Source organism: Enterococcus sp. DIV2419, from assembly GCF_051711865.1.
GTDB classification, from domain to species: Bacteria; Bacillota; Bacilli; order Lactobacillales; family Enterococcaceae; genus Enterococcus; species Enterococcus faecalis.
Genome location: NZ_JBIONS010000001.1, coordinates 767,446 through 882,788, shown reverse-complemented (window position 1 = coordinate 882,788; position 115,343 = coordinate 767,446). Strand labels below are relative to the sequence as shown.

109 protein-coding genes (2 of these 109 only partly in view) are annotated in these 115,343 nt (G+C 36.6%); 23 read left to right on the top strand and 86 right to left on the bottom strand.

The genetic code is table 11. From position 1 onward, the window contains the following. The 9 genes from IGI97_RS04195 to licT all read right to left on the bottom strand — a co-directional run. Window positions 1–942 carry the 5' portion of a serine hydrolase domain-containing protein gene (locus tag IGI97_RS04195; protein WP_002391690.1) on the bottom strand. It extends 102 nt beyond the left edge of the window, so only the first 942 of its 1,044 coding nucleotides appear in the window; its start codon is at window positions 940–942; its stop codon lies off the left edge, out of view. 129 nt (window positions 943–1,071) lie between these two features. Continuing rightward, the gene (locus IGI97_RS04190) at window positions 1,072–1,941 is read right to left on the bottom strand and encodes a VOC family protein (RefSeq protein WP_002359617.1); all 870 of its coding nucleotides are present in this window, start codon (window positions 1,939–1,941) and stop codon (window positions 1,072–1,074) included. Window positions 1,942–2,103: 162 nt separating this feature from the next. Further along, the gene (locus IGI97_RS04185; RefSeq protein ID WP_002356577.1) at window positions 2,104–3,972 is read right to left on the bottom strand and encodes an ABC transporter ATP-binding protein; all 1,869 of its coding nucleotides are present in this window, start codon (window positions 3,970–3,972) and stop codon (window positions 2,104–2,106) included. After that, window positions 3,969–5,696, bottom strand: a complete 1,728-nt coding sequence (locus IGI97_RS04180; RefSeq protein WP_002367144.1) for an ABC transporter ATP-binding protein — start codon at window positions 5,694–5,696, stop codon at window positions 3,969–3,971. The genes IGI97_RS04185 and IGI97_RS04180 overlap by 4 nt, the downstream gene beginning before the upstream one ends. A gap of 20 nt (window positions 5,697–5,716) precedes the next feature. Further along, window positions 5,717–6,394: a TetR/AcrR family transcriptional regulator gene (locus IGI97_RS04175; RefSeq protein ID WP_002367146.1), complete on the bottom strand. Its 678-nt coding sequence runs from the start codon at window positions 6,392–6,394 to the stop codon at window positions 5,717–5,719. Between the two features lie 147 nt (window positions 6,395–6,541). Continuing rightward, a complete protein-coding gene (locus IGI97_RS04170) occupies window positions 6,542–7,111 on the bottom strand; it encodes a guanylate kinase (protein ID WP_002367148.1) in 570 nt (189 codons plus the stop codon). A 181-nt stretch (window positions 7,112–7,292) separates the two neighbouring features. Continuing rightward, entirely contained in the window at window positions 7,293–8,738 is a 1,446-nt protein-coding gene (locus tag IGI97_RS04165) for a glycoside hydrolase family 1 protein (RefSeq protein WP_002362575.1), read from the bottom strand. 24 nt (window positions 8,739–8,762) lie between these two features. Continuing rightward, window positions 8,763–10,643 (bottom strand): beta-glucoside-specific PTS transporter subunit IIABC, encoded by a 1,881-nt coding sequence (locus tag IGI97_RS04160; protein WP_438738039.1) that lies wholly within the window; start codon window positions 10,641–10,643, stop codon window positions 8,763–8,765. 162 nt (window positions 10,644–10,805) lie between these two features. Next, complete coding sequence (gene licT, locus IGI97_RS04155; RefSeq protein ID WP_002359608.1) at window positions 10,806–11,648, bottom strand: BglG family transcription antiterminator LicT; 843 nt, start codon at window positions 11,646–11,648, stop codon at window positions 10,806–10,808. A 301-nt stretch (window positions 11,649–11,949) separates the two neighbouring features. On the opposite strand from licT, the gene IGI97_RS04150 reads away from it, so the two are divergent. Beyond that, window positions 11,950–12,576, top strand: coding sequence for an FMN-dependent NADH-azoreductase (locus tag IGI97_RS04150; RefSeq protein WP_002356569.1), 627 nt, complete (start codon window positions 11,950–11,952; stop codon window positions 12,574–12,576). Window positions 12,577–12,637: 61 nt separating this feature from the next. Here the strand turns inward: IGI97_RS04150 and IGI97_RS04145 are convergent, their stop codons facing one another. The 28 genes from IGI97_RS04145 to groES all read right to left on the bottom strand — a co-directional run bounded on the left by IGI97_RS04145 (window position 12,638) and on the right by groES (window position 38,358). Continuing rightward, window positions 12,638–13,807 carry an AI-2E family transporter gene (locus IGI97_RS04145; protein WP_379896894.1) on the bottom strand — a complete coding sequence of 390 codons (1,170 nt, stop codon included), beginning with the start codon at window positions 13,805–13,807 and terminating at the stop codon, window positions 12,638–12,640. Between the two features lie 4 nt (window positions 13,808–13,811). Further along, complete coding sequence (locus IGI97_RS04140) at window positions 13,812–14,180, bottom strand: PTS glucitol/sorbitol transporter subunit IIA (protein WP_002356567.1); 369 nt, start codon at window positions 14,178–14,180, stop codon at window positions 13,812–13,814. 127 nt (window positions 14,181–14,307) lie between these two features. Then, a complete protein-coding gene (locus IGI97_RS04135) occupies window positions 14,308–14,484 on the bottom strand; it encodes a DNA-directed RNA polymerase subunit beta (protein ID WP_002356564.1) in 177 nt (58 codons plus the stop codon). Window positions 14,485–14,497: 13 nt separating this feature from the next. Continuing rightward, entirely contained in the window at window positions 14,498–15,799 is a 1,302-nt protein-coding gene (gene murA / locus IGI97_RS04130) for a UDP-N-acetylglucosamine 1-carboxyvinyltransferase (RefSeq protein WP_002356562.1), read from the bottom strand. 102 nt (window positions 15,800–15,901) lie between these two features. Continuing rightward, entirely contained in the window at window positions 15,902–16,138 is a 237-nt protein-coding gene (locus tag IGI97_RS04125; RefSeq protein WP_002356560.1) for a DUF1146 family protein, read from the bottom strand. A 188-nt stretch (window positions 16,139–16,326) separates the two neighbouring features. After that, a complete protein-coding gene (locus tag IGI97_RS04120; protein WP_002356559.1) occupies window positions 16,327–16,746 on the bottom strand; it encodes a F0F1 ATP synthase subunit epsilon in 420 nt (139 codons plus the stop codon). A gap of 16 nt (window positions 16,747–16,762) precedes the next feature. Beyond that, on the bottom strand, window positions 16,763–18,169 hold the full coding sequence (gene atpD / locus IGI97_RS04115) for a F0F1 ATP synthase subunit beta (protein WP_002356558.1): 1,407 nt from the start codon (window positions 18,167–18,169) through the stop codon (window positions 16,763–16,765). Between the two features lie 73 nt (window positions 18,170–18,242). Further along, on the bottom strand, window positions 18,243–19,151 hold the full coding sequence (locus IGI97_RS04110; RefSeq protein WP_002359606.1) for a F0F1 ATP synthase subunit gamma: 909 nt from the start codon (window positions 19,149–19,151) through the stop codon (window positions 18,243–18,245). Window positions 19,152–19,166: 15 nt separating this feature from the next. Continuing rightward, on the bottom strand, window positions 19,167–20,723 hold the full coding sequence (atpA, locus tag IGI97_RS04105) for a F0F1 ATP synthase subunit alpha (RefSeq protein WP_002356555.1): 1,557 nt from the start codon (window positions 20,721–20,723) through the stop codon (window positions 19,167–19,169). A gap of 28 nt (window positions 20,724–20,751) precedes the next feature. Then, window positions 20,752–21,294, bottom strand: coding sequence for an ATP synthase F1 subunit delta (atpH, locus tag IGI97_RS04100; protein ID WP_002356554.1), 543 nt, complete (start codon window positions 21,292–21,294; stop codon window positions 20,752–20,754). Further along, window positions 21,281–21,811: a F0F1 ATP synthase subunit B gene (gene atpF, locus IGI97_RS04095; RefSeq protein WP_002365031.1), complete on the bottom strand. Its 531-nt coding sequence runs from the start codon at window positions 21,809–21,811 to the stop codon at window positions 21,281–21,283. The genes atpH and atpF overlap by 14 nt, the downstream gene beginning before the upstream one ends. A 137-nt stretch (window positions 21,812–21,948) precedes the next feature. After that, entirely contained in the window at window positions 21,949–22,170 is a 222-nt protein-coding gene (gene atpE, locus IGI97_RS04090) for an ATP synthase F0 subunit C (RefSeq protein WP_002356552.1), read from the bottom strand. A gap of 48 nt (window positions 22,171–22,218) precedes the next feature. Further along, window positions 22,219–22,938, bottom strand: a complete 720-nt coding sequence (atpB, locus tag IGI97_RS04085; protein WP_002356551.1) for a F0F1 ATP synthase subunit A — start codon at window positions 22,936–22,938, stop codon at window positions 22,219–22,221. A 302-nt stretch (window positions 22,939–23,240) separates the two neighbouring features. Beyond that, window positions 23,241–23,705: an SsrA-binding protein SmpB gene (gene smpB / locus IGI97_RS04080; protein WP_002356550.1), complete on the bottom strand. Its 465-nt coding sequence runs from the start codon at window positions 23,703–23,705 to the stop codon at window positions 23,241–23,243. Window positions 23,706–23,717: 12 nt separating this feature from the next. Continuing rightward, the gene (gene rnr, locus IGI97_RS04075) at window positions 23,718–26,087 is read right to left on the bottom strand and encodes a ribonuclease R (RefSeq protein WP_438738037.1); all 2,370 of its coding nucleotides are present in this window, start codon (window positions 26,085–26,087) and stop codon (window positions 23,718–23,720) included. Next, complete coding sequence (locus IGI97_RS04070) at window positions 26,087–26,860, bottom strand: alpha/beta hydrolase (RefSeq protein ID WP_002384145.1); 774 nt, start codon at window positions 26,858–26,860, stop codon at window positions 26,087–26,089. The genes rnr and IGI97_RS04070 overlap by 1 nt, the downstream gene beginning before the upstream one ends. 145 nt (window positions 26,861–27,005) lie before the next feature. Further along, window positions 27,006–27,242: a preprotein translocase subunit SecG gene (secG, locus tag IGI97_RS04065; protein WP_002356546.1), complete on the bottom strand. Its 237-nt coding sequence runs from the start codon at window positions 27,240–27,242 to the stop codon at window positions 27,006–27,008. A 167-nt stretch (window positions 27,243–27,409) separates the two neighbouring features. Next, window positions 27,410–27,685, bottom strand: a complete 276-nt coding sequence (locus IGI97_RS04060) for a GNAT family N-acetyltransferase (RefSeq protein ID WP_002356545.1) — start codon at window positions 27,683–27,685, stop codon at window positions 27,410–27,412. Continuing rightward, on the bottom strand, window positions 27,675–27,959 hold the full coding sequence (locus tag IGI97_RS04055) for a (4Fe-4S)-binding protein (RefSeq protein ID WP_033594446.1): 285 nt from the start codon (window positions 27,957–27,959) through the stop codon (window positions 27,675–27,677). The genes IGI97_RS04060 and IGI97_RS04055 overlap by 11 nt, the downstream gene beginning before the upstream one ends. 91 nt (window positions 27,960–28,050) lie before the next feature. Continuing rightward, on the bottom strand, window positions 28,051–29,880 hold the full coding sequence (locus IGI97_RS04050) for a heavy metal translocating P-type ATPase (protein ID WP_025190103.1): 1,830 nt from the start codon (window positions 29,878–29,880) through the stop codon (window positions 28,051–28,053). A 168-nt stretch (window positions 29,881–30,048) separates the two neighbouring features. Next, on the bottom strand, window positions 30,049–30,876 hold the full coding sequence (gene nadE, locus IGI97_RS04045) for an ammonia-dependent NAD(+) synthetase (protein ID WP_002356540.1): 828 nt from the start codon (window positions 30,874–30,876) through the stop codon (window positions 30,049–30,051). A gap of 2 nt (window positions 30,877–30,878) precedes the next feature. Then, window positions 30,879–32,363 carry a nicotinate phosphoribosyltransferase gene (locus IGI97_RS04040; RefSeq protein ID WP_379896893.1) on the bottom strand — a complete coding sequence of 495 codons (1,485 nt, stop codon included), beginning with the start codon at window positions 32,361–32,363 and terminating at the stop codon, window positions 30,879–30,881. 77 nt (window positions 32,364–32,440) lie between these two features. Next, a complete protein-coding gene (locus tag IGI97_RS04035) occupies window positions 32,441–32,851 on the bottom strand; it encodes a GtrA family protein (protein ID WP_002356537.1) in 411 nt (136 codons plus the stop codon). 218 nt (window positions 32,852–33,069) lie between these two features. Further along, window positions 33,070–34,617 carry a glucosaminidase domain-containing protein gene (locus IGI97_RS04030; protein WP_379896892.1) on the bottom strand — a complete coding sequence of 516 codons (1,548 nt, stop codon included), beginning with the start codon at window positions 34,615–34,617 and terminating at the stop codon, window positions 33,070–33,072. 16 nt (window positions 34,618–34,633) lie between these two features. Beyond that, window positions 34,634–35,344 (bottom strand): hypothetical protein, encoded by a 711-nt coding sequence (locus IGI97_RS04025; protein ID WP_379896891.1) that lies wholly within the window; start codon window positions 35,342–35,344, stop codon window positions 34,634–34,636. Between the two features lie 23 nt (window positions 35,345–35,367). Then, window positions 35,368–36,087 carry a response regulator transcription factor gene (locus IGI97_RS04020; RefSeq protein ID WP_185946592.1) on the bottom strand — a complete coding sequence of 240 codons (720 nt, stop codon included), beginning with the start codon at window positions 36,085–36,087 and terminating at the stop codon, window positions 35,368–35,370. 303 nt (window positions 36,088–36,390) lie between these two features. Beyond that, entirely contained in the window at window positions 36,391–38,016 is a 1,626-nt protein-coding gene (gene groL, locus IGI97_RS04015; protein WP_002362559.1) for a chaperonin GroEL, read from the bottom strand. A gap of 57 nt (window positions 38,017–38,073) precedes the next feature. Continuing rightward, a complete protein-coding gene (groES, locus tag IGI97_RS04010) occupies window positions 38,074–38,358 on the bottom strand; it encodes a co-chaperone GroES (RefSeq protein ID WP_002356531.1) in 285 nt (94 codons plus the stop codon). Between the two features lie 232 nt (window positions 38,359–38,590). Here groES and IGI97_RS04005 point away from each other — a divergent pair, with 232 nt between their 5' ends. Then, a complete protein-coding gene (locus IGI97_RS04005) occupies window positions 38,591–38,767 on the top strand; it encodes a hypothetical protein (RefSeq protein WP_002356530.1) in 177 nt (58 codons plus the stop codon). An 18-nt stretch (window positions 38,768–38,785) separates the two neighbouring features. Then, a complete protein-coding gene (locus IGI97_RS04000) occupies window positions 38,786–39,439 on the top strand; it encodes a CPBP family intramembrane glutamic endopeptidase (protein WP_002356529.1) in 654 nt (217 codons plus the stop codon). 42 nt (window positions 39,440–39,481) lie between these two features. Here the strand turns inward: IGI97_RS04000 and IGI97_RS03995 are convergent, their stop codons facing one another. Further along, the gene (locus tag IGI97_RS03995) at window positions 39,482–40,132 is read right to left on the bottom strand and encodes a redox-sensing transcriptional repressor Rex (RefSeq protein WP_002356528.1); all 651 of its coding nucleotides are present in this window, start codon (window positions 40,130–40,132) and stop codon (window positions 39,482–39,484) included. 213 nt (window positions 40,133–40,345) lie between these two features. Here IGI97_RS03995 and IGI97_RS03990 point away from each other — a divergent pair, with 213 nt between their 5' ends. The 4 genes from IGI97_RS03990 (at window position 40,346) to IGI97_RS03975 (ending at window position 46,031) form a co-directional block, all read left to right on the top strand. Next, window positions 40,346–42,292, top strand: a complete 1,947-nt coding sequence (locus IGI97_RS03990; RefSeq protein WP_002365037.1) for an ABC-F family ATP-binding cassette domain-containing protein — start codon at window positions 40,346–40,348, stop codon at window positions 42,290–42,292. A 14-nt stretch (window positions 42,293–42,306) separates the two neighbouring features. Continuing rightward, complete coding sequence (locus tag IGI97_RS03985; protein ID WP_002356525.1) at window positions 42,307–42,939, top strand: GntR family transcriptional regulator; 633 nt, start codon at window positions 42,307–42,309, stop codon at window positions 42,937–42,939. A gap of 199 nt (window positions 42,940–43,138) precedes the next feature. Then, complete coding sequence (locus IGI97_RS03980; protein WP_438738032.1) at window positions 43,139–44,329, top strand: quaternary amine ABC transporter ATP-binding protein; 1,191 nt, start codon at window positions 43,139–43,141, stop codon at window positions 44,327–44,329. Further along, entirely contained in the window at window positions 44,322–46,031 is a 1,710-nt protein-coding gene (locus IGI97_RS03975; protein WP_002356521.1) for an ABC transporter permease/substrate binding protein, read from the top strand. Before IGI97_RS03980 ends, IGI97_RS03975 begins: the two co-directional genes overlap by 8 nt. 283 nt (window positions 46,032–46,314) lie before the next feature. Here IGI97_RS03975 and IGI97_RS03970 read toward each other — a convergent pair whose 3' ends face one another. The 11 genes from IGI97_RS03970 to IGI97_RS03920 all read right to left on the bottom strand — a co-directional run bounded on the left by IGI97_RS03970 (window position 46,315) and on the right by IGI97_RS03920 (window position 57,138). Then, window positions 46,315–47,049: a YcjF family protein gene (locus IGI97_RS03970; RefSeq protein WP_172451652.1), complete on the bottom strand. Its 735-nt coding sequence runs from the start codon at window positions 47,047–47,049 to the stop codon at window positions 46,315–46,317. A 119-nt stretch (window positions 47,050–47,168) separates the two neighbouring features. Beyond that, window positions 47,169–48,071, bottom strand: a complete 903-nt coding sequence (locus IGI97_RS03965) for a diacylglycerol/lipid kinase family protein (RefSeq protein ID WP_438738030.1) — start codon at window positions 48,069–48,071, stop codon at window positions 47,169–47,171. Between the two features lie 122 nt (window positions 48,072–48,193). Then, a complete protein-coding gene (locus tag IGI97_RS03960; protein ID WP_002394109.1) occupies window positions 48,194–49,207 on the bottom strand; it encodes a CdaR family transcriptional regulator in 1,014 nt (337 codons plus the stop codon). 141 nt (window positions 49,208–49,348) lie between these two features. After that, entirely contained in the window at window positions 49,349–50,497 is a 1,149-nt protein-coding gene (locus tag IGI97_RS03955; RefSeq protein WP_002367172.1) for a glycerate kinase, read from the bottom strand. Window positions 50,498–50,518: 21 nt separating this feature from the next. Further along, window positions 50,519–51,811 (bottom strand): GntP family permease, encoded by a 1,293-nt coding sequence (locus IGI97_RS03950; RefSeq protein WP_002359581.1) that lies wholly within the window; start codon window positions 51,809–51,811, stop codon window positions 50,519–50,521. A 109-nt stretch (window positions 51,812–51,920) separates the two neighbouring features. Next, window positions 51,921–52,604: a TVP38/TMEM64 family protein gene (locus IGI97_RS03945; RefSeq protein WP_438738028.1), complete on the bottom strand. Its 684-nt coding sequence runs from the start codon at window positions 52,602–52,604 to the stop codon at window positions 51,921–51,923. 149 nt (window positions 52,605–52,753) lie between these two features. Continuing rightward, window positions 52,754–53,827 (bottom strand): ABC transporter substrate-binding protein, encoded by a 1,074-nt coding sequence (locus IGI97_RS03940; protein WP_438738026.1) that lies wholly within the window; start codon window positions 53,825–53,827, stop codon window positions 52,754–52,756. Next, window positions 53,824–54,660: an ABC transporter permease gene (locus IGI97_RS03935; protein WP_002356512.1), complete on the bottom strand. Its 837-nt coding sequence runs from the start codon at window positions 54,658–54,660 to the stop codon at window positions 53,824–53,826. The genes IGI97_RS03940 and IGI97_RS03935 overlap by 4 nt, the downstream gene beginning before the upstream one ends. Continuing rightward, window positions 54,660–55,466: an ABC transporter permease gene (locus IGI97_RS03930; RefSeq protein WP_002356510.1), complete on the bottom strand. Its 807-nt coding sequence runs from the start codon at window positions 55,464–55,466 to the stop codon at window positions 54,660–54,662. The genes IGI97_RS03935 and IGI97_RS03930 overlap by 1 nt, the downstream gene beginning before the upstream one ends. Window positions 55,467–55,484: 18 nt before the next feature. Then, window positions 55,485–56,570: an ABC transporter ATP-binding protein gene (locus IGI97_RS03925; protein ID WP_002356508.1), complete on the bottom strand. Its 1,086-nt coding sequence runs from the start codon at window positions 56,568–56,570 to the stop codon at window positions 55,485–55,487. 25 nt (window positions 56,571–56,595) lie between these two features. Further along, the gene (locus IGI97_RS03920; RefSeq protein ID WP_002356507.1) at window positions 56,596–57,138 is read right to left on the bottom strand and encodes a helix-turn-helix domain-containing protein; all 543 of its coding nucleotides are present in this window, start codon (window positions 57,136–57,138) and stop codon (window positions 56,596–56,598) included. A 263-nt stretch (window positions 57,139–57,401) separates the two neighbouring features. Between IGI97_RS03920 and IGI97_RS03915 the strand changes: the two genes are divergently transcribed. Genes IGI97_RS03915 through IGI97_RS03900 form a run of 4 tightly spaced genes read left to right on the top strand, consistent with a single transcriptional unit; the run spans window position 57,402 to window position 60,373 of the window. Further along, entirely contained in the window at window positions 57,402–58,394 is a 993-nt protein-coding gene (locus IGI97_RS03915; protein ID WP_002356506.1) for a YhdH/YhfP family quinone oxidoreductase, read from the top strand. A 15-nt stretch (window positions 58,395–58,409) separates the two neighbouring features. Beyond that, entirely contained in the window at window positions 58,410–59,183 is a 774-nt protein-coding gene (gene coaB / locus IGI97_RS03910) for a phosphopantothenate--cysteine ligase (protein ID WP_002395493.1), read from the top strand. Then, on the top strand, window positions 59,180–59,734 hold the full coding sequence (coaC, locus tag IGI97_RS03905) for a phosphopantothenoylcysteine decarboxylase (RefSeq protein WP_002395492.1): 555 nt from the start codon (window positions 59,180–59,182) through the stop codon (window positions 59,732–59,734). Before coaB ends, coaC begins: the two co-directional genes overlap by 4 nt. Window positions 59,735–59,737: 3 nt before the next feature. Continuing rightward, a complete protein-coding gene (locus IGI97_RS03900) occupies window positions 59,738–60,373 on the top strand; it encodes an ECF transporter S component (protein ID WP_002356501.1) in 636 nt (211 codons plus the stop codon). 55 nt (window positions 60,374–60,428) lie between these two features. Here the strand turns inward: IGI97_RS03900 and IGI97_RS03895 are convergent, their stop codons facing one another. Both IGI97_RS03895 and IGI97_RS03890 read right to left on the bottom strand, forming a co-directional pair. Then, window positions 60,429–61,634 (bottom strand): aminoacyltransferase, encoded by a 1,206-nt coding sequence (locus tag IGI97_RS03895; protein ID WP_002384107.1) that lies wholly within the window; start codon window positions 61,632–61,634, stop codon window positions 60,429–60,431. 237 nt (window positions 61,635–61,871) lie between these two features. Then, the gene (locus IGI97_RS03890; protein ID WP_010821779.1) at window positions 61,872–62,378 is read right to left on the bottom strand and encodes a QueT transporter family protein; all 507 of its coding nucleotides are present in this window, start codon (window positions 62,376–62,378) and stop codon (window positions 61,872–61,874) included. A gap of 262 nt (window positions 62,379–62,640) precedes the next feature. Here IGI97_RS03890 and IGI97_RS03885 point away from each other — a divergent pair, with 262 nt between their 5' ends. Continuing rightward, complete coding sequence (locus IGI97_RS03885; RefSeq protein WP_002356498.1) at window positions 62,641–63,600, top strand: diacylglycerol/lipid kinase family protein; 960 nt, start codon at window positions 62,641–62,643, stop codon at window positions 63,598–63,600. Between the two features lie 203 nt (window positions 63,601–63,803). Here IGI97_RS03885 and recD2 read toward each other — a convergent pair whose 3' ends face one another. From recD2 to IGI97_RS03865, 4 genes are all read right to left on the bottom strand, one after another. Further along, window positions 63,804–66,413: an SF1B family DNA helicase RecD2 gene (gene recD2, locus IGI97_RS03880; protein ID WP_438738023.1), complete on the bottom strand. Its 2,610-nt coding sequence runs from the start codon at window positions 66,411–66,413 to the stop codon at window positions 63,804–63,806. Between the two features lie 26 nt (window positions 66,414–66,439). Beyond that, window positions 66,440–67,084, bottom strand: a complete 645-nt coding sequence (locus IGI97_RS03875; protein ID WP_002365042.1) for a histidine phosphatase family protein — start codon at window positions 67,082–67,084, stop codon at window positions 66,440–66,442. A 216-nt stretch (window positions 67,085–67,300) separates the two neighbouring features. Next, complete coding sequence (trmL, locus tag IGI97_RS03870; RefSeq protein ID WP_002356493.1) at window positions 67,301–67,807, bottom strand: tRNA (uridine(34)/cytosine(34)/5-carboxymethylaminomethyluridine(34)-2'-O)-methyltransferase TrmL; 507 nt, start codon at window positions 67,805–67,807, stop codon at window positions 67,301–67,303. A 311-nt stretch (window positions 67,808–68,118) separates the two neighbouring features. After that, window positions 68,119–68,964 carry a methyltransferase domain-containing protein gene (locus tag IGI97_RS03865; protein ID WP_438738021.1) on the bottom strand — a complete coding sequence of 282 codons (846 nt, stop codon included), beginning with the start codon at window positions 68,962–68,964 and terminating at the stop codon, window positions 68,119–68,121. A 129-nt stretch (window positions 68,965–69,093) separates the two neighbouring features. Between IGI97_RS03865 and cutC the strand changes: the two genes are divergently transcribed. Continuing rightward, complete coding sequence (gene cutC / locus IGI97_RS03860; RefSeq protein ID WP_002359565.1) at window positions 69,094–69,723, top strand: copper homeostasis protein CutC; 630 nt, start codon at window positions 69,094–69,096, stop codon at window positions 69,721–69,723. 117 nt (window positions 69,724–69,840) lie between these two features. Here the strand turns inward: cutC and mgtE are convergent, their stop codons facing one another. Genes mgtE through IGI97_RS03840 form a run of 4 tightly spaced genes read right to left on the bottom strand, consistent with a single transcriptional unit; the run spans window position 69,841 to window position 73,618 of the window. Further along, window positions 69,841–71,202 carry a magnesium transporter gene (gene mgtE / locus IGI97_RS03855; RefSeq protein ID WP_002362548.1) on the bottom strand — a complete coding sequence of 454 codons (1,362 nt, stop codon included), beginning with the start codon at window positions 71,200–71,202 and terminating at the stop codon, window positions 69,841–69,843. Window positions 71,203–71,232: 30 nt separating this feature from the next. Next, a complete protein-coding gene (locus IGI97_RS03850) occupies window positions 71,233–72,126 on the bottom strand; it encodes an RluA family pseudouridine synthase (RefSeq protein WP_002356487.1) in 894 nt (297 codons plus the stop codon). A gap of 7 nt (window positions 72,127–72,133) precedes the next feature. Continuing rightward, the gene (locus IGI97_RS03845; RefSeq protein WP_002356486.1) at window positions 72,134–72,931 is read right to left on the bottom strand and encodes an NAD kinase; all 798 of its coding nucleotides are present in this window, start codon (window positions 72,929–72,931) and stop codon (window positions 72,134–72,136) included. A 12-nt stretch (window positions 72,932–72,943) separates the two neighbouring features. Beyond that, entirely contained in the window at window positions 72,944–73,618 is a 675-nt protein-coding gene (locus IGI97_RS03840) for a GTP pyrophosphokinase (protein ID WP_002356484.1), read from the bottom strand. A gap of 196 nt (window positions 73,619–73,814) precedes the next feature. On the opposite strand from IGI97_RS03840, the gene IGI97_RS03835 reads away from it, so the two are divergent. Further along, window positions 73,815–74,393: a CYTH domain-containing protein gene (locus IGI97_RS03835; RefSeq protein ID WP_002356483.1), complete on the top strand. Its 579-nt coding sequence runs from the start codon at window positions 73,815–73,817 to the stop codon at window positions 74,391–74,393. A gap of 63 nt (window positions 74,394–74,456) precedes the next feature. Continuing rightward, on the top strand, window positions 74,457–75,116 hold the full coding sequence (locus IGI97_RS03830; RefSeq protein ID WP_002368840.1) for a ClpXP adapter SpxH family protein: 660 nt from the start codon (window positions 74,457–74,459) through the stop codon (window positions 75,114–75,116). A gap of 577 nt (window positions 75,117–75,693) precedes the next feature. Here the strand turns inward: IGI97_RS03830 and IGI97_RS03825 are convergent. From IGI97_RS03825 to spxA, 6 genes are all read right to left on the bottom strand, one after another. Beyond that, window positions 75,694–76,632 carry a glycosyltransferase family 2 protein gene (locus tag IGI97_RS03825; protein ID WP_438738018.1) on the bottom strand — a complete coding sequence of 313 codons (939 nt, stop codon included), beginning with the start codon at window positions 76,630–76,632 and terminating at the stop codon, window positions 75,694–75,696. Next, window positions 76,598–78,172 (bottom strand): hypothetical protein, encoded by a 1,575-nt coding sequence (locus tag IGI97_RS03820; RefSeq protein ID WP_438738016.1) that lies wholly within the window; start codon window positions 78,170–78,172, stop codon window positions 76,598–76,600. Before IGI97_RS03820 ends, IGI97_RS03825 begins: the two co-directional genes overlap by 35 nt. Window positions 78,173–78,499: 327 nt before the next feature. Beyond that, a complete protein-coding gene (pepF, locus tag IGI97_RS03815) occupies window positions 78,500–80,311 on the bottom strand; it encodes an oligoendopeptidase F (RefSeq protein ID WP_379896889.1) in 1,812 nt (603 codons plus the stop codon). Window positions 80,312–80,358: 47 nt separating this feature from the next. Further along, window positions 80,359–81,537: a competence protein CoiA gene (locus tag IGI97_RS03810; protein WP_438738014.1), complete on the bottom strand. Its 1,179-nt coding sequence runs from the start codon at window positions 81,535–81,537 to the stop codon at window positions 80,359–80,361. A gap of 88 nt (window positions 81,538–81,625) precedes the next feature. Then, window positions 81,626–82,288, bottom strand: coding sequence for an adaptor protein MecA (locus IGI97_RS03805; protein ID WP_002356478.1), 663 nt, complete (start codon window positions 82,286–82,288; stop codon window positions 81,626–81,628). A 342-nt stretch (window positions 82,289–82,630) separates the two neighbouring features. Beyond that, the gene (spxA, locus tag IGI97_RS03800; protein WP_002356477.1) at window positions 82,631–83,029 is read right to left on the bottom strand and encodes a transcriptional regulator SpxA; all 399 of its coding nucleotides are present in this window, start codon (window positions 83,027–83,029) and stop codon (window positions 82,631–82,633) included. A gap of 359 nt (window positions 83,030–83,388) precedes the next feature. Between spxA and trpS the strand changes: the two genes are divergently transcribed. Further along, window positions 83,389–84,399, top strand: a complete 1,011-nt coding sequence (gene trpS / locus IGI97_RS03795; RefSeq protein WP_002359559.1) for a tryptophan--tRNA ligase — start codon at window positions 83,389–83,391, stop codon at window positions 84,397–84,399. 43 nt (window positions 84,400–84,442) lie between these two features. Here the strand turns inward: trpS and IGI97_RS03790 are convergent, their stop codons facing one another. Beyond that, window positions 84,443–86,158 (bottom strand): ABC transporter ATP-binding protein, encoded by a 1,716-nt coding sequence (locus tag IGI97_RS03790; protein WP_289865620.1) that lies wholly within the window; start codon window positions 86,156–86,158, stop codon window positions 84,443–84,445. A gap of 327 nt (window positions 86,159–86,485) precedes the next feature. Between IGI97_RS03790 and IGI97_RS03785 the strand changes: the two genes are divergently transcribed. Further along, window positions 86,486–87,199, top strand: a complete 714-nt coding sequence (locus IGI97_RS03785) for an HAD family hydrolase (RefSeq protein ID WP_002356474.1) — start codon at window positions 86,486–86,488, stop codon at window positions 87,197–87,199. A 36-nt stretch (window positions 87,200–87,235) separates the two neighbouring features. On the opposite strand, the gene elrE is transcribed toward IGI97_RS03785, so the two are convergent. The 10 genes from elrE to IGI97_RS03735 form a co-directional block, all read right to left on the bottom strand. Next, the gene (elrE, locus tag IGI97_RS03780; protein WP_002376547.1) at window positions 87,236–88,261 is read right to left on the bottom strand and encodes a transmembrane protein ElrE; all 1,026 of its coding nucleotides are present in this window, start codon (window positions 88,259–88,261) and stop codon (window positions 87,236–87,238) included. Window positions 88,262–88,335: 74 nt separating this feature from the next. Further along, the gene (elrD, locus tag IGI97_RS03775) at window positions 88,336–89,112 is read right to left on the bottom strand and encodes a WxL domain-containing protein ElrD (RefSeq protein WP_002414060.1); all 777 of its coding nucleotides are present in this window, start codon (window positions 89,110–89,112) and stop codon (window positions 88,336–88,338) included. A gap of 39 nt (window positions 89,113–89,151) precedes the next feature. After that, the gene (gene elrC, locus IGI97_RS03770; protein ID WP_002384097.1) at window positions 89,152–89,934 is read right to left on the bottom strand and encodes a WxL domain-containing protein ElrC; all 783 of its coding nucleotides are present in this window, start codon (window positions 89,932–89,934) and stop codon (window positions 89,152–89,154) included. 1 nt (window position 89,935) lies between these two features. Continuing rightward, window positions 89,936–90,304 (bottom strand): LPXTG anchor domain-containing protein ElrB, encoded by a 369-nt coding sequence (gene elrB / locus IGI97_RS03765; protein WP_002356469.1) that lies wholly within the window; start codon window positions 90,302–90,304, stop codon window positions 89,936–89,938. A gap of 3 nt (window positions 90,305–90,307) precedes the next feature. After that, complete coding sequence (gene elrA, locus IGI97_RS03760) at window positions 90,308–92,479, bottom strand: enterococcal leucine-rich protein ElrA (protein ID WP_252654344.1); 2,172 nt, start codon at window positions 92,477–92,479, stop codon at window positions 90,308–90,310. A 189-nt stretch (window positions 92,480–92,668) separates the two neighbouring features. Continuing rightward, window positions 92,669–93,574, bottom strand: a complete 906-nt coding sequence (elrR, locus tag IGI97_RS03755) for an Rgg family transcriptional regulator ElrR (protein ID WP_289865647.1) — start codon at window positions 93,572–93,574, stop codon at window positions 92,669–92,671. A 67-nt stretch (window positions 93,575–93,641) separates the two neighbouring features. Further along, entirely contained in the window at window positions 93,642–96,839 is a 3,198-nt protein-coding gene (locus tag IGI97_RS03750) for a DEAD/DEAH box helicase (protein ID WP_002415310.1), read from the bottom strand. Between the two features lie 19 nt (window positions 96,840–96,858). After that, window positions 96,859–99,996: an SbcC/MukB-like Walker B domain-containing protein gene (locus IGI97_RS03745; RefSeq protein WP_379896885.1), complete on the bottom strand. Its 3,138-nt coding sequence runs from the start codon at window positions 99,994–99,996 to the stop codon at window positions 96,859–96,861. A 4-nt stretch (window positions 99,997–100,000) separates the two neighbouring features. Next, entirely contained in the window at window positions 100,001–101,269 is a 1,269-nt protein-coding gene (locus tag IGI97_RS03740; RefSeq protein ID WP_016615057.1) for an exonuclease SbcCD subunit D, read from the bottom strand. A 51-nt stretch (window positions 101,270–101,320) separates the two neighbouring features. After that, window positions 101,321–101,947 carry a lysophospholipid acyltransferase family protein gene (locus IGI97_RS03735; RefSeq protein ID WP_002356461.1) on the bottom strand — a complete coding sequence of 209 codons (627 nt, stop codon included), beginning with the start codon at window positions 101,945–101,947 and terminating at the stop codon, window positions 101,321–101,323. Between the two features lie 188 nt (window positions 101,948–102,135). On the opposite strand from IGI97_RS03735, the gene IGI97_RS03730 reads away from it, so the two are divergent. Beyond that, a complete protein-coding gene (locus IGI97_RS03730) occupies window positions 102,136–102,870 on the top strand; it encodes a tRNA1(Val) (adenine(37)-N6)-methyltransferase (protein ID WP_141435683.1) in 735 nt (244 codons plus the stop codon). After that, complete coding sequence (locus tag IGI97_RS03725; RefSeq protein WP_002356455.1) at window positions 102,860–103,126, top strand: GIY-YIG nuclease family protein; 267 nt, start codon at window positions 102,860–102,862, stop codon at window positions 103,124–103,126. Before IGI97_RS03730 ends, IGI97_RS03725 begins: the two co-directional genes overlap by 11 nt. 66 nt (window positions 103,127–103,192) lie before the next feature. Here the strand turns inward: IGI97_RS03725 and IGI97_RS03720 are convergent, their stop codons facing one another. Genes IGI97_RS03720 through IGI97_RS03710 form a run of 3 tightly spaced genes read right to left on the bottom strand, consistent with a single transcriptional unit; the run spans window position 103,193 to window position 104,781 of the window. Then, window positions 103,193–103,888 (bottom strand): 5'-methylthioadenosine/adenosylhomocysteine nucleosidase, encoded by a 696-nt coding sequence (locus IGI97_RS03720; RefSeq protein ID WP_002356454.1) that lies wholly within the window; start codon window positions 103,886–103,888, stop codon window positions 103,193–103,195. Between the two features lie 15 nt (window positions 103,889–103,903). Further along, the gene (gene macP / locus IGI97_RS03715) at window positions 103,904–104,200 is read right to left on the bottom strand and encodes a cell wall synthase accessory phosphoprotein MacP (protein ID WP_002356451.1); all 297 of its coding nucleotides are present in this window, start codon (window positions 104,198–104,200) and stop codon (window positions 103,904–103,906) included. Further along, window positions 104,197–104,781 carry an NUDIX hydrolase gene (locus IGI97_RS03710; protein WP_002356449.1) on the bottom strand — a complete coding sequence of 195 codons (585 nt, stop codon included), beginning with the start codon at window positions 104,779–104,781 and terminating at the stop codon, window positions 104,197–104,199. Before IGI97_RS03710 ends, macP begins: the two co-directional genes overlap by 4 nt. 402 nt (window positions 104,782–105,183) lie before the next feature. Between IGI97_RS03710 and IGI97_RS03705 the strand changes: the two genes are divergently transcribed. The 4 genes from IGI97_RS03705 to IGI97_RS03690 all read left to right on the top strand — a co-directional run bounded on the left by IGI97_RS03705 (window position 105,184) and on the right by IGI97_RS03690 (window position 108,596). After that, entirely contained in the window at window positions 105,184–105,864 is a 681-nt protein-coding gene (locus IGI97_RS03705; RefSeq protein WP_002356448.1) for a 5-bromo-4-chloroindolyl phosphate hydrolysis family protein, read from the top strand. Between the two features lie 19 nt (window positions 105,865–105,883). Next, the gene (locus IGI97_RS03700; protein ID WP_002356447.1) at window positions 105,884–107,071 is read left to right on the top strand and encodes a toxic anion resistance protein; all 1,188 of its coding nucleotides are present in this window, start codon (window positions 105,884–105,886) and stop codon (window positions 107,069–107,071) included. A gap of 144 nt (window positions 107,072–107,215) precedes the next feature. Next, window positions 107,216–108,055 carry an NUDIX domain-containing protein gene (locus IGI97_RS03695; RefSeq protein WP_002384084.1) on the top strand — a complete coding sequence of 280 codons (840 nt, stop codon included), beginning with the start codon at window positions 107,216–107,218 and terminating at the stop codon, window positions 108,053–108,055. 16 nt (window positions 108,056–108,071) lie between these two features. Then, the gene (locus tag IGI97_RS03690) at window positions 108,072–108,596 is read left to right on the top strand and encodes a GNAT family N-acetyltransferase (protein ID WP_142956530.1); all 525 of its coding nucleotides are present in this window, start codon (window positions 108,072–108,074) and stop codon (window positions 108,594–108,596) included. Window positions 108,597–108,758: 162 nt separating this feature from the next. Here IGI97_RS03690 and IGI97_RS03685 read toward each other — a convergent pair whose 3' ends face one another. The 7 genes from IGI97_RS03685 to IGI97_RS03655 all read right to left on the bottom strand — a co-directional run. Beyond that, window positions 108,759–110,045 carry a radical SAM protein gene (locus IGI97_RS03685; protein WP_438738009.1) on the bottom strand — a complete coding sequence of 429 codons (1,287 nt, stop codon included), beginning with the start codon at window positions 110,043–110,045 and terminating at the stop codon, window positions 108,759–108,761. Window positions 110,046–110,229: 184 nt separating this feature from the next. Next, window positions 110,230–110,922 carry an ABC transporter permease subunit gene (locus IGI97_RS03680; protein WP_104845775.1) on the bottom strand — a complete coding sequence of 231 codons (693 nt, stop codon included), beginning with the start codon at window positions 110,920–110,922 and terminating at the stop codon, window positions 110,230–110,232. Next, on the bottom strand, window positions 110,912–111,583 hold the full coding sequence (locus tag IGI97_RS03675; RefSeq protein ID WP_104845776.1) for an ATP-binding cassette domain-containing protein: 672 nt from the start codon (window positions 111,581–111,583) through the stop codon (window positions 110,912–110,914). The genes IGI97_RS03680 and IGI97_RS03675 overlap by 11 nt, the downstream gene beginning before the upstream one ends. Then, window positions 111,580–112,611, bottom strand: a complete 1,032-nt coding sequence (locus tag IGI97_RS03670) for a hypothetical protein (protein WP_438738006.1) — start codon at window positions 112,609–112,611, stop codon at window positions 111,580–111,582. The genes IGI97_RS03675 and IGI97_RS03670 overlap by 4 nt, the downstream gene beginning before the upstream one ends. Further along, the gene (locus tag IGI97_RS03665) at window positions 112,598–113,710 is read right to left on the bottom strand and encodes a metallopeptidase TldD-related protein (RefSeq protein WP_438738004.1); all 1,113 of its coding nucleotides are present in this window, start codon (window positions 113,708–113,710) and stop codon (window positions 112,598–112,600) included. Before IGI97_RS03665 ends, IGI97_RS03670 begins: the two co-directional genes overlap by 14 nt. A gap of 163 nt (window positions 113,711–113,873) precedes the next feature. Beyond that, on the bottom strand, window positions 113,874–114,359 hold the full coding sequence (locus IGI97_RS03660; protein ID WP_002356444.1) for a hypothetical protein: 486 nt from the start codon (window positions 114,357–114,359) through the stop codon (window positions 113,874–113,876). Between the two features lie 137 nt (window positions 114,360–114,496). Then, window positions 114,497–115,343, bottom strand: partial view of an LCP family protein gene (locus tag IGI97_RS03655; protein WP_002376535.1) — the 3' portion only. Its footprint extends 278 nt past the window's final position; 847 of the gene's 1,125 nt are visible here — the last part of the coding sequence; the start codon falls outside the window, past its right edge — the gene reads right to left on this strand; it ends in the stop codon at window positions 114,497–114,499.

Genomic DNA, 115,343 nt, shown 5'->3' with positions numbered 1-115,343 from the left:
ATGGACTCGATTAGATAAAAAGATAAACGCTGATTGTTGTCGCACATCAATTAGCAAAAAAGTGCCTGTATAGCCTGTATGGAATAATAATGGCCGTTGCGTAGCTACATCATATTTAAAATCCCAGCCTAGAGAACGTGGTTTATCTGCAGCTGGCACTTGGTTAACTAGTAACAAATCAATTGTCTCTTTTTTCAAGAATTGGTGATTGTGATAACTGCCTCGATTTAAATACATTCGAACAAATTTTGTTAAATCATAGACATTGCTAAACAAGCCAGCATTCCCTGCATGTTCCCGTAAAACAAATGCCTTAGGATCATGGGTTGTACCTCGAATCAACCCTCTTTGTTCATGTAATTCTGTTGGCACACAGTTTAAAGGATTCTTTGGTAGAAACGTACTTTCGTTCATCCCTAAAGGAAGCAATACTCGCTCAGATAAAATTTCTATCATTGATTGCTGGAACATTTCTTCTAACATAAAGCCTAATAAAATAGTCCCTGCATCTGTATAAACAACTTTTTTACCTATCGCTTTGCCTGCGTGAAATGAATGATTGTAGGCGTCTTTTAATTCTTGGGCATTCAGCTGATCACGATTAGGAATATAGCCTTGTAAATCTGCCGTATGTGTCAACAAATGCCGGATTGTAATATTAGAATCTTGAAAAGAGGGATAATAAGTTTGTAATGATTGATCTAGAATAATTTTTCCTTCTTCCACTAATTGCAAAATAACGGTGGTGGTGCCGACTACTTTGGTTAAAGAAGCCACATCAAACAGCATGGCCGAGGTTAATTGTTCTTTGGTGGGTTTTATTTGTGCGAGTCCCCAACAATTGCTCTCCTCTTTTTCACCTTCAATGAAACAAAAACTAGCGCCCGAAAAAACACCTTTTTTCATCATTTTTTGAATTTTCCACTTTGTTTTTTCGTACATTTTTTCACCTTCTATTTTTAATATTAAAGGAAAAGTCTAGAATAAGTTCCGAACAAAAGTAGCGTTAAACTTTTATTCCGACTTTATTCCAGACTTGCTAAAACAAGCTTATTTTGTCTGTCTAAGCGTTTATTTTAAGACAAACCACCATTCCAAGCCAATTGGATCAAACACAGTGACAATCGCTTTTTTCTGGTCAATAAAGAACTCTTGATTTTTTGCCGTTAATTGTTGCTCCATTGCTAAAATATGTTCTTGATCAGAGAGCTTAATGGTAAAGAAATCTAAACCTAAGTGTGGATCAGGTAATTGATCCACTTCACTTGTTTCAGGTTTTTGGAATCCAATAGTTGCTTTGCCATCTTCTAAAACAAATTGATCTTTTTCATTGCGTTTTAAACCCAGAACTTCCTCATAGTATGCTTTTATTTCTTTTTGATTGTTTGTTTTTAATTGCACATGCGCTAAATATGACCCAGCGGCTAACCCTTGATGTGGCTCTAAGTCCTCACTGATAAGATCTTTAAGCACAATTGGTTGCTTTTCAGAAGTCGAATTTGCTGTTGCTTCATCGTGAAAAATCTCAAATTGATTGCCTTCAAGATCAGTAATGAACATGCTTTGACGTGTGCCAATTTGGAAACTTTCATCAATTGGGTAGTCTTGTTCAAGCACTCGTTGAGCAATTTGTAAAAATTCTTTTTCCGTAGGAACTTTAATTGAAAAATAAGCCATTTGTTTTTCTTCATTATGAAAATCTTCGGCTTTTCTAGTTTCTTCTAAAATTAATAATTGCGTTCCTGCTTCACGTGTACCCCAGATAGACAGGTTATTTTCTTCTGACTTTAAAACAAAACCCATTACTTTTTTATAAAAGTCGACCATTTCGCCAACTTTTTTCGCACGAATGGCAATTGTTTTTAATGTCGCAGCTTTTTCTAATTGAAATTCAGTCATTTTTTCTGTTACCTCCATTTTCTTCTCTCCCATTTTATACATCTCTTGCTATTTCATCAAGTAATATCCTGTTTTTCTCAAAAGAAAATAGAAATTTTTCAATTTCGCTAACTTTTTGTCAAAAAAATAAGGCTTTAGGAACCAGTCTTTACGACTATGGTTCTTGAAGCCTCATCATGAATTACTATTTTTTTGCTTCGCCTTTTAGGCTACTTCTTCTGAAAACTGACTGTTATATAAGTCAGCATAAAAACCGTTTTTCGCCATTAATTCATCGTGGGTTCCTGTTTCTACAATTGAACCTTCTGCCATAACGATAATCGTATCGGCGTCACGGATAGTCGACAAGCGATGAGCGACCACAAAGCTGGTCCGATTTTCCAATAAACGATTCATTGCTGCTTGAATCAGTATTTCTGTTCGAGTGTCCACACTTGAGGTGGCTTCATCCAAAATTAAAACGTCTGGATTTGCTAAGAATGCTCGAGCAATTGTAATTAATTGTCGTTGACCTTGAGAAATATTGCTGGCTTCTTCATTTAGAATCGTTTGATAGCCTTCTGGTAATTTTCTGACAAAATCATCCACATGGGCTGCTTTCGCCGCACGGATCACTTCTTCTTCGCTCGCTTGGTCATTACCATAATGAATATTGTCATAGATACTTCCAGTGAACAACCAAGTATCTTGAAGAACCATTGAAAAGTGTGCTCGCAACTCTTCTCGAGATAAATCGCGCGTATCTACACCATCATATTTGATGCTGCCGCTACTAATATCATAGAAGCGTTCCAATAAGTTAATTAGGGTTGTTTTCCCAGCACCTGTTGGGCCCACGATCGCGACCATTTCCCCAGGTTTAACATTTAAATTGAAATCTTTCATTAATAATTTCTCTGGTGAATAGCCAAAAGCAACATGTTCAAAAGAAACACGATAAGGACTATCTGTTTCCACTGGTACGCCAGAAGGTTCATCCACCATTTCTTCTTCATCTAATACTTCAAAGACACGTTCTGCCGAAGCCACCGTAGCTTGGATTGTATTCATTAAATTAGCGATTTGAGTAATCGGTTGTGAAAATTGATTGGTATATTGAAGAAATGCTTGGACATCCCCTAAATCCATCATACCATTCGCTACTTTTACGCCACCAAGGACTGCAACAAACACATAGCCTAGATTTTTGATAAAGTTCATTAAAGGCATAATGATCGCTGAAATAAATTGTGCTTTGCGACCAGCATGGTATAATTTTTCATTTTCTTTTTCAAATACTTCTTGATCACTTTCTTCGTGGTTGAAACTTTTTACTACTACGTGACCACCGTAGGTTTCTTCGACTTGGTTATTCAATAATCCTAAGCTTTTTTGTTGAGCCGCAAAATGTTTTTGCGAGCGAGGCGCCACAACCATCACAACAATTAAACTTAATGGCACTGTTGCTAAGGCAATTAGTGTTAACTGCCAGCTAATGGTCAGCATCATCCAAAGTACACCCACAAATGTCACGATACTGGTAATTAATTGGGTTAAGTTTTGTTGTAAAGTACTCGCAATATTATCCATGTCGTTAATTGCCCGTGACATAATGTCCCCATTACTATGAGTATCATAATAGGAAATTGGAACTTTGTTCATTTTCGCTTCTAATTCTTGACGTAATTCATAAACTGTTCGCTGTGAAACACGTGTCATAATTACTTGCTGCAAGAAATTAAAGACAGCAGAAATAAGGTACATGGCAATAACAATTAATAAAATTTGACCGATTTTGTCAAAATCAATTGGAAAAGATGTTATTTTTAAGCCTTGTTTCATTTCAGCAGCGCCTTTCATGACGCCTTTAAAAATTTCAGTTGTTGCCTGTCCTAATACTTTTGGTGTTTGAATTTGGAAAACGACGGCTGCGATTGCTAATACTAAGACAGCAATAATTGACAGCATTCGTTTAGACATGTATCGAAATAAACGTTTCACTGTTTTCCAGAAATTTTTTGGTTTTGGCCCTTTTGCGCCAATGTTGCGTCCTGGTCCCCCGCCCATTGGTCCGCCTTTTGGTCGACTACTCATGCAAGGTCCTCCTCTCTCAATTGAGAATGTACAATTTCTTGATACGTTTGGTTATTCGCTAATAACTCTTCATGCGTTCCTTTACCAACTAATTTTCCTTCGTCTAATACTAAAATTGTCGATGCTTCCATAACCGTACTTACACGTTGGGCTACTAAAACGACAATTGCATCCGTCATCTGCTCTTTTAAGGCTTTTCTTAAATTAGCATCTGTTTTGAAATCCAATGCAGAAAAGGAATCATCAAAAACATAGACATCTGCTGGTTTTACTAAAGCACGAGCAATAGCCAACCGCTGGCGTTGTCCGCCAGAGAAATTACCGCCGCCTTGTTCGACATGACTATCCAAACCTTCTGCCAATTCTGAAACAAACGCCTTTGCCTGCGCAATTTCTAAAGCTTGCCAAATTTCTTCATCGGTCGCATTTGGGGCGCCGTATTGCATATTTTCACGAATCGTTCCTGTAAATAAAACAGCCTTTTGCGGTACAAAGCCAATCATTTCTCGTAAATTATGCTGTGACGTATCTTTAATGTTTTTACCATTTAGCAAAATTTTGCCAGATTCAACATCATAAAAACGTGGTAAAAGATTAACCAGCGTTGTTTTCCCAGAACCTGTCCCACCAATAATTGCGACCGTCTCCCCAGATTTTGCTGAAAAATCTATATCTTCCAGTGCTAAGTTTTCAGCATGCTGGTAACGATAATTAACATGTTCAAACGCCAATGTTGCTTCGTCGCCTTTTAGAGAGAGCAGTTCTGGATTGGGTACATCTTTGATTTCTGAATCAGTATTTAGCACCTCATTAATCCGATCAGCAGAGGCTTGCGCCCGCGGTACCATGACAAAAATCATGGATAACATCATGAAACTCATCAGAATTTGCATGGCATAAGTCATAAAGGCAATTAAGTTCCCTACTTCTAGTTGCATTTCCGCAATATAATGACCGCCAAACCAAGTGATTGCAATATTGGTACCACTCATAATGAGTGTCATTAAAGGAATCATCAAAGCGACAATCGTATTCACTTTAATCGCCGTTTGTGTATAATCCTTATTGGCTTCATCAAAACGTTGTTCTTCATAGTTTGCTTTGCCAAAGGCCCGAATCACACGAACCCCTGTCAGGCCTTCACGAAAAACTAAATTTAAACGGTCGGTTTTCTTTTGCATGCTTTTAAATAACGGAACCGCTAAAAACATGATACCTCCCACTAAAACAGCCATAATTGGTAAAACATATAGAAAAATTTTCGTTAATTGTGGGTCCTTGTTATACGCCATAAAACTTGCACCAATTAACGTTAAAGGTGCGTTAATCATTAAACGTAAAAACATTTGCATAACCATTTGAATCTGATTGACATCATTGGTTGTTCGTGTAATTAGCGAAGCTGTCCCAAATTTGTCAAATTCATTATTAGAAAAATTTTCAACTTTTCGATAAATATCAGTCCGTAATTTTTTACCTAAACTTTGTGATTCTTTGGTGGCAAAAAAGGTATTTCCAATAGAAGCGACAATGCTAATCAAAGAAAAGCCTAACATGACAACTCCTGTACTCCAAATATAGTTAATATCTCCTTTAGCGACACCGTCATTAATGATATTAGATGTTAATGTGGGCAGATATAAATCTGCGATAATTTGCACGATCATAAATAAAACCGCTGCAAAGACTGACCATAATGACATCCGTTTGACTAGTTTAATCAACTAACTTCTCCTCCTTTTTGCTACTTATAAGCGCCATTTTTCAACCAATTTAATTTCATTTTTAATTGTTTGACTGCTTCAGTTGAATCATAGGCGGTATTTTCTCTTTGTTGACGATACCCGTCAACAATTGTTGAGAAAACGGCATGCATCGCCGTCTGCATGAACCATGTGAATTCTTTTGGCGTTTCAATGGTTAATTTCGAACGATCAATTATTTGATAAAGATGTTCTGCATAGGCAGCATGGCCTTTTCTTCCTCTATGCTTATGACAGTGCTGTTTCCTATTTTTTTCCTCTTCTCCAGTCGCTAAATTATCCGTCACCCGACGTGAAGCACGATAGTCCATGTTGACAAATAAATTCCGATAGAAAGAAGCATTCTCTCCAGTTAGTACTTCGACAATCATTTTGGAGAAATAGACATCCATGGCTTCGATTAAATCACCATTTTCCGCAATAATTTGTTTCTCTAAATCTCGTTCACTATTTTTTCTTAATGTCGCAAAGTAATAAAAATACAAATCTTCTTTGTTCTCAAAATATTGATAAAAGCTACCGCGAGGAATTTCCGCTAATTTAACAATATTTGCAATTGACGCTTCTTGTAAAGAATGTCGTGAAAATTCAATTTGCGCAGCATCTAATAAGCGTTGTTGCTTTTCTTCTGGCAAATGAAAAAACGTATTCGTAGGCATATTTGTGTTCCTCCCTTTTATGACACATTGTCATATGACACCATGTCATTATAGCACTCTCTATTCAGAATGCAAGTTTTTTACAAAAAAAATCAAGCACCCAGCAAGACAAAATTAATGTTAGATTCTGTCTCACCAGTTGCTTGATTAATAATAGTGTTTGATGCATTCTTGTAACAAGCCAGCGACCTCTTTTATAGGTCCATTGGCATCTATTCGTTGATAATTAGGATATTGTTCCAATTGGTTTTTGATAAGAATTTCTTGATCATAAAGGTTTAAACGTTCTTCAATAATTTTAGGATCAGATTCTCGTTGCTTTAAACGTTGATAAATATTTTCTTTTGAAACGTCAAAAAAAACTGGAATGACGGACTCGCCGAAACGCTCAAAGACCGCTTGAAAGCCTGGAAAAGTTAACGCATTATAGGCTGGATGCTCTTTCGTTGTTTCAACGATGGCAGCTACACCGACACCGTAATAGTTTCCATGGTAAAAATCATACTCCACTAACTGATTGGTTTCAATCAAGGTTTGAAAACTTGCTTTTGTTTCAAAATAGTAATCCACACCATCCACTTCATCCAATCGTTTTTTCCTCGTAGTATGCGAGATAACTTTATAGTTTTTCGGAAAAACCTTACTTGTAATTGCGGTCTTGCCAGAACCACTCGGACCCATAATAACAAAAAATGGATGTTGTAATTGCTTAATCATTAGAAACGCTCCTCTCAGTTGTTTCTATTATAACGTATTGTGCACTATTTTGAAAAATTGACAAAAAAGAGCTTGGGCCAAAAATCACTTTGGATTTTTGGCCCAAGCTTAAAAATTAATAAACGGCGGGAACAGAAGCAACAACCTACTACGCTTATCTTGTTTTGTTTAATTACAATAACTAGTCTAAGTTTTGTCCATTAGTTTCAATAACTTGTTTGTACCAATTAAACGATTTTTTTTCATAACGGTTTTTAGTACCATTTCCTTCATCGTCTAAATCAACGTAAATAAACCCATACCGTTTACTCATTTCACCTGTGGAAGCACTGACTAAATCGATACAGCCCCACGGCGTATAGCCCATTAAATCGACGCCGTCTGCAACTGCTTCTGCCATTGCTTCAATATGACGACGTAAATAATCAATCCGATAGTCGTCTGCCACATAGAAATTTTCGTCTACTTTATCAATTGCACCTAAGCCGTTTTCCACAATAAATAAAGGTTTTTGATAACGATTATATAATTCATTTAGGGCAATTCGTAATCCTTCGGGATCAATTTGCCAACCCCATTCACTTGCTTCTAAGAAGGGATTTTTAACGCCGCCTAAAAGATTCCCATTTGCTGTATCGTTGGTAGTACCAGTAACATCGACAGCAGTCGACATATAATAACTAAAGCCAATGTAATCCACTGGGTATTCTTTTAATAATTCTAAATCTCCTTCTTCAATAACTAAGTCTTTCACAGCATATTTTTGATACATGCGTTCTGCGTATGCTGGATATTCACCACGAACTTGAACATCTGTACAATAATAATTAAACTCTTGGTTTTCAATCATTGTAGCAACTTGATTGACTGGATTCGAATCAATGCCATACGTTGTGGCATAAATAATCATACATCCAATTTGTAATTCTGGATTTAATTCATGGCCAATTTTTACAGCTTTACTACTTGCAACAAATTGATTATGCCAGGCTTGGAAAATGTTTTGATAATCATTGGCTCCATTGCTTTTTACCAATCCTTGACTAAGCGCTGGGAAATGAAAAGCTGAATTAATTTCATTGAATGTCATCCAATAGTTAACTTTTTGGTGGTAACGTGTTAAAACAGTTTCCGCAAAACGTTCATAAAAGTCAACTAATTGACGATTTTTCCACCCGCCGTATTCTTTCGCTAAATGCAGTGGCATTTCATAATGAGAAATCGTAATTACTGGTTCAATGTTATAGCTTAAACATTCATCGATAACCGCATCATAAAATTTCAAGCCGGCTTCATTCGGTTGTGTTTCATCTCCTTGTGGAAAAATACGCGACCACGCAATTGAAAATCGATAACATTTGAAGCCCATTTTAGCAAACAACGCAATGTCCTCTTTAAAGCGATCATAGTGATCAATTCCTGTATGATTAGGGTAGCGATATTTCGTTTCGTCAATCGTCCAATCAAACGCTTCATCTCCTAAAATAGCGAAACGTTGTTTTCCTCCCGGCATCGCATCTGCCACAGATAACCCTTTACCATCGGCTAAGTAAGCCCCTTCTAATTGATTGGCTGCGGTCGCACCGCCCCATAAAAATCCTTTTGGAAATTTTGTCGTTGTTGTCATACTTGTTCCTCCTCCAAATGTCTTTTATTTAATAATGGCTAAAAAGTCTTCACCATGTAACACGTCTGTTTGGTTCATATCCAAAACATCTAAATAATCATTCGTATTCGTTACCACAATCGGTGTAACTACTGGATAACCAGCTTCTTTAATGGCAGCAATATCAAAAGTAACCAGCAAATCTCCTTTTTTAACAGAATCACCTTGTTTCACTGATAATTCAAAGCCTTTACCATCTAATTCGACCGTATCCATGCCAATATGCATTAATAATTCAACGCCCTCTGTTGTCGTCAAGCCAACAGCATGTCCTGTCGGAAATAATGTGGTGATTTCACCATCTGCGGGTGCATACAGTTTGCCTTCAGTCGGCTCAATTGCAACACCTTTTCCTAAAGCACCTGAAGCAAAAACAGGGTCTTGTACTTTTTCTAGCGGTAAAATTTCACCTTGAAGTGGACTTACTAAAATAATTTTGTCTTCTTGATTCGTTTTTACAGGTGCCACCATCTCATCAGTTGCTGTTTTTTCAGTTGCTGTTTCTGGATTAGGTTGATCTTCAAAACGTAAGACAAACGTTAAGACAAACGCAATGATAAAGGCAATTCCGGCACCAATTGCACCAGTAATCATCGGTGCAGTATCTTTTGTCTCTGCAGGAATAAAGCCAGGCAAGCTCAACATACTAACCAAGCCAAACGTAAAGTTTTTCACGTGATTCATAGCCACAAATGCACCACCGATACCGCCACCAATACAAGCTGCAATAAATGGTTTTTTCAATGGTAAAGTCACACCATATACAGTTGGTTCAGTAATTCCAAAAATAGTTGTAATGCTTGAAGACAAAGCCAAACCTTTTAGTTTCACATTTTTTGTTAGGAAAAAGACAGCTAAAGCAGCCCCGCCTTGTGCAATAACGGCTGGTAATAACATCGGTACCATCGTATCGCCACCTTGTGTTAAGTTTAACATCATAATTGGTACAAAGCCCCAATGCATACCAAACATTACCAAGACTTGCCACAACGAACCCATTAATAACCCTGCGATAATTGGACTAAAAGCGTAAATTGCGTTGTATCCTTGTCCCAACCAATCGCCGATGACCGTCCCGATAGGACCAATAGCTAAGAAGGTAACAGGTGCCATAATAAGGAAAACAGCTAACGGAACGCAGATAATTTGTAGAAAACTCGGAATTACTTTTTTGAAGAAACGTTCCACATAACTTTGTGCAAAAACAGCCAAAATAATTGGTAAAACCGAAGAAGTATAGCCACTTGGCCCAATAATCACTGGAAGACCAGCAAAGCTAATTGTTTTGCCTGCTAAAGCAGTAATGCTGGGATGAACTAAGGCCATCGCCAAAGCAACCGCTAAAAAGGGATTAGTATTGAATTTTTTAGCAGCCGTAAACGCTAACATAATTGGTAAGAAAGTAAATAAGCCATCTGCAATCGAAAAGAGAACAAGATATACGCCTGAAGTGTCAGCTAACCAGCCCATAGTTACAGCTAATGTTAAGAAGCCTTTTAGAACCCCAGCGCCGGCCATTGCACCTAAAAACGGTGTAAAAATAGAAGAAATAATATCAATTAAACGGTTAAAGATATTTCCGCCACTTTCTTTTTCTCTATTATCAGAATCATTACCTAGTCCACTGTTGGCCATCAAATCCTTATACACATCACTAACGTGACTGCCAATAACCACTTGATATTGTCCTGCACTTTGAACTACCTGAATAACATCTGGGTCAGCATTCAATGCAGCTGTATCTGCTTTATTTTCATCTTTTAATTTAAAACGTAAGCGTGTAGCACAGTGAACAACACTATTAACGTTGCCTTCGCCCCCAACAGCTTTTAACACACGTGCTGCAATTTCTTGATTTTTACTCATCTCTAGATCCTCATTTCCATTAATTTTTAATATCAAAAAAACCTACATTGAAAAAGAGCCAGATCCTTCTCTTCACAGCTGCGCAGTCTGCGAAAATCGTTATCGGTTTTTTCAATCTAGGTTTTGCCTGCATTATCAGTAACAATCCGCGATTATTGGTTGTTATGCTTTTTTATCATTGACCACTCTTTGGATATGAATGGTTAAATAAATCATTTCCGCTTGATCAATTGGTCGATCATAGCTTTTTAATAAATACTCATTAATACGTTGGACCGCTTGAAACGCCTTAGGATACTTTCCTTGGACCAATGCAAAAAGAAATTCGTCCTCCTCATCATGCGCTTCTTGTTTTAAATAACGTTGCGCAAAATATTGAAGATGTGTAACAATTCGTTGATAGTTTAATGAATCTTCATCAAACACCTGTCCAAAGTAGCGACTAATAATCGTTAAAATATCACGAACCATCTTGGTTGCTTCCATGGTAACTTCCATATTGCCATTTCCTTGTTCAGCATTCACAATATGAAAAGCAATGAAGCCCGCTTCATTTTCTGAAAATTGAACCCCTAGCTTTTCAGCAATAATCGCTAATGCTTGCTTTGCGATTTCAAATTCTTTAGGATAAAATTTGCGTGTTTCGAATACAAGAGGATTCGGAATATCAATTCCTTCTTTGGCTCGAAGTAACGCATAGTGAATATGATCCGTTAAAGTTAAATAAATATTTGATGAAAGCTCAATCGCTAGCGTTGTTTCTGCTAAATCAACGATTTGTTTGACGACTTCTACTTCTTTGGTGGGGACGTCTTCAAACAGCTGCTGGAATTGCCCTGCCATAGCGGAGTCCTTTAACACGAATTCCTTTTCAACATAATCTGGATTGATCGTGTCTCCAATCTTCTTTTGAAAGGCTAAGCCGCGTCCCATATAAACAATTTCTTCGCCTTGCTCATTTCTTGAAAGCACGACATTATTATTTAAAACTTTTTCAATCCTCATGATGAATGCAACCTCACTTTTTTATAAAAAAAGCCCAGAATCCCTCCACTGATTGTGTTAATGGAAGACTCTGGTTTTGCCTGCAAAGCAGTAACAATCCTTATTTACAAAGTAATAATAGCATGCTTTTTTTTAATATGCAAGCCTTTTCAAAAAAATATTTTTATTTATTTTTTACTCTTTTGATCCATTTTAAAAAAAAGTTTACTAAAAGTAAAAAAAAGACTTGCTTTCTCTTACTTTTTATTAGTAAAATAGAGATGTTGAATTTTTAAACTATTTATTTTAAGGAGATTACACAATGTCAAAATTATTAGTTGTTAAAGCACATCCATTAACAAAAGAAGAATCACGCTCAGTTCGTGCGTTAGAAACATTTTTAGCTTCATACCGTGAAACAAATCCATCAGACGAAATCGAAATTTTAGATGTTTATGCACCAGAAACAAACATGCCGGAAATCGATGAAGAATTATTATCTGCTTGGGGTGCACTTCGCGCTGGCGCAGCATTTGAAACATTAAGCGAAAACCAACAACAAAAAGTGGCTCGTTTTAATGAATTAACTGATCAATTTTTATCTGCAGACAAAGTAGTAATTGCTAATCCAATGTGGAACTTAAACGTACCGACACGCTTAAAAGCTTGGGTAGATACAATCAACGTTGCTGGAAAAACATTCCAATATACTGCAGAAGGACCAAAACCTCTAACAAGTGGTAAAAAAGCCTTACACATCCAATCAAATGGCGGCTTCTACGAAGGAAAAGATTTTGCTTCTCAATACATTAAAGCGATTCTAAACTTTATTGGTGTTGAGCAAGTTGACGGATTATTCATCGAAGGAATCGATCATTTCCCTGATCGCGCGGAAGAACTTTTAAATACTGCCATGACCAAAGCAACTGAATACGGTAAAACATTCTAAATTTTCCGAGTGATTTACATCAAAAAGAGACAAGCAGTTCGTTCACTGCTTGTCTCTTTTGTTACGTAGATTCTTGTTGATCTGGCTTATCTTCATCATACAAACCGGAAACGATTTGGTACCATTCAAAAATGTGTGTAATTATCACCTTAGCTGCGGCATAAACAGGAATTCCTAAAATCACCCCGACAATCCCAAATAGTTTACCAGACGTTAATAAAACAACCAAAATGGTGACTGGATGAATGGATAACTGACTGCCTAGGACAAGTGGTGAAATAAACCGACCTTCGATCGTTTGCTCAATGGCAAAAACAATCAAGACTTTAATTAACAAAGCTGGCCCACTGACAATTCCTAAAAAGACTGCTGGAATCATGGCTAAAAATGACCCTAAATAAGGGATTAAATTTAAAAAGCCTGCTGCAATACCTAAAGTGACTGCATAATCTAAGCCAATGACAGAAAAACCAATCATAAACATAATTGCCACTGCGAAAGCGACAGTTAACTGTCCTCTAATATAAGAAGAGACTTGATCATTGACTTCTGCAAGAACTTTTAAGGTTGGTTTACGCATCTTCACTGGTAAAAACTTCATTAAATATGGCGCTAAGTTTTTGCCATCTTTCAGTAAATAAAATAGAATAAACGGCATCGTAATGATGGCGACAAAGATCGTAGCCACCGCCCCAAAGAAATTACCAATTCCTTGTACTGTGAACGTTGAGACGTTTTTAATGATGGTACCTAACGAACTGACAACTTTATCGCCTGCCGCTTCAAGTTGTTCTCTAAATTGCGCGAAAAGTGGATCACTTAATATTTCCTGCGATTTTTGATCAATTGTATCAATATATTGAGGAAAATGATTCACAAAGCTGACAGATTGCTCACGAATTTTAGGAACGATTACAATACCACCCCAAATGAGTAGTGCCACAATTAAAATAAATAGGCCGATAATACTCCAGACACGTGAGATTTGTTTTTTCTCTAAATAATCGACAATCGGATTTAATAAATAATATAAAATCCCCGCCATAATTACTGGTAAGCCGACAACGCCGAAAAACTGCCAGACGGGCTTAAATAAATAAGAAACTTTCGTAAAAGTTAGAATAATTAACAGCACCAATAAGACAATCAGTAAGGCTGTTACTACTTGATTATTTAAAAACCAACGCCAAAACCAAGACAGGCGTTTATCAGTCGTTTGTTTTTTATCCATTGATTCACGCTCCATTTACTAAATAATCAATTGTTGTTCCAATAGTTATCTTTGGTAACTGATGGGGCGTTAAATAAACACCATTTCGGATAACATCATCCTCATCGGTTGGTGCATCAGCAAAGATTAAAGTGCTGTGAGCGATACTTTGCAAGTTACTATTGGCAAAAGAACCCACTTTTGTAATTGTATAGTTTGTATCGCCAATTTTCAGATGATCTCCTTCTGCAAGGGTAACTTGGTCTTTTTCTGGAAATGATTGAATAACTGCATGTTGCTTCAAGGTATCGGTAGCAGTTTCACCAAAAAGAATAATCATTTTTTCTGAATCATCGATTGCATGTTTGCCTATTTCTGTTACGGTTGCTTGCATCTTCCATCCCACTCCTTCATTATCTTACTTCTATTATTATAGCATAGAATAAAATAGATATTCAGGAAAAAGAAAAGGCGATGAACAATCGTCAATTGACTTTTGTTCACCGCCTTAAAATAAGTTTTTATTTAAAGAAGTTCATAATATGAGTCCAAATTTTTTCATCAAAGACATCCATTGGATTCCCATTTCCAATCAAACCATAACCAATCATTGTTCCCACAACAAATAAGATAATGACTAACGAAATGACCACTAGAATTTTCAATAATGTTACTAAAATATAACGAAATGAACTCATACGTTTGACTCCTTTAGATTACTGTCGTTGCTTGTTTTTCTTCAATTTTTTCATCATTGACACGTTCAACGTTCGCGCCTAATTTTTGAAGTTTTTTATGGAACTCATAATAGCCACGATCTAAATATTTCAAATTAGAGACACGTGTAATGCCATTTGCACGTAACCCTACTAAAATCAATGCGGCAGCTGCCCGTAAATCAGTGGCTTCCACTGCTGCTCCTTGTAACTCGTTGCCACCATTAATAACGGCAATGTTGCCGTCAATTTTTAAGTCAGCGTTCATTCGACGCATTTCCTCTAAGTGTTGGTAACGATTTTCAAAGACTGTTTCTGTCACGATGCTTGTTCCTTCAGCAAACATTTGGATTGCTGTCATTTGCGCTTGCATGTCTGTTGGGAAACCAGGATGCGGCATTGTCTTAACATCTGTTGGTTTTAGATGTTTTGGTCCAATTACACGGATGCCATTTTCTTCTTCTTCAATGATTGCACCCATTTCAGTTAATTTAGAAATCAGCGGACGATTATGTTCAGAAATTGCTTCTTCAATTAAAACATTGCCCTCAGTCATTGCTGCAGCTACCATGAACGTACCTGCTTCAATTCGATCTTGAACGATTGAATGCTCTACGGCATGTAATTTATCGACGCCTTCGATACGCATCGTTTCTGTCCCAGCACCGATAACATTGGCACCCATTTTGTTTAAAATGTTTGCTAAGTCAACGATTTCAGGTTCACGAGCAACGTTTTCAATGATGGTTGTTCCTTTCGCACGAACAGCAGCCATCATAATGTTTTGCGTAGCGCCGACACTTGGGAAGTCTAAGTAAATAGTGTTACCGATTAGTTCATCCGCAATTGCTTCAATATAACCATTTTTTTGGATGATTTTTGCACCTAATGCTTGGAAGCCTTTTAAGTGTAAATCAATTGGTCGTTTTCCAATGGCACAGCCACCTGGCATTGCCACTTTGGCATGGCCATTACGAGCCAATAAAGGTCCCATTACAACGATAGAAGCACGCATTTTACTAACGTACTCATAGTTTGCTTCGATCCCTAAAGGTTGTGTTGCGTCTATTGTTACTTCATTCGCGTCTTCATCAAAATCAATGGCTACATTCAAATGCTTAATTACTTGATTCATTGTAAATACATCAGATAAAATTGGTACATTTTTTAAAGTAGTAACGCCTTCTTCAGCTAAAAGAGTAGCTGCTAAAATTGGTAAAACAGCGTTTTTGGCGCCTTCAATTTTTACAGTTCCTTCTAATTTTGTATTACCACCATGAACAATAATTTGTTCCATTTTGTTCCCCCCAAAAAAATGAGAATAGGTATTCCTATTCAAAATCTTTACTATTATACCATTATTCAACTAAAAATTGTACCTTTTTTTATTTTTCAATTTTTAAGGAAAATACACAATGAAAAGATTTCGACAAAGTGCAATCAATTCTAAAGCAAACGAGCTAACTGTGTATCCGATAGCGATGGCGAAAAATACCATCAACATTCTGATTTGCGGTGTAAATTGGGTTTTGAAAAATTGCTCAATACGCAATGATTGCAACGCCCAAAAACTTATGTAAATGAACATAAGATGACTAACGATTCGAACAATAGCATCTACTCCATAGTATTGCATAAGGAGCCTCCTTTTTTCTAACGTAGGAACATTTTATCACAAAATAATAAAAACCGATAATTAATCCACTTGAAATGCCAAAATTTGACACTATTTATTAAAAAATACGAAGAAATAGAGTTTAAAGCACCTGACTCAATAGCAAGCGCCTTAAACTCTACAAAAGTGACTGAATCCTTCAGCCTTTTTTACCCATGTTTCGATACGTTGATCCGGTTGATTGCACGATGCAAAGCAACAGTCGCACGACGTAGTTGATCGCGGTCATCTTTTGCTTTGGCTTCTTCAATTAAACGCTCTGCTCGTTGTTTTGCTCGTTCAGCACGAGGTACATCGATATCTCGTTCACGTTCGGCACTATCGGCAATAATAGAAACGACATTATCACGGACTTCCATGATACCACCATTTACAGCTACCCAGTCAACATGTGTATCTGAATCGGTCCGTTTGATGCGGACTTCATCAATCGCTAGCGGAACGATGATTGGCGCATGTTTTGGTAAAATACCAATTTCACCATCTGTTGTTTTCGCCACAACGATTTTTGCATGGTGGTCATAAACTAGACCATTAGGCGTTACTACATTCACAGTAAGACTATCCATTGTGTTTGCCGCCTTTCTAGTAGTTTAATTGTTTCGCTTTTTCGATGGCATCTTCAATTTTACCGACACTACGGAAGGCTTCTTCTGGCAGATTGTCATGTTTACCTTCAAGAATTTCTTTAAAGCCACGAACTGTTTCCGCAACTGGTACATAAGAACCAGGTTGACCTGTAAATTGTTCAGCAACGTTAAAGTTTTGAGATAAGAAGAATTGAACACGGCGTGCGCGACCAACAAGTACTTTTTCGTCATCTGATAATTCGTCCATCCCTAAAATAGCGATGATATCTTGTAATTCACGGTAACGTTGTAAAATATGTTGCACTTCGGTAGCCACTTCGTAGTGTTCTTCTCCAACAATTTCAGGAGCCAAGGCACTAGAAGATGAAGCTAACGGATCTACCGCTGGATAAATCCCTTGTTCGGTTAATTTACGTTCCAAGTTAGTTGTTGCATCCAAATGGGCAAACGCTGTTGCTGGCGCTGGATCGGTATAGTCATCGGCTGGAACATAGATTGCTTGAATAGAGGTAATTGATCCTTTTTTCGTTGAAGTAATCCGTTCTTGTAATTGTCCCATTTCAGTCGCTAAGGTTGGTTGGTAACCAACGGCTGACGGCATCCGACCTAAAAGGGCAGAAACTTCTGAACCGGCTTGGGTGAAACGGAAAATGTTATCAATAAATAATAGCACGTCTTGTCCTTCCACATCACGGAAATATTCAGCAATCGTTAACCCAGTTAAGGCCACACGCATCCGTGCACCTGGTGGTTCGTTCATTTGACCAAAAACCATGGCTGTTTTTTCAATAACGCCTGAATCTTTCATTTCATAGTACAGGTCGTTCCCTTCACGTGTCCGTTCACCAACACCAGTAAAGACGGAAATCCCTCCATGTTCTTGGGCAATATTATGAATTAATTCTTGAATTAAGACGGTTTTACCAACACCGGCACCACCGAAAAGTCCGACTTTACCACCTTTTAGATAAGGTGCTAATAAGTCAATAACTTTAATCCCTGTTTCTAAAATTTCATTACTGGTACTTAATTCATCAAATGCTGGCGCTTTTTTATGAATCCCACTACGTTCAGCATCTGCAGGGAATGGCGCTTCTAAGTCAATTGTGTCTCCTAAAACGTTAAACACACGACCCAATGTATCTTTACCAACAGGAACTGAAATTGATTTTCCTGTATCGATAACTTCCATTCCACGTTGTAAACCATCTGTCGATTCCATGGCGATAGAACGAATCACTCCATCACCTAGTTCTAAAGCGACTTCAAGTACTACTTTTTGTTTTGCTTCGCCATTTTTATAAACGACTAAAGCGTTGTTAATATCGGGTAAGGATTGATCTAATGAAAATTCCACGTCAACAACGGGACCGATTACTTGAACAATCTTTCCTGAACTCATAATTTCTTTCCTCCAGTCTTCATAAAGTCACACGCTTTGAACGTTTTTATAAACGTTCAAACGTAAGACTAGATTATTCTAGTGCAGCTGCACCAGCAACAATTTCTGTAATTTCTTGGGTAATCGCCCCTTGACGAGCACGGTTATAAGAAATTGTTAAATCGCTAATAATATTTTGCGCATTGTCAGTGGCTGTTTTCATGGCGGTCATCCCAGCAGCATGTTCTGCTGTTTTCGCATCAATGATCGCCCCATAAATTAAGCTTTCTGCATATTGTGGTAATAATTGATCCAAAATTGCTTCAGGTGAAGGCTCTAAAAGATATTCTTGTTCGTAAGAGGTCGCCTCTGATGGATCTAAATCAGTAATTGGCAACATTTTTTCCACACGAAACTGACTCGTTAGTGAGTTAACGTGGTGATTATAACAAACATACAATTCATCAAACACTTCGTTTTGGTACATAGTCGTTGCCGTTGTCACAATCTTACGGACTTCTTCAAACGTTGGTTGATCCGTTAAGCCTCTTAGCTCATAGGAAACATCGATTCCGCGTGCTTTAAAGAAATCCGCCCCTGTACCACCAATGGCGATTAAGGCATATTCTTTATTAGAATCGTGGTCTTCTTGAATCATACTCATGGTTTGTTTTAAGATTGAGCTATTGTAGCCACCAACTAACCCTTTGTCAGAAGTGATAACGATATAGCCTGTTTTTTTGACAGGTCGTTGTGCTAACATCACATGATAGTTCCCTTCACTAAGAGAAGATTGTTCTGTTTCACGTAATTCACTTAACTGAGCAGCTACTAAATGCGTAACGACACTACGAATTTTTGAAGAATATTCTTGAAAGCTTTTAGAGGCGCCTTCTGACTTGGTCAATTTGGCTGCAGAAACCATTTGCATCGCTTTGGTAATTTGGCTTGTCTTTTTTGTTGATGCAATGCGTTGTTTGATTTCGTTTAATGAAGCACCCAATGTCGCTCACCTCTCTTATGCGTTATCGATTTTTTCTAAAGCTTCTTTGGCTGAATCTCCGCTATTGTTTGCCGCTGCAAACATTTCAGAAAACTCTGTAATCGCTGCATCTAATGCATCAGTATCTGGTAAGTCTTTCGTAGTACGAATGGTTTCCAATAAGTCTGCATGTTTGCCATCAAAATAATCGAATAAATCTTGTTCAAAGTGTAAAATTTTATCTACGCTCACGCTATCTAAAAAGCCGTGTGTTAACGCATATAAAATTAAGACTTGTTTTTCTACAGGCAGTGGCGCATGTAGTTTTTGTTTTAAAATTTCTACCGTACGACGACCACGGTTTAATTTAGCTTGTGTTGCCGCATCTAAATCAGAGCCAAATTGTGTAAAGGCTTCTAACTCACGGTAACTAGCTAAGTCTAAACGAAGCGTTCCGGCAACTTTTTTCATTGCTTTGATTTGCGCTGATCCTCCGACACGAGAAACAGATAACCCAGCATCAACGGCTGGACGAGTGCCTGCATAGAACAAGTCGCTTTCTAAGAAAATTTGTCCATCAGTGATTGAAATAACGTTTGTTGGAATATAAGCAGAAATATCGCCTGCTTGTGTTTCAACGAATGGTAAGGCTGTCATTGAACCGCCACCTAATTCATCACTTAATTTAGCTGCACGTTCTAACAAACGTGAGTGTAAATAGAAGACATCCCCTGGATAAGCTTCACGACCTGGTGGACGGCGTAATAGTAAAGAAAGTTCACGATAAGCCACGGCTTGTTTTGATAAGTCATCAAAAATAATTAAGACATGTTTGCCGTTATACATGAATTCTTCACCCATTGCAGTTCCTGCATACGGTGCAATGTAAAGTAATGGTGCTGGTTGTGAAGCCCCTGCAGTCACAACGATTGTATAATCTAAGGCACCAAATTTACGAAGTGTTTCTACTTGGTTACGAACAGTAGATTCTTTTTGACCAATCGCTACATAAATACAAATTACATCTTGTCCTTTTTGGTTAATAATTGTATCAATTGCAATCGATGTTTTCCCTGTTTTACGGTCTCCAATAACTAATTCCCGTTGTCCACGACCAATTGGTACGAGGGCATCAATGGCTTTTAAGCCAGTTTGCATTGGTTCAGCAACAGATTGACGTTGCATAACACCGGGAGCTGTTGCTTCCACAGGACGTGTTTTGTCTGTTTTAATTTCGCCTAAACCATCTAACGGTTGACCTAATGGATTAACAACACGGCCAATCAAAGCTTCCCCAACGGGTACTTCCATGATTTTGCCTGTGCGTTGTACTTTATCTCCTTCACGAATGGTTTCAAAATCGCCAAGGATAATAATCCCTACATCATTTGTTTCTAAGTTTTGTGCCATTCCGTATGAACCGTTTGAAAACTCAACAAGTTCTCCACTCATGGCATTTTCTAAACCGTGGGCGCGGGCAATTCCGTCACCGACGTAAGTGACTGTTCCAACTTCTTCAACAGCAAGCTGTTGTTGATAGTTTTCGATTTGTTCTTTAATCAAGGCACTGATTTCTTCTGCTTTGATAGCCATTCAATTCACCTCTTTGTAGTCCTAAAGATTATTTTAATAACTTCTGCTGCATATGTTCTAATTGTTTGCGGATGCTGCCATCGATTACTTGATGGTTTGCTTCAATAACCACTCCGCCGACAATTGACGGGTCAATTAAATTGACTAAATGCGCTTGTTCATACCCTAATAATTGGGCAGCTTTTTCTTCCATTGCTTGATGTTGTTCTTTTGATAAAGGAATGGCTGTTGTCACTGAACCCAAAATTAGTCCTTGGTGCTCATCATAACGTCGTTCATATTCATCAATCATCAAGAGCAGATCGTACATGCGACGATATTCGTAAACCACTCGCAAAAAGTTTTGCATCATTTCACTAAAACCTGTTACTAGTTTTTCCATGATGCTGTCTTTTTCATAAGGCTCTAAGCGATCATCACTTAAAATATCGCCAATACCAGGTACTTGGTGATAGACTTCGCGAAGCGTCAATAATTCTTGATAAATTGCTTCAGCTTGGTTCTTTTCAACTGCCAACTCAAACAAAGCCTTGCCGTAGCGTTTACCAACTGTATATTTATCTAGTTTCATTTGCTTTACCTAAACTTTCAATATAAGAATCAATCAATGCTTCATGTGCATCTGGTGTTAATTCTTTATTTAAAATTTTGGCTGCAATTTGAAGAGAAAGATCTGCCACTTCATTTTTTACTGAAGACAATGCTTCTTCACGTTCTTGAGAAATATCTGTCCGAGCTTTTTCGCGTAAGCGAGTAACTTCCGCAGTTGTTTCTTTTAATGTTTTTTGGCGAGTCTGTTCTCCACTTTCTTTCGCGTTTTTAATAATTTCAGCTGCTTCTGATCTGGAAGAAAGTAATTGTTGTTGACGTTCTTTTTCCATTTTCGCTGCTGCTACGCGAGATTGTTCTGCAGAGTCTAAATCGTTGGCAATTTTTTCTTCACGTTGTGTCAAAATATCTACGATTGCTCCCCATGCATATTTCTTTAATAAGAGCATCAAGATTAAAAATGCACCACTGACAACAATCATCGTGCCTAGTGTGGTACTAGGAGCCGTTTCACCGACTACCAATGTAGTAAGTAGCATGAAGTCTCAACTTCCTTTCCTGCAAAAATCGATTTAGCTTCTTCAACTGCTTTATCACCAGCTATTGAAAAGGCTAAAGATAGAAGAAAGCAGTGACGGTCCCGATAATAATCAGCGTCCTGCCTCCATTTTATTGCTTATCTGAATAAAAGTAATAAAGAAACAACGACACCTAAAATTGGCACAGCTTCGATTAAAGCGACCCCGATAAACATTGTTGTTCTTAATTGACCAGACATTTCTGGTTGACGAGTCATTGACTCGATTGTTTTTGAAATAACTTGTCCGTTACCGATAGCGGCTCCGATAGCTGAACCGAAAATTGCAATTGCTGCTGCGATAAAATTTAATCCTTCCATTGTGTAAAATCCTCCTAAAAGATAATTTTTGTCCTTCGTATTTCTTGATTATTCTTCTGTTTCAATTTTGTGTGACATATAAACCATTGAAAGTGTCACAAAGATAAACGCTTGGATACATCCAATAAAGATTGAGAATGCTACCCAAATCATTTCTAGCGGAATTGCTAGTGGGATAACCCATAATCCAACGCTTGCTACGGTTCCAGCAATCAAGCCCAATAGAACTTCGCCGGCAAAAATGTTTCCGTACAAACGCAAGCCTAATGTTAATAGATTCGTGAATTCTTCCATTAATTTTACCGGTAGTAAGAAACCAACGGGTCTTAAATAACTATTAACTAGATAGCCTTTAAAACCAAAGCGTTTCATACCAAAGAAGTGTGTTAAGACAATCATCATCATCGCTAACGTTAAGGTTACGATTGGATCGGCGGTTGGACTTTTCCAAACGCTGAGATCGTCGCCCACAACGATTTTTGTAACGAGACCCAAGATGTTTGAAACAAGCACAAACATGAAAAGGGTAAACGCCATTAAATGAAAATTGCTCACTTCTTTACGAGGTAAATTGTCTGTAATGATTCCACGAATAAAATCCACTAACCATTCGATGACCGTTTGTTTGCCTTTAGGTCGTAGCTTCATATTTCTCGTACAAGCATAGACAAAGGCGAAAACAATGATACACGTCAACAGCACCATCAAAACAATGGTTCCATCAAACCAAATTGGTCCGATATTGAAGAGTAATTTCTTCTCTTCCAAATCAATTCACCTCTTTTCCAACAATCTTTCAGAAGTTTCATCCTACTCCTGAGTGATAATCCCTGGCAAAGCTATCGTACCACCACTTGTTGATAATTTACAAATAGTTTACTTTTAAAATTTCATGTGTTGAAAATTGGTTGGAAAACCTTTTCCATAAACCAATCTAATGCGGGGTGGTACTGCTTTCCGAAGCGATTAAAAAATGAATCATTTACATTCATTTACTCAACACTTACCAGATTTTACACCTAATCCGAAGAAAGGCAAGCAAATATGCGAAAAAGAATAAATTTACATTTTTAACGTCGGTTATTTTTTAATGTTCGGCTGATTTGTCGGTCAACTTCCTTACGTTTCAAGTCTTCACGCTTGTCGTACTGCTTTTTCCCTTTAGCTAAACCAATCAAAACTTTGGCATAGCCATCTTTAATATAGACCTTCAAAGGTACTAATGTGATACCTGTATTTTTGGTTTCGCCGATTAACTTATTAATTTGTTTTTTGTGTAATAATAATTTTCTGGTACGTAATGGGTCATGATTAAAAATATTGCCCTGTTCATATGGACTAATATGAACATTATACAAAAAGGCTTCTCCGTTTCGAATTCGTGCAAAACCATCTTTTAAATTGATACGACCATTACGAATAGATTTGATTTCTGTTCCTTGTAAAACAAGCCCAGCTTCAACCGTATCGATAATTGAATAATCATGTCTAGCTTTGCGGTTTTGTGCGATTAATTTTCCTTCCCCTTTTGGCATAAGCGACCTCCTCTACTTCTTCTTTTTCCCTTTTTTATTTTTTTGTTTCATTGCTTCTTTATAAAAAGGTTGTTTTTTGCCTTTGCCTTTTTTCTTATTTTTCTTTTTCTTACCATCAAATGATTCATCTTTTTTATTTCTTCGTTGATTATTTGAACGAGTTGAAGAATTGGCTTTACCTTTTTTACGTCCTTTTGGTCCTTCGACTGGCGCGACTTCCTCAGCTGAAATCAATTCAAAATCAACTTCTCTTGTTTCTGGATCAGCTTTTTCAACACGGATTTGAACTTTCTGACCAATTTTCAAAGTCATTCCCGTCCGTTCACCAACTAACGCCATATGATTTTCAATAAAGTGGAAATAATCTTGTTTTAAGTTGTTCACGTGAATTAAGCCTTCTATTGTATTAGGCAGTTCCACAAAGATACCAAATTTTGTGACTGAGCTGATGATCCCGTCATACGTTTCTCCCACTTTATCTACCATAAATTCGGCTTTCTTCATGGCGTCCACTTCACGCTCTGCATCAACTGCGCGACGTTCCATACTTGAACTATGATTGGCAATTTCTGGTAATGCTTCGTTCCATTTTTCTTGATTTTTTTCAGATTGATCTTGGCTATAGCTGCGAATCAAACGATGCACAATTAAATCTGGATAACGACGTATTGGTGAAGTGAAATGCGTATAATATTCAGCAGCCAACCCATAGTGTCCGTAGTTGTCTTCTGAGTATTTCGCTTGTTGCATACTTCTTAGCAACATCGTATTGATAACCACTTCTTCCGGCTTATTTTCAACTTGCTCTAAAACTTTTTGTAAATCTTTCGGTGAAATGTTTTCTTTTGTTCCTTTAACAAGAATGCCAAGTACTGCAGCAAAGTCAAAGAAACGTTGCATTTTTTCTTCTTTTGGTTGTTCATGAATCCGATAAATAAATGGCAGTTTTAAGTCATGATAATGACGCGCCACAGTTTCATTCGCTGCCAACATAAAGGATTCAATTAATCGTTCACCCACACCACGCGTGCGTAAAAGAATATCTTTGGGATGACCATTTTCATCAACTAGGACTTTGGCTTCACGATCTTCAAAAGAAATCGCACCACGGCGCATACGCATCTCTTCTAATATATGGTGCAGCTCACCCATCTCTTTAAACATGGGAACTAGTTCTTTGTAGCGTTCTAACGTTTCAGGTTTTTGCTCTTCTAAAATTTCATTGACTGCTGTATAGGTCATTCGCTCCGTTGTTTGGATTACACTTTGGAAAATTTCATGCGAAATAACTTCTCCTTCTGGTGTAATTTCCATCTCACAACTCATGGTTAAACGTGGAACATGTGGGTTTAGCGAACAAATCCCATTTGATAATCGCTGCGGAATCATTGGCACAACTCGGTCTGTCAAATAGACACTTGTACCACGTTCATACGCTTCCATATCCAATTGGCTTCCTTCAGTTACATAATAAGAAACATCTGCAATATGCACCCCTAAAAAGAAATTGCCATTTGCTAACTTTTGTACCGTTACTGCATCATCTAAATCTTTCGCATCTTCTCCATCAATCGTCACAATCAACTGATCACGTAAATCCCGACGACCGACTAAATCGCTTTCTGCAATAGTTTCTGGTACTTGGTCCGCTTCAGCCAAAACTTCATCAGGAAATGCTGTGGGAATTCCATGAGCCACCACGATTGATAAAATATCCATTCCTGGATCATTTTTATGACCAATCACTTGTTTGACTAGTCCTTCCATACTCGTTGGATATTCTTGATCTGGATAATAGGTAATTTCAGCAATGACAATGCTACCATCTACTGGCTTAATCCCTTCAGGTGCAATTGATACAGTATACTGATTCAATTTCTTATCTTTGGGTATCATGTAGCCATACAGTCCCATTTCTGCCATTTCTTCTTCACTATATGCCACAAATTCTCCGACAACTTGGCTCACTGCTCGCTCTTTAATTTCTTTGACTTTACCTTCTGCGCCGCGATCTGAAAAAGGATCCGCATGTTGGATCACGTTAATTAAAACCGTATCTCCATCCATTGCAAAGTTCGTTGCCTCTTTCGGAATGTAAACATCTGGTTCTTCAGGATCGATGGTTACAAAACCAAAGCCTCGTTCATTTGCACGAAACGTTCCTTCTATTAATAAGTCTTTCATTGGTAACAGGACTTTGCCTTTTTTGTTGAAACTAACTGACTTTTCTCGTTCCATTTGTGCAATGGTTTGCACTAAAATTTTAAAATCTGAACTTTTTTCTAAATTCAAGCCTTGTGCAATTTCTTCCATTGAAAAGCTTTTCTTTTTTTGGCTTTCCATGAAATGTAAAATTTGCTCTTTAATTGTTTGTTTTGTCATTATTTCTCCTCATTCCAAGGTAGTGTTGCTAAAAATTGCACCACATCTTGCTCTAATTGTTTATGTTCTCCACTCACCGTAATGACATGTCCGCTGTTTGGGTACCATTGTAAGGTCACACGTGCTTGTGTTAGTGCTTGGGCCGTTTGATAGACGCCCATTGGCTCAATCATTTCATCTTTGCCAGCTTGCGCTAAGAAAAGAGGTGCGTGGATTTTGTTTAGTTTGTCAGCCGTCTGACTAGCAATCGTTTCAATCGCTCCTAATTGTTGTTTGACTCGTTGCTCAATCGATTGCAACCGGCTTTGTTGTTCCTCTGCAGGAACTTCTGCGATTTTCATCACGTTTTCTGCGTATAATACAAAATTTTCTGGGACTTTATTTTCGACAGGGTAGATCGGTGAACAGAAAAATCCACCACCAATTAATCCTGTTAATTGTTCCGTTAATGCATGCATACTGAAAATCCCGCCCATTGATAAACCAAAAATGGCAATTTCTTGGTAGCCTCTTTCTCTCAAAAAAGCGACTGCTTCTTGTGTATCTTGCCACCATTGCTCCGTTGTTTGATCTAAAATATCTTCAGGAACTAGCGTGCCATGTCCTGAAAAATTAGGCGAATAGACAGTATAATTTTCTTTTTCTAAACGTCTGCTTAACATCCGTACATCATTACTGCTGCCAGAATAAGCGTGTAATAAAAGGACCGCCCGTTTTCCTTTTTCTGAAAATAACGGCTTCGGTAAATTGATTTTTTTTGCCACTTCGCTCACCTCAGCTTCATTCTATCATATTCTCAAAAGAAAACCTTCCGAAATGATAAGTTTCAAAGACTTTTTCAGAAAGAAAAAGAACAGAAAAATAAGTGTCCGCACTCATCTCTCTGTTCTAAACTTGTCATTTTAAAAGATTACGTACTTATTTTGAAGATAAGAACGCCAAAACAAATAATAAAATCATCCAAATTGCGCCAAGAACTGCTGTTGAGCGTTGCATAACAGCTTCAAAACCGCGCGCTTTTTGCTTCCCAAATAATTTATCTGCACCGCCAGTGAAGGCACTTGCTGCACTGTTTTGTTTGCTTGGTTGCATCATAACAGTAATGACGATTAAAACAGATAAAATGATGACCAACGTTAAGATTAGATTATACATGCGTTAATTCTCCTTTTTATACAAATATGCGAAATTCATCTACTTTAATGTAGCATATTTTATCTGTAAACACCAGTGAAATTTAATGTCTTTCCCTATTTGTCTCTAATAGCAACAGCCGCAAGTAGGAATCAGATTTCTACTTGCGGCTGTTGCTAGTTTCTTCTTTATTTTCTCAATACGTCTCCGTATTCAGGTTTAGTATCAAATTCTTTTTTGGCAAATGGACATAGCGGAATAATTTTTTTATGCTCTTTTCTCGCTTTTTCAACACCGGCTAAAACAAGTTTTTCAGCTAATTTTTGTCCACGATAAGTTGGATCAACAAACGTATGGTCAATAATCATCATGCTTTCGCCAGCATCTGACCAAGTCATTTCACCAATTTCTTGGTTTTCATCGTTATATAGAGCAAAACGATTGTTTTCTTCTTTAATTTGCATATTCGTTCCCTGCTTTCCGAATATATTTTAGAGCACCACTTGGACATGAATCTACCACAATCATGTCATTTTCAACACTTCCGTTATTTGGAATAATCCATGGTTTCCGACCAACTTCAAAGACTTCTGGATTTCCACGAACACAATTACCAATATGTTCACAAATATCTTTATTATAAAAGATATCAATTCCTTCACCAGTATATTTACGGTAGCCTTCTTTTAATAGTTGTTCTTCCGTGACTGGTTGCCCATCTATTTGGTTTCCTTTCATTGCACAATCTCTCCCCTGTAACTTATTAATATTAAAAACGTACCTTTATTTTACCACTAAGCTGGACATTCAGGCAATTAATTGTTCCACCTTACTTGCCAATTCGACGAGCACGCAAAGCAGATAAGATTGACACAGTGTCCACGACTTCTTGTAGCATAGCCCCGATTAGCGCCGGAATGATCCCGGTACTAGCAATTAGCATTAGTAAAACGCAGATAAAAATTCCGATTAATACAGATTGTTTGGCAATTTTCATGGTATCTTGGGCAATTTCGACCGCTTGGCTGACTTTACTTAAGTCATCTTTTAAAATAACAACGTCAGCAGTTTCACTAGCCGCAGTAGCTCCATGAGCGCCCATAGCAATACCTACGTCTGCAGCGGCAAGCGAAGGTGCATCATTTACACCATCTCCTACCATGATGACTGGATGATTTTCTTTAGGCAATTCTTTTAGAATAGTTAATTTATCTTGTGGTAAACATTCCCCATGTACTTCGGTAATTCCTACTTCTGCAGCAATCGTTTCTGCGACGGATTCTTGATCCCCCGTCAGCATTAAAATTCGTTGAAGATGTAATTGGTGTAATTTTTCCATAGTCTCTTTTGCTTCTGGGCGTACAGTGTCTGTAAAAGTAATTCGGCCTAAATATGTGCCATTACGTGAAATATGAATAGTCGTTTTATCAATTTTTTCAGTTGCTTGAGACTCTTGTGTCACAAAATTCTTTTTACCTACCCGTATCTCAGCACCATCCACAAATGCCTTCACGCCAGCACCAGAAACTTCCGCTAGATCTGTAATATTTTTTAATGGGACATCTTGCTTTCTGGCATAAGCAACAATTGATCTAGCTAAAATATGACTTGATTCTTGTTCCACGCTTGCTGCCAATCCCACTAATTCAGCAGCAGTTATTCCAGCATTGATTGGTTGGACTTGATCAACAGAAAGTTGTCCTTGCGTAATCGTGCCTGTTTTATCAAACGCAATCGTTTTTGCAGAAGCTAATTTTTCGACCATCGTTCCCGATTTAATAACGACCCCATGACGACTTGAACGACCCATCCCTGCCACTAAAGCAATTGGGGCAGATAGAATTAAAGGACACGGCGAAGCAACCACTAAGACTTCCGCAAAGCGTGTCGGACTTTTTGAGACAAACCAAGCAACACCTGCAATTAGGTAGGCAATTAGTGTAAAAGGTACCGCATAGCGGTCTGCTAAACGTACAAAATGAGCTGGTCGTGCCGCAGATTCTTTCACTAAGTTCACAATTGTTTGATATTGACTGTCGGCTACAGTTTTTTCAGCAACCATTTTCAAAGAGCCATCACCATTCACGGAACCCGACATTAATTCATCCCCAGGATTTTTTTCAATTGGTTTTGATTCTCCTGTTAATGAAGATTCATCGACTGTTGATGTCCCGGTTTTTACCAAGCCATCAACTGGAACTAGTTCCCCTGGTTTTACTACTAATTCATCGCCAACATTGATTTCCTCAACAGAAACATCTTCTAAATTTTCGCCATTCAAGCGATGAGCTTTTTGTGGCGAGTTATCCAATAATGACTTCAGCTCTTGGTTAGCTTTTCCAGCGGCATAGTCTTCTAATGAATCACCACCAGTCAACATAATTAAAATCATCAAACTGGCCCAGTATTCTCCCACAGCTAAGGTTGCAACGATAGCGGTAATCGCTAAAATATCGACACCATATTTTCCTTCACGTAAGGTTTGAATCATTTCCCAGAACATCATTAACGCCATTACAGAACCTGTTATTAAAATAATGCCATACGCCCAATTCGGCTGATGTAAAATAAATTCAAATAATAATGCCAAAACTCCTGTTATAATTGTAATCCCCAATTTTGTTACATGCTTCATCTCTTTTTCTCTCCCATCATTCACTTTACATTATTGAGCGTACCTTTTCTGTTTTGAAAAAGAAAGTGAAAACGCCTAAATGAAAACGACTTTCATTATCATAGGATAGTTGCTGTAGCAACGTTTACTTTCTGAAAAGTAGTTATGTAAAAAAAACACAGACCATCGTTCATTCGCCGATGGTCTGTGTTTTTATTTCCAAAAATCATCAAAAATTGTAATGGGTAAATGCCGTTTGTGTTGTCCTTTTTTATACCAGTTTTCAATTGTTTGTTGATCTGTTTCCGAGACTTTTTTGCCTTCCAAATAGTCATCAATGGCATCATACGTGACACCTAAGGCAACTTCATCTGCAACTAACGGTTTGTCATCTTCTAGATCAGCTGTTGGTATTTTTAGATACAAGGCTTCTGGTGCCCCAAGTTCTTTCAGCAAAGCTTTTCCTTGGCGCTTATTTAAACGAAATAACGGTAAAATATCCGCTCCGCCATCGCCATATTTGGTGAAGAAAGCTGTCACATTTTCGGCTGCGTGGTCTGTGCCAATTACTGCGCCAGCATTTTCGCCAGCTACTGCATATTGTGTAATCATACGTTGACGTGCTTTCATGTTCCCTTTATTAAAATCGCTAATTTGAACACCAGCGTTTTCTAGCGAACCAACCATTGCATCCACTGCTGGTTTAATATCCACTCGTAAAGAAACATCTGGCTGGATAAAGGCTAGCGCGGCTTGTGCATCAGCTTCATCTGCTTGCTCACCGTATGGAAGGCGAATCGCAATAAATTGATACGACATATCTCCTGTTTCTTCGCGCATTTCAGTCATCGCTAATTGTGCTAAGCGACCAGCTAATGTTGAATCTTGTCCGCCACTAATTCCCAAGACAAAGGTTTTTAAAAAAGGATGTTTAGTTAAATAAGCTTTCAGAAAATCAATACTTTTACGAACTTCTTCTTTTGGATCAATTGTCGGTAAAACACCTAACTCTTGAATGATTTTTTCTTGAAGTGTTGTCATTTCTAGGCCTCCTTATTCACCGTTTCCGTTAAATGTTTAACGTCTTTACGCACTTTTCCCAATAAATTCATTTTGTGGTTCCAACAATCTGTTGAAAGGTCCACTGGATATTTCTGCGGATTCAAGTCCCGCTTGTATTCTTCCCAAAGTGAATCTAAATTTTCTTTTGCATATTGTTTAATTTCATCTAAAGTTGGTAATTCGTACACACGTTTTCCTTCAACGAAAATATCCTGGAGTACTGGCCGTGCTTCAAAATCACGGACATACTTATTAATAAAGGTATGAACGGGATGGAACATATAAATTTCTTCTTCTTGGCGAGGATCTTCATTCCAAAGTGTCACATAGTCCCCTTCTGACTTTTTATCAGATTTACGTGTAATGCGCCAGACTTGTTTTTTTCCTGGTGTTGTCACTTTTTCAGCATTGCTAGATAGTTTAATGGTATCTTTCATTTGACCATCTTCACCTTCAATTGAAACTAATTTAAACACCGCTCCTAAAGCCGGTTGATCATAGGCGGTAATCAGCTTGGTACCCACGCCCCATACATCAATTTTTGATTTTTGCATTTTTAGATTCAAAATCGTATTTTCATCTAAATCATTCGATGCATAAATTTTTGCTTCAGTAAAGCCAGCTTCGTCCAGTTGTTCACGAACTCGTTTAGAAATATAAGCCATATCGCCACTATCAATCCGCACACCTAGGAAATTAATTTTATCCCCCATTTCTCGAGCTACTCGAATTGCGCTTGGCACTCCCGCTTTCAAAGTATCATACGTATCAACAAGGAAAACGCAATCCCGATGTGTTTTGGCATACGCCATGAATGCTTCATAATCATTTCCATACGACTGAACCAATGAATGGGCATGGGTCCCACTAACCGGAATACCAAAAATTTTACCAGCACGAACATTACTTGTCGCGTCCGCCCCACCAATATAGGCGGCTCTTGTGCCCCAAATGGCAGCATCTAATTCTTGTGCCCGGCGTGTTCCAAATTCCAATAAAGGATCATCGCCTATCACGGATTTAATTCGAGCCGCTTTTGTCGCAATTAATGTTTGGAAATTCACCATATTTAGCAAGGCAGTTTCTACCAATTGACATTGTGCCAAAGGACCTTCAATTTGAATTAACGGTTCGTTATTAAAAACCAAATCCCCTTCTAAAGCAGAGCGTACAGTACATTTAAATTCAAAATTTGCTAAATACGTCAAGAAATCTTCTGGATATTCTTCAACTTCTCGGAGATATGCAATATCAGATTCTGTGAACGTTAAATTTTCGAGATAATTGACTAAACGTTCTAAACCTGCAAAAATTGCGTAGCCATGATTAAAGGGCATCTCTCTAAAGTAACATTCAAAAACAGCATGTAAATCTGCTCTCCCTAATTCCCAGTATGTTTGCATCATATTGATTTGATACATATCTGTATGCAATGTCAAACTATCATCTGCATATGTATAGTCCATCGTTTTCTACCTCTATTCTTTGTATTAAAAACTTGTTTATATTATAACAAAAAAATTTTTTTTAGCCTAAAATCTGCTTAGACCTCTTTTTCTTTAAAAATGAAAAATTTACTGAAGAAATAATTTAAAATCACTACTACAACTTGTGTAATCATTTTCGCCCAAAACGATGAAAAATGAATGCCATCAATTAGGAGAATCATTAAACCCATATCAGCCACAAAAGATAAAATTCGGTACCAATAAAATAAGCCCATTTCTTTAAAAAAACCAGCTATGCTTTCATGCTTACTTGCGAATACCCAATATTTATTCGTGAAAAAGGCAAATAGAACAGATAAAAACCAACTAATTGTGTTACTTATCTTGTAATCCAACCCTAACACATTTTGACAAACAAAAAACACAACTAAGTTGACGACAGTCGTTGCACCACCAAAAAATAAATAAGCCAGTACTTCTCGGTATTTACGAAATAATTCTTTCAATTTTCACGCATCCTTTCAACTAATCATTTTATCAAACTTCGGCAAGAAAACCTATCTATTTTGTGTAAAGACACAATTCTCTTACTAATTTTACTATTTATTAAGGTATTTATGAAAAACATAGTAAGAGAAGAGGAGAAGTTCATCCATGGATGAACTTCTCCTCTTCTCTTCGTCTAATAATATATGACTCCATCAACCAATAAGTTAAATCAGCATTAGTCCTTTAGCTTAGGAAGTGCTATCGTTTGTCCTTCGGTTAATACAGAATACGTTAAGTCATTTGCCTGCTTGAGGGCGGTTAAGGAATAGCCCGTTTTTTTAGCAATTTTTGCGAGTGTCTCTCCTCTTTTTACTTCATAATACTCAGTAGACTCTGTTTTTGAGTCATTCGCTTTACCATTTGATTGCTCTGCTGTCTTCAAAGCATTAGTCACCGATTTACTGATTATTAGTGATTGAAGTAACGCTTGTTCTTTCGGTTCTAGAGAAGTCGCCGCTGTTTGCTGAGGAATCGTAATCTTTTGGCCAATATAAAACATTTCTTTAGTCTTTGAATTTTGTTTTAAAATGGCTGTTGCTGACACACCAAACGTCTGGCTAATGGTGGCGAGAGAATCTCCTTTGCTTACTTCATAGACGACTGCTTCTTTTTTTAGCTGTTCTTTGACTGCTTCCTTATCAAACGAAGGTTTCTTTTCTTCTGCCAAATTAGTCACTACTGGTTTCTTCTTTTCTTGATCGTATTCAGTTAATTGATAGGTTTCAATCAACGCATTTAATTTTTTATCGTAATATGTATCCGTTGCATAGCGACCTGTTAAAAATTTTGTTGCCTGCTGATAATTCGTCGTGTTTGCTTTCAAAACGCCGTGATAAAACGTTGGATTACCCGCCAGCCCATTGATGATTAATTTACTATAGTCTGTTAATGACTCTTTATAGGAAGGATACTGACGAAAATCGGCATGAATGGTGGTCATCTTCCCTTTACCATCATCTTCTTGTGTGGAAAAGCTGACACTTTGACCTTGATAAGCGCCTTTAATGCCAAACAAATTATAATTTGGCGGCGCCGCTAACGCACTATTGCCCGAGCCACTTTCTAAAATAGCTTGAGCTATCATGACAGAAGCGTATAGATCATGTCGCTGACCAATAACTCGTGCTTCTTCACCGATTTTTATAATAAACTCAGAAGTAGAAGCATTCTCTTGGACAACAAAATTTGCCTCGGCTTGTTGTTGAATTCCTGCTTGCTTTTCCTTTTCTTGACTATTGTCTACCTCTGAATGTACCAACGGCTCTTTGGTCTTTTCAGTTAATGTAGAATTTTGTGGTTCCTGATTATGAGGCGGCTTTTCAGTGAGTGCTTTACGCTCTTCAGACGCTGGTTGCTCACTTTGTAACGATTCGGTTGGTTTAGTACTAGCAATTGTCTTTTCTTGTGGCGGTAAACTATTTTCAGATTCTAATGGTTCCACATTATTTTCCTGATGGTCACTGCTGTCATTTTGTGTTGAACTTTCTTGTTGTTCAGACGAACTTATTATTGTTTCGTTCAGCGTTGAAGAAGTAAGGGTTCCTTGGTCTTGATTGGCTTGGTCCGCTCTTTTTTCTTCCAGCGATAGCTGTCGACTTTCGTCCCTCGTTTCGGTCTCTTCTTGAGCGATTAATGGTTCCGAATTGTAGTAACTGGCGCCCGCATAAATCCCTAAAATTCCAATACATACCAACTTCAAATATCTTGCCTTTCTTTTTTTCATCGCATTTCTCCTTCATTTACCTCTTTATTTCTGCTAATAATTGCTCTATCTGTTGGTACATTCCTGTTGATTCATTCTTGATGGTCAGCATTTGTTCACAATAAGCTTGGTACTCTCTTGCCACTTGCTTCATGCGTGTTAAAGTTGCTAAACGTTGTTCCATCTCTTCATGAACTGTTGCAACTTGTTGGTTAGCTTGGGCAATTGTTTCTTTTGCTTGACGTTTGGCTTCTAATAAGACTTCACCAATTTCTTTTTGAGAAAGCGTAACGGCTGTGTCTAAGTTCTCTTCGCTAGTCTGTCTCTGTTGTATCTTTGCTTCAGACAATTGTTTCTGTAAAGAAGTGATAGTTGCTTCTTTATCACTTAACGTTTCTTTAACATCTTTAAGTTGAACATCTTTTTCGACTACTTGTTTTTGTAATGCTTCCACTTCATTGGTTTGCATTAATAATTGCTCCGTTAGTTTTTTTATGGATTGCTGATATAGTTGATTTTCTTCTTCTAGTTTTTCAGCAAAAGAAAACGATTCTTCCGACAGTTCAGTCGGCACTTCTTGCTTGACCTGCTTAACTTTTGCAGCTTGCTCTTTTGCATAAACAACCTCGTCATCAAAGCTTGCTTCCTCTGTTACCGTTGGTTGTGCTTTCATCGATTGTTCATTTTCAAAATCCGGCATCTTCTCATACTCCTCATCTTCATTGTTTTTAGTCAAAAATTGCCACATTTGTTTCTCCTCCTTCGTACCTTTTACACCGTTAACATATAGCCTTTTGAGCGAATTGTTTTGATATATTGTGGTTTGTTCACATCTTGTTCAATTTTTTTACGCAAATGGAAAATCACATTAGCGACACGATATTTTCGTTCATTCGCAGTATCTTTCCAGACATTTTTGTAGAGTTCTTCATATGTAATTGTTTGTCCTGCGTGTTTGTATAAATACTCTATTGTGAAAAATTCCAATTTTGTTAAAAGAATTTCTTCTCCACTTCCCAAGCAAACACTCAAATTTGGCGCAATTAAATACAATCTCTCAGAAAGATTCTTAGTAACTGTTTGTTCCTCGTTTGCAATAGCTAATTTAGGATAAAAAAGTCTTTTTACACGTTGCAATAAATTACTCATGCTTAACATGCATTCTTGACGATCATAAGAATGATCAAAAACGCCATCTGCACCTAATTGTAAATAAATAATTCGATTGACTTTACTAATTACTTCTGTCCGAGAAAATAACCAAATCGGTAAATCTGACTGCTTGCGAATCGTCATTAATAACTCACAACAAGTATTTACTTGCTGGTGGTCAGTAACTTCAATCACTAATCCATCAATATGGTGCAAATGAAGAAGTATATTTGTTCCTTGGATGATCTGACATTCTACTTGATTACTAACAAACCAATTTTGACAGTATTCTTTTGTTTCAATTGTCAAAGGAACGACACCAATTGTATATTTTTCCATTTTTCCACCTCAATCTTCCTAATATTCCCCTTCAAAATATAATAATTTTTATTTATATTCTATTAATAAATAAAAATTACCAACTACTAGTTTTCAAAAAATGATTGCTATTACTAAATTTTATCGAATAAAAACAAGGCTGTCTAGCTAAAATGAAGCCTTTAAATTATCATCTTTTTTGTTAAATGAGTAAATATTTGAGAAAATACTATAAGCAAAGATATTATTTAGATTATTTATTCTTTATGTAAAAAAAAGCTTACGATTTTTCAATCGTAAGCTTTTAGAATACTTTTTTTATTTTTACATCATACCGCCCATGCCCATTGATGGATCCATCATAGGAGCTGGTGCAGCTGGTTCTGGTTTGTCTGCAACAACTGCTTCAGTTGTTAATAATAAAGCTGACACAGAAGCTGCATTTTGTAAGGCAGAACGAGTTACTTTTGTTGGGTCAACAATACCGGCTTCAACCATGTTTACCCATTCACCGTTAGCTGCATTGAATCCAATACCTAAGTCAACATTTTTTAGTTTGTCAACAATCACTGATCCTTCATAACCAGCATTTTCAGCGATTTGACGGATTGGTTCTTCTAATGCACGAACGACAATCTTGATCCCTGTTGCCACATCGCCTTCAGCTTCTAGCGCAGCGACTTTACCAATTACATTGACAAGTGCAGTACCACCACCAGAAACCATGCCTTCTTCTACAGCGGCACGTGTTGCGTTTAACGCATCTTCAATTCGTAATTTTAATTCTTTTAATTCTGTTTCAGTTGCAGCACCGACTTTAACGACAGCAACCCCGCCAGCTAATTTAGCTAAACGTTCTTGTAATTTTTCACGATCAAAATCAGACGTTGTTTCGCCGATTTGGTTTTTAATTAAATGAACGCGGGCATCAATGGCTTCTTTTGAACCAGCACCTTCGACAATTGTTGTGTTATCTTTGTCGACAACTACTTTGCTAGCATTTCCTAAGTTTTCAATAGTTGTGTCTTTTAACTCTAACCCTAAGTCGTCAGTGATTACTGTACCACCTGTTAAAATAGCAATATCTTCAAGCATCGCTTTGCGGCGGTCACCAAATCCTGGCGCTTTTACTGCGACAACATTAAATGTACCACGAATTTTGTTCAATACTAATGTTGGTAGAGCTTCCCCATCAACATCATCCGCAATGATCAATAGTGGACGGCTTTGTTGTAGAATTTGTTCTAATAAAGGTAAGATATCTTGAATATTTGAGATTTTTTTGTCTGTAATTAAGATATATGGATTTTCTAAAACAGCTTCCATTTTATCGTTGTCAGTAACCATGTATTGAGATAAATAACCGCGGTCGAATTGCATTCCTTCAACCACATCTAATTCTGTTTCAATCCCTTTTGATTCTTCAATGGTAATTACGCCGTCGTTACCAACTTTTTCCATTGCATCGGCAATTAATTGGCCGACTTTTTCAGAACCTGATGAAACAGCAGCGACTTGTGCAATCGCTTCTTTTGAATCAACTACAGATGAAATATTGTGTAATTCTTCTACTGCTGTTTTTGTTGCTAATTCAATCCCACGGCGAATACCTAATGGGTTAGCTCCAGCAGTTACGTTTTTTAAGCCTTCACGAACAATGGCTTGTGTCAAAACAGTCGCTGTTGTTGTTCCGTCACCAGCAATATCATTCGTTTTAGAAGCAACTTCTGAAACTAATTTTGCGCCCATGTTTTCAAAATGATCTTCCAATTCAATTTCCTTAGCAATTGTTACTCCATCGTTAGTAATCAATGGTGAACCAAATGATTTTTCTAAAACAACGTTACGACCTTTAGGGCCTAATGTCACTTTCACTGTATCTGCTAATACATCTACTCCGCGTAGCATTGCTGCACGTGCATCTTCTGCAAATTTAATCTCTTTTGCCATGATTTCTTCACCTCATAATTTTTTTCTTCTATTATATTATTCTGTAAAAGTTGTTTATTATTCAACAGTGGCAATAATGTCTTTGGCTGATACAATTAAGTATTCTACGCCTTCGTATTTCACTTCTGTTCCTGAATATTTTTCAAACATTACTGTGTCACCAATTTTTACTTCCATCGGAACTTTTGTGCCATTTTCAAGCACACGACCTTCACCTACTGCGATAACTTCACCTGTTTGTGGTTTTTCTTTTGCAACGGATGCAAGAACAATTCCTCCAACAGTTTTTTCTTCTTCTTTCGCGACTCTAATTACGACGCGATCGCCTAATGGTTTTAACACAATAAATCCCTCCAAATAAAAAGTTTTCGCTTATTTTAGCACTCGATACACAAGAGTGCTAACTCACACTATTTATAATACTCATTTCACTCTAAAAATGCAAGTCTTTTCTCTCTTTTTCTTGTCAATTATAAGATACGCATTTTTTATTGCGTATTCTTTTTTCATGGAATGTTTTTCCAATCCTTTAATTCATGGTAAAATAAATTGACTACGATTGGAGGCGAATAAAATGAAACAACGTTTACTTACAGCACTAATAGCAACATTCGTTTATTTTGTGATAGCGAATTTAGGAAATCTTGTTTTCAGTGTCACAGAAGGAATTGTTTCGACACTTTGGGAATCTCTTTTCTTTTTCTTATTCGTTTTTCTTTTATTAGGATATCGCAATAATCGTAAAAAATAATTATAGAAAGGATTAACCATGACCTTAAGAAAATCAAGTTTATTTATTTTAGTCACATACATTATCGCTTTTTTCGGGCCGTTACTTTTTTCGGGTATTTCCCCCAATGCAGCGATTAATGTGACAACTGCTCTCTACATTATTGGCGCCCTTGTAATGATTGGCATCTTTTTAAAAACAACAGAACCTTCTCCTTTAGAGGAAACAGCAACCTTGAAATCACCTATTTTTATTTTTTTACTAGGTGTTAGTGGGATTTTCATTGCCATGCTGATTCAAGGGGTTACTTTTGCCATTGAAGTAGCCATCACAGGAGAACAAGCTACTTCTCAAAATACACAAGCTATTGTAGCGGTGATTTTGGCAAATCCTTTATTTATTTTGGCAACTACTATCGGTGGTCCGATTATGGAAGAATTCGTCTTTCGTTATGCATTTATCCATTTAATCCAGCCTTTTACAAATTTCTGGATTGCGGCTACTGTTAGTTCGGCGATTTTTTCACTCGCACATGCCGATGGTCACTTTTTTGTTTATTTCTTTATGGGATTTTTCTTTGCTCTTTTGTACAAGCAAACTGGAAAAATTTGGACCTCAATTATTGCCCATTGCGGCATGAATACGATTGTGATTATTGTTCAACTACTTTTGCATAATGGTGCAATTCAATAAGAAAAGGGCCTTCGTCTAAACGACTAGGCCCTTTTCTTTTGCTTATTCTTCTTCGTCAATCAATTCGTTGTCATGATGTAAGAAATAAATCAATGTTTGTAATTCGTTGGTTAAGTCAACATTTTGAATTAATACTTCAGGTGGCGCTACTAAACGCGCAGCCGTAAAGTTTAGAATTCCTTTAACCCCTGCTTCGGCAAGTTTGTTTACAACTTCTTGCGCTTTGCGAGCTGGAATAGTTAAAATAGCTACTTCGATTTGTTGAACACGAATTTGTTCCATCATATCTTCCATTGGATAAACCGGAATACCGTCAACAATGCGTCCCACAATATCTTCATTCACATCAAATGCGCAACTTACACGAATACTGTTGCTTTGATGGAATTTGTACTTTAATAAAGCACTTCCTAAATTACCAACCCCGATTAATGCGACATTGGTTAACTCATCTTCATTCAACGTTTTTGCAAAAAAGTTCATTAAGTTTTCAACATCATAGCCGTACCCACGTTTACCTAATTCACCAAAATATGAAAAGTCACGACGAATAGTCGCACTGTCTACTTGTACCGCTTCACTTAATTCAGTTGATGAGACTTTATTTTTTCCTGTATCATGTAACATTCTTAAGTAGCGATAATATAAAGGAAGGCGTCGCGCCGTTGCTTTTGGAATAACTTGATCTTTCACAATTGGACCTCCAATACTTTCACTTAAATCTTATCCATTAACATAATAGCAGTTTTTCACAATAAAAAGCAATTCTATGGCTCAAAAATAGCATTTTTCTTCAAAAGTTTGTGATAAAAGGTATAAACCTTCACAAAGCATTTTTTGATACGTGCTATTTTAGCAGATTTTATGCTACACTAAGGGCAATGAATTTAGAAATGAGGACTACTGATGATTTTATTACAAGCAAATCAAGTTGCCCGGCATTTTGGCTCGGAAACATTGTTTGAAAACATACATTTAGAAATTGCAACAAAAAGTCGGATTGCCTTAGTTGGTCGTAATGGTGCTGGAAAATCGACTTTTTTAAAAATCATTGCAGGCATTGATGCTCCCGATAGCGGAACCATTGCCAAAAATAAAACTGCTACGTTAGGTTATTTAGCTCAAAATACCGGCTTAGAATCAGATAAAACCGTTTGGGAAGAAATGACAAAAGCCTTTGCTGACATCCTAGAAATGGAACAGCGTATGCGAGAATTAGAAACCAAAATTAGTGAAATGGAGCCAACCACTTCCGTTTATGAAGGAATTTTAAAAGAGTACGATCAATTGCAACATACGTTTTCTGAAAAAAATGGCTACGGCTATGAAAATGAAATTCGCTCAGTCCTTCACGGCTTTGGCTTTGATGAATCCTTTTACACGAAAGATATTCAAACCTTATCTGGTGGTCAAAAAACCCGGCTTGCATTAGCGAGAATGCTTTTACAAAAACCAGATATTTTAATTCTGGACGAGCCTACAAACCACTTAGATATCGAGACGCTTTCTTGGCTGGAATCTTATTTGCCAAGCTATGCCGGCGCCCTATTGATTGTTTCCCACGATCGTTATTTTTTAGATAAGGTAGTTAATGAAGTTTATGAACTGAGTCGCAAAAAAATGACTCACTACAAAGGAAACTATTCCAAATACTTAGAGTTAAAAGCAGAACAATTAGCCAGTGAATGGAAAGCGTATGAAAAGCAACAAGAAGAAATCAATAAGTTAGAAGATTTTGTTGCCAAAAATCTGGTTCGTGCATCTACAACGAAACGTGCACAAAGTCGCCGAAAAGTATTAGAAAAAATGGACCGTTTAGACCGACCTCAAGGAGATGAAAAATCGGCGCATTTTCTTTTCGATAGTGAAAAAGTCTCGGGAAATGTTGTTTTACAAGTCGAAGATGCCGCCATTGGTTACGACCAAGAACATATTTTATCCGAACCTATTCATTTGGATATTCGTCGCAAAGAAGCCATTGCCTTAGTCGGACCGAACGGAATTGGTAAATCTACTCTCTTGAAATCAATTATTGATCGCATTCCTTTCATTAAAGGAAGTAAAACTTTTGGCACCAATGTTTCTGTAGGTTACTATGACCAAGAGCAAGCCAATTTACATGGCAATAAAACGGTCTTAGCGGAATTATGGGATGAACACCCAACCACACCTGAAAAAGAGATTCGAAGTATTTTAGGCGGCTTTCTCTTCAGTGGAGACGATGTTGAAAAAACGATTCCTTTATTAAGCGGTGGCGAAAAAGCACGTGTGGCATTAGCAAAATTAGCGATGGATCGTGACAATTTCTTGATTCTCGATGAGCCAACCAACCACTTGGATATCGATAATAAAGAAGTTTTAGAAAATGCGCTGATTGATTATGAAGGAACCATCCTCTTCGTTTCCCATGACCGTTACTTTATCAATCGAATTGCAACAAAAGTTGTTGAGCTTTCTGAAAAAGGCAGCAAACTTTATTTAGGCGACTATGATTATTATTTAGAAAAGAAACAAGAGGAAGAAGAAATCGCTGCCCTCTTAGCTAATGAAGAAGCGGCGAAAAAACCCGAACCAGTTACAGCCAAAAATACCTTTTATCAAAACAAGGAGCAACAAAAATTACTCCGTACTTTGCAGAGAAAAATAACACAAGTCGAAGAAAATCTTGCTCAGTTAGATACGACAATTGCACAATTAGAAGCACAAATGAGTCAACCAGACATTCTAGAAAATCATGTTGAGTTGCTGGCTTTAAACCAACAATTAGATGACGCTCGTCAGCAACAAGATGAACTACTTGAGCAATGGGAAAATTTCAGTTTAGAATTAGAAGAAATGGAAAATAACAATTAACGGAGGGATTCACTATGGCTTCCAAAAAAATCAGTTTAACGAAGCCCAAATATCAACAAATCGCCGTTGATGTTGCGGAAAAAATTGCAGAAGGCAAATTACATGTTGGAGATAAAATCCATGCCCGTTCCACCCTAGCTAACCAATACCAAGTGTCGCCAGAAACAGCTCGCAAAGCCATTATCGTTTTAGTTGATTTAGAAATCGTTAAAGCCAAACACGGCAGCGGCTTCTATGTGGCATCAAAAGAAAAAGCGCAGGACTTTGTGACACAATATCAAGACGTTCAAACGATTGCTGAAATTAAAGAAGAATTGCTAGATAGCGTAGCGAAACAAAAAGAAGAACTTACTCATTTTTCTAGCATTCTAGATACTCTTGTTGAACAAACAAAGCGTTTTGATTCTTTCAATCCAATGAATCCCTATTCATTAGTTTTAACAGAAGAAGCTGCTTATCTTGAGGCGACGATTAGCGAAATGAATTTTTGGCAAAACACTTCGGCAACGATTATCGCCATCAAACACAAAGAAGAGCTTCTGGTCTCACCTGGTCCATATGCAAAGATTTCGTTGAACGACACACTTTATTTTGTTGGACATGACGAATCAACCTTACAACGTGTCCAAAATTTCTTTTATCCTTAAACAAAAAAGTGACTACTTATCTTGCGGTAAATAGTCACTTTTTTTATTTATTATTTCTATTTTTCATAAAAACCCACTATAAAACCTAGTTAAAATACTGTTTTTCTTCATTTTCAGAAAGATTTTCATCTAATTTGACAAAGTGACAACTTTATAGTAGTCTGATGTAGTCACTTTTTTAATGAGGAGGAACAATGATTTGCCAAAAGTAAAAGTAAATCACCTTACCAAGATCTTTGGTAAGAAAACCAAACCGGCACTTGAAATGATTCGTGCCAACAAAAGTAAAACAGAAATTTTAGAAAAAACGGGTGCCACAGTCGGTGTTTATGATGTAAATTTCGAAGTTGAAGAAGGCGAAATTTTCGTTATTATGGGGTTATCAGGAAGTGGAAAATCAACATTAATTCGTTTATTAAATCGTTTGATTGAACCAACTTCAGGAAATATTTATATTGATGGACAAGATATTTCTTCTTTAGATAAAGAAGGATTACGTGAAGTACGTCGAAATAAAATGAGCATGGTTTTCCAAAACTTTGGTCTTTTCCCCCATCGAACTATCTTAGAAAATACGGAATATGGTTTAGAAATTCGTGGTGTTCCTAAAGAAGAACGCCAAGCAAAAGCTGAAAAAGCCTTAGAAAATTCTAGCTTAATTGCTTTTAAAGACCAATTACCAAGTCAATTATCTGGTGGGATGCAACAACGTGTCGGCCTTGCTCGTGCCTTGGCTAACGATCCAGAAATTTTATTAATGGACGAAGCGTTCTCTGCTCTTGATCCGTTAATTCGTCGTGAAATGCAAGACGAACTATTAGATTTACAAGAAAATGTCAAAAAAACCATTATCTTTATCACACATGATTTGAATGAAGCTTTACGAATCGGCGACCGGATTGCTTTGATGAAAGATGGTCAAATTATGCAAATTGGGACTGGAGAAGAAATTTTAACCAACCCAGCCAACGAATATGTGCGAACCTTCGTGGAAGATGTGGATCGTTCAAAAGTCTTAACTGCCCAAAATATTATGGTACCTGCTTTAACTACTAACATTGAAATTGATGGCCCAACTGTTGCTTTAAAACGGATGCGTCAAGAAGAAGTGAGTATGTTACTTGCCGTGGATAAAAAACGCCAACTAAAAGGCGTTGTACGCGCAGAAAAAGCTTTAGAAGCGCGTAAAAACGGGACTTCTCTTGTAGAATGTGTGGATCCAGAAATTCAAGCAATCGACAAAGATATGTTAGTGAATGATATTTTCCCACTGATTTATGATGCACAAACGCCTCTTGCCGTGACTGATAACGGCAAACTATTAGGCGTGGTCATCCGTGGTAGCGTACTTGAAGCACTTGCAGAAACAGAGGTGAACGAACATGAATAAGTATCAATTACCTGTCGCGTCTTGGGTTGAAAGTTTTACTGATTGGTTAACTTCAACATTTGCTGGATTATTCAGCTTTTTACAAACAATTGGTCAAAGTGTAATGGACAACATTACTGCCTTACTAACAGCCGTACCACCACTTGTGCTGATCGTGCTATTAACGATTGCTGCTTTCTTTATTTCTAATAAAAAAATTGGCTTAAGTTTATTCACGTTTATTGGCTTAATGTTTATCTATAATCAAAACTTATGGAACGATTTAATGAGTACCGTTACGTTAGTTTTACTTTCTAGTGTTATTTCCATTATCATTGGTGTGCCACTAGGGATTTTAATGGCGAAAAGCGAAAAAGCCAAAAGTATCATTACACCGATTTTGGACTTCATGCAAACAATGCCTGGTTTCGTTTACTTGATTCCAGCCGTTGCATTCTTCGGAATTGGTATGGTTCCTGGGGTCTTCGCCTCTGTTATCTTCGCTTTACCACCAACCGTACGCTTTACGAACTTAGGAATTCGACAAGTGCCAAATGAACTTGTTGAAGCAGCTGATTCTTACGGTAGTACTGGCTGGCAAAAATTATTCAAATTAGAATTACCTTTAGCCAAAAACACGATTATGGCTGGTGTTAACCAAACAACCATGCTAGCCCTATCAATGGTAGTTATTGCTTCAATGATTGGTGCGCCTGGATTAGGACGTGGCGTCCTTTCCGCTTTACAACGTGCACAAGTCGGGAACGGTTTCGTAAATGGTGTGGCTTTAGTTATTTTAGCGATTATCATTGACCGTTTTACTCAACATTTAAATAATAAAAAAGCAGCCCCTAAAGCAGCTGGTGCCACCTCTAAAAAGAAAAAATATGGGATTATTGCAGCGGTTGTTGTAATTGTTGCTGGCTTAGTTGGTGCTTCAATTTTTACAACAACAAATGATAAGCAAATTTCTCTTTCTTATGTGGAATGGGATACCGAAGTAGCCTCCACACATGTGGTTGCCGAAGTCTTAAAAGATATGGGGTATGATGTTAAAACGACTCCTTTAGATAACGCAATTATGTGGGAATCTGTAGCTAAAGGTGAAACAGATGCCATGGTTGGTGCGTGGCTGCCAGGAACTCACGCAGAGCAATATAAACAATATAAAGATAAATTAGACGACCTTGGTGAAAACCTTAAAGGCGCGAAGCTAGGAATTGTCGTCCCTTCTTATATGGATGTTGATTCTATCGAAGATTTATCTGATCAAGCTGGGAAAAAGATTACTGGAATTGAACCTGGGGCTGGTGTTGTTGCAGCAGCAGAGAAAACTAAAGAAGCTTATCCTAATTTGAAAGATTGGTCTGTTGAAACTTCTTCATCAGGTGCCATGACTGTCGCCTTAGGACAAGCAATTAAAAACAACGAAGACATCGTTATTACTGGCTGGTCTCCTCACTGGATGTTTGCAAAATATGATTTAAAATATTTAGCTGATCCAAAAGGCACTATGGGCGGCGAAGAAGCGATTCACACAATGGCTCGCCAAGGCCTAAAAGAAGATCAACCAGAAGCTTACAAAGTGTTAGATAATTTCCATTGGACAACTAAGGATATGGAATCTGTCATGTTAGAAATTAACGAAGGCAAAGACCCACAAGAAGCTGCACGCGATTGGGTTGATTCACATAAAGACCAAGTAGCAGAATGGAAAAAATAATTCTTAACAAATGACTTCCCCATCTATTAAAAGAGGACGTTGAACAAATTGTTCAACGCCCTCTTTTTTCGAAAAAAAAACCACTCAGTTGGGTAGACTGAGTGGAAAGGAGTTATTTTTACTTGAGGAGTAAAAATGAAAAGTGTTTATGTTGGGTGTTTTGTTGGTATGCTTATATATTAACGAGAACCTGTGAATAATTTGTGACGAAAACCTTGGAAATTTGCTACGAATTACTTAAAAAAGTTTAAATCTGTCTCACCCTAGTTAATCAATACAGCGATTATTTCTTTTTAGCATTTTGGATGGCTTTAAATAATGTTGAAAATTGTCCTTTGAAAGACATCACATCATCAAAGATATCAACACCATCGTTTAACATTTTGACGGTAACCCAGCCAAGCGCTTCCGTAATTGCTACCGCAACTGAAGCATTGACCATGCCACCAGTCACAGTTCCGACAACAGGAATCACTTTTAGAATATTCCCAACTGCGCTCTTACCTAAACTAACCACTACTAATTCTTTGGTTAAACTTTTACCTAAGCTTTCAGACCAAGACTGACCAAAAATTTTATGCAGCCGTGACATCATAGTTAATTGAACAGGTACCAGTAAAAAAGCATCCGAAAACGGAATTGGTGAAAACCCAATAATTGCTGCTGACAATGCAGCAAAATGAATCGTTTGATGACTTTTCTTTTTCACGTCAGGTGAAACACCAGCCAAAAATTCATCAAATACTTTGTCGAGTTGTGTTTGACTGTTCGTCACTAATTGTTCTGCTTTACCTTTAGAAGTTGCGAAAGCATTCATTATGGCCGTAGACGTTTTTTGTGGAAATTTTTTCAAGACATCTTGAAAAAAAGAACGAAATTCTGGGTCTTCGATTTCTTTATTCAATTGCTTAGTTTCTTGTTCTGCTAATTCTTGTTTTTCAATCTCTTCAAAAAGTTCTTGTTTCTTTTTGTTTTTATGTTTTTTTCTTCTCATCTCATTAACTCCCTTATCTATCAATATGTAGAAACAAAGTATAGCATAGCCCTTGGTTGATTCTCTTTTAGATGATTTGAAAAGCCAGAACTTATCTGTTTTTTAAACAAATAGAAATGTTCTAGCTTTTCTCAAAAAATCAGCTATTTTGTTTGTTCTTCACCGCAATACACCGTCAAGTGTTTAGGCAAAATTTCCAGCGTAATTGGCAAAGCAGCTCCTTCATCACCATCCACATTAGTGGTTAATTCTTCTTGGTTTTCTAAGGAGATTGTTCCTTCTTTAAAGGTTAGGTAAACTAAATTATCAGTGGACTGGTCGACGCCTTTTAACAAATCTGGGACTGCTTTTACTGCATCCCACAATGATTGATCTTTTAAATAAACTAAATGAAGTTTGCCATCATCCACTTGGGCCTCTGGTAATAATGTTTCAAACCCACCGATTGAATTCGTTAAGCCAACTAAAACGGTACTACTTTCAATGGTTTGTTCTTTTTGATCCAAGCTTAAATGAAAAGGATACGTTTGAGCATTCGCTAAATGTTTGGCACCTGAAATAAAATATGCGAGTTTTCCTAACTTCGTTTTTTGTTCAACGTCCACGTCGTTAATTGACTCTGGAATCGTCCCAATCGCAACGACATTCATAAAGTAGTCGTCATTGATTTTCCCCACATCTAAAGCACTGATTTTTTCTAAATCTAATTGTTGAATCGCTTCTTCAGGATCCATCGGTAAATTCAAGGCTCGCGCTAAATCGTTCACCGTTCCTAAAGGAAAAAAGCCAAATTTTGGGCGGTAAGCTTGTTCTGCCAACCCGCTAATTCCTTCATTAACGGTTCCATCTCCCCCCATTACGAAAACACTGTCGAAGTGACTTTCCGCAGCTTCACGGGCAAATTGTTCTGCATCGCCGCCTTTTTCTGTTTGTTTCACTACAACTTCATCAAATAACTGCTTTAATTTTTCTTCTGCTAATGTTTCAAATTCTTTGGCTTTTTCACCACCAGAACTGGGGTTAACAATTAAAACTGCTTTTTTCACTGGCACCACTCCTCATTGATAACTAAATCGTTTGATTCCTTACAATTATTATAAAAGATATTTTTGATTCTGGCGAAAAATATGCTGACACTTGCTTAACAAACAAGCATTCCTGCTCCTCACTACTTTTCAAAACGTTCTTTAAAGCAATAGGCAAAATAATAGAACAATTTCCAAAAATCTTGCCAAACTTTTGGATCCATCCCCGTCAATTCATGAATTCGTTTCAAACGGTAATTCAATGTATTTCGATGGATATGTAATACTTGTGAGGTTTCATTGATGTTTAAGTTATGATTGGCGAAAAAAATAACGGTTTCATAGTATTCATCATAAATCGTCTGGATGGTTTCAAAAAAATCCAATTCAATATGAAAAGGAAAATTAAAAATTCCTTGAATGAAAAAATCTTCTGCTTGGTAAAACTTAGCCTTTTCTAATTGGAGAAACGATAGAAGTAAATACGTGTTTTGTGCCTCTTGGACCATTTGTTGAATCGTGGCTTTTTCCGAACTTATCACAAGGTATTCTGTTACTGGCTTTGTTATCTGAGGTGGTTCAGAAGTAATCACCAGATAACAATTTTCCCATTCAAATATTTCATGGCTAGGATAATAACTGGATAATAAGCGCTTGTCCTTGGTCAGTACACAATGATTCTGGTCATCTAATTGAAGGTTATATAGTTCCAACGCTTCAAGTTTTAAGGCTTCTGAGTAAGCAGAATCAACATGCATTAAGTGCTGGATAAACTGATTTTTTTGTTTTTTCTTTTTTTCGCGTTCTTGTTGTGTATTTAATTCTTCTGTCAGTAAAAGAACAATCGAGCGCACAAGCTTGGTAAATTTGCGCACCTCGTCTGGTTCTCCTGAAATGCCTACGACACCTAAAATGTGATCATTCAAAATAATCGGTTCATTGGTGCCTTTTTTCTCTAAAGAAGTATCTTTATAAATTTCAATATTTTTTCGTTCATTGATGGCTCTTTCTGCACCACGATGGCGCTCCCCAATTCGAGCAGAATCTCCACTCGCAATAATTTTTCCTCGTTCATCCATAATATTGATGTTATAAGGAATATCTGCCATCAACTTTTCAACAATTTTATTTGCTTGGATTTTGTCTAATTTTAACATTGCTATCGCCAACTTTCTAAAAAGCGAGTAGCGTTTGGGACATAAGCCGCAATGACTTATGTCCCAAACGCTTAATTCTTCAGATCAACGACTGAACATTTTTATTTCAGCTTTCATTACTGATGATACCATGGTTAGTTCTTAGTCACAAGGCACCAGCTGTAATGTACGAGCAATATTTTCAACGGTTCTTTCTAAGTTAACTGGCCCATTTTTCAATGCTGCTTCCAATGGTTCGGCTTTGGCCAAAATTCCAAAAATAGCCGTCATCCCTTCTTCATAGAGGACATCCACATCTTTGCCGATATAGCCAGCACAAGCGAAAACCGGTTTTTGATACTTCTTGGCCAAACGTGAGACGCCATAAGGGGCTTTGCCGAATTTTGTTTGAAAATCCATACCGCCTTCACCAGTAAAGACATAATCAGCGGCTTTTATTTTTTCTTCTAATTGATTCACTTCTACGACAATATCAATCCCTGGGCGTAACTGAGCTTTTGTGAATGCTAGTAACCCTGCACCCAAACCACCAGCAGCTCCTGCACCTGGCATCATCTCAACATCAATGCCGATCTCTTTTTTGATGATCGCTGCATAATGGGCTAAGTTTTTATCTAATTGAGCCACCATTTCTTCTGTCGCACCTTTTTGCGGACCAAAGACATGAGACGCCCCTGTTGGCCCTGTTAGTGGGTTATTCACATCACTCGCTACTAGAACTTCGGTAGCAAAAATACGTTGATCAAACTGTGTTAAATCGATCTGCGCCAGTTTATCTAATGCACCACCGCCACGTGTCAATTCTTGCCCTTCCTTGTCTAACAAACGCGCACCAAGTGCCTGAATCATACCTGCACCCCCATCATTTGTCACGCTACCACCAATGCCGATAATGATTTTTTTTGCCCCATGATTGAGCGCATGTTGAATCATTTCTCCTGTACCATAAGTAGAAGTGATCAAGGGATTACGTTCTGCTGCTTTGACCAATTCAATTCCGTTGGCTTTCGCCATTTCAATGACCACCGTTTCTTGGTCACCTAATAAGCCGTAATAGGTTTCAACGATTTGATCAGGAAGCGGTCCTGCCACACGCACTGGTACTCTTGTGCCTCCTGTTGCATCCACTAAGGAATCCACCGTTCCTTCCCCACCGTCTGCCATCGGGACGTGTTGAATGTCTGCATCTTTAAATACAGCTAAAATCCCTTTTTCCATTGCCAGACAGGCTTCTTTTGCACTCATACTTTCTTTAAATGAGTCTGGAGCCAAAACAAATTTTTTCGTCATCTTTTCGCGCCTACTTTCCAACTAGTTTAAAATAAAGCCATATAAAATGGTTGCAACAATCGTCATTACCCCACCGACACACATTTCATAAGGAATCACTCGAATTCTTTCTTTAATCGTCATATTCATACTTTGTGCCGTAATATGGAAATAATTGCCTTGAGGAACACTATCAATCACAGTTGCCCCAGTATGCACCATGACTGCTGCTGAAAGTGAAGATGTGCCCATATCTAAAATCGCTGGTCCAAAAGAACCTGTCGCTAAAATAACCGCTGTGGATGTTGAACCAACTGCTAAGCCCATTAAAATACCAGAAATCGGTGCCAAGAAGGTTCCAGAAATTCCCATAACAGAAATTAAGTGGACAATTTGTGTTGATAAATCAGAAACAGAAATTAATCCAGCAATTGCACCTGCACCAATTAAAATTAAAACGGTATCGGTTACTCTCTTCAAGCCAGAAGACGCATAAAAGGCCAGTTGTTTTGTTTGCCCAATCGCAATTGTCCCAACAACTGAGGCGAACGGCAAAATATACAGAGCATCAATATTCAAACTTTTGATGAAAGAAATATTTAAAACGGCGCCAATCGGATTAAGTAATAATAAGACAATCGCTAACACTGGTGCGATTAACGCCTTTTTCAAAGGTAATAATTCTTTTGTTTGTTCCTCTACAAGATCCGTTTCTTTGACCATTGATCCTTTGCTTCTCATGATATTTGCAAGAACAACAGCTGTAATTAAGCCAAATACGGCTGGAATAAAACCAGCAATCATAACGTCACTTAAAGGTAAATCAAAGCCGTTCGCCGCTGCAATAGTATTTGGATTAGGCGAAATAATATTGCCCGCTTTGCCGCCACCTGATAAGGCAATCAATAATGATAACTTACTGATACCCGTACTTTTCCCAACAGATAGAGCAATCGGGGCAACAATCAACACTGCAACAGGAATGAATACGCCCACTGCTGTAATTACCATTGTGGATAATGCCAAAGATAAAATAGCTTTTTTCTCGCCAAGCTTTTGTACAATGGCGTTGGCAATTGATTCTGCCGCACCAGATTCCATCATCACACCCGCCAACATACCGGCTGCTAAGACACGGATTGCGGTTCCCATAATACTTTGTGTTCCGTTTAATAGAACAGCGACTGTATCTGACAGGGAAGCGCCTCCAATAAGACAACCAACAATTGCACCAAAAAACAAGGAATACACAGGATTAAATTTTTTCAAAATTAATACTATCGCTACAACTAATCCTAAAATTGCAGCAACCCAAGATATTGTAATATCTGGCATTCAAAATCAGCTCCTTAAATTGTTTACGCTTTCATTTTATCAAAGTCCTTTCTTTTTAAAATTGTAAATTTAACAGGATTTATTGTTCAAATGCACAAAAAAACCGTTCTTAAAGAACAGTTTTTTGAAATCTTTTTCTATCTTTCTCAATAATGACCACCAAGCCAACGAACAAAAGAACACTCACAATTAACAATACTGCCGTTTTATTATATCCATGAAAGAGCGCTTCGCCTCCACATGCGTAAAGTATTGAGGAAGGAATCACACCAACGACTATCGCGGCTATTAAATTTTTTAATGGCAGCTGCATAGTATCCGCAGCAAAATTAATCACAGAAGAAGGAATAATTGGAATCATGTAGCCTACCATAATCCCAATTATTGGATGCTTCATCCGTCGAATGGACTGGACCCAATGATTGGTCTCCGTTTTTTTATCTAAAAATTTTATATGATGCATCAAAAAGATTGCAACCAAATTTCCCATACTATTCCCTAAAACGTTAATGAGTGTGCCGCTGAAGGGACCAAAACTCAATCCTGCAATCACACCAATTACCGAGGTTGGAATCCCTGGTACTGCACACATGATCGCGGTCAAAAAAACTAACAATAGCGCTGCTGAAAAACCATGTGAACGAATTCGCTCTAATAATTGTGTCTTACTGGCTTTAGGATTCAAAAATAATTGAATATCTGTTTGATATTCTAGATACAAACGGTAACCTACCAGCAGGATTAAAATAAGCCCGCTACTGATTAGTAGTATTCGGATTGTTTTCCTCTTCATTTTCTTTGCTCCTTTTATGCTTTATACAAAGTGTAGCACAGGTTTCTTCGTGCCTCAATTAGAAGCTTGTATGAATAAAAGCCGCCCCTAAAAGTTAGACTAAAAATCTAACTTTTAGGGGCGATTCGAAAGTTACGAAGATACTTTTTTTATTTCCGATACATCTTAAACTCCAAGAACAGATCGTTATAAATTCCTAAGTATTCTTGACCTAAGTCTTGGTAAACTTCTAAATGTTTGATAGTTTCATCATCTGGATAAAATTGTTTATCTTCAGCAACTTCTTTTGGTAATAGTTTTTTAGCTTCTTTATTTGGTGTGGAATAACCAATATATTCTGCGTTTTGTGCTGCATTTTCTGGTCGTAACATAAAGTTCATAAATGCATAGGCACCCTCTTTATTTTTGGCTGTCTTAGGCATCACAATGTTATCAAACCAGAGATTAGAGCCTTCACTGGGAATCACATAATGTAGATGTTCATTGTTTTCTAGCATTTCAGCAGCTTCACCAGAGAAAGTTACAGCAACTGCACTTTCTTCATTAGCCATGTACATTTTGATTTCATCGGCAACAATTGCTTTGACATTGTTCGTTAATCGGTTTAACTTATCGGTAGCCTGACGTAATTGTTGGTCGTTTTTACTGTTTAACGAATAGCCTAAACTATTCAAAGATAATCCTAACACTTCGCGAGCGCCATCAATCAGCATGACATTATTTTTTAATTCCGGGCGCCATAAATCATCCCAATGTTGGATTTGACGGCCGTCAATAAATTTATCATTATAAATAATCCCCAACGTGCCCCAGAAGTACGGAACGGAAAACTTATTTTTGGGATCAAAGGATTGATCTAAAAAGCGTGCATCAATGTTTTCTAAGCCTTTTAATTTGCTGCGATCAAGTGGTAAAAGCATCTTCGCTTTCATCATTTTTTGAATCATATATTCAGAAGGAATGGCAATATCATAGGCTGTACCACCTTGCTGAATTTTTGTATACATAGCTTCATTAGAATCAAAGGTTTCGTAATTGACTTTATAGCCTGTTTCTTTTTCAAATTTCTTAATCAAGGCCGGATCTATATAGTCCCCCCAATTGTAAATGGTCAAGGTATCTGCTCCTGCCATGCCACTTGCTTTCTCCAATTGGCGCACGCCAAAAAACAAGATGACAATAATAGCGATAATTCCAATAAAAAGTGACTGTAATTTTTTCATTTTAACTTGGCCACCTCACTTTGTTCCCGACGCATTTTCTTTAAACGTTTTGGCGTATTGTCTTTACTGATAAAGTAATAACCGACAACTAGAATCATTGAGAATAGGAATACTAACGCACTTAAGGCATTGATTTCTAAACTAATTCCCTGACGTGCTCGTGAATAAATTTCAACAGATAATGTTGAAAAACCATTGCCTGTCACAAAGAATGTTACGGCAAAATCGTCCAACGAATAAGTAAAGGCCATAAAGTAGCCAGCAATAATTCCAGGCGCTAAAAAAGGCAAAATAATATTTTTAATCACTTGAACATTATTGGCCCCTAAATCCCGTGCCGCATCTACCATAGAATCGTTCATCTCTTGTAGTTTTGGTAAAACCATTAAAACAACAATTGGAATACTAAAGGCAATATGCGACAATAATACACTTGTAAAACCTAAACTGATAAACCCTACTGCCGTGAAGAAAATTAAGAAACTGGCTCCAATAATAACATCTGGTGAAACGAGTAAAATGTTATTAAAGCTAAGCAACGTGTTCCGGTTTTTACGACGTTTTGTATAATAAATCCCCATCGCGCCAAATGTTCCAATGATGGTTGCTATTAAAGCCGATAAGAAAGCTAACAAAAACGTATTCAGAACAATGGTTAACAAACGTGTGTCTTCGAAAACGTTCCGATAATTATCTAACGTAAAACCAGTAAACTGATTCATCGTTTGCGTGTCGTTAAACGAATAAAAAATCAAATAAAAGATTGGTGCGTACAGTAGCGCAAAGACAACGAATAAATACACATAAGACCATTTAAACTTTTTCTTTTGCATTATTTGCCACGCCCTTTCTTCTTCTCACCCGTCAGCAACATCACAATAAACATGGCAACAATTAAAATCACACCTATTGTTGAACCCATGCCCCAGTTTTGCGTTACTAAGAAGTGTTCCTCAATCGCCGTTCCCAACGTAATCACCCGATTGCCGCCAATTAAACGCGTTAACATAAAGAGCGAGAGCGAAGGAATAAAGACAGCTTGAACGCCACTTTTCACACCGTTTAGGGAGAGAGGAAAAATGACACGGCGGAACGTTTCCGCACTGCTAGCTCCTAAGTCCCGACTAGCACTAATCAATGAAGGATTCATCTCTTCTAAGGCATTAAAAATCGGCATAATCATAAATGGAATTTCAATATACGTTGCGACAAATAAAAAACTGAAATCTGTAAACAGAATTTGGTGCGTGCCCAAACCCATAAAACTCATAAACTGATTGATACTCCCATGAATACTGAAAATCCCAATAAAGGCATAAGCTTTTAATAATAAATTCACCCACGTTGGTAAAATAACAAGCATTAACCACAACTGTTTATGCTTGAGCTTTGTCAAAAAATAAGCCGTAGGATAACTTACCAATAACGTAAAAATGGTAATCAGAAAAGCATACCAAACCGAATTAATGGTCATACTTAAATACGTTCCTGATGTAAAATACGTTTGGTAATTCGCCAAGGTAAACTGGCCATTCATATCGAAAAATGATTGATAAATAATCATTAGCACTGGCGCAATGACGAATAAAAGTAACCACATTACATAGGGAATCGAATAAATTCGACGCATTGTTTTCATTTTATTTTCCCCTTTCGTTTACTCGTCGTAACTTTCTAAACGGGCATCAAAGTCTTCTTCTGATTCATTGAAGCGCATCACGTGAATATCTTCTGGCTCAAAAGAGAGCCCTACTTGAGCGCCTTCTTTGGCTTTTCGAGTGGAATGCACCATCCATTCGTTTCCTTGTTCATCAAAACAAATAATTTCATAATGAACGCCGCGGAATAACTGCGTGTCCACCGTTACGGTTAGCTTACCTTTTTCAAGCGTGGTAATCGTTAAGTCTTCTGGACGTAAAACGACTTCTACAGGTTCATTTTTCCGCATGCCGCCATCGACACATTCAAACTTTTTTCCCACAAATGAAACTAAATTATCTTCCAGCATCACGCCATCCACAATATTACTTTCCCCTACAAAGTCAGCAACAAAGTGATTAATCGGTTCATCATAAATATCGACTGGTGTGCCACTTTGCACGATATGACCTTTATTCATGACAAAAATTTCATCGCTCATCGCTAATGCTTCTTCTTGATCATGGGTCACAAAAATAAAAGTAATTCCTAAACGTTGTTGTAAATCACGTAGTTCATATTGCATCGCTGTGCGTAATTTCAAATCTAAAGCGGATAACGGCTCATCTAAAAGCAATACTTTTGGCTCATTGACAATCGCTCGTGCAATTGCGACCCGCTGACGTTGGCCCCCAGACATTTCACTAATTTCACGTGTTTCGTAGCCGGGTAATTGAACCAAACGTAATGCCTCTTTCACTTTTTTTTCAATTTCTGCTTTGGATAGTTTTTTGATTTTTAAACCAAACGCAACATTATCAAAAACATTCATGTGAGGAAACAAAGCATAATCCTGAAACACGGTATTGACTTGGCGTTTATTGGCAGGTACATCATTTATTCTTTTACCATCAAAATAAACATCGCCAGAAGTCACGTCATTGAATCCCGCAATAATACGCAAAATCGTTGTTTTGCCACATCCTGAAGGTCCTAATAACGTATAAAATTTTCCTTCTTCAATTTCAAAGCTGACATTTTTTAATACTGGTTCATCGTCAAATTGTTTGACAACATTTTCAAATGAAATCACATGGTTTCTCACTGGATAAACTCCTCCATTTCGTCCTTTATAAATACGATTCTGTCGCCACAATTAACGCACGACTTTTTCCTCGACCATTGTTGCTAATTTGGTGAGGTTCTGTTGCTTGGTAATACATGGTTTGACCTTTTTTAGCAATATACGTGGCTTCCCCTAATGTCAAACGAATGGAGCCATCAATCACATAAATAAATGTTTCTGATAGAGAAGGTTCAAACGTTTTGTATTCGCCATTTTTATCAAAAGTAATAATGACAGGTTCCATTTCTTTTTCATTTGAGGCTGGAATTAACCATTTTAGTTCATAGCCATGTTCTTCATCATAATAGAGGGTACTTTCTTCTTCATTGTAGACAATTTTCTGTTCAAGCGGTTGCTGACTAAAAAACTGCTCTGGCGTCACGCCTAGTACTTCTAAAATTGAGAAAAATGTTTCCATTGATGGTGAGCTTAAATCCCGCTCCAATTGGGAAATATAGCCTTTGGATAAATCCGTTCTTTCGCCTAATTCTTCTTGTGTTAAATTTTTCTGAATGCGTAAATTTCTCAACTTCTCACCAATTTCCATGGCACACCTCGTTTCTATTTTCAGCTAATCTTTTCAACAAAAGTTTTGTAATACTAAACTTACAGTTTAGTTTTACCTTTTTTAGTATACGAACTTTTTGAAAAATTTCAACCATTTTTCTTTATTTTTCTAGTCTAATTGTCACACAATCTTTCTTTTCTGTATAACTTACTGTTTATAAGAAGAAAAATGATACGAAAAAATCAGAATATGATAAAATAAGACGAGTTGCTTTTTTACATAATTGGAAGGAGAGTTTTTATATGAATTCATTTCAAGCATTTACGTTAAGAGAACAAGATACATCTGTTATTGGTCAACTAGAAACCATTACTTTAGACGATTTATCAGAAGGCACTGTAGTAATCAAAGCAGCCTACTCCTCAGTTAACTTTAAAGACTCTTTAGCTTCAAAAAAAGACGGCGGTGTGATTCGCAATTATCCAATGATTCCAGGAATTGATGTCAGTGGCACTGTTGTCACATCGGAAGATCCTCGTTTCAAAGAAGGCGATAAAGTGATCGTAACAGGCTATCAATTAGGGGTTAGTCATACTGGTGGTTATTCTGAATATGTGCGTGTTCCTGGCGATTGGGTAGTTCCACTTCCTGAAAAAATGAGTCTCAAAGAAGCAATGATTTTCGGAACTGCTGGCTTTACGGCCGGATTATCTGTCACAGCTTTAGAAGACGATGGCTTACGCGACGACAAAGAAGCCCCCATTATTGTAACTGGTGCGACAGGCGGTGTTGCGACATTGTCTATTGCGATGTTGCATCAATTAGGCTACACTTCAATCACTGCATTAACTAGAAAGCCAGATTCTTTTGAGCTTTTAAAAGAGTTAGGTGTTAGTGAATGCTTATTAGTAGAAGATTTCTTAGCAACTCCTGTTAAAGCATTAATGAAACAGCGTTTTGCTTTTGCAATTGATACCACTGGTGGGGAAATTACTTCTGCTGTTTTACCACAACTTCGTTATGATGGCCGTTCAGCCATTTGTGGCCGCGCTGCTGGAATTACATTAGAGACAACCGTTTTACCCTTTATTTTACGGGGCGTTCATTTATTGGGCATTGATTCGGTTAATGTTGGTATGGACAAACGAAAAATAGTCTGGCAACGTCTTGCCACTGATTTAGACATCACTGAAAAAGCTGTGTATCAAGAGATTACTTTAGAAGAACTTCCCCCTGTTTTTGAAGCATTACAAGCAGGCCAACATATTGGACGGACCATTGTCCGAATTTCTTAAGGAGGCGTTTTGATTATGGATGTTTTAGTTACTGCTGGTGGAACGTCAGAACCGATTGATAATGTTCGTTCGATTACCAATCATTCTTCTGGCGGACTAGGAAAAGCAATTGCTGAAAGTTTTTTAGCTGCTGGACACACCGTAACCTACGTAACAACCAAACATGCATTACGTCCAACCCAACAATTGGACTTATCAATTAAAGAAATAGAAACAACGGTTGAATTAGCCACTACGTTAGAACAACTCTTTGCTGAAAAGCAATTTGATGCGATTGTTCACGCAATGGCAGTCAGTGATTTTACGACGGAAACCGCGCAAACGGAAGAACAATTTATTGATTCTTTTGCTCAACAATTAAGCGAACAAACATTGCCAAAGACCAAAGAAGCCTTGGTAACTATCGTTCAAAACACATTGAATCAGATTGCTGATATTCCTCAAACAGCAACAAAAATTTCATCTGATACGGACCGATTATTAATTTTTCTAAAGAAAAATCCTAAAGTCATCCAAATGATTCGTGACAAGCAACCCCAAACTGTTTTAGTGGGCTTTAAATTACTTGTCGACGTTGCACAAGCAGAACTTGTCCAGGTTGCACAAGCCGCTTTGGTTAAAAATCGGTGTGACTTTGTCTTAGCCAATGACTTGATGAACGTTCATGAAACAGAACACGAAGGATTATTAATTAACGAAACGGGTATTGTCCAAGAAGCTTGTTCAAAACAAGGGATTGGTTCAATGATCGTTAAAAATGTTGAAAAGAAATGGAGAGAACAACAATGAAAACTATTTTATTAGGCGTCTCTGGCAGCATTTCTGCATATAAAGCAGCAGATATTACAAGTCAACTAACTAAGCTTGGCTACAATGTGGAAATTTTAATGACTAAAAGTAGCACGGCGTTCATCACTCCGCTGACGTTACAATCACTTTCTAAGAATCCAGTGCATACGGATGTCATGATGGAAATTGATCCCAGTAAAATTAATCACATTGAGTTAGCTAAAAAAGCGGATTTATTTTTAGTAGCACCTGCTTCGGCCAATACAATTGGGAAATTAGCCCATGGGATTGCCGATGACTTATTATCAACAGTTGCTTTGGCACTTTATCCTGAAACACCAAAAATTATTGCGCCCGCGATGAATACGTATATGTACCAAAACCCCATTGTCCAACGAAATATTGGCATTTTAAAAGAAGTCGGCTATCAAGAAATAATCCCACGTGAAGCTCTATTAGCTTGTGGCGATTATGGTCGTGGCGCACTTGCCACTGTTGAAGATATCATTCAAACAGTGATGAAAATTTTAGCATCTGATAACAAGGAGTAATTTATGAATAACACGAAAAAATTTACGTTAACAGCAATGTTCTTAGCTATCTTACTTTTACTGGCTTTAACCCCACTAGGATTTATCACATTAGGTCCTTTAAATTCGACCACGATGCATATTCCTGTAATTATTGGTTCCATTGTTTTAGGGCCAAAAATCGGTAGTATGTTGGGCGGCACGTTTGGGATCATTAGCTTAATTAAAAATACGACAGCACCAACACCTTTGTCGTTTGTTTTTTCTCCATTTATTCCTGTGATCGGTACCGATCATGGTAGTTGGAAGGCACTTTTAATTGTGCTCATTCCGCGGATTTTAATTGGGGTCGTTCCTTATTTCGCTTACAAATGGCTAAATAAATTAACGAAGGAAAAAGCGCAACCTGTCTCCTTATTTGTGGCTGGTGTTTTAGGCTCAGCAACGAATACCATTTTAGTCATGAACATGATTTATTTTCTTTTTAATTCAGCTTATGCTGAAATTATTGGTAAAGCTGGAACTGCTGTTTACCTAGCTATTATTGCGACGATTTTCAGTTCTGGTGTGCCAGAAGCTCTTGTTGCTGGTGTAGCTGCTTCAGCAATTGCTAGCGTTTTGCTTCGCTTAATGAAACGGAATGCAACACAAAAACTATAGAAAAAAACACATGGACTAAAAATCAAGTTTGATTTTTAGTCCATGTGTTTTTTATTTATTTTTTTTGTTTTCGTAATTTATAGGCATATTCACTGGCTTTAAATAATAATTTATTAACCGGTAAATCGAATTCCCCAATAAATTCATTAATCGTTGGGTTGAAGTTCGCTTTAAACTTAATTAAGCCATCATTTAAACTACCTTCTAAGCCGCCCATATTACAGCTTTCGCAGCCACGGTTAAAACATTCTTGAATGGCATCTCGCCAAGTCACATATGTTGGCATGTAGCGTTTATAACGATCATCTAAGCCAGCATAAAGGATTTCACTTGTTGGACCAAATGTCACAGCCAAAGCGCCAGCAACCGTGACGATTTCACCAGCTTCTGCGATATTTTCTTCTAATTCTTTTAGTTCCCGAGTCAAGGAAGCATCTAATTCTTCTAAATTATGGCGCTTTTTCACTTGATTTTCTTTCAAATTACTCAAGTCTTTTTGATTTTTGTCATAGCGTTGTCGCGTGCTATCTAAGCGTTCCTTTAAATTGACTTGCGCCAGCATAATAAAGGAGTCTTCTGGATAAATGTTCAACAGCTTCTTAAAGTAATCACTATTCCGTAAAGAAATATGTTGGCGTTCCATGGTTGATTGAATGACTTTTTCAAATTCATCAACAAAGTCAACATGCCCTTGCTGCACAACGACCCCTTTTTTTTCAGCTGTTTTAATCATTTTCTTGGTGCTTTTTGACAATTGTTCCTCACTAAAATCTTCACGATAAATATTCGCTTGGAAGCGGGGCTGGATGGTGGCCCCCATATCCATTGTCAGTCCTTGATATTTGGCCCCTGCTTCTTTCAAGGTCTCAATAATAGCTGTCGCTTCAGCATGCGGTTGATGTTCTTCTCCCAAATGAAAATCTTGATAGTGAACCGCTGGATCCATTTTTATAAATAAAGCTCGTTTTTTCTTGCCAAATTTTTTCAATTCAGCCATAAAGTAGCTGACCAAACGTTCATTTGTATAGTCCATTACTGGACCTCTTGGTGTATATAACATCGTAAAACCGGCTGGTAATGGTTTGATTAAAACTAAACTTGATGCGACTAATGTATCCTTTTCATAAACCCCAACAATTTCAGAACCCCAGTTATCCTTGACTTTTGCCCATGAAGATGACTGTAGTAAATTACATAATGGGTGGTTTTTAACAAATGTATCGTGTACTTCTGCCGGAATACCGATTTTAAATGTGTACATGTTCAAACTCCTCTGCTGTGACTTTCCAATAGTCCGTTTATCTTACACTATCATAGTGTATTCCAACAGACTAGTAAAGTTTTACATGAAAATTTTTAGAAAAAATGTAGATCTTATTCTTTATGTAAAAAAGACGAGGTAGAAACAGTTCATTCTATCACTTAGTTCACTAATAGCAACGACACTTTTCTTCACTGCCATTCAAAGGATGAATCATTTCTATCCACATCTTTTCAATTAAATACGTGTTTCAAATTTTAATGACTTGTTGATAAAATACATGATTGGTGCTGAAATCGTCATAATAATCGCTTCACTTAATGCTAACCAACCATAAGTTGTCCAAAATGCTTGACCGCCACTTGGTACTAGCATAAAGGCAATAAAAAACATACTTACAGTGAAAAATAGACTATTTAGACACATTCTAACAGGAATACTTGCTACCTTTTTTTGTAAAAAAGCTGTTAAGCTCAACGCAAATAATGTTTGCGCACCACCAAACAGAGCATCCATTACACCGAAACCAAAAAATAAGTTAAAAAAGATAACGCCGCCTAAAACACCCCACATCAATTTGCGATTGAAAACGACTAGGTGATTCAAACTTTCTGAAATTCTAAATTGAATCATACCAGAAGAAACTGGCCGAACCAATAAAGAGAGGACAATATATAAGCCCATAATGATACCATTGGCTAAGACTGTTCTTAGCTTTCGATTGGCTTGAAACGAATTTTGCATACTTTTTCCTTCTTTCTCCGAGTTTTTTTACAAGGGATGGTTGATGAACCTTGGTTACAATTGCAACAGTTCACATTCTAATATGGAAAGTCAAAATAGTCAATGAAAGCCCTGTTTTACTTTGCACTTATTTGCAGTTTTCACCTCTCATGCATTGTTTCGTGCCTTTTTCTAGTCATTTTTTACTTTTTTAAGCAATCTTTATTCGCAGAAGTTCCTCCCTCTGGTATAATGGACAATAGCGATTCAAAGGAGGAGCTCAATGAACATTCACTACTATCTTATTATCAACGAGCAGGCAAGTAGCGGCAATGGCCGAAAAGTCGCTAGAAAAGTGATTCAACAACTCAAGCAACAAGAACTTAAATATACGGCTCTTTACACTGATTACGCTGGACATGAAAAAGAATTGACGAAGGAACTTGCAGAAACAACTTTACTTCCTTGGTCTGAAGACTTAGACGTTTCAACTTTTCCAATCCTAGTCGTGCTAGGCGGCGATGGCACACTACATAATGTCATTAATTCATTACTTCCATATGATTCAGCTATTCCTTTAAGCTATATTCCATGCGGCTCTGGAAATGATTTTGCACGAGGGGTGGGATTATCAAGAAATATTGATAAAGCATTGCATCAAATCCTGCGCACCAGACGACCAAAAGAAATTCAAACAATTCATTATGTAGAAGCCAACCAAGAAGAAATCGGCTTAGCCACCAATAATGTTGGCTTAGGATTAGATGCGGCAATCGTGGAAAAAACCAACGAATCGTCATCAAAAAAAGCCTTAAATAAATTTAAGCTTGGCTCGCTTTCCTATATTTCTTCAATCATTCATGTCTTTTTTAAACAAAAAGGCTTTCCAATTTTAGTTGAAATGAATGGTAAACAATACACATTTAATCGTGCTTTCCTATGTACGGTCACAAATCATCCTTATTTTGGCGGGGGCGTATCAATTATGCCGACGGCCAATCCTCGCAAAGCAGTCGTGGACTTAGTTGTCGTGGAACGAATCAATATTTTTAAAATTTTGTGGCTTATTTTCCTATTGCTTCGCCAAAAACAAGGGAAATCTAAGCATTTTCATCATTTTCAATCAAGCAAAATTCGAATTGTTTCGACGATTCCACAAACCATTCACGCAGATGGCGAGATTTTAGGCAAACGAAGTATTGATATGGTTTATACCACACAAAAACGTTTGTTTTGGTTTTAACTGAGTTCCTTAAGGTTGAAAAAGAGCCTGGGCCAAAAATCACTTTGGATTTTTGGCCCAGGCTTAAAAATTGATAAACGGCGGGGACAGAAGCAACTCCTTCGGAAATAAGCCGAAATTCTCCAAAAATTAAAGAACAATTTTCGGAAATTCCTTCTTATTTCTCGGAGTTAAACACTTCTGTCCCGACCTCTTTCCTTTTCTCACATAAATTGATAAGGCGTCGTATCCTTCATTCCAATCATTGGATCAACAGCATTTGTTTGAATAATTTCGACTGTTAGTCGTGGTTCTTTTGGTAATGGTTCTTCGACAACTTTTGTCGCTTTCTTTGCTGTTTCTGGGGTTGACTCTTCCTCTTCATCAGCAAATAGTGAAACTTCTTGTACCGTCGTGTCAACTAATTGCTCGTCTGTTTCTTTTATCTGATCGGCTTTCGTTGATTGCTGTTCAGTTTCATAAGAGACAGCTTTTGTTTCCTTTTCAGTAAATGGATGGTCTGCCGTTAAACCTTCTTCATAGGCTTCTAACTGGGTTCTAGTCGTTAAGGTCATTTGTTCTGCATTCACGATTCGTTCTTTTAGCATCGTCATGCGACTAGCCGATTCGTTTTTGACACATGTTTCAAAAGCAGAAACCTCACCTAATAGAATTAATAATTCTTTACTACGTGTCACTGCTGTATACAGCAAATTTCGTTGCAGCATTCGGCTATACTGATGAACCATTGGCAGTAACACCATGCGGAATTCACTACCTTGCGCTTTATGAATCGAACAACAATAGGATAACGTAATTTTATTCCATTCATTTCTTTTATACGTTACTTCATTATTATCAAACTGTAAAACCAACTCGTCCACTTTGTCCTCTGAGTCTTTGGCTAAAGTAATTCCGACGATTTCTCCCATATCTCCATTGAACACATTTAATTCTGGCGTATTGACTAGTTGCAAAACTTTGTCCCCAATCCGATAGACGGTGTCATTCCATTTGACTTCTTTTTTCTTACCATCATTTGGATTGAAGATTTCTTGCATCATCTTATTCAAGGCATCAATGCCAGCTGCGCCACGATACATTGGCGCTAAAACTTGGATATCTTGTGGCGTAAACCCTTTTGCTTTTGCCTTTGTGACGATTTGTCGAATGTATTCTTCAATATGACCAATATCACTTGCAAAGAACGAGCGATCCTTTTGATTTTTTTGAAAATCAGTAGGCAACTTTCCTTCTTTAATTTCATGGGCAAGAGGAATAATACTTGAACCGTCTCCTTGACGATAAATTTCGTTTAACTCACATTTGGGAATTTCGTTAATTTGCAATAAGTCATGTAAGACTTGACCTGGACCGACAGACGGTAGCTGATCCTTATCACCAACAAAAATCACTTGCATGTTTGTCGGAATAGCTTTTAATAACGTATTGGCTAACCAAGTATCCACCATTGACATTTCATCTACAATTAGCAAACCACCTTCTAATTCTTTGGCGGTTAAACTCGGATTTTTTTCACGACCTGTCAAGCCTAACAAACGATGGATGGTACTTGCAGGTAAACCTGTCGTTTCGTTCATACGTTTCGCTGCTCGCCCAGTTGGCGCCGCTAGCAAGATTGGAAACATCTCCTGCGTATAGTCTTTGAGATCTAATGAAAGACCATTTAGTTCCGCAAACAACGAGACAATCCCATTAATAACAGTTGTTTTCCCTGTTCCGGGCCCTCCAGTTAAAATAAATAACGGTGATTTAATCGCTTCTTCAATCGCTGCTTGTTGCGAGTCGCCATACTGGATATTTAAACGTTTCTCAATCATTCGGATATTTTTTTGGACTTCTTCTTCCTCGTAATGAATTTCTTTTTTACGAGAAAGTAAACGCTGAATCGAAGTACCAATGCCCCATTCAGAAAAATAGAGACTGTTCTCAAAAAGTTTAGTCTCTTCTTGTTGGATTTTTCCATGTTCGACTAACGTAATAATTTCATTGGCTACTTGATCAGGTGAGATTTCCACTGGGCGACTTGCTTCCAAGGTCCGAATCGCTTCTTCTAACAAAACATCTGCTTGAACATACGTATTGCCTGAGCGAATGGAGTGCTCAAACACTTCATGTAAAATCGCCGCTCGAATTCGAACAGCAGAATCCGCCTGAATGCCGATTTGTTCAGCAATATTGTCCGCTCGTTTAAATCCGACTCCCTCAATATCTTCAACTAACTGATAAGGATTTTCTTGAATCACAGAAAGGGTTTCTTCTTGATAGGTTTGATAAATTGAAAAAGCTAACTGACTACCGAAGCCGTATCGATTTAGTCCCACAATCACTTGCTCCATCCCGTGATTCAAGCGAATTGTTTCGACGATTACTTGACGTTTTTTTTCATTTAAAACAGTAACTTCTTCCAAAACACTCGGGTCATCAATAATTCGGTCAATCGCACTTTCCCCTAATACTTCAACAATTTTTTCAGCGGTTCGTTTACCAATGCCAGGAAATTTGTCACTTGATAAATAGTTAACCACCCCACTAGCCGAAGTCGGTCTTTCTTGCTGATAACTATCCACCTGAAACTGTCTGCCATAACGAGGATGGTCCACAAAATGACCAAAGAAACGATAGGGTTCCTCTTCTTGAACTTGGCCAAAACTTCCAGTTACTACAATTTCTTTTTCTAAATAATCTGTATTTGTATCGGTCACATTTACAAGAACGACTTTATAAAAATTACTGGGATTTTCAAAAAAGATTGCTTGTACAGTCCCAACAATAAAGGCTTTTTCTTCGTCCTCACCAAAAAGTGTTACCACTACAAGCCCTCCTTTCTGTTGTGTGCTTATTGTGCTTTTTCTTTAGCTAAAAAAGACGTATCATTCCATAACGTTAAGTCGTACGGCATGTTCCTTGATGCCTCTTTTGTTTCAAGGATTGAGAGGCTATTGTTTAACAGCCCGCCCATTGTCCGTAATTCTGATAATGGTTTACCAGCCATCGCTTGGATTGCCGCTGTCAAGGCTGCTCCGTGTCCGACAAATAGAACTGGACCTTCGTGCTGCTTCGCCGCTTCAGCAACTGTTTCTGAAATCCGTTGAATCGCTTGCTCGATTGGTTCACCATCAAAAATTGTTGGATCATACAAATCTAAACGATGCCGTAAATGATCTAATTCTTCTCCATAAAAATTACGCATTTCTTCAATATATTGTCCTTCTAAACGACCTAAACCTAATTCTTTTAAGCTATCTGTATAAACAATTTCAACTGGACGATTCAATTCTTGTTGAATTCCCCGCGCAGTATTTTTGGCACGTAATAGCGGACTAGAATAAATTTTTTCAAACGGAATATCTTGTAAATATTGGCCTAATTGTTTAATTTCGTCATAACTAGTTGGTAATAACGGCGAATCTCCTGTCATTCCTTGAAATCGTTTCTGTTGATTCCATTCAGTTTTTCCATGTCGTGTAAAATATAATTTCATGTAACTTCTCCAAACTTCTTTATCTCTTCATATGTCTTTCTAGTTTATCACTTCCCTGCGAAAATATCCATGGAAGTTTCTAGTAATCCAAGCAAAATAAGCCTAGAACAAAAATCTAAATTGTTTTTTGTTCTAGGCTTGAAAATTGGGCAACAGTAAAAATAAAACCACTTTCTTCTGACATTTTTGAAAAAAGCGCTACTGTCTTAACTTTTTTTAATCCAATTTATCATTTTCATAATGATGCGTCAGTTCTAAGTTCGGAAAATTTTGCTGACGTAAGGCTTCATAAACAATTAGTGCGGCAGTGTTAGAAAGATTCAATGAGCGCACATGTTCATCATTCATAGGAATTCGGATACACTTTTCTTCGTTTTCTCGCATAAACGTTTCTGGTAAGCCCGTTGTTTCTTTTCCAAAAAGAAAATAATGATCCTCGCCATCATTATAATTGACCTCGCTGTATGTTTGGTGAGCAAATTTGGTTACTAAATGCAAGTGTTTGCCTGCCACATGGGCTAAAAAGGCAGCCAAATCTTTATGATACGTAATATTTACATCATTCCAATAATCTAATCCAGCACGTTTTAGGTGTTTATCATCTGTTGAAAATCCTAAAGGTTCAATTAAATGCAACGGTGTATTCGTCGCTGCACATGTCCGTGCAATATTTCCAGTATTTGCTGGAATTTGTGGTTCAAATAAAACAATATGGTTCGTCAACTATCTTCAGCTCCTCAAATATCAATCGTGTTCATTTTAGCATAAATTCAAAATAAATAGCGCCCACAATACTTATTTTCAAAAAAACCGCATGACGCGATGATGTCAGGCGGCAGCTATTCTAACCAATAAAAAAAAACGTACCGTCTCGGTGTCTAGCACGGCGAGTCGTTACGTTAGTGAAGGTCTCTTCACTAACTTTTATCAGAACAGGACCCTGATAAAAACCAATGAAAAAACAACTTGTAAGTAATATAACACCAATGTCACTTTATTGCAAGACTTTTTTAGGATTTTCTTCACAAAAAAGTCTATCTTTTACGACCTACTAACAAGCGGACGTCAATCGTGATTTTTTCCAATGGTCGCTGTTGTAGTTTGGCTTTAACTTCTTGAGAAACTTGCCACTCTAATGGCGACATTTCTAATAAATCCAACCGTCTTTCCTCGGGAATGTCAAAGCAATAAGTTATTCGTTCATCTACTTCCACAGCTAATTCCTCGGAAAAACGTTGGACTACTTTTTGATTGGAATAACTTTGTTTCTTTTCGTCATTGGGATAAAAAGCCGCTCGTAATTCCTTTAAGTAATTCTCTTCAGGAATAATTTTAATCACAGTCCCATCAGCTTTTAGTACTCGCCGAAATTCTTGATAATGTGAAGGAGAAAAAATATTTAAAATCGTATCAAGTCCTTGATCCGCAAATGGCAAATTCGTTAAATCCGCCACACACCAAAACGCATCAATTGGCTGATTACTTGCTAAATAGATTCCTTCCTTTGATAAATCAAACCCGATTTTCAGTCCAGATAAGCCTGCTTGACTTAACTCAGCTAGAAAACTCCCTTCACCACAACCAACATCGACTACTGTTTTATTTTGAGGAAGATAGTGCATAATTTTGTTTAAAACAGGCGCGTACATGCCACTTTGAATCATTTTTCCTCGGGAAGTAAACATTTTTTTATTATATTCTGTCTGGACGCCATGATTTAGAAAGTATAGCGTGCCTTTCTTGGATAAATCAAATTGATGCCTCTGTTGACAAATCAGACCAACCCCTTCTACATGCATTGGTTCATGACAAGTTGGACAGCGAAATACGGCTGCTTCTTTTTTCAATAATTGTTGTGCTCGTTCAATTTTCTTTAACATTTAAAACTCCTTACGTTCATCAAATGAACATTTTCTCTTATAAAAAGTTGCACTCTTTTTTTCAGGGCTATGGTAGTAAGCAGAATTATGGTACAATGCCTGTGAAGAAAAAGCAAGGAGCGATAAGAAATGATTAAAGAATTCTGTGCCGAAAATTTCACTAAGATTCCCCAAGCCATTCAAAAAGGTGCGAATCGCATCGAATTATGCGATAACTTAGCCGTAGGTGGAACGACGCCAAGTACTGGTGTTATTGAAGAAGTCTTAGCATACGCTGGCGAACATTCAGTACCAGTGATGACAATCATTCGTCCTCGTGGCGGCAATTTTGTCTATAATGATATTGAATTAAAAATTATGCATACCGATTTAATCGAAGCAAAGAAATTAGGAACCGACGGCATTGTTATTGGCTGTTTAACTGAGGACGGTTGGTTAGATGAAGAAGCTTTGGACTTATTCATTGAAACAGCTGAAGGCTTGCAAATCACTTTCCATATGGCTTTTGATGCCTTGTCGAAAGAAAACCAATTTAAGGCGATCGACTGGTTAGCTGAGCGTGGTGTGACGCGTATTTTAACTCATGGCGGGCCAGCTGGTACCCCTATCGAAGACAACTTTGATCATTTAAAAGAATTAATTGCCTACGCAGATCAACGGATTCTTATTTTACCAGGTGGCGGTATTTCCACAGAAAACGTTCAAACTGTGATGGACACTTTAAAAGTCACAGAAGTCCATGGCACAAAAATTGTTTAATTTCTTGTATCTAAAAAAGTGAGGTAGCCGTCGTATTAACGGCTATCTCACTTTTTTGATTTTAAGCAAACCAACGAAACCTTTTACCTTAGTCTCATGATAAATAAGTGCAATTTTTTAAACAAAATAACGCATAAACATGCTGGCAATATTGAAATAAATTAATACACTGGTTAAATCACTTAAGGTAGTAATAAACGGGCCACTGGCAACTGCGGGATCAAACCCTAATTTATCCATTAACATTGGGATTAAACTCCCTGCTAAATTCGCCACAGTAATTGCACAGAGCATTGCCATCCCAATCACAAATCCAAGTGGAAGATTATGTTGCCACACGCCAACCACAATCATAATGGTTAAACCTGTCACAGCCCCCGTCACTAGTCCCGTGAGCACTTCACTTAAGATTAAGCGTCCAAAATTACTATCCTTTTCATCTTTCATAGCCAAACGGCGTACCGCGACCGCCAATGATTGTGTCCCGGCATTGCCGGCTGTTCCGGTAATTAAAGAAATAAAAACGGCTAAAATACTCGCTTCGCTAACTAAAGACTCATAATTACTGATTAACGAGGCCGTAGACATCCCTAAAAACAGCAGCGTAATTAACCAAGGTAATCGTTTAGAAGCGGCTTTTAAAGGGTTCTCACTAACTTCTTCAACGTCGACCCCGGCTAAACCAGAGTAGTCGCTAGCGGCCTCATCATCGATAACATCAATAATATCATCAACTGTTACAATCCCCAACAAATGATCATCATAATCTGTAACTGGCACAGCTAAGAAGTCATAGTCACGAATTGTTTGCGCGACATCTTCTTGGTCATCGCCAACATGAACTGAAATAACCCGTTCATTCAAAATATCAGCAATCAAGGTATCATCATCATTAACAATTAAATCCCGCAACGAAATAACGCCGACTAAATGATTTTCTTGGTCGACTACGTAAACGTAATAGATTGTTTCCGCCATGTCCGCTTGATTCTTTAAGACGTACATCGCAGAACGCACTGTTTGATTCGCCACAATCGAAACAAATTCGGTGGTCATAATCGCCCCAGCAGTTTCATCTTCGTAATGAAGTAACTCTTTAATTTCGCCTGCTTCTTCACTACTTAACAAACTAAGATATTTCGCCTTTTGACTCTTATCTAACATATTTAGTAAATCCACCGCATTATCGGTATACATCTCAGCTAACATATCGGCTGCATAACTTGGGCGCATTTCAGCTAAATAATCTTTCATATTCTCATTATCTTCTTCGATAACATCAAACATATCCGCTAGTTCTTTCGGAGATAGGTAATTGTATAAATGTTGTCGGTCTTTTTCATCTAACGATTGGTAAAATTGTCCTTGTTCATAAATGTGTAACGCTAAAAATAGCTCACGAAATTCGTTCATTTGTTGATTTTTTAGCGTTTCTAAAAGAAGGGCAAATTGCTCTTCCATTTCTTGGCCTTCATTCATCTTACACTTTCCCCTCCTGCCTCTTTATTATTATAACGTATCATCTACACTTTTCATATCCTCCGCTAGTGGGGAAATCAGATGAACCGTTTCTTTGGTAAAAGGATGAGTAAAAATTAGTTCCATGCAATGCAACGCTTGCCGCTCAATTCCTTGATCCATCTTTCCATGATACATCTCATCCCCTAACAATGAACAGCCAATTGCTTCAAAATGTACCCGAATTTGATGTGTTCGTCCTGTATGGAGCTGAATGCGCACAGCTGCTGCTTGGGCTCCTCTTTTTGCGAGCCAATATTCTGTACTAGCAAATTGACCTGTTTCGATAACTTGGCGTTTTAATAAAGAGGACAAGTCGCGCCCAATTGGCTTTTCAATCAATTGATGCTCGCTTAACTGCTCAATCGCTCCACCAACAAGGGCATAATAAATTTTTGTCACCTTTTTTTCTCGTAATTCTTGGTCAATTAAAGCATGAGCAAAGCCGTGTTTCGCAAATAACATCAGCCCAGAAGTATCTCGATCTAAACGAGTCACGACATGAATAACTTGATTCACGTAATTTTGACGCTTGTAATAGCCCTTAACACGATTCGCCATCGTTCCTGAAGGATGATACTGAGCAGGTATCGAGGCAATGCCAGCAGGCTTATTAACTACTAAAAAATGATCATCTTCAAACACAATTTCAATCGGTTCATCATCTGTTAATAATGTCTCATGTTCCGCTTCATCTGGAATCGTCATTTTAACGACATCGCCAGTTTGTAAAGGATAGATGGCATTTTGAACGGTCCCATTCACTTGAATTTTACCACCCTGAAATTTCACCTTTGCTAATAACCCTTTTGAAACACCTTGTTCCTTTAAAAAATATTTCACTTGTTGTGTTGTTTCTTTGTCATATGTCCATTGAAATTCCATCGTTTAATTAATCCTCACCAATAAAGGCATCTTTCACTCGATGCCAAAAATGCATGTGCCGATAAGAGGCAAAATGAATCCGTTCGTCTGCAATTCGATAGCAGACAGAAGCGATATTTTCTTGATAAATATCTAATTGGTCCACCGTGACAAAATAATCATCACTTTCCTGTAATTTAATCTCCAGCCACTCCGTATGTGCGATTACAATCGGTGACCCCAATGTTCGAAAGACACGATTGTTTAAGGAGGCGATTTCGGTTAACTGAAACGCATTAATGCTAGGATGCAAAACAGCCCCACCAATACTTTTATTATACGCAGTAGAGCCGGTTGGGGTCGAAATCGACAACCCATCACCACGAAATCGTTCAAACAGTTCATCTTTAATAAACACATCGCCCACCATCGTCCGGTTTCCTCGTTTAATTGTTGATTCATTTAATGCTAAAAAATGTTTATCTGGTTTCCCATCTCTAAACCGAATCCGCACATCTAATAATGGATAACTCGTACTTTTTTCACGATGAATACACAAACTCTCAACTAGTTCTTTTAATTCATAATCACGCCAATCTGTATAGAAACCCAAGTGTCCGGTATGTACACCTAAGAAACTTACTTCGTTTAACAGATGATTAAATCGATGAAAAGCGGAAAGAAGCGTACCATCTCCGCCGACTGAAATCACAAGTTCAGGTTGACGATTGTCTATTTGAATTTGGTTTTGCTCTAATAGTGTTGTCAGTTGTTTTGTGACTTGTTTCGATTTTTCTTCCGAGTTATGAACAATCGCCACTTTCATAAGCAGACTCCTTTACTGATTTTCTGGTGTTTCGTTTTTAATTTGCTTATAGTATTCGTTTTCTAGCAATCCACGGCCATGAGAGAAGTAATGTTGTGCTTCTTGAATTTCTTCACGAATAGATGACATTTCTTCATCTAATAAATAGGCTGCCTCTGCCGCTCGCTGAAGGCGTTCTTTCATTTCTTCAGGAAAGACACCTTGATATTTATAATTCAAAGAATGTTCAATCGTTGCCCAAAAATTCATGGAGAGTGTCCGAATTTGGATTTCGGCCAAAATAATCTTTTCCCCGGTGACTAATTGCACAGGATATTCCACTACCACATGGTACGAACGATAGCCACTTTCTTTTTTATTTTCAATGTAGTCCCGTTCTTCCACAATTTTTAAGTCTTTACGATTTCTTAAAAGTGCGACTACCTGGTAAATGTCTTCCACAAATTGGCACATAATCCGCAAACCAGCAATGTCTTGCATTTCTTCTTCAATCCGATTTAAAGGAATATGCCGAATAGCCGTCTTTGTCAAAATACTATCTACTGGTTTCACACGTCCTGTAACGAATTCAATTGGTATGTGTTTATCTTGCTCCCGAAATTGTTTACGAATACCTCGTAGTTTTACTTTTAATTCGCTGACCGCCTGTTCATATGGCGCTAAAAACAGCTCCCACTCTCGTTCCATGGTAGATCCCTCAATTTCCTTGAATTTCATTCACTGATTATTTTACCACAGTCCTCCCTAAAATAGGGTGTTATTCGCTATTTGATTTCCAAACGCCTTTCATTAGAAAAATTTTTCACAGAGAAGACCACTTTTCTTGACGGAAACCTATATAATATGTGAAAATTGGAGTGATTTAAGAAAGAGAGAGAACCCCATGAGTGAGCACTTAGAAATTGAATTTAAAACATTAGTTAGTCCGCAAGATTTCAAACGATTAATCGACCATTTTGCTATTCAAAAAACGGACTTTTTTACGCAAACAAATCATTATTTTGATACGGACGATTTTCAATTAAAAGCACAACGAATGGGCTTAAGAATTCGCGTATTAGCAGATCGTGGTGAGTTAACCTTAAAAGTTCCTGCGCCAGAAGGATTATTAGAAATCAATGACCCTTTATCGCTTGAGACGGCGAACCACTTTATCAAGAGGAATCACCTCCCTACTGAGGGGGCTGTGGCGAAGAAATTACAAGAATTAGGTATTGAAATCGCCTCGATCCATTTAATTGGTTCATTAAAAACAGCACGTGCAGAAAAACAAATTCCTCAAGGACTACTTGCGTTAGACGAAAGTTGGTATAACCAACAGCACGATTTTGAATTAGAGTTAGAAGTTACTGAAGCTGAAAGCGGCAAGCAAGCGTTTCAAACATTAATGGCTGATTTGAACATTCCCATTACGCTTGCACCTAACAAGATTCAACGCATGATGCGGACCACTGCCCCTTAGTATTCGAAGCACTGACGTTCTGGCACCTGTATTTGAAAAAGCATGGCATTGGAGGAAGTATGAATGGTTGAAATTTATTTGTTCGTCAATCCTTTAGGCGGCGTCTGTTTAGAAATTGAAAAAGAAATTATACAATTGTCTGTTAACGACAAGAAGAAAATACAATTGCGCTTTATTCCTTTATTAAACATGAAAACGATCAATGAATTTTTGAGTCGTCAACATATTCCGATTAATGACATTAAACGACGGAATCGAATTTTTGAAGATTTATACTCAGCCGCTCTTGACTATAAAGCAGCACAGTTACAAGGCCGAAAAAAAGGCCGACAATTGTTGATTGGCTTACAAAAAGCAGTAGCTGAAGACGGTCTAGCTTACTCTCCTGAGTTATCAGAAGAACTACTTCTAGCGGCCGGCGGGGATATTGATATGTATCGTAAAGACCGACAATCCGATTTTGTCAAAGAATCTTTCCAAACCGACCAAAAAGTTGCTCGAGAAATGGGGATTAAACAACATCCTACCGCAGTCGTTTACAACTATACTTGCGAGAACGATTTCGGCATTTTAGTCGAAAATTTTGAAAACATGGATGAAATTAAACAACTTTGTCGTGTCCATCCACATAACGAACCGTTGCTGAACCAAGGTGACGCAACCTTTGAATTTAAACGTCGCTCCAATTATCATTTTCCAAATGGACATTTACATTTATTATAAAAAAGAAGGACCATATAGCTGTATAATACGCCTCCAAAATTAGAACAAAAATCTAACTTTGAAGGCGTATTTAAACTAGCAAAATATGATTATACATTCAAGAACAAAGTAGTAAAAGCTTATCAAAATGGAGAATAGATGCTATCAAACACTGGACAAAGCAATTTAATATCTCTTCATATTCCACTGTACAAGAATGAGTCAAAATAGTAGAAAAATTTAATTTTAAGGTCCTTCATCAAAAAACTGCCAACGGATACACCTGAATTTAAGCATTCGAAACATAATCAAAACGGAACATCCTAATTAAGAATGATGCTCTAGCTGAATCCTTTTCTTGATTTGTTTAATGATAAAGTTTTGTCCTTTCCATATTGCTAAACACTCGAATATAAAAGCAATTCTTGACAAAAGAAATTAATAAATTGATTTCCTCTAATTATCAGCGAAGCAAAACGAAACTTCGGTTCAGTGTTCAATACAGTAAACGTTTCATTTCATAAAAATACCGACTAGATTTCTCCAGCCGGTACTCGAGCTCAATTTTGTATTTTACTAAAAAATTCTATTTTTTAATTTAGACTTCTTCTTCAATAATAAAACGTGGTCGCCCCTTAACTTCGGAATAAATTTTACCAATATATTCGCCCACAATAGACAGACTGATTAATTGAATTCCCCCTAAAAACCAGATACTGATGATAAGAGAAGACCAACCAGCTTCAACATTTCCTGTAAAATGTTGTATTAAACTATAAATCATATAAAAGATACCAATTAATAAAGTAATAAACCCTATGTTTCTAACCATTTTTATTGGTACAATTGAAAAGGAAGTAATGCCTTCCATAGCAAAATTAAGCATTTTTTTTAGCGGATATTTTGACTCACCAGCTACTCGAATATTTCTTGAATAATAAACTTTTGTACTAGGAAATCCAACTAATGGAACCATCCCTCTTAAAAATAAGTTTTCTTCTTTAAAAGTTAGTAATACCTTAGTCGCCCGATTGCTCATCAAACGAAAATCTGCATGGTTTGGTACGGTATTCACACCTAGTTTATTCATAAATGAATAAAACATTTCCGCAGTTTTTCTTTTGAACGCGGTATCTGTATCACGGTTACTACGAACGCCATAAACAACATCGTTTCCATCATGATAAGCATCAATCATTCCCTCAATTGCCTCGACATCATCTTGTAAATCTGCATCAATCGTAACAATCATATCTGCAAATTGAACCGCTGTCGTCATACCAGCTAAAAGTGCATTTTGGTGACCAAAGTTGCGACTAAATTTAAGACCTTTAAAATGTTCTTCTTGTTCAGATAGTCTTTTAATAATAGCCCATGTTTTATCTTTACTACCATCATCCACAAACAAAATGGAACTTTCTGTACTTATTTTATTCTTAGCAATCATTCGTTTTAAAAAATCCAACAATACCTTGCTGGAAATAGGTAGTACTTCCTCTTCATTATAACATGGTACTACTATAAAAAGTTTTGACATTTTCTTTTTTCCTCCTATTAGTTGCTGTTAACACACTTTCCCATCCAATTGCTGAAAGTAAATAGAAAAATGGTAAAAATTGAATTAAATAGCGCGAGCGACCACCTTCAAATAATAGTAGAAACATCATAGCTCCAATAATAGTAAGCTTTATGATTAATTCTTTTTCATCTATTTTTTTCATATTAAATGAACATCCAGTAATAAACATACCTATTATGGTTATTAGCCACATAATCTGCATATAAAGTTTCATGAATGACGTCCATTTACCTACTTGAAAATAATTGTCTTGTAAAAATATTTTAAACCTTGATCTATTAGAATCGCGGTCGAGTTCCATAGGTCGTGGTCCATAATCTTTCCAATCAAAATCTCCAGCGGCTGTATTATAATATTGCTTATTCAATAAAAACTTTGTATATCCTATCGGTCCATAATCTTTTAGTCTTTTTTTTATGACTTTAATATTGTAGTCCTTTTTATCCTGATATTTTTTTTGACTACTAGTCGCATTAGAATCGGATAAGTTATATCCTCCGTTGCCTTTTAATCCCATCATCATCCAATGAGTCATTGGATACTGTTCATTTTTATTGAATTCAATCGTTGTTTGTGTACTTCTATAAATAGAGAAACTACTGATTGTACCAAACATAAAAATAAAAGCAATAAGAATATTCAATACCTTCGCTAAATTTATTGGTTGTATTTTCTTCTGTAAACAATCAATAAATTTAACAATACTCCAAGCAATGATAAATATGATTGCAGATGGCTTAATTAGATATAATATTGCACAACAAATGCCTAACATCATACTAAAAAGTAAGCTATTTTGTTTTTTTGTGTTAATAAACGAATACAAAAACATACTAAAAGACACAATTGTGAATGCTCCTATATCTGTGTACGGAACAATAATTAACGGAGATAACGCTAAACTAAGAATCGACAAATAAAATACTAAATAAGCAATCATATGAGAAAATAGCCGTTTGGTAGCGGTATATAAGAAAAAGAAACCTAAATCAATAAACACCGTACTACATAATTGCCAAAATAGCCACGTATTACCTATACCATCTACAAAAATATTAGCTATTTTTGTTATTCCTAACATCACAAAAAAGAAAAATGCATTATTAGGATATCTCGAAAGATACGCATCCATGGGTTGATTTTTTGTTACTCCCAAAAATATCACTTTGACATCCCAACCAATGGGAGCTGATATAGTACTCACAAGAATGAATTGTAATAATATAGTAATCGTAACAATTAAAATTGTAATAACTTTTATATTCTTTCTAATATAATCCTTAATTTGTTTCAAAAAAAATAAAAAATAATTTCTAACATTACTTGATATGATAATACAGACAATAAAACAAACTAATGCTAATCCTAAAACAAGTGATGCACCCTTTAAGTTTGCTATATTGAAATACGGATGTCGTATAACTCCAAAAAGTGTAATTAAGATTGCTAAAGTAAAAATAAAGTTAATAGACTTGTATAGAAAATTCTTAATATTCATCTCTTCTTCCTTCCAAAAAAATTACTGTATATTTTAACATAAGCAAAAACAGACAGCTTAAAATATAAAATCTCAGCTGTCTGTTAATTATATCATATTTATTTTGCAAAAAAATTTAATATGGGTAAATTTAAACTTATAAAAAATTAATTATTTTAGAACGCTTTTTATTTAATAATCTTCTCATAAAATACAGACAATAGAATTTAACACTTTATTTGATAGTTGAAACAGAAGCATTTCATTTTGATAAAACAAAGATAGAATCTCTATTCACTTATCAAGTTTCTAACATTTCTTAACTTAAACTTTAGTTTCTAATCCTTGTTATAATTTTTCAACCAAAGCTTCTAATTCCGTTAAACGTTCTTCAAAAACTTTCATTGCATCTTCGATATACGCGGCTTGTGTCATATCCACGCCCGCTTTTTTCATCACTTCAATTGGGAAGTCACTACTTCCTGCTTTCAAGTAGTTAAGGTAGTTCTCTAAAGCTCCTTCTTCTCCAGCTAAAATATGTTTAGACAATGCCGAAGCGGCTGAGAAGCCAGTTGCATATTGATAAACATAATAATTGTAATAAAAATGTGGAATTCTCGCCCATTCGTAACTGATTTCTTCGTCTCTAACTACTTCTGGTCCATAATATTTAGCATTGAGCTCGCCATAATACTCACTCAAATATTCACTCGTTAATGGCGTGCCTTTAGCATCTTCCGTGTGAATAAAATGCTCAAATTCCGCAAATTGCGTTTGACGGAAAATGGTTCCCTTAAAGCCGTCTAAATAGTGATTTAAGACATACGCACGTACTTTAGGATCTGTTTCTGTTTGTAATAAATATTCTGTTAAAATATTTTCATTTGTGGTTGAAGCAATCTCAGCTAAGAAAATTGAATAGTCGCCATAAACATACGGCTGATTATTCCTTGTATAGTAACTATGAACACTATGGCCCATCTCATGGACTAATGTAAATAGTTGATCCAAACTATCATGCCAATTCATTAAAATGTATGGGGCTGTATCATAAGCTCCTGAAGAATATGCGCCGCTTCGTTTTCCTTGATTTTCAATCACATCAATCCAACGACTTGAAAAAGCTTCTTTAACAATAGATAAATAGTCTTCACCTAGTGGTTTTAAAGCCTCAATTGCTTTTTCTTTTGCTTCTTCATAGCTGTAACGAATTGGTGCTTCACCTAGCAAAGGCGCATACAAGTCGTACATGTGTAATTCTTCTACGTTTAATAATTTTTTTCTTAATTTTACATAACGATGTAGCAAAGGTAAATGTTTATTTACTACAGCTACTAATGTTTCGTGAACACTTTCAGGGATATGATTACTTGCTAAAGAGGCTGCCCGAGCAGAATCATAATTTCTAATTTTTGCTTTATAATTATGTGTTTTAACATGTGCACCTAAAGTTGAGGCTAATGTATTTCTAAATTGTTTGTACACTTTGTACAACCCTTTAAATGCTGCTTCACGAACAGATGGATCGACACTTTCCATTAATTGACCATAAACGCCATGAGAAAGTTGAATCGTTTCGCCTTCAACATTTTGCACAGTTGGAAATTCTAAGTCTGCATTATTTAAAATTGAAAATGTATTACTTGAGGCACCAAAAATTTCACTAGCCCCCGCCAGTAAAGCTTCTTGTTCCATCGATAAAACATGGGGACGTTCATCTAAAATATTTTGAATATAGTGACGATAAACAGCTAATTTCGGCTGCTCTTCAAAATATCCCCAGATTTGTTCATCACTTAATGTTAAAACCTCTGGGTCAAACCAAGAAACAGCTTCACTAACTTGTGCATATAAAGAACTAGCTCTGGCATATAAAGCTTGGTAAGCTGTATTTGTAGTGTCTTGATCATTTTTTAAATGAGAATAGACATATAATGTTTCCACTTTTCGATAGACATCTAAAACGTATTCTAACGCAGCTAGAAAAGCTTCTGCACCATTCCCTAAGGTTCCTTTAAATGATTCTGCTTGATTTAGCTCTTCTGTCAACTGATTATACGCAACATCAAAAGCAGCATCATCTTTAAAAATTTTGGTTAAATCCCAAGTTAATGGAGTTGGAACTTCATCACGTGTTGGTAATTGTTTAATTTCGCTCATAGTTTACTCTCCTTTAAGAAACGTTTTACTCATTATACTATCATAATTTAACACGTGTGACTAAAAAAATGTTGTTTTTTCACTTTTTTTAGCCAATGAATGAGCTTTTCAGGATCTTCTCTTAGGAAAATACTAGTTATTAGGTACTTATTATTTACTTTAATTAACACATAACATTCTTGTAACCAGCTCAATAAGCTATTCCCCACGATTTTAAAAAGTTTTTTTAAGTCAATATTCGGCAGCGGTTGCCAAATAAAGTTTCCTTCTTCCAAAAAACTAACTTCCAAGATACGCCATAGTTCATGTTTGGTCACTAAACGCTCTTCTTTGGTTTTTAGTGCTTCCCAAACAAGCATTTTTAAATGAATATCTTCTTCAGAAGAAGGTAATAGCTTCAATCCAGGATAGTAAAACCAAGAAGGTAACTGGAGAAGGTGACAACCTTTCGTGTATAAAAAGCTTTGTGTTCTAAGCAACTGAGCATTTCTGTAACCAAGTTGTTGCGTCAATTTTTGATAATAATCATGCATCAATTGGCCAGTGTGCCGTCTATCTGGCAGTAAATTTAAATTAGCAGTCGGTAGTTGGATGATTTCTAGTAATTTTTTTTCGTAAAAATCCCATGATTGTTTTCTTCTATAAAATTGTTGACATTGACTCTCTTCAATATGACAAAGTAATTCTATTCGTTCTTGCTTCTTATTGGCCGTCCATAAATAAAACCCCAAGGACTCCGAAAAGTAAAGAAATTGTTTCGTTAATTGCGTGAGCTTGTCTTTAGGCACTAATCGTTCACCTAAAATCCAAACAACTTGATAGCCATGAGCTTGATAAGTCTCCGTCCGTTCCACCAAACGTTTAATTGGCAATGGACTACATTGAATTTCAATGGCTATCTTCCCAATGAGTAAATCTGGGCGTTGCTTCAAGGCGGGTAAGTATGCCTCAACTTGAAAAGACAGCTTTTCACGTAAACACTTTTCCGCAAAAAGCTGCTTCAAGCGGAGGTGTTCTTCTGTTTCAGCTTCTGCTTCGTACCAACAACTATTCTTTTTACGATGAGCAAAATGGGGTATTTTAATGGGGCCTGCCTTCAAAATGACCGATTGATGACACATTGGACACACAAAAGCTTGTTCGCTTCGTATCTGTGTTAATTCATCAATCGAGCAATCGATTAAAGAAAATAACTCTTGGTTGTCTGCCGTTAAAGCTGTTAACATGATTTTCACCTCTCATAAATAAACTACGCAAAGTTTCTTAATTTTCATCAAAAAAAAAGCAAAAACTCGAAAGTTTTTGCTTTTTTGCTTAATCATTAAAGTAATAACGTGTTAATTCCAACGCACTGCGTTCCATAATACAAGTGCCATATTCGACTAAAGTATCCTGAGTGACAGTTGTTTTATGAGCAAATTCTAAAATCTGTGCAATTTCATTGTCAACATTTGTTTTTTCTAATTCATCGGTTAAGAACAAAACTTGTAAGTAATAACGATCGTTGTACGTGTATAAGTTAGTCAAAACAGATTGCATGAAGACTTCTTTGGATAATTGGATCATCGCTTCAAAATTATCTAATTCAAAGATTACATTTCTGTTTGTTTCATCTGTGGCTTCCATCTCATCAAGTTCATCGGCGGCTGCTTTGTCTGCTTCAATTTGTTTGCGAATTAATTCGCTAACATCTGCATTGACTTCGCTCAGACCTTCTAAGGAAGACAAGTCGTCCATAGCGACATTTTTACTAATAAACAGTTCTAAACCATCATTTTTAGGCAAGACTTGGAAAGTGACTGCTTCACTGCCTTGGAATTCATCTTCGACATCAACTTCTTCTAAAATACTATAAAAGAAATTTTCAACATCTTTGTGGTTTCCTAGTAAGTCAAGAAAAGTAATCCCTCTATCCGCCAGGTCTTCGTTGCCAATTAACACACGAATCGTATTTTCATTAATATGTTCCATTTCCATAGCGCTACACCTCTCTTTGCTTCAATCAGGAAACTTCTTACGTTCATTGTAGCGAAAACTACACAAAAGTAAAGTGGAAAGTCTGTAAATCCTCGAAAACTAGCGAACGTTTTATAAACTTTGAACTTTTTTAACGATTGGTTTTTCGCTCCTTCTACCTCTTCATCTTAACGCAGTCTCTCCAAAAAAGATACTATTTTTCCTTGACCACGTTCTGCCAAATCAAATGAATACAAGTTCTAAATATGTATTAAAAAGCCAGAGATAAAAATCCCTGGCCCTAAATTCATATGAGTCGTTCTTTATTACAATTAACAAATAAAGAACAAAATTTTATATTTTTTATAAACCTGCCATTAATTGTGCTTGGCGCAATTCCAGTTGTCGAACATCTCTTGGTAAGAATCGACGAATTTCATCTTCGTTAAAACCGACTTGTAATCTTTTCTCATCAATCATAATTGGCCGACGCAACAATCCAGGGTTTTCTTGAACCAACTCTAATAAATCTTGAAGTGGAAGCTCGTCCAAATCCATATTTAATTTTTGGAAAACTTTAGAGCGAGTAGAGATAATCTCTTCTGTTCCATCTTCTGTCATGATTAAAATTGCTTTTAATTCCTCAATATTTAAAGGTTCAGAAAAAATATTTCTTTCTTTAAAAGGAATTTCGTGCTCTTGCAACCAGGCTCTAGCCTTACGACATGACGTGCAACTTGGGGAAGTATAAAGTGTCAACATTGTGCATCACTCCTTTTCGCGAATCATCGCGTTTCTGAAACAGGGAACTGTACTGTTCCTCTATTTAAAACCAGTATACCTAATTTCTAATAAAAATACTAGGGGTTTTTAAACATTTTTTATTAACTTTGTTTATTTTTCCTTCATTACATCCGTGTAAAATTAGGGTTAATTTTTATAAAATTTTATGGATATTCGTTATGATTCTGTAAAAAAGTAATACAGTTTTCTATTTTTATAGTTGCTGTTATAATTTACTTCTCTTGGTGATTTTTCAAGAAGTTCCCATGTATTTTTTTCTAATAAAATGTATAATAGAACTATTCACTATCTTAAGTCTAAAGTCAGGTGGTTATTTAATGAAAACAATTTTTTCTGGTATTCAGCCCAGTGGTACTCCGACAATCGGAAATTACATTGGTGCAATGAAACAATTTATCGAATTACAAAATGAATACAATTGTTATTTTTGTATTGTGGATGAACATGCCATTACCGTTCCCCAAGAACCGCAAAAGCTACGCCAACAAATTCGTAGCTTAGCAGCTCTTTACCTAGCGGTTGGTTTAGACCCACAAAAAGCAACAATTTTCATACAGTCTGAAGTGAGTGCGCATGCAGAAGCTGGTTGGATCATTCAGTGCAATACTTCTATTGGTGAGTTAGAGCGAATGACACAATTTAAAGATAAATCGCAAAAAAATGGTCGTGCTGGCGTAAGCGCTGGTCTTTTAACATACCCTCCATTAATGGTTGGTGATATCGTGTTGTACAACGCTGACTTAGTGCCAGTCGGAGATGATCAAAAACAACACTTAGAATTAACACGTGATTTTGTGGAACGCTTCAACAAACGTTACGCTCAAAAAAATCAAGAAATTTTAACGATGCCTGAAGTAAAAATCGCTGAGCAAGGTAGTCGAATTATGAGCTTACAAGAACCAACGAAAAAGATGAGTAAGTCTGATACAAATGTGAAGGGCTTTATTTCAATGCTTGATGAGCCAGCAGTGATTCGCAAAAAAATCCGCTCTGCTGTAACTGATTCAACTGGTGTAATTGAATATAATAAAGAAGAAAAGCCTGGCATTACTAACTTACTAAATATTTATTCTGCTGCGACAGGTCAAACTGTTGAGGAACTTGTTCAAGCATACGAAGGCAAAGGCTATGGAGACTTCAAAGCAGATTTAGCAGAAGCAGTAGTTGCCTTATTAGAACCTATTCAAGTGCGCTACCAAGAACTTTTAGCTTCAGAAGAATTAGATATGATTTTAGATGAGGGTGCAGAAAACGCTCGCCAGGTAGCCAACAAAACACTTCAACGAATGAAAAATGCTGTTGGTTTGGGAAGAAAAGTTCGGCGCTAACTAAATATAATAAAAACCCGCGAAGTTTTATTCGCGGGTTTTTTTATGTTCTAAATTGAGCATCGTACAGCCGACGATAGTGGCCTCTTTGCGCGTACAAAGTTTCATGTGTTCCATCTTCTAAAATTCCTTGGTCACTCACTACGATTATTCGATCAGCATGTTTAATCGTTGCCAGTCTGTGGGCAATAATTAATGTTGTTCGCCCGTCAGCTAACGAGTTTAATGACTCTTGAATCACTTGCTCTGTTTCTGTATCTAATGCAGAAGTCGCTTCATCTAGAATTAAAATCGGCGGGTTCTTCAAGAACATTCGCGCAATTGCCACTCGCTGCTTTTGACCGCCCGATAATTTCACGCCACGTTCGCCAATAATTGTGTCCAAGCCATCTGGCATTAGCTGAATTACATGTTCTAAATGTGCTAATTTCACCGCTTGTTGAATGTCTATTTCTGTAGCATTTAAATTCCCATAAGCAATATTTTCTCGTAATGTTCCAGGGAATAAAAACACATCTTGTTGAACAATTCCAATCTGCTTACGTATTGAAGCCAAGGTCATTTGCTGGATATTTCTACCGTCAATCGTAATTTCACCACTACTGACTTCATAAAAACGAGGCAACAGATTGCACAAGGTCGTTTTTCCTGAACCACTTTGGCCAACGAAAGCAACGGTTTCACCAGGTTGAATTTTTAAATTGATATGGTCTAAAACTTTTGTGCCATTTTCATAAGCAAATGAAACGTCTTTATAGGCAATCGTTCCTTCTAAATGCGAAACAGCAACAGCTCCTGGCAAATCTTTGATGGACGGTTGTTTGTCCATTTCTTCCGTAAAACGTTTAAAACCAGCAAATCCTTTGGGATAACTTTCAATCATATTGTTGACTTTTTCAATCGGCCGAATAAAAATATTGGCTAATAAAATAAATCCTACAAACTGACCTTCTGTAATTTCTCCTTTAATTGTATAATACGCACCAAAAATTAATGAAAATAAATTTATCAGACGAATTAATAAGTAATTATAGGCGGAACTGACACCCATCACCTTATAAAAATATAATTTCGATTTTCGATACATTTGATTTAAATAATTAAACTGTTTTCGTTCAAATGGTTCATTTGCAAAAGATTGCGTGACACGTATCCCACTTACTGACGCTTCAATCCCAGCATTAAATTCACCTAAATTATCGTAAATATCCGTATTCGCTTTTGTCATTTTTTTATTAAAATAGCCTAGCGCAATCGTGATAAATGGCAATAAAATAAACGTAGCGATGGCTAATTTCACGTGAATGGTTAACATTAATAAAAAAGAACCTGCTAACGTCATAATCGTAATAAAGACGTCTTCTGGACCATGATGCGCCACTTCCGAAATTTCAAAAAGATCAGTGGTCAAACGGCTCATTAATTTCCCTGTTTTTTGATTATCATAATACTCAAACGGTTGTGTTTGCAGATGCTGATATAATTCTTCACGCATATCTGTTTCAATATTCACGCCTAACATATGACCAAAATAAACCACAATAAATTGTAAAAACGTATTGATTATATAAAATGCAAATAAGCCCGCACTAGCTAATGCAATGAGGCGAAAATCTCCTTTTGGCATAATCTTATCAATTACTTGATTGACTGCTACTGGAAAAGCCAACTCTAACAGCCCCGCAAAAACGGCACACCCAAAATCCAAAATAAATAATCGACGATAAGGTCGATAATACCCAAAAAAACGCTTTAACATAACTCCCTAACTCTCCCCCTTCATTCTCACTCATTATACGGAAAAAGACTGTCTCTTGCAAAATTCTAACTTCTATCAGAACACGTGTTATTTAAGTAACTTTGACTCAAAATCATTTTCACAAACTTTTCATTATCAGAATATTTTTTCATTTATCGTTTCCATTTTTTCGGTAAAAATAACTATAATTGTCTTTTCCCGCAAGGCTTTGATTTCTGCGAAAAACCTTGAAATACAGTGAAAAATACTCTATTTATTTGTGAAAATATCAGCTACAATATAACATATGAAAAGTTTTGTAAAAAAGTTAAGAGGTGCACTTGTTAAATGAGAACCATTGTTTTTGATGTTGATGACACGCTGTACGATCAGCAACAACCCTTTCGAAATGCGATGACTAAAATTTTCCCAAACGTTGCGACAGAGGATATGCATGAATTGTATCTTCGTTTTAGACACCACAGCGATGAAACGTTTCCGAAAGTTTTAGCCAATGAATGGTCCCTAGATTTCATGCGGTTTTTCCGGATGAATGAAACATTAAAGGATCTAAACTATCCAGGAATTTCACAAGAAGAAGGAAAAATTTTCCAACAAGTTTATGAAGAAGAATTGGATAATATTACGATGCATCCAGAAGTTACTAAGCTTCTTGATACTTTACAAGAGAAAGAAATTCCGATGGGGATTATTACAAATGGTCCAACAGACCATCAATTTAAAAAAGTTAAACAATTGAATCTTGAAAAATGGGTTCCAAGCCAAAATATCATTATTTCTCAAAGTACGGGTTTCCAAAAACCTGAAAAGGAAATTTTTGATTTAGCCTGTAATCAATTTTGTATGGAACCTGAACATACTTTATATGTTGGTGATAGTTATGACAATGATATTGTAGGCGCACGTAATGGTGGCTGGCATTCTCTTTGGTTTAACCACCGCTCTCGAGAACTACCAAGTTGCCAACCTGCATCACACCTTGCAGAAGTCACTTGTTTCACCGAACTTTGTCCGACTGTGGAGAAATTATTTAATCTTTAAAAAAAGCCGTTCTTCAATTTGAAGAGCGGCTTTTTTTTATTTATTTTTTTGTTTTTTCAGACGTAAAATGATGAACAGACAGATTATCAATAAAAGGATCAATAAACCGATTAAGAGATAAATAAGTTTAGATTCCGTTTTTTTGACGGTTACATCTTTCTCATTAAATGTTTTTGCTTCCTCTTTTGAGATCGTAAATTCTTTCGTAAATTGCCATTTTTTTCCTGAGCCTTCCACAGTCATTGCCAATACATACGTCCCAGCTTCCATTTCATTTTCTTCATAAGGAATAGGGAAATTAAAAATTGAATTGGGCGCCATTTGCATATCTTCTTGTTCTTTCTCTAAAATAACGTTATTTGTTTTCTTATTTTTAACATTTGCCGTTACTTTCATTGATTGAAGATAGGCTGCTTCATGGTTTAGCAGTGTTGCAGAAATAACACTGCGCGCATTTCTTTGCGTCGGTTCAACTTTCTCCAAAGACAATTCAGGTTGCACAACTGTTTCATTTTCTCGAAGTAAAACAGCTACTGTATAGGCATAGCGATTTTCAATTGCTAAGCCGTTTGTATTTTCTTTTTGCTTGTCTTTCGTTTCATCGACTTTTTCACTAAACGTGATCCCGCCCGCTAGTTGCCCTGAAAACTCTTCTTTCGGCATCTTCACTCGCAATTCAACTACTTTTTCACTTTTAGCAGGCAATTCAACACTCTCACCGCCGTCTTTCAGTTGAATGATTTCTGATAAATCTGCTGGTGCAGATTTATCTAAAGCTGTCAACGACTCACCATATTCAATCACTCCGTTGCTGTTTGTTGTGGCCGACTTCACACTAACATCAATCACTAAATTTTCATCTGTACTATTGGCCGCTCGAACTTTCAAAATTTGTTCTTGGTCTGGTTTCATCATTAAATCAAAATATGTTTTTGTTTTATCTATTTGGTTTTCTGGAATTTCTGTTTCAACACTAAATCGTAATTCTGCTGCTGAGGTTTCAATCCCAAAAGCAAAGAAATAAAAACTTAGGATCATCAGAATAAAATATCTATTTTTCATTTCGCTCTACACTCCATTTCTATGTAAAGGAGAAAGGCTGAGTTCCCCTCTTCCTTTCTCCAAAAAGGTTCTTTTTATGCTGGCGTATTAGCTAATGTCCAAGTAATTGTTGTTTTGTAGGCATCGTTTAATTTAACTGATTTACCTGGCACTTTTAATTGAACATCTTTCATTACTTGACGGCCGTCAACTTCAGCAATTGAACTAGCATTGCCGTATAAGTATGACCATTTCCCAGCACCTTGATCTGTTGCGGCTACCATCACGTTATGACTTTCACCCACTGTACCAAAAGTTACGCTCGCTAAACTTGTTGGTGCAGCGCTTTGTCCTGCTGTCACAGCTGAAGCATTTTGAAAGACAATTTCAGTTCCTTCAAGTGTCTGACCTTTTGTAGCAGAAGTAAATGCAGAATTTTGTTTTGCAGATAAAGTCCAGCCTTCTAAAGTTCCACGATTATCTGTAATTTGAGCAAATAATGGACCCGTTTTTTCAACATTATTTTTATCTTTTAAAACTTGTGCTGATGCAAAATAGATTTCATCTTTTGTGCTGATGATATTTTCACCAAAGTTTAAACTTGAAGCATAGTCCAAGGTTAAGGGGCCTGTAGAACCTTCATCAACTGGTTTGTCAGGATTTACTGGGTCGATAGGTGTCACAGGATCTTTGCCGTCTTTGTCTTCTGGATCCACTACAGGATTTTTGCTGTTAGGATCTTTTTCATCTGGTGCTTTAAATTTTACAATAGCATCTGTGTCGCGATTAGCCACTTCCTCTGCTTGAACTGGTAGTGTGCCTACCGCGATGGTTGCTAAAATTAAGCTGCTTGCGATGGTCATTTTTTTCATGTTAGTGCTCCTTCTCTTCTATTGTTATAGTTTCAATAATTATACGCTTGGTAAATCAGCGATTGTCCATGTTAAAACAGTTTTGTATTGAACAGCATCTTTTGGTGTTGCTCCTGGTACAGTTAATGTGATCGCTGTATTTTTATCTACGCTTTCACCGTCAACTTCCACTTTTTCAATCCCACCGAACGCACTAAGCCAAGTTCCAGAACCTTGACCTTCAGCGGCAGACATCACATTTGATGAATCGCCAGCTACTAAAGTTACTTCATGCGCAGTTGGTGTGACTGCTTTGGAATTAGACACTGCTTTGTTTTGACTTAATTTAATTTCTGAACCGTCTAAAACTTTATTTAATGTTTCTTTTGTCGCTGTTAATTGTGTTTCTTGTTTAACTGTTAAGGCCCAACCGGCATTCGTTCCGCGTTTGTCGGAAATTTGTACATAATTTGGTTTAGGATTAGTCAAATCAGGACCAGAACCGTCTGCCAAGAAAAAGTATTGTGGATTTGCATAATATTTTTCATCTTTATTTGAAATTTTATTTTTGCCAAAGTCTAAACTAGAAGCATAATCGATACTTAGTGGACCAGTTGTTCCTTCATTTGGCTTATTGCCTGTGTCTGGTGTCGTTGGATCAAAGGGTTCAACAGGTTTTTCGGTATCTGGATTCACTGGATCGACAGGTTTGTTGATAGAGGCATCCGGTGTAAATTCTACGATGGCATTTGATTCATAGTTTTTTTCTTCTGCATTCACTTCTGGTGCAATAGCCACGCCTAAAGTGATAGCGGGGATTGTTGATAAGATAATTTTTTTCATTTTATTGTTCCTTCTTTCTTTTTTTTAAAATAAAACTAGCCATAAAGATGACTATTATTCCGAGATAATTAAACATTTGTTGCTGTTTAGTACCAGTTCGAGGTAAGAAGCCTGAGCCTTTTTGATCAACCGTTTTACTTGTTGAATGCTTCAATGATTCTCCACTCACTGCTGGTATTGCTTCCGACTGCTTGGGGAAACGCTGTGGTATCTTACCATCTGGTTTTTCTTTGTTGGCTGGTGGCTCATACTCGCCATAAAAAGAAACTTCTGCATTTGTCGGATAGGCATTTGTTTCAGCAAATACATCAACTGATGAAATCAATCCTAATAGCAATACGCCGCTAACTATTTTTTTGATAAGACTCACCCCCTATTTTGCACTGCCATCAGGTACGTCCATCAAGTGCCAAGTTAGTTTTGCTTCGTATTCTTCTGCTTTGGCCGTCCCTCCAGGAACAGATAATAACAACTCTTGGTCATTTTCTTTCCATTGATCAGAAATATTTGTTTCTTGGTGTCCATTGACTTGGTTGTGAACAAGAATCGATTGGCCTTCTGGAATGTCCTGTAAGCGATGGTTGGTTCTAAATTTTAAAACATTTGGCAATGTAGCACCTGATTCTGATTTGAAATCAGAAGTAACGGTTAGTGCAAGCGACCAATTATTCCCCGTTTGACGAGTATCTCGTATCACTAATGGTTGATCCATGGAAACAATTGGATATTGGGTCGTACTACTAGCGATTTGCAGCTCATTCCCAAAGGAAATCGCTGTTGGTACCGTTTTGAACCTGACAGAGCCAACCACAGTGACTGTTAGCGCTAATTCATCAATCTTGTAGCCTTTATCATAGACTTCCACGACCAACTGCTGTTTTCCATAAGTTAGTTCTGGTAATAACAAGGCTTTTTCCTTAAATGTTTTAGAATTAGTGGTTGTTTCATCTGCTAATTTCTGGATTTCTTGGCCCTCTTTTTTGACAATAAATTGTAATCTATTCCCAGCATCGACATCTTGCCAATAAAAAGGCAGGGCTGTTTTTTGAAAGTCATCAATATCGATTGTTTTTTCCAACGACTTTTCTATACGCTCTTTTGACCAAGATAGTTTCGTTTCACTTAAGAAAACTTCTTTGACAGGTTGGACGACCGTTCCAGAAAAATTCCCCAAGTATGCTTTATCTGTTGATTCCCAGATATAAGAAACGCCTTCATGAGCTTTGGGTAAATTCCATTCAAACAGTCCTTTTGTAGCATCGTAACTTCCATAAGGGCTAATCGTCAGCGGTGGAAATAGTTGACCATCACGAGATACCACCTTATTTTTTAATTGCAGGGGTTTCCCAGCAATATAATCGACAGAAGATAAGATAATCATTTGATTAGATACATCTAACCCTGTAATGGCCGTTAAGCCTTTTAACGGACTGATATCTGAAATTTGATTTTCTCCCACATCTAAAACTGTTAGATTGAGTGTTTTCTCTAACGGCGCCAAGGAAGAAATTTGATTGTTTCTTGCATACAGTACACGCAGATTAGGAACAGTGCTTAAAGCTTCCAGACTAGTAATCGTTTGATTCATAATACTCAACTCTTCTAGACGTTGTTTATTCGCCAAGGGCGCAATTGTTTTTAATTGATTATTTTCCACATAAAGACGGAGTAGGTTATTTGCTTCCGTAAGCCCATCTAAAGTAGCAATCTGATTATTGGCAGCCCAAATGGTTTCTAAATTACGAAGAGAACGAAGCGGGTCGAAGGAAGTCACTCGATTATTCGGCGTGATTTTTGACGGATGATCTGTCGTATTTTGGATACTTAAATTTTTTAAAGCAGGCATTCCTTCAAGTCCATTTAATGTCGTTAATTGATTGTTCTCAACATACAAGCCTTCTAAACTAATTAATCCTGCTTGACCTAACGGACTAAGATCAGCTATTTTATTGTTTCTCATATATAAAAAACGTAATAGCTTAAATTCACCTTTAGCAAAAGGACTCAAATCTGTTACATTGAGTGAATCTTGAAAAGATAATTCTTCTAAGTTTCTTAGGTATTGAACTCCTTCCACATTAGAAACAACGACATTTTCTAAAATAACTTTATTCAGTTTATCCAATTCTGCTTGGGTGACAGTATTAGAGGTCCGAGATTTGCTTAACTGTTTTCTGATATTTTCCGCAAAGGCTGGATCAGGAAATAGTGTACTGATAGGCGTCGCTTTATCTAAGACAGCACCTGCGTATAATTGGGGCATCATCAGTTGTGCTTCCGTTATCGCTAGTGCTTCATTTGGCGGCTCTTCACTTGTTTCAACAGTCGTTAACTCTTCTGATTGGGGAATCTCCGAACTACTGGTTGCTGAATTTTGCTCTTCTGCTGATGAAGTTTCTGGAATCTTTTCTTCTGAAACAGATGAAACATTTTCTTCACTGGAGGATGCGATTGTTTCGGTCGTTTCGGCGAAAGTTGTTACAGGAAGTAGCAAACTATTACCCAAAAGTAAGGCACTAACTGCGGAGATGCACATTTTTTTCATAAACTTCACCTCCTGATATTTTCTTAATTATAGTGAATATCAACTGAAAATGGGTTCAATTACGACAAACTGTCCAAATTAATTTGTATAGACAAGACAAAGAGCGCCAAATAGGGTTTTCTACCCCTATTTGGCGCTCTTTGTCGCTAAACACAACCAGAATTTATTATGACAAATTCTCAATTATGCCTAATTTTCTTTTATTTCTTTTAAACTATCCTCTATTTTTTCCAATTGCCCAGCAAAAAATTCTTGTTTGGCTTTTGGTAAAAACAATGTGATAGATAAAAGGATTTGTTCTTTAAAGATTGCCCAATCTGCGAATATTTCTTCATTGGTTAAAATCATTTCTATTTTTTCTGCTATTTTTTTCCAGAGGATCATTCGCCAGTTATTTTCACCCACTTCATATTCTTTAAACATGCTTAATACATGAAGAATATGGGGAACATTTTGGCTGACAATCGCCGCAAATAAAAAATCAATAATTACTTGCTCGATAATTTCTAGCGAGCGAATATCAATAATTTCCCGCTCATTGACAGATTGTAGTACACGAAAAAGTAACGAAGTTGGAAACGGCTGCAAGCCAACGTTTTTTTGTAATGCTAAAAATTTCAAATTAAAAATAGTATACACATCGGCATTAATTAATCGTTCCAGAATCTGATTTTCTAATGCAATAATCTCTTCTTTTGTCACAACTGTTTGAGGGTTAAAAAGATATTCCAACGCCAACATCGAATACATTACCTCTTGCTTTCCTAAAGCAAAAGACGATTTCTCATAATACGCCCGATAATCTGCAACGATTCGACTACTTTCTTGAAAATTTTTACTAAAGATTGCTTGATTAAACTGCTCCTTAGCTAAAACTGTTTTGGACATTGGCGTTAATTTTTCTGTCATTTCCATCGGCGAAATAGACAAGATTTCGACAATAATGGCTAAATCCGAAATACGCAATTCACTATTTCCTTGGACAAAGCGTTGATAACTTCGACTAGAAACACCATTTTCATCAAAGACACGCAGAGGAATATTTTTCCCTTTACGAATCCGTTCAATTTCTTCACCTAGCGGCCGATATTCCATATATTCTTTTTGTTTCAAACGAATTACTCCATTTCTCTTTAAATAAGATAGCAACTAAGTTGAACGGTTATTCCCCAATGCTTAAAATTGTGCGAATATCTTCTTCCGTCATTTTCGCTAATTGCTCTTCATTTCCTTGAATCACTTTTTGGAACAGCTCGCGTTTTTCTTGCTGTAAGGAATTCATTTTTTCTTCAACCGTTCCTTCTGCAATCATCCGCCACACTTCAACAACCTTTTTTTGTCCCATGCGGTGCGCCCGACCAGCCGCTTGTTCTTCGACTGCGGGATTCCACCATAAATCGTATAAAATAACTGTATCTGCACCAGTTAAATTTAGTCCGGTTCCCCCTGCTTTCAATGAAATTAAGAAGACATCTTTTTCTCCTTCATTGAAGGCATTCGCCATCGTTAACCGATCTTGAGGCTTCGTACTTCCTCGTAAATAAAACGTCTCTAAGCCTAATTCATTCAATTCTTTTTCTAAGATAGAAAGCATGCTTGTGAACTGAGAAAATAATAGGACACGACGATTGTTTTCTTTCGCAGCCACTAAAAAGTCTTTGACTTGTTCCACTTTGCCAGAACCTCCCGTGTAATCCTCAATAAACAAACGCGGATCGCAACAGATTTGTCGTAAACGGGTCAAGCCTGCTAAAATACTCATGCGATTTTTCTTGAAGGTCGCCTGATCCATTTGACTAACATCTGCTTGCATTTGTTTTAGATAGGCCAAATAAACCGTTTTTTGTTCTTCTGTTAAGACACTGTACATATTATTTTCAATTTTTTCTGGTAAGTCTGCGAGCACCGTTTTCTTGTCTCGTCGTAAAATGAATGGTTGAATCATTTTGGCAATTTCTTCTGGCTTAATTTCTCGAAAGGCTTTTTTGCCTGGGAACAATCCCGGTAAGATCATTTGGAAAATTGACCACAGTTCATCTAAATTATTTTCAATTGGTGTGCCACTTAATGCAAAACGTTGGGGTACTTTTAAACTTTTTAAGGCTTGCGCCGTTTTGGTCCCACTATTTTTAACCATTTGGGCCTCATCTAGAATCAAATAGCCGACACGCATTTCCTGATAAAGCTGAACATCTTGTCGCATACTTGCATAAGAAGTAATCAGAATATCTTCGGTGCTATTTTGTAAAAGCGCTGCTCGTTCTTGGCGGTTGCCAGAAACCACTTGAACATTTAAGGTTGGCGCAAAACGTTTGACTTCGGCTAACCAGTTATAGGTTAAACTTGCAGGTGCGACAATCAAAGCTGTCCCTTTCAAGCGCTCTTCTTCTTTTTCCGAAAGTAAATAGGTAATGGTTTGCAGTGTCTTCCCTAAACCCATTTCATCAGCTAAAATACCGCCAAATTGATAATGGCTAAGCATTTTCAGCCATTTATACCCTGTTTCTTGGTAATGGCGTAACGTTGCTTGTAAAGATTTTGGGACTTGCGCTTCAAAGTTTTCCGGATGTGTTAAATCCGTAACCATTTTTTTAAAGGAATCTGAAAAATGTGCCCGCTCGTTGTCTTCTAATAAACTTTCGATCATGAGGCCTTGGTTTTTGGGCACATGAATGACATTATCTTCTTGATGCATATTTTTTCGCAGCTTCGTTAAAATTGCACTTGTATGGAAAAATTCCTCTGAGTCAAAAGCAAGAATTTCACCACTTTTTAACGTATAAAAAGCATCATTACGTAGCAGACTAGTCAATACTGCATCGATTTCGGTTTCATCAATGCCAGTGACATCAAACCGAATATCTAACCAAGAATCCCCTTCCGCAACTTCAATCGTTGGTTGATGATGCTGGGCATCTAAATACAATTCCCGTAATTTCCGTCCCATCCGAACTTCTCCTAATTGACGGAAAGCTGGAACCTCGGCTTTAAAGAAATAATACAAGGACTCTCCAGCAGGTAAGACTTTTTCAAAGCCTGTGGTTGTTTGCTGATAGGCAAACTGTTGAAATTGCTGCTTAATTGCTGTTTCTTTTGCTTTATCTCGAACGATTTCTTGATTAACTTCAGGTAATTGAGCATATTTCGGGTTTGTCGAGAAAATGACTTCTCCATAGTGATAGTCAATCCGAGCGTTAATCCGACCTTTAATTTTCTTAAAAATAAAGACTGCTTTTAAAGGATGATGGACGACTAATTCTTCAACTGATTCTTCAATAGACACTCGACCAATTTTTTCCAATAATGGTAACACTTCACTAAATAAATCAGAAACTGTTTCTTTTTCATAAATAATTGACGGCTCTTCCAAGCGTTTCATTAATTGAAGTAACGTGGTGTAGATGGCTTCCTGCTCTTCTGTTAGTAAATAAACCGTTTGATCCGAAATCGCCCAGTGATAGTGGGCTAGAAACGTTGTAATAGGATTCTGAATAGTTAATTTGAAGCTTTGTTCCTCGTTTTTTTGCACTGTAAACGTAAGTGGCAAACTGGTTTCTTTAAACGTTAGATAGCGATACTTATGAGTTTGATTGGTCAATATAAACTGACCCGTTCGATTCATTTTTTCAACTAACGATTGACTGCGATCAATTGGTAATAATAGATAACGTTTGTCGATTTTCCCTTTAACTTGAATACCGTTTGCACCTAATAATTGGCTGGTATGATAAATTGCCGCAAGTTCTGTTAAAATTTCTTGAATCTCCATTGAAAAAGAATCATGTAGCAAAGTAAATTGGTGTTGTTTATTCACCATAAAAGTCATTTCTTTTTCATATGCTTGTAAAAAATCACCAATATTTTTCACAATATATGTTTTAGGTTTGGTGCCTTCCAAACCAATTTTTAAAGAAAGACCAATCGTTGATAATTCTGGATAGTAATTATTCGTTTCGATCACATCTAAATGAAATTCTAAACGTAAAGGCTGCAAGGGAACTTCGGCAGAAGCTTTGCTTAATTTGGCAAAGCCTTTGGTAAACATTTCAGCTGTTGATCGATTTGTTTTCTCAAAACTGACTGTTTGATTCGCTTGAATAATTCTTGACACGCCTCGTTGTTTCAGTGCCAGTTCAACTGCCACTGTATGCTTGCAATAGCCATGTTCCATCCAATATTGACATTCACAAACATCTTGTTCTTTGGCGGTACCATCCAATTCAACAAGATAAAGTTCTTCCCCTAAAACCTCAGACAACCAGATCCTTTTTTCTGGATTTTGAACGATAGATAAGACCCGGCCTTCTTGCATATATTCGCGTCCTTGTTCAACGATTCGCTCTGGAATACTCCATTTCATCGACTCACCTCCTCTTCTACTAAGCTAGCTGATAGTGAACGGTACTTTGACCATTCCCATTGCTTTTTATTTGTAATTGTTGTGGAATTCGTGCTTTTAATTCGCCAATATGACTAATAATCCCAATCATGCGGCCTTCATTTTCAATCGTTTCTAACGCCTCCATTGCCATTTCCAATGCTTCTTCATCTAAGGAACCAAAGCCTTCATCAATAAACAACGCATCAATTAAGACTCCGCCTGCTTGTTCTTGAATCACTTCTGCTAAAGAAAGTGCCAAAGCTAACGCTGCTATAAAACTTTCCCCGCCTGATAACGTGTGAGCGCTGCGTACCGTCCCTGAATTGTCATCATAAATATTGATTTCTAGCCCCGTTTGATTCCGATAACTGCCTGCTTCGTGATTCAATTCAAATTGATAACGACTATTGGTCAGGCGGTCTAAACGCTGATTAGCGACTGTCAGCACTCTTTCTAAATACGTTTGTAACATATACCGTTCAAAACTAATTTTTTTAGGATTATTGCCATTCACCGTATCTGCCAACTGCTGTAGTGCAGCAACTTCCTCAAACTTGTCTTCAATTGTTGTTCTTTGCGCATTAATTTCTTGAACCAACTGTTGGTTATTTTGCATTTTTTCATGCAGTTGATAGTATTTTTTTTCTTGTTCTTCAATTTGTTGTGTTATTTGTTCAATTTCTGTGGTGATTAAAGATAATTCTGGGAACGTATCACTAGATAATTTTTTCTCAATTTCAGCGAGTTGGATAGTCAGTTGGGTTTGCTCTTGTTCAAATAAAGCAATTTGTTCTTGCTGACTTTCTAGTGTCGGTACCTCTTTCAACCACTCCGTCAATTGGTCCTCTGTCACTCCTTGTTCCGTTAAAACTGCGTTTAACTGACTCTCAAGTTGTGCGACTGTTTGTTGAAGTGTTTGTTGTTCTTTCTCCAAATGCGTCAACGTACTTTCAAGGATCATTTCTTCTTTCTTCAAGGTTTCTCCTTGTGTCGTCACGTTTTCTTTTTGACGTTCAAATGCAGAGAGTTCTTCTTGAAGCAAAGTTTGTTGTTTGGTCATTTCTTCGTATGTGACGGTTGCATCCAATAATTGGCTAGCAATCATTTGCTGCTGGATAGTGATTCTTTCCAGACTTTGTTGCATTGTTTCTACTTGTTGTCGGAGCACTTCAAAGCGTTGGGAATTTTCAGCTACTTGTTCTTCTAGTTCCGCTAGATGGTCCTTTTCGACTGAAATTTCCGTTAGTTTTTGTGCTATTTGTTGTTTTTCTTTAGCTAATTGCGACTCAACTTCCGCAATTTCTGCAGGTGTTACTTGTGAAAAAGTTAGTCCTGTTAACGGCAACTGCAAGTCAGCAAACTGCGCTGCTAATTGTTCTTGTTCCTCAGTATACGCAGCTTCCTGTTCTTGTAATTGGCTTTCTTTCTGTTGCTTTTCCGCCCCTAATGCAGAGAGCGTTTCAGTAAATCGTTGAACCGTTTTTTCAACTTCCGTTAATTCCCGTTCCGCTTGATCAATCTCTTCTAAGGAAACTTCTTGATGAGTTTGTTGTTTTGGATGTTCTAAAGAGCCACAAACTGGGCAAGGTTCCCCCTCTTCAAGTAACAAGCTTAATCGTTGGATTTGTAAAGAGGCCCATTGACTTTTCTTTGTCTGCAACTTCGCTTCTTCGGCGCTTTTTTGTTGCTGTTCAACAGCAAACCGTTGTGTCAACTCGTACAATTCCCCTTGGTTTTGACTAATTTTTTGCCAAGCTTTTTGATTTTTTTGCCAACGTTCTACAAAATTTTGCCAATGATCTGCTACACTAGAACATTCAAAATTTGCTTTTTCAAGTGTTCCTTCTTGTTCAATAAATTGTTTGGCTGTCGCCACTTTATCCGCTAATGTTATTTTTTCCTGTTGGCAAGATTCATACTCTTTTTGAATGGCTTGATAATTGGCTTGTTCTGCTATTTGTTGTTGGGCTAACTGTTCATATTCTTGGTATTGTGGTAATTGACGTTGAATCGTTTGAAGACGTTCTTGTTTTTCAGCAATCAATGGTTGTTGTTCTTCCAACTCACTCATGATTGCTTGCCAATCTGTCAATGCTTGTTGCGTTTCCATAAGAGCTTGTTGTTTGGACTTTGTTTCTTGCTCTTTTTGTTGTTTTTCGCTTCGTTTTTCAAAGACTTTTTCAGCTAAAGATTGCTGTTTTTGGCTCCATTTTAATTGCTGAATCTGTTCCTTTAGCCGCTCAATGACGGTTTCCTGTTCAGCTTGTTTTGCTTTCTTTTCCAGTAATTCTTCTTTTTGCTGTTGCAAGTTTTGCCGTTCTTCAATGGCATAACGAACTTGCTCTTTTGCTTGTTTGGCTTGTTTTAAGGTTGCAATTTGTTCTCTTTCAACTAATAGTTGTTGCTGAGCCTCTTGTTGTTGGCTTTCTAATAATTGAAGTTTTTCAAAAAGTGTCATTGTCGGTTCAGGTTCTTCTGACCAATGCAACTGTTCTGTTTTCAGTTCAATTTTTTGCTGGGTTTCTTGAATCTCTTGATTGGCAATTTTCAAGCGTTCTTTTAAATTTTCGCTGAACAACTGATACAATTCTGTTCCGAATAAATTACGCAAAACCTTTTCTTTTTCATCACTTTTAGCAATTAAAAAAGTCCGAAACTCTCCTTGTGGTAACAATACAATTTGAGCAAATTGATTGGCATTCAAATGCAATAATTCTTGAATGAGTTCGTCCACTTCGCGTCTTTTAGAATAGGCTCGTAGTTCTTTCCCTTGAGCATCTTTGACAATTAAAGAAATTTTGGCACTTTGTTTACGGACTCCTGTGCCACGTTTTTTAAAAAGTTCTTGTTCGGGAAGGCGGTTCAGTTCATAGAGATACTCGTTATGTTTAAAAAGCAAAGTAACTTCAGTGGCTTCTGAGGGGTCAGCAAATGTGGAACGCATTTCTTTGCCTAAACGTAATTTCCCAGAACTTTCACCAAACAAAGCATAGCTCATTCCATCAAAAATCGTTGTTTTCCCAGACCCTGTTTTTCCACTAATTAGAAAAAGTGAAGAATCTTCAAACTTCGTAAAATCAATGGTTTCATTAATATACGGTCCGAAGTTTTTCAATGTTAAAGATAATGGTTTCATCCTATTACTTCCCTCTTTCTAATTGATTAAGTGTACTCAGTTCTTCTTGGACCCATTGTGCTTGTTGTTCTGTCAAGGCCTCTCCTGTCACATCGTTAAAAAAGTCATGCAGATGTTCTTCTGGTGAACGTTGTTCTATTTGTACCACTTTTTTCTGATTTCCGCTGCTTGTTTCTCGACCATTCAAACGTTCCAACCCAATAATTTTGGGGTAAATTTTTCGCAATTGATTCATCATGTTGGGAATAATCGCTCGGTCGGTTAATTGGACATGTAAATAATTTTCCCGATTCACTTCTTGATAAAAAGCGGGATCCGTTAACTGCTGAAACGAGCCCGTCAATTGTTGAATGTCTCGCAATGGTTTCAAAGCACGGAATTGAAAATGAACTTCAGTTTCTGTTTCAACAAGCCACACACCCTTTTCTTGTGTCATTTCTGATAAAGAAAATTTTACAGGCGAGCCACTGTATCGAGCATTAGGTGCCTGCAACGCATTTTTTCCATGTAAGTGGCCCAACGCGACGTAATCAAAAGGCTCTAACAAAGCCGTCGGTACAACATCCAAACCACCCACTGTTAATTTTGTTTCAGAATCAGTTTTTTCACTGCCAGCGACAAAAAAATGACTAACTAACACCTGTTTTTTGTTGGGAAGAAAAGATTCCTGCATTTTCGCGACAACTTTTTCCATCGCCGCCTGAATCGTTCGAATCGTTTCATCTTCAAAATATAAGCGAGCCGCAATCGGTTCAAAATAAGGCAACAAATAAAATTGGGTATTGTCGATTTCAATTGGTTGAAAGGCTTGTTCTAAACGCGTATTCAAATGAAATTGCGTTTGGTTAAACCAAGGGCCTCCTGTTTCTAAACGAGTGCTGCTATCATGGTTTCCCGAAATAGCTAACACGGGGAAATGCTCTTTGAGATTCATTTGAATCATCATTTCATTAAAAATCTCGACTGCTTCAACTGCTGGAACAGAGCGATCATACAAATCTCCAGCGATTACAACAGCATCCACTTGCTCTTCTTTCGCAATTGCTAAGATTTGTTTAAAGGCTTCCCTTTGTTCTGCCAACAAATCAAAACCATGTAATTTTTTGCCAATATGCCAATCTGCTGTATGTAAAAATTTCATTTTTTCACCGCCTAAAAAAGTCCTTCTTATTATTATAACAAATTTCTGGTATTTTTTAAGAAAATCGGACAGAAGAATTAGATTTTTAACAAACTTTTTTCTTAACGCAAGAAAAAAGACAGGGAGCATCATCTTTTGATGAGACTACCTGCCAGTAACATTCCTATTCTATAGCGGTTTGTTTTATTCTTTTTCTGTTGATTCATATTTAAAAGTTGGATCAATTTCTTTATCTAACTGATCAAATGCTTCTTGCATCCGACGTTCCACTTCAGCTAAACCATCTTTATCCATTTTTTTAATATCGCTAATATCGATTGGCTCCCCAAAACGAACCGTTACTTTTTTACGTTTAAACAACTCTTTTAAAGTTAACGGACCTTGATAAACAGATGGCACGATAGGTACTCGCCCCATTTTAGCAATCAAGGCTACCCCACCTTTTAATTCTGAGGAATGACGCGTGCCACTGGGGAACATAATCAAACTTAAATCAGAATTTTTTAAAATTTTGACAGGTGTTTTAATCGCGCTGGGACCGGGCTTCTCACGATCCACCGGAAACGCATTCGCATGTTTTAAAATGAAACGTAAAACAGGATTTTTAAACAACTCTTTTTTTGCCATAAAGCTAAACTTCTTAGGACTGCCAGCAACAGCTAAATACAGCGGTTCCCACCATGTTCGATGCGGCGCAACTAAGACATAGTTTTGGTCTTTTGGTAATTTTTCTTTATTTTCATAATGTGCATTTCCATTAATCACAAATAAAATGACGCGAACCACGCCACGCATAAATGTAAAAAACATAATTTTCTTCCTTTCTTCTCTCCGCTTTCTAGTATGCCGAAAGCTCTACCTTTTGACAAGCTTTTTTTACGTCTATCAATTAGAGAAATAACATGTTCCTACTAATCTAGTGAACAGATTTTGTCATACGGGTTTAAAAGTAGTATAATACATGAACAATCAGATGAAAAGTTGGAGGTTCTTAATCTATGTTATTATCCGGCGAACGGATTGATCAATTATATGCGGATGATATTCAAATTATTCAAAGCAAAGAAGTCTTTTCTTTTTCCATTGATGCAGTCTTATTGGCTAATTTTCCGCAACTACCAAAAAAAGGCAAGATTGTCGATTTGTGTGCTGGAAATGGCGCGGTCGGCCTCTTCGTTAGTCGGAAAACAGCTGCAACGATTGACCAAATCGAATTACAACCTCGTTTGGCAGATATGGGTCAACGAAGTATTCTATTAAATAAATTGGAAAAACAAGTAACGATGTATGAACGTGATTTAAAACAAGCGACAGAGGTCATCAAAAAAGATTCTGTCGATTTAGTACTATGTAATCCCCCATACTTTAAAGAACGACCAACTAGCCAAAAAAATCCAAACCCGCATTTAGCGATTGCCCGTCATGAAATTCACACGTCTCTTCAAGAAGTGGTCACTGTGTCAGCGGATTTATTAAAAACAAATGGTCGCCTCGCAATGGTTCATCGACCTGATCGTTTCCTTGATATTTTACATACCATGGAAAACGCCAATATTGCGCCGAAAAAAGCTCGGTTTGTTTATCCGAAGCCAGGCAAAGAAGCCAATGTTTTACTAATTGAAGGCATTAAACAAGGCAAAAAAGACGGTTTTCGTGTGTTACCACCTCTTTTTACATACAATGAAAAGAACGAATACGAAGCTGAAATGAAGGCTATGCTGTATGGAGAATAAGAAATCCCATTATTTTTATGTTTTACTTTGCCAAGATGGTTCCTTTTACGGTGGCTATACAACTGAGCCAGAACGTCGATTAACCGAACATAATAGCGGAACTGGTGCAAAATATACTCGATTAGCCAAACGCCGCCCAGTCAAAATGATTCATACAGAGAAATTTGAAACACGTAGCGCGGCCACCAAAGCCGAAGCCGCCTTTAAAAAATTAACGCGTAAACAAAAAGAACAGTATTTAAAAACCTTTCATTAAGTGACAATCAGCAAAAAGAAACAGCCATCATTTCATTGATGAAATGATGGCTGTTTCTTTCTCTTTTTAAACTAAGTTCTCGACAAAATGAATAACCATTTCGGCTGATTTTTTCCCAGCTTCATCGATGAATTCGTCAAAGCTTTGAGTTGCTTCGCCATCTGCTGTATCACTCATTGCCCGTACAACTAAGAATGGAATATTGAACTGTGAAGCCGCTTGGCCAATTGCTGCGCCTTCCATTTCGCAAGCTAAGGCTTCAGGAAACTCTTTCTTAATTTTGGCGATTTTCTCAGCGCTATCCACAAAAGTATCTCCAGTAACAATCAATCCTTTACGAATAGCTAAACCAGTTTTTTCAGCAGCTTTCGCAATTTCCATCCGCAAGTATTCACTTGTTTCAAAATACAAAGGTACACCACCAGGCAATTGTCCATAGGCATAACCAAAACCAGTGACATCAACATCAAAGTAAGCTAATTTGTCTGCAATGACTAAATCGCCGACTTTTAGTCCTTCACCGATACCACCAGCAGAACCTGTATTAATCACCATATTTACGCCATATTGATGAATCAATAAAGTCGTGGTCACAGCTGAGGCCACTTTACCAATTCCTGAACGAACCACAATCACCTCATGTCTTCCTAACGAACCAGAAACAAATAAAGCGCCTGCTCGTTCCCATGACATCGTGTCTGTCAATTTTTCTTTTAGAATTTTGACCTCTTGATCCATTGCTCCAATAATTCCAATTTTCATAGTGATTCCTCTTTTCTATAAATTCAAAACGATATACGCCACAACGGCTAATAAAATCGCTACAATAATAATTGCCTTGTTTAACCAAGTACTCCGTTCTCGACGCTTCGAGTATTCTCCTACTCGTGACTTGTTGATCGGTTTTTGTTTTTTCTTTTCTTTACGATAAAACGTCGAAATTTCTTTTTCTTTTCGCTTATACGCTTTTTCCGCCAGCTTCTGCTCTTCTTGCTGACGACGTTCCGCTTCTTTTTCTTCTGCTTCTCTGCGTTTGCGAAGCTCTGTCCGAGTGACTAACGGACCTTTGCTCATTGCGTGTCCTCCTTAAACTGTCTCTGCAGTAAATACAATTCCCAGTATTGTATAGCAAAAAGTGTTTTGGCATCACAAATCGTGCCTTTTGCCACCTCTGCTTTGGCTTCAGCTATTGTTAGCTCGTAAAGTTCCAAGATTTCATCTTCATCTTGAGGACGCGGATTTTCGACTTTCTGCAAATCCGTTGCCAAATAGAGAGCCAATTTTTCATTAGCAAATCCTGGTGACAGATACATTGAATTTATGTAGGTGAGCTGACCTGCACGATACCCAGTTTCTTCTTCCAATTCCCGCATAGCCGTCGTTTCCAGTTGATTTTCTTCTCCAGGATCAATTTTTCCCGCTGGAATTTCTAAAATCACTTGTTCCAAGGGTTTTCTAAATTGTTTAACTAAGACGATTTTTCCTTCTGCGGTTAACGGAATCATAGCTACTGCGCCTGAATGAAAAACCAATTCGCGTTTAGCAGTGCCGCCTGTCGGTAAAGCCACGTCATCCAAAAAAACATCAATAATCTTTCCTTTAAAAATTTCTCGACGTTGAAGTGTTTTTTCTTCGAAGTCCTCATAATTTAACATATCTTTCACCAACCTTTCTTGTTTATCATACCCTAAAATGATAAAAATCGCACCCCTTCTTCTCTAGTTAAACCCTTTTCAAAGAAAAAAATTTATTGCTTTAGAAAAAAATTACATTTTCGAAAAAAAATAGACATAAAAAATTCACAACTTCCTTGTATTATTTAAGCATACCAACAAACAACCCTAACAAAACACTTTTTCATTTTTAACTCCTTTCCCGTCCTACCCCCAATTAGGACGGGTCTTTTTTTGCGTTTTATACTTTTTTTCTTAGGATTTCACTAAATCATAAAATACATCTTCCGCTGTATGTCTTTTCTCTCACAGAGTATGCTAAAATAACTATTGTAACGAGAGCTGACTCTTTCGAGGATTAGATAGATAGGAGGAACTATATAAATGAACAAATTAAATACAAAATTACTGATTGGCTATATTCTTTTAGGAGCCTTAATCATTGCTGTCGCTAGAGAATATGGCTTCTTCGCTTTTGTGATTCTGGTAGGCTTTTTAGTATTCGTTCTCTATCGAAAAAAGAAAAATGCCGCCGACAAAAGCGATCAAATGCCTTACTTAACGAAAGATAAAGAAGCCCATTATCGTGAGTTGGGGTTATCTCCACAAGAAATTGATTTTTTCAGAAGTACAATGAGCACAGCCAAAAAACAAATCATACAATTACAAGAAAACATGAATCGTTCAACTAAATTACGGGCGATTGACTTACGTAATGATACAACGAAGGTTTCTAAAGCTCTGTTTAAAGAGTTAGTGAAAGAACCTAAAAAATTACACTTAGCCAATCACTTTCTCTATACACATTTACCAAATATCGTTGACTTAACAAGTAAGCATTTAGAAATCGAACAACATGAAGTAAAAAACAAACAAACGTATGAAAAATTAGAAGAAAGCGCACAAATCATTGACCAATTGTCAAAATTAGTTAAAAATGATTATGAGGAAATCGTTTCCGATGACTTAGACGATTTAGATGTCGAAATGTCGATCGCTAAAAGCAGCTTATCGCAAAAAGCTGCAACTGAGGAATCACCTCAAGTAAACGAAGACCAGCAATAATCATTAGGGAGGAAAAAAAATGACTGAGCAACAACCCAAAGAAACAACATCTGTAACCAATACATTGGACGATTTATTAAGTAATCCATTTTCATCAATGGATGAACTAACACCAACGCAACAAAATGAACTATCTGAGTTAAAAGAACAGCAAGCAGCTCCTCGTTTAATTGATAAATTACCACAAGAACGTCAAGCCCAAGCAAAAGAGTTAGCTTCAAAAATTGACGTTCAAGATTCACAAGCAGTAATTACCTATGGTTCAAATGCCCAAATCAAACTTGGCGAATTTTCGCAAGCGATGTTAAACCACGTTCAAGCACAAGACATTGGTCCTGTTGGTGATTCACTGACCGATTTAATGTTTCGTTTAAATGAAGCCAATCCCAATGAATTACGTGCTGGCGAAGGCAACTTTATTCAAAAAATGTTAGGTAAAGTCAAACAATCCGTTTACGAAATTACCGCCAAATATCAAAAAATTGGTGCGCAAATTGACAAAATTGCTGTCAAATTAACCCATGAAAAAGATGGTCTTTTAAAAGATAATGCCATGTTAGATCAATTGTATCAAAAAAATAAAGATTATTTTGATGCCTTAAACATCTATATTGCCGCTGGGGAATTAAAAGCAGAAGAACTACGGACGCAAATTATTCCTGAAGCCATGAAAAAAGCGGAAGAATCTGGAGATCAAATGGATGTCCAAATTGTTAATGATTATAACCAATTCCTAGACCGTTTAGAAAAAAGAACCCATGATTTACGCTTGGCTCGTCAAATTACGATTCAACAAGCCCCACAAATTCGTTTAATTCAAAATACTAACCAAGCTTTGGCTGAGAAAATTCAATCATCGGTGAATACAGCGATTCCGTTATGGAAAAACCAAGTAGTCATCGCCTTGACCTTACTCCGTCAAAAAGATGCTGTGACTGCTCAACGTCAAGTCTCTGAAACCACCAATGACTTACTGAAGAAAAATTCAGAAATGCTAAAAATTTCTGCAATTGAAACAGCAAAAGAAAACGAACGTGGCCTAGTCGATATTGAAACATTACAAAAAACACAAAATGATTTAATTGAAACTATCCAAGAAACATTACGTATTCAACAAGAAGGAAAAGAAAAACGCCAAGCTGCCGAAATCGAACTTGGCCATATGGAAGAAGATTTGAAAAATAAATTATTAGAATTAACACAATAAATAACGTCTAGAACAAACTTCTTATAGTACAAGCCTGGGACAAAAATCCAAAGTGATTTTTGTCCCAGGCTTGCTTTTCTTTTTACGCTTGAATATTGTATTTCAGCCACTTAATGATACAATAAAAGAAAACCATGTTTCTTTTTGAAAGGAGGAGCAATTGTGCCACAATTTGCTTCTAAAGCCGAAGAAAAAAATTATTATGAACGCCAAGCTAGCTTAGCAGAGTTTTTAACTTGGTATCATCAACAAGAATTACCTGAATATGAAAAACCCTCTTTAACCGTTGATATGGTTCTTCTTTGTTACAACAAGGAAGCTGATCAATTAAAAGTCTTACTGATTCAACGTAAAGGTCACCCCTTTAGAAACTCATGGGCGCTTCCTGGCGGTTTTGTTAATCGTAACGAATCTACTGAAGATAGTGTTTTAAGAGAAACAAAAGAGGAAACTGGTGTGGTGATTTCTCAAGAAAATATTGAACAATTACACAGCTTTAGTCGCCCAGATCGAGATCCTCGTGGCTGGGTCGTGACAGTCAGCTATTTAGCTTTTATTGGTGAAGAACCTTTAATTGCTGGCGACGATGCCAAAGAAGTCCATTGGTTCAATCTTGAACGGCATGGTCAACACATCACGTTATCTCATGAAGATGTGGAAATTACTTTAGACTTGAAAACAGCGGCCTCTCTTGGTAAAGATACATTAGCCTTCGACCATAGTGAAATTATAATTAAGGCGTTTAATCGTGTTGTTGATAAAATGGAACATGAACCGCAAGTGCTTCAAGTCTTAGGAAAAGATTTCACCATTACGGAAGCCCGTAAAGTTTTTGCGAAGTTCCTCGGCGTTGATTATCGCAGCATTGACCATTCAAATTTTAAAAAAGCCATGACACAATATTTTGAAGAGTTAGGTGAACGTCCCGTTGGCATTGGCCGCCCTTCAAAAATTTACCAATTGAAAACAACAACAGGTTTCTAAGAGGAGGGAATATTTTTTGACTGTTTACTTAAGAAAAGCAGAACCTTCTGATTTGCCTGACATCCTTTCTATCATTGAAGATGGACGCCGCACCTTACAAAAAAGTGGCATTCCCCAATGGCAAAACGGCGATGGCCCGAATCAAGAAATTTTAGCAAAAGATATCGACCAGCAAACTTGCTATATTTTAATGGTTGAGGATGCCTTGGCAGGCGTTGGTGTTTTATGTTCGGAGATTGATCCTGCTTATGAAGCGATTTTTAATGGTTCTTGGCAACCTCATTCTCAAACTACGTATACGGCAATTCATCGTGTTGCTCTAAAAAGTTCCTTTCAAGGTCAAGGACTGGCCTTGGTGCTTTTGCGCTCACTGGTTACAGCCGCTCGTTTGCAAGGCGCTACTGATATTCGAATTGATACACATCCACAAAATCTCGCTATGCAGCACCTGATTAAAAAAGCTGGCTTTGTTTATCAAGGTGACGTGATTTTAGATGTTAACGATGGCGAACGTTATGCTTATCAGATGATATTGAAATAAAAAAGTATATACTATAGTCTATACTTAACTTGGAGTAAAGCATTTCTGAATTTAGGGATAAACTACTTGCTAAAAAGACTGAAGGACTTTATTATTTAAAAAGTAATAGAGTCCCTCTGACTTTTTAAATATTTGATAATTTAAATTTGATTACAAATTTTTCTATGTTAACTTTTTTTTCTCGCTTTCATACCAATAACACTCTTTTACATTTTTGCGCTGTATAAGCCCCTCTGCTATACACCCTTTACAATTATTTAACAATGTACAATTAGCACATTTATTACTTGAAGGCATTTCTACACTTTTAAACTTAAAGCTGTGCTCTTTTGAATAGCATTCTATTGTCCCATTGTTCAAAGATGACATTGGTTTATCAATCATTAAACAAGGATGTATCTGTCCGGATGGATCAATTCTGATTAATTTATATCCAGCGCCACAATGACTATTTGCCATAGAATGATGATCTTCTTCCAACTGAACTAAAAATTTGTTGTCACCAAGTTTATTATTTAAGTCTTGTAACCATTCTTCAACTATTAGTTTTTTATTCTTATTTGAAGAATATCCATTTTGAACACTACGCCCAGCATCAAATAAAATACTTAGTCTATGTCTTTTTACTCCTAATTTTTTTAATTTCTCTGATAATAAAAAAATTTCAGCCTTCTCTTGTTCGATTATAGTAGTGGCTACATCAATATTATAATCCATAGAAACTAATTTTTTAATAAATAGTATTGATTTATCATAAGAATTACTTTTTCCTCTTATTTCATTGTGAGTTTCTTTTAAGCCATCAATGCTAATCTGGACACCAGCTATATTGCCCTTAACCTTCTCAAAGAAATCGAATATACTATCATTTTTATAGTATCCACTTGTCAAAATGGTTATTACAATACCTTGCGAAACAAATATTTCTATAATTTTTTCAAAATCCGGATGATATAGGGGATCCCCACCAGTTATTTGTAAATATAAAATCCCAAGATTACTCATTTCTTGAGCGATTTTTTTTACCAATTCTAATGAAATAACTTCTTTTCTTTTTAATGAGCATTCTCTGTAACAATGTTCACAAAACAAAGGACACTTATAAGTTAATTCTAAAGAAACAGTTATAGGAATCCAATATTTTTTTGATCCTAAACACTTAACCTCTACTTCACTTTTTCGATCAATATATGTTACATCTCCTACTTTTTTAGAATAGTTCAAAAAATCTTCAACAAATTTCTGTACTAAGACAACATCTTCCTTATATCTATAAGAAAGCTTAAATACAATATCTTCAACACTATTTTTACCATCACAAAGTGAAAATATATCCGCAGCAGAAAAGTTAATTTGTTTTAGTATTTGAGATTCCCCACATTCTCTGATTATTGCTGCAGCATCAGGATAATATATAATTTTTCTTGGTATAGCTAATATCGGATACATTTATTTTCTTCCTTTCTTAATAAAAAAGAGAGCTAAATGCTCTCTTTAGATTATGCAGCAACCATTGCCCAACCACACATTGTCATTAATGGAACCCACGCACCGAAAGATACATGGAACATGCATGTTCCTACATTTTGTTCTAGATATTGAGGCTTTTCCATATAAGAAATTCTCCTTTCCTTTATTTTATAAAAAACATTGTTTTACCGATAACAAAAGATATTATACTTGTAAAAACAACATTCAATACCATGATACATATCAAAAACATTACATAATACAGTGAATTATTTTGAATTCCAAAAAAAATATAACTCCACATAATTAATATTCCAAAACCAAAAGTTGTAACTACTGAAATGTACTCCGAAAGTTTTTTTTCTGTCACAACACATGAAACTAATATAACAATACTTCCTAAAAAATACGTAATACACGGTAATATCACTATGTTAAACATATCAAATAGATACAAAAAAGAACTATCCTTATATACTAACAATACGAACATTATTGTTAATTGAATAATTTGAAATATTGAACTTATGGATACTGCAGTCAATATTTTCCCCATAACAATTGCCTTATTATTGATACTGGAGAGTAACAACATAGATAGTGTTTTTTGCTCTTTTTCCCTCCACATTGAATCAGAAATTAATAATGAACCAAATATACTAGCGAAAATAAAACTAATAAATATATTCAATTCATTATTGAATAAAATACCCGAACCCCCATCTTCTAAACTAATCATAATCGATGGTGGTATGGTTAACATCATTACTAAAATCGTTTTAATAGATGTTGCTTTAATCTCTAATAGCTCTTTTTTTCCAATAAAAATAGTGGTCCTGAATAAATTATTTCTCATTTTTATCACCTACTAAATCCATGTATAATTCTTCTATTTCTACTTCTTTATTTTTTTGATAAAAACAAATATTACCATTCTGTAGTATTAAAATATCTGTACAGACTTCTTGAACAAAAGTTAGATTATGGCTATTAATAATCAGTGTTTTTCCACTTTCTCTCAAGCTATTTACTCGTTGTTTCAACTTTATTATCATTTCAGGATCAAGTGTATTTGTTGGTTCGTCCAAATATAATAACTGACAATTTGTTAAGAAAAACATAGCTAATGCTAACCTTTTTTCTAGGCCTTGGGATAAATGCAAAACTAATTTATGTTTACTAGACTCTAGTCCAAAATCTTGTAGATAATTTTCTATTATATAACTATCTTGAGCTATGCCTTCTAATTTAGCTTTGAATTTTAGATTATTGATTACAGATAAATTTTTATATGTTCCCCCATGCTCTGGCAAGTACGCTATTTTCGAAAACTGATTATATATATTACCTGTTTGCTGCTTCAATAATCCAATGATTAAATAAGCAAGTGTTGTTTTTCCAGAACCATTGTGACCTAAAACAGCTAGGCAGTCCCCGTCTTTAATTGTAAAACTAATTTCATTCAGTATATTGTTTTTTTTAGTATAACCATATGATATATTATCTAATCTAATCATTTTTCACTCAGCTCCAAGATTATTCTTTTGTCGCTTTTTGAAAATAGGTACATTTTTTTTAAAACTTCCATTAGCTGATTGCTTATATCAACTTTAAATATCGTTTTATTTTGAAAAATATATAAATATTGTTTTTCAAAATTATTATAGTTTAGTGACAGGTTGTCAGAGAAAAATAATATTTCTCCATCAATGTGTACGTTAGTTTTCTCTCCACCAATCATATTAAAATCCAAACTACGATTTTTAAGTTTAATTTCATAGCTGTTTAAGTTTATTGTGGTTAAACTACAGCCTAAATTATTAAAGTTCCTATTTTGAAAAGCTTTTTCTAAAGAAACGATTTCAGGCAATCTATATCCTCTACTATCAAAATATTCACTTTTAGGAAACTGTATGTCAAAGTTAAGAGATTCAAACTCTTCTGTACCGTTCGTACCCATATCACAAGAATCATTATTGAATGAATTTAGCAACGCATCTATTAATTGTTTAAGAGCTGTCTTAGTAACCGTGAAATTCCCCTTTAAATCTGATAATTTTAAATCTAATAAATTATAATGGTGAACTATTTTTGAAAAAATTTGTAATTCAGCGATACTCTCTTCATTGCTTGAGTAAATCATAATTTTTTCTTTTTGAAATTCTAAAAAATTTCTTGTCTCTTCTCTTATACAACAGTAATTATTATTGTTACTATCAAAAAAATCAATTTTCCAACTATCTTTATTTACACTATTACTAAAGCAATAATAATTTTTAATAGGGAGCTGTTTTAAAGTATGGTGATTTTTTTCTTTTATTTTAAAGTTTTTAAAATTATCAAGGATATATTTTATTGACAAACAATCGTGATAGTACATATATATATATTCTAAATTTTCTCCTTTTAATGTAGCAATATACAATACTTTAGGACCGTCAATTGTTTTATTGAATTCACTGTATTCTTTTATGGATGTTAACGTACAATACGCATAATCTTTTGTTATTTTTAATTCTTCTAATATTTTTTTAAGTTTCTTCATTTTTTTCTCCATTTTTCAAATATAACGTTGGGGATCCAACAACAACATCTACCATTTGATTTTTTTTATAACAATATGCATGTTTGCAATTTTTATCTTTACCAACATATATAATTCTTTTTAAAGATTCTGTTGATTTCCCTTCTAATATTAGATTTTCTATTCTATACATATCTTTATTTTTTATCACTACAATTCCTCTCACTAACAATTGATAGTGACCACTTCCTACATCTACTCCACCACCATAAATCTGTTGGATTTTCAGATGATCATTATTTTTCTTTAATCTAGATAAATCGGATTCATTAAAAAAATCAGAATTTTCTACTACTGTTGCTCTCATTCTCGGTAAACTAACAAAAGAAAAATTTTCTTTTCTTAAACTTCCTCTATCCCCCAAAAAATTTTTTATTGTACCTTTAGTTATTAGTTTGATAGCTTCCAACCTAATACCGTTATCATCATATTTATTTAATCCGATTAAATTTTCGTAATCATAAAATGTATCTACCACATCAAGAAACTTTCCAGCTACCACTTGGTCTAGTCTATAAGTTCCTTTATTATCCATTTCTAAAAGATGACCTACCGTTTCATGTATAAAATATCCTCCAATTGCAGGCATAAATAACCAATCATATAAATTAATATCAATGTTTTCCTTAAGTATGGGTAATTTTATCAATTTAATAAACTCTTGTTCTTTCCTCTGTATAAGCTCAATAAAACTTTCTAAATTCAATAATAAAGAAATGTCATAATCTTCATATGTAGAGGTTTCATTATGTAAAAAAACCATTCTAAAGTACTCAGTCCAACGAATGTCTGTTATTTCATTAATTTTAATAACTTCTCTCTTCCTAAAAATAAACAAGCGTATATCTGTCTCAAATGTTTCCAAAATAGATTTTATTTCCTTCAAATTTTTCTTTAAATCTAAAAATTTTAAATAAAAATAATTATTATTAAAGTCTTCATCATGACATTCATAGTCTGTGTTTCCTAAATGGTCTTTTTTTATAAAAAAACTACTTATTTTACTGTTGCATACTGTTTTATTTACTTCAATATTTAATGAATGAAAATATTGATACATTACTCTCTCCCTTTCTATAATTAGAATAAATTAACCGTAAACAAATTAAAATCACATCTAAATAATACCATAAATTTATTTTGATTACAAATTTTTTTTTAGCCTTTTTTTTTTTAAGAAAAGAAAAACCCTACGATAAAAAATAAATCGTAGGGTTTTTCTTTTACATCTTATGAACACTATGAGCGCTTTGAATGCCCTCACAGGCTTCTTTACAAGCTTGATTAATTAATAAATAAGAGGATTCTTTTTGGCGGATTCCTAATTGATATTTCAATTCATCTGTCACTTGGCAAGATTCACTTAATGCCTCTAACCAGAAAAATACTCCTTCTTTATACGTATCTAATCCTTCTAGCAAGATTTTCGTTGCTTCTTTATCATAATACGGCTCTAAATTTTTACGAAACATCATTTCTTCTGTAAAAAAACGATTCACATTATTTCGGCAAAACATATAAGTGTCACGGCCTCTCCGATGTGCAGCCTGATTACAACCGTATTCTTGAACTTCTTTAGAGATGGCTTTGAAAATTTCGTTGTATACTTCAATTCTTTGCATAATTGACAAAATGGTATCTGTATAACTAAACATAACTCCTTGCTCCCTTCCCCTTCTAAGTAACAAAAATTTGCTTGTTACTTTCATTATAAAGGGAATGTTGGGTTTATATCAAATGATACGCTGTTTCCTTGCTAAAATCCTTCGTTTTTTCCTTAGAAGAATAATAAGTAAGCGGATTACTTAATCTGTTATGTTCGGATTTTCTACACTTGGAAAATAAATTATTTTATAAAGCCATTTTCCGTTTTAACTGATGGTAACGGGCCAGTCTGTGTATTGCCAGGAACACCAATATACGTATTGCCGTTGATGGAAGTCATTTCGTTTTCCTCAGCTGCTTCATCTTGAACGGTATAATCACTTTGATATAAAAATTCACCGTTCGTATGGAAGACATAGCCGTCTTGATCTCGTTCATCTGGCTTTTCTAAATTTAAAGACACACGTAATTGATGACGGACATTTTCAATACTATCTGGATATAGTTCAACCATACTGCGCCCTTCATTACTAAAAGTGCGCCAGTCAAAAGAAAGCTGTTGTTTATCATAATTGGTCCAAGTCAAACCTTCTTTGACTAAGTGAGTCAATTCATTGGAATCCACATCAGTTTGAATGTTTCCATTTAACGAATCAATAATGTCCATTATTTTCATGATTGATTGACCAGATTTCAACTTGTCTTCAACTGCTTGAATAATTTCTTGTTGTCGGAATCCACGCATAATATCGTTATCGCTATGTCTTTCACGGGCATAAGATAAAGCTTTCGTACCATCTAAATGCTGTTTCCCTGCATCAAAATGAATGGATCCTGGCCCGTCTTTGGTGACACCATCAAACGCCTGCTTGACATTGACATCTATGCCGCCAACTGCATCAATTAACTTAATAAAAGATAAAAAGTTAAACACAACGTAATGATTGATTGGAATATTCAATAATTTCTCAACTGTGTTAACAGAAGCTGTTGGTCCATCGTAGGTATAGGCAGCTTCAATTCGTTGCATCCCTTGGTAATTTTTCGCATCAATTTGAACAAAACTATCCCGTGGCAAACTTAAATAG

Bases quoted from the DNA above. Each gene is read 5' to 3' on its own strand.
- IGI97_RS03725 (WP_002356455.1), top strand. From the start codon at position 102,860: ATGGAGAATAAGAAATCCCATTATTTTTATGTTTTACTTTGCCAAGAT.
- IGI97_RS04150 (WP_002356569.1), top strand. From the start codon at position 11,950: ATGTCAAAATTATTAGTTGTTAAAGCACATCCATTAACAAAAGAAGAA.
- atpE (WP_002356552.1), bottom strand. From the start codon at position 22,170: ATGGAAGGATTAAATTTTATCGCAGCAGCAATTGCAATTTTCGGTTCA.
- elrE (WP_002376547.1), bottom strand. From the start codon at position 88,261: ATGAAAAATAGATATTTTATTCTGATGATCCTAAGTTTTTATTTCTTT.
- trpS (WP_002359559.1), top strand. From the start codon at position 83,389: ATGAAAACAATTTTTTCTGGTATTCAGCCCAGTGGTACTCCGACAATC.
- elrD (WP_002414060.1), bottom strand. From the start codon at position 89,112: ATGAAAAAAATGACCATCGCAAGCAGCTTAATTTTAGCAACCATCGCG.
- IGI97_RS03990 (WP_002365037.1), top strand. From the start codon at position 40,346: ATGATTTTATTACAAGCAAATCAAGTTGCCCGGCATTTTGGCTCGGAA.
- mgtE (WP_002362548.1), bottom strand. From the start codon at position 71,202: ATGAATGAAGGCCAAGAAATGGAAGAGCAATTTGCCCTTCTTTTAGAA.
- IGI97_RS03845 (WP_002356486.1), bottom strand. From the start codon at position 72,931: ATGAAAGTGGCGATTGTTCATAACTCGGAAGAAAAATCGAAACAAGTC.
- atpF (WP_002365031.1), bottom strand. From the start codon at position 21,811: ATGCTACTTACTACATTGGTAGTCGGTGAAACGGCTCCTAGTACCACA.
- IGI97_RS04160 (WP_438738039.1), bottom strand. From the start codon at position 10,643: ATGAGTAAAAATCAAGAAATTGCAGCACGTGTGTTAAAAGCTGTTGGG.
- atpD (WP_002356558.1), bottom strand. From the start codon at position 18,169: ATGAGTTCAGGAAAGATTGTTCAAGTAATCGGTCCCGTTGTTGACGTG.
- IGI97_RS04140 (WP_002356567.1), bottom strand. From the start codon at position 14,180: ATGCAAGCAACCGTAACAGAAATAGGCAAACATGCAATCGATGATTCA.
- IGI97_RS03835 (WP_002356483.1), top strand. From the start codon at position 73,815: ATGAGTGAGCACTTAGAAATTGAATTTAAAACATTAGTTAGTCCGCAA.
- IGI97_RS04175 (WP_002367146.1), bottom strand. From the start codon at position 6,394: ATGCCTACGAATACGTTTTTTCATTTGCCAGAAGAAAAGCAACAACGC.
- elrC (WP_002384097.1), bottom strand. From the start codon at position 89,934: ATGAAAAAAATTATCTTATCAACAATCCCCGCTATCACTTTAGGCGTG.
- IGI97_RS04020 (WP_185946592.1), bottom strand. From the start codon at position 36,087: ATGGAAAAATATACAATTGGTGTCGTTCCTTTGACAATTGAAACAAAA.
- IGI97_RS03975 (WP_002356521.1), top strand. From the start codon at position 44,322: ATGAATAAGTATCAATTACCTGTCGCGTCTTGGGTTGAAAGTTTTACT.
- IGI97_RS03750 (WP_002415310.1), bottom strand. From the start codon at position 96,839: ATGAAATGGAGTATTCCAGAGCGAATCGTTGAACAAGGACGCGAATAT.
- secG (WP_002356546.1), bottom strand. From the start codon at position 27,242: ATGTATAATCTAATCTTAACGTTGGTCATCATTTTATCTGTTTTAATC.
- IGI97_RS03820 (WP_438738016.1), bottom strand. From the start codon at position 78,172: ATGAATATTAAGAATTTTCTATACAAGTCTATTAACTTTATTTTTACT.
- IGI97_RS04055 (WP_033594446.1), bottom strand. From the start codon at position 27,959: ATGAAAGGAAACCAAATAGATGGGCAACCAGTCACGGAAGAACAACTA.
- IGI97_RS03895 (WP_002384107.1), bottom strand. From the start codon at position 61,634: ATGTACACATTTAAAATCGGTATTCCGGCAGAAGTACACGATACATTT.
- IGI97_RS03700 (WP_002356447.1), top strand. From the start codon at position 105,884: ATGACTGAGCAACAACCCAAAGAAACAACATCTGTAACCAATACATTG.
- IGI97_RS03710 (WP_002356449.1), bottom strand. From the start codon at position 104,781: ATGTTAAATTATGAGGACTTCGAAGAAAAAACACTTCAACGTCGAGAA.
- IGI97_RS03670 (WP_438738006.1), bottom strand. From the start codon at position 112,611: ATGAAGAAACTTAAAAAAATATTAGAAGAATTAAAAATAACAAAAGAT.
- coaB (WP_002395493.1), top strand. From the start codon at position 58,410: ATGGATGTTTTAGTTACTGCTGGTGGAACGTCAGAACCGATTGATAAT.
- coaC (WP_002395492.1), top strand. From the start codon at position 59,180: ATGAAAACTATTTTATTAGGCGTCTCTGGCAGCATTTCTGCATATAAA.
- IGI97_RS03675 (WP_104845776.1), bottom strand. From the start codon at position 111,583: ATGATTAGATTAGATAATATATCATATGGTTATACTAAAAAAAACAAT.
- IGI97_RS03805 (WP_002356478.1), bottom strand. From the start codon at position 82,288: ATGGAAATGGAACATATTAATGAAAATACGATTCGTGTGTTAATTGGC.
- elrA (WP_252654344.1), bottom strand. From the start codon at position 92,479: ATGAAAAAAATGTGCATCTCCGCAGTTAGTGCCTTACTTTTGGGTAAT.
- pepF (WP_379896889.1), bottom strand. From the start codon at position 80,311: ATGAGCGAAATTAAACAATTACCAACACGTGATGAAGTTCCAACTCCA.
- rnr (WP_438738037.1), bottom strand. From the start codon at position 26,087: ATGACAAAACAAACAATTAAAGAGCAAATTTTACATTTCATGGAAAGC.
- IGI97_RS03985 (WP_002356525.1), top strand. From the start codon at position 42,307: ATGGCTTCCAAAAAAATCAGTTTAACGAAGCCCAAATATCAACAAATC.
- IGI97_RS04135 (WP_002356564.1), bottom strand. From the start codon at position 14,484: ATGAGTTCATTTCGTTATATTTTAGTAACATTATTGAAAATTCTAGTG.
- IGI97_RS03745 (WP_379896885.1), bottom strand. From the start codon at position 99,996: ATGAAACCATTATCTTTAACATTGAAAAACTTCGGACCGTATATTAAT.
- IGI97_RS03850 (WP_002356487.1), bottom strand. From the start codon at position 72,126: ATGGAATTTCAATGGACATATGACAAAGAAACAACACAACAAGTGAAA.
- IGI97_RS03960 (WP_002394109.1), bottom strand. From the start codon at position 49,207: ATGTTAAAATTAGACAAAATCCAAGCAAATAAAATTGTTGAAAAGTTG.
- IGI97_RS04190 (WP_002359617.1), bottom strand. From the start codon at position 1,941: ATGTATAAAATGGGAGAGAAGAAAATGGAGGTAACAGAAAAAATGACT.
- atpA (WP_002356555.1), bottom strand. From the start codon at position 20,723: ATGGCTATCAAAGCAGAAGAAATCAGTGCCTTGATTAAAGAACAAATC.
- IGI97_RS03945 (WP_438738028.1), bottom strand. From the start codon at position 52,604: ATGAAGAGGAAAACAATCCGAATACTACTAATCAGTAGCGGGCTTATT.
- IGI97_RS04145 (WP_379896894.1), bottom strand. From the start codon at position 13,807: ATGGATAAAAAACAAACGACTGATAAACGCCTGTCTTGGTTTTGGCGT.
- smpB (WP_002356550.1), bottom strand. From the start codon at position 23,705: ATGCCAAAAGGGGAAGGAAAATTAATCGCACAAAACCGCAAAGCTAGA.
- IGI97_RS03810 (WP_438738014.1), bottom strand. From the start codon at position 81,537: ATGTTAACAGCTTTAACGGCAGACAACCAAGAGTTATTTTCTTTAATC.
- IGI97_RS04165 (WP_002362575.1), bottom strand. From the start codon at position 8,738: ATGACAACAACGACAAAATTTCCAAAAGGATTTTTATGGGGCGGTGCG.
- IGI97_RS03720 (WP_002356454.1), bottom strand. From the start codon at position 103,888: ATGAAAATTGGAATTATTGGAGCAATGGATCAAGAGGTCAAAATTCTA.
- IGI97_RS03920 (WP_002356507.1), bottom strand. From the start codon at position 57,138: ATGGAAATTGGTGAGAAGTTGAGAAATTTACGCATTCAGAAAAATTTA.
- IGI97_RS04125 (WP_002356560.1), bottom strand. From the start codon at position 16,138: ATGCAATACTATGGAGTAGATGCTATTGTTCGAATCGTTAGTCATCTT.
- IGI97_RS04005 (WP_002356530.1), top strand. From the start codon at position 38,591: ATGAAACAACGTTTACTTACAGCACTAATAGCAACATTCGTTTATTTT.
- cutC (WP_002359565.1), top strand. From the start codon at position 69,094: ATGATTAAAGAATTCTGTGCCGAAAATTTCACTAAGATTCCCCAAGCC.
- IGI97_RS03830 (WP_002368840.1), top strand. From the start codon at position 74,457: ATGGTTGAAATTTATTTGTTCGTCAATCCTTTAGGCGGCGTCTGTTTA.
- IGI97_RS03935 (WP_002356512.1), bottom strand. From the start codon at position 54,660: ATGCAAAAGAAAAAGTTTAAATGGTCTTATGTGTATTTATTCGTTGTC.
- elrR (WP_289865647.1), bottom strand. From the start codon at position 93,574: ATGGAATATCGGCCGCTAGGTGAAGAAATTGAACGGATTCGTAAAGGG.
- IGI97_RS03915 (WP_002356506.1), top strand. From the start codon at position 57,402: ATGAATTCATTTCAAGCATTTACGTTAAGAGAACAAGATACATCTGTT.
- IGI97_RS03900 (WP_002356501.1), top strand. From the start codon at position 59,738: ATGAATAACACGAAAAAATTTACGTTAACAGCAATGTTCTTAGCTATC.
- IGI97_RS03705 (WP_002356448.1), top strand. From the start codon at position 105,184: ATGAACAAATTAAATACAAAATTACTGATTGGCTATATTCTTTTAGGA.
- groL (WP_002362559.1), bottom strand. From the start codon at position 38,016: ATGGCAAAAGAGATTAAATTTGCAGAAGATGCACGTGCAGCAATGCTA.
- IGI97_RS04170 (WP_002367148.1), bottom strand. From the start codon at position 7,111: ATGATTAAGCAATTACAACATCCATTTTTTGTTATTATGGGTCCGAGT.
- IGI97_RS03950 (WP_002359581.1), bottom strand. From the start codon at position 51,811: ATGCCAGATATTACAATATCTTGGGTTGCTGCAATTTTAGGATTAGTT.
- IGI97_RS03685 (WP_438738009.1), bottom strand. From the start codon at position 110,045: ATGTATCCGATATTAGCTATACCAAGAAAAATTATATATTATCCTGAT.
- IGI97_RS03940 (WP_438738026.1), bottom strand. From the start codon at position 53,827: ATGAAAAAATTACAGTCACTTTTTATTGGAATTATCGCTATTATTGTC.
- IGI97_RS04185 (WP_002356577.1), bottom strand. From the start codon at position 3,972: ATGAGTAGTCGACCAAAAGGCGGACCAATGGGCGGGGGACCAGGACGC.
- IGI97_RS04000 (WP_002356529.1), top strand. From the start codon at position 38,786: ATGACCTTAAGAAAATCAAGTTTATTTATTTTAGTCACATACATTATC.
- atpH (WP_002356554.1), bottom strand. From the start codon at position 21,294: ATGAAACTAGATAAATATACAGTTGGTAAACGCTACGGCAAGGCTTTG.
- IGI97_RS04040 (WP_379896893.1), bottom strand. From the start codon at position 32,363: ATGGACTATACATATGCAGATGATAGTTTGACATTGCATACAGATATG.
- IGI97_RS03865 (WP_438738021.1), bottom strand. From the start codon at position 68,964: ATGTTAAAGAAAATTGAACGAGCACAACAATTATTGAAAAAAGAAGCA.
- IGI97_RS04120 (WP_002356559.1), bottom strand. From the start codon at position 16,746: ATGGATAGTCTTACTGTGAATGTAGTAACGCCTAATGGTCTAGTTTAT.
- IGI97_RS04060 (WP_002356545.1), bottom strand. From the start codon at position 27,685: ATGCAAATTAAAGAAGAAAACAATCGTTTTGCTCTATATAACGATGAA.
- nadE (WP_002356540.1), bottom strand. From the start codon at position 30,876: ATGACAACACTTCAAGAAAAAATCATTCAAGAGTTAGGTGTTTTACCG.
- IGI97_RS04030 (WP_379896892.1), bottom strand. From the start codon at position 34,617: ATGAAAAAAAGAAAGGCAAGATATTTGAAGTTGGTATGTATTGGAATT.
- IGI97_RS03730 (WP_141435683.1), top strand. From the start codon at position 102,136: ATGTTATTATCCGGCGAACGGATTGATCAATTATATGCGGATGATATT.
- IGI97_RS03890 (WP_010821779.1), bottom strand. From the start codon at position 62,378: ATGCAAAATTCGTTTCAAGCCAATCGAAAGCTAAGAACAGTCTTAGCC.
- IGI97_RS03825 (WP_438738018.1), bottom strand. From the start codon at position 76,632: ATGTCAAAACTTTTTATAGTAGTACCATGTTATAATGAAGAGGAAGTA.
- IGI97_RS03665 (WP_438738004.1), bottom strand. From the start codon at position 113,710: ATGTATCAATATTTTCATTCATTAAATATTGAAGTAAATAAAACAGTA.
- IGI97_RS03680 (WP_104845775.1), bottom strand. From the start codon at position 110,922: ATGAGAAATAATTTATTCAGGACCACTATTTTTATTGGAAAAAAAGAG.
- murA (WP_002356562.1), bottom strand. From the start codon at position 15,799: ATGGAACAAATTATTGTTCATGGTGGTAATACAAAATTAGAAGGAACT.
- IGI97_RS03840 (WP_002356484.1), bottom strand. From the start codon at position 73,618: ATGGAACGAGAGTGGGAGCTGTTTTTAGCGCCATATGAACAGGCGGTC.
- IGI97_RS04025 (WP_379896891.1), bottom strand. From the start codon at position 35,344: ATGTGGCAATTTTTGACTAAAAACAATGAAGATGAGGAGTATGAGAAG.
- licT (WP_002359608.1), bottom strand. From the start codon at position 11,648: ATGAGGATTGAAAAAGTTTTAAATAATAATGTCGTGCTTTCAAGAAAT.
- IGI97_RS03875 (WP_002365042.1), bottom strand. From the start codon at position 67,084: ATGAAATTATATTTTACACGACATGGAAAAACTGAATGGAATCAACAG.
- macP (WP_002356451.1), bottom strand. From the start codon at position 104,200: ATGAGCAAAGGTCCGTTAGTCACTCGGACAGAGCTTCGCAAACGCAGA.
- IGI97_RS03955 (WP_002367172.1), bottom strand. From the start codon at position 50,497: ATGACGAAAAAATTTGTTTTGGCTCCAGACTCATTTAAAGAAAGTATG.
- IGI97_RS03790 (WP_289865620.1), bottom strand. From the start codon at position 86,158: ATGTTAAAGCGTTTTTTTGGGTATTATCGACCTTATCGTCGATTATTT.
- IGI97_RS03735 (WP_002356461.1), bottom strand. From the start codon at position 101,947: ATGTTTTTTACATTTATGCGTGGCGTGGTTCGCGTCATTTTATTTGTG.
- spxA (WP_002356477.1), bottom strand. From the start codon at position 83,029: ATGTTGACACTTTATACTTCCCCAAGTTGCACGTCATGTCGTAAGGCT.
- IGI97_RS03885 (WP_002356498.1), top strand. From the start codon at position 62,641: ATGAACATTCACTACTATCTTATTATCAACGAGCAGGCAAGTAGCGGC.
- IGI97_RS03660 (WP_002356444.1), bottom strand. From the start codon at position 114,359: ATGAAAGTAACAAGCAAATTTTTGTTACTTAGAAGGGGAAGGGAGCAA.
- IGI97_RS03785 (WP_002356474.1), top strand. From the start codon at position 86,486: ATGAGAACCATTGTTTTTGATGTTGATGACACGCTGTACGATCAGCAA.
- IGI97_RS03740 (WP_016615057.1), bottom strand. From the start codon at position 101,269: ATGATGCTCCCTGTCTTTTTTCTTGCGTTAAGAAAAAAGTTTGTTAAA.
- IGI97_RS03930 (WP_002356510.1), bottom strand. From the start codon at position 55,466: ATGAAAACAATGCGTCGAATTTATTCGATTCCCTATGTAATGTGGTTA.